109 protein-coding genes (2 of these 109 cut by a window edge) are annotated in these 115,343 nt (G+C 48.1%); 69 read left to right on the top strand and 40 right to left on the bottom strand.

Features of this window, described 5'->3' with window-relative positions; all coding sequences use genetic code 11:
• The 3 genes in view from ACXAH1_RS06765 to ACXAH1_RS06755 are tightly spaced (at most 5 nt apart) and all read left to right on the top strand, a layout consistent with a single transcriptional unit that may run on beyond the window.
• Window positions 1-177, top strand: the end of a protein-coding gene (locus tag ACXAH1_RS06765; RefSeq protein ID WP_475195086.1) for a motility associated factor glycosyltransferase family protein. It extends 1,905 nt beyond the left edge of the window; 177 of the gene's 2,082 nt are visible here — the last part of the coding sequence; the start codon falls outside the window, past its left edge; the stop codon is at window positions 175-177.
• Between the two features lie 5 nt (window positions 178-182).
• Complete coding sequence (locus ACXAH1_RS06760) at window positions 183-1,511, top strand: DUF4910 domain-containing protein (RefSeq protein ID WP_475195083.1); 1,329 nt, start codon at window positions 183-185, stop codon at window positions 1,509-1,511.
• A 2-nt stretch (window positions 1,512-1,513) separates the two neighbouring features.
• Window positions 1,514-2,890: an FAD-dependent oxidoreductase gene (locus ACXAH1_RS06755; protein WP_475195082.1), complete on the top strand. Its 1,377-nt coding sequence runs from the start codon at window positions 1,514-1,516 to the stop codon at window positions 2,888-2,890.
• On the opposite strand, the gene ACXAH1_RS06750 is transcribed toward ACXAH1_RS06755, so the two are convergent.
• The 23 genes from ACXAH1_RS06750 to ACXAH1_RS06640 form a co-directional block, all read right to left on the bottom strand.
• Entirely contained in the window at window positions 2,887-3,876 is a 990-nt protein-coding gene (locus tag ACXAH1_RS06750; RefSeq protein WP_475195080.1) for a GNAT family N-acetyltransferase, read from the bottom strand. The genes ACXAH1_RS06755 and ACXAH1_RS06750 overlap by 4 nt on opposite strands.
• Window positions 3,866-4,543 (bottom strand): class I SAM-dependent methyltransferase, encoded by a 678-nt coding sequence (locus tag ACXAH1_RS06745; RefSeq protein ID WP_475195078.1) that lies wholly within the window; start codon window positions 4,541-4,543, stop codon window positions 3,866-3,868. Before ACXAH1_RS06745 ends, ACXAH1_RS06750 begins: the two co-directional genes overlap by 11 nt.
• 30 nt (window positions 4,544-4,573) lie before the next feature.
• The gene (locus tag ACXAH1_RS06740; protein WP_475195076.1) at window positions 4,574-5,317 is read right to left on the bottom strand and encodes a nucleotidyltransferase family protein; all 744 of its coding nucleotides are present in this window, start codon (window positions 5,315-5,317) and stop codon (window positions 4,574-4,576) included.
• Window position 5,318: 1 nt separating this feature from the next.
• The gene (locus ACXAH1_RS06735) at window positions 5,319-6,782 is read right to left on the bottom strand and encodes a PfkB family carbohydrate kinase (RefSeq protein ID WP_475195073.1); all 1,464 of its coding nucleotides are present in this window, start codon (window positions 6,780-6,782) and stop codon (window positions 5,319-5,321) included.
• Window positions 6,779-7,654 (bottom strand): SDR family oxidoreductase, encoded by an 876-nt coding sequence (locus tag ACXAH1_RS06730; RefSeq protein WP_475195070.1) that lies wholly within the window; start codon window positions 7,652-7,654, stop codon window positions 6,779-6,781. Before ACXAH1_RS06730 ends, ACXAH1_RS06735 begins: the two co-directional genes overlap by 4 nt.
• Window positions 7,633-8,694, bottom strand: coding sequence for a Gfo/Idh/MocA family protein (locus ACXAH1_RS06725; protein ID WP_475195067.1), 1,062 nt, complete (start codon window positions 8,692-8,694; stop codon window positions 7,633-7,635). The genes ACXAH1_RS06730 and ACXAH1_RS06725 overlap by 22 nt, the downstream gene beginning before the upstream one ends.
• The gene (locus tag ACXAH1_RS06720; protein ID WP_475195065.1) at window positions 8,675-9,955 is read right to left on the bottom strand and encodes a methyltransferase domain-containing protein; all 1,281 of its coding nucleotides are present in this window, start codon (window positions 9,953-9,955) and stop codon (window positions 8,675-8,677) included. The genes ACXAH1_RS06725 and ACXAH1_RS06720 overlap by 20 nt, the downstream gene beginning before the upstream one ends.
• A gap of 9 nt (window positions 9,956-9,964) precedes the next feature.
• Window positions 9,965-11,185, bottom strand: coding sequence for a DegT/DnrJ/EryC1/StrS family aminotransferase (locus ACXAH1_RS06715; RefSeq protein WP_475195062.1), 1,221 nt, complete (start codon window positions 11,183-11,185; stop codon window positions 9,965-9,967).
• Window positions 11,182-12,126 (bottom strand): Gfo/Idh/MocA family protein, encoded by a 945-nt coding sequence (locus ACXAH1_RS06710; RefSeq protein WP_475195059.1) that lies wholly within the window; start codon window positions 12,124-12,126, stop codon window positions 11,182-11,184. Before ACXAH1_RS06710 ends, ACXAH1_RS06715 begins: the two co-directional genes overlap by 4 nt.
• A complete protein-coding gene (locus ACXAH1_RS06705) occupies window positions 12,110-12,622 on the bottom strand; it encodes a WbuC family cupin fold metalloprotein (protein WP_475195056.1) in 513 nt (170 codons plus the stop codon). Before ACXAH1_RS06705 ends, ACXAH1_RS06710 begins: the two co-directional genes overlap by 17 nt.
• A 4-nt stretch (window positions 12,623-12,626) precedes the next feature.
• Window positions 12,627-14,588, bottom strand: a complete 1,962-nt coding sequence (locus ACXAH1_RS06700) for a carbamoyltransferase C-terminal domain-containing protein (RefSeq protein WP_475195053.1) — start codon at window positions 14,586-14,588, stop codon at window positions 12,627-12,629.
• Entirely contained in the window at window positions 14,585-15,853 is a 1,269-nt protein-coding gene (locus ACXAH1_RS06695) for a hypothetical protein (protein WP_475195050.1), read from the bottom strand. The genes ACXAH1_RS06700 and ACXAH1_RS06695 overlap by 4 nt, the downstream gene beginning before the upstream one ends.
• A gap of 2 nt (window positions 15,854-15,855) precedes the next feature.
• Window positions 15,856-16,632, bottom strand: coding sequence for an AAC(3) family N-acetyltransferase (locus ACXAH1_RS06690; RefSeq protein ID WP_475195048.1), 777 nt, complete (start codon window positions 16,630-16,632; stop codon window positions 15,856-15,858).
• A gap of 150 nt (window positions 16,633-16,782) precedes the next feature.
• A complete protein-coding gene (locus ACXAH1_RS06685; RefSeq protein ID WP_475195047.1) occupies window positions 16,783-17,823 on the bottom strand; it encodes a zinc-binding dehydrogenase in 1,041 nt (346 codons plus the stop codon).
• Window positions 17,820-18,842, bottom strand: coding sequence for an aminoglycoside phosphotransferase family protein (locus ACXAH1_RS06680; protein ID WP_475195045.1), 1,023 nt, complete (start codon window positions 18,840-18,842; stop codon window positions 17,820-17,822). The genes ACXAH1_RS06685 and ACXAH1_RS06680 overlap by 4 nt, the downstream gene beginning before the upstream one ends.
• Window positions 18,836-19,429 (bottom strand): HAD family hydrolase, encoded by a 594-nt coding sequence (locus ACXAH1_RS06675; RefSeq protein WP_475195043.1) that lies wholly within the window; start codon window positions 19,427-19,429, stop codon window positions 18,836-18,838. The genes ACXAH1_RS06680 and ACXAH1_RS06675 overlap by 7 nt, the downstream gene beginning before the upstream one ends.
• Entirely contained in the window at window positions 19,426-20,346 is a 921-nt protein-coding gene (locus tag ACXAH1_RS06670) for a transketolase family protein (protein ID WP_475195042.1), read from the bottom strand. Before ACXAH1_RS06670 ends, ACXAH1_RS06675 begins: the two co-directional genes overlap by 4 nt.
• On the bottom strand, window positions 20,343-21,146 hold the full coding sequence (locus tag ACXAH1_RS06665) for a transketolase (RefSeq protein WP_475195040.1): 804 nt from the start codon (window positions 21,144-21,146) through the stop codon (window positions 20,343-20,345). Before ACXAH1_RS06665 ends, ACXAH1_RS06670 begins: the two co-directional genes overlap by 4 nt.
• 7 nt (window positions 21,147-21,153) lie before the next feature.
• Window positions 21,154-21,846, bottom strand: coding sequence for a class I SAM-dependent methyltransferase (locus ACXAH1_RS06660; RefSeq protein ID WP_475195039.1), 693 nt, complete (start codon window positions 21,844-21,846; stop codon window positions 21,154-21,156).
• Window positions 21,824-22,813, bottom strand: a complete 990-nt coding sequence (locus ACXAH1_RS06655; RefSeq protein ID WP_475195037.1) for a GDP-mannose 4,6-dehydratase — start codon at window positions 22,811-22,813, stop codon at window positions 21,824-21,826. The genes ACXAH1_RS06660 and ACXAH1_RS06655 overlap by 23 nt, the downstream gene beginning before the upstream one ends.
• The gene (locus ACXAH1_RS06650; protein ID WP_475195035.1) at window positions 22,806-23,417 is read right to left on the bottom strand and encodes an SIS domain-containing protein; all 612 of its coding nucleotides are present in this window, start codon (window positions 23,415-23,417) and stop codon (window positions 22,806-22,808) included. The genes ACXAH1_RS06655 and ACXAH1_RS06650 overlap by 8 nt, the downstream gene beginning before the upstream one ends.
• Window positions 23,414-24,361, bottom strand: coding sequence for an NAD-dependent epimerase/dehydratase family protein (locus tag ACXAH1_RS06645; RefSeq protein ID WP_475195033.1), 948 nt, complete (start codon window positions 24,359-24,361; stop codon window positions 23,414-23,416). Before ACXAH1_RS06645 ends, ACXAH1_RS06650 begins: the two co-directional genes overlap by 4 nt.
• A gap of 94 nt (window positions 24,362-24,455) precedes the next feature.
• Window positions 24,456-25,181: a cytidylyltransferase domain-containing protein gene (locus ACXAH1_RS06640; protein WP_475195030.1), complete on the bottom strand. Its 726-nt coding sequence runs from the start codon at window positions 25,179-25,181 to the stop codon at window positions 24,456-24,458.
• Window positions 25,182-25,366: 185 nt separating this feature from the next.
• Between ACXAH1_RS06640 and pseI the strand changes: the two genes are divergently transcribed.
• Genes pseI through ACXAH1_RS06620 form a run of 4 tightly spaced genes read left to right on the top strand, consistent with a single transcriptional unit; the run spans window position 25,367 to window position 29,760 of the window.
• Complete coding sequence (gene pseI, locus ACXAH1_RS06635; protein WP_475195028.1) at window positions 25,367-26,407, top strand: pseudaminic acid synthase; 1,041 nt, start codon at window positions 25,367-25,369, stop codon at window positions 26,405-26,407.
• Entirely contained in the window at window positions 26,404-26,655 is a 252-nt protein-coding gene (locus tag ACXAH1_RS06630) for a phosphopantetheine-binding protein (RefSeq protein ID WP_046003928.1), read from the top strand. The genes pseI and ACXAH1_RS06630 overlap by 4 nt, the downstream gene beginning before the upstream one ends.
• Window positions 26,652-28,250: a pseudaminic acid biosynthesis protein PseG gene (locus tag ACXAH1_RS06625; RefSeq protein ID WP_475195025.1), complete on the top strand. Its 1,599-nt coding sequence runs from the start codon at window positions 26,652-26,654 to the stop codon at window positions 28,248-28,250. The genes ACXAH1_RS06630 and ACXAH1_RS06625 overlap by 4 nt, the downstream gene beginning before the upstream one ends.
• The gene (locus ACXAH1_RS06620; protein WP_475195023.1) at window positions 28,243-29,760 is read left to right on the top strand and encodes a class I adenylate-forming enzyme family protein; all 1,518 of its coding nucleotides are present in this window, start codon (window positions 28,243-28,245) and stop codon (window positions 29,758-29,760) included. The genes ACXAH1_RS06625 and ACXAH1_RS06620 overlap by 8 nt, the downstream gene beginning before the upstream one ends.
• An 8-nt stretch (window positions 29,761-29,768) precedes the next feature.
• Here the strand turns inward: ACXAH1_RS06620 and ACXAH1_RS06615 are convergent, their stop codons facing one another.
• The 3 genes from ACXAH1_RS06615 to pseB are packed head-to-tail and all read right to left on the bottom strand — an operon-like array spanning window position 29,769 to window position 33,120.
• Entirely contained in the window at window positions 29,769-30,905 is a 1,137-nt protein-coding gene (locus ACXAH1_RS06615) for a Gfo/Idh/MocA family protein (RefSeq protein ID WP_475195020.1), read from the bottom strand.
• 5 nt (window positions 30,906-30,910) lie between these two features.
• A complete protein-coding gene (pseC, locus tag ACXAH1_RS06610) occupies window positions 30,911-32,101 on the bottom strand; it encodes a UDP-4-amino-4,6-dideoxy-N-acetyl-beta-L-altrosamine transaminase (protein ID WP_475195018.1) in 1,191 nt (396 codons plus the stop codon).
• 17 nt (window positions 32,102-32,118) lie between these two features.
• Window positions 32,119-33,120 (bottom strand): UDP-N-acetylglucosamine 4,6-dehydratase (inverting), encoded by a 1,002-nt coding sequence (pseB, locus tag ACXAH1_RS06605; RefSeq protein ID WP_046003923.1) that lies wholly within the window; start codon window positions 33,118-33,120, stop codon window positions 32,119-32,121.
• A gap of 226 nt (window positions 33,121-33,346) precedes the next feature.
• On the opposite strand from pseB, the gene ACXAH1_RS06600 reads away from it, so the two are divergent.
• Window positions 33,347-34,132: a flagellin N-terminal helical domain-containing protein gene (locus tag ACXAH1_RS06600; RefSeq protein WP_046003922.1), complete on the top strand. Its 786-nt coding sequence runs from the start codon at window positions 33,347-33,349 to the stop codon at window positions 34,130-34,132.
• A 362-nt stretch (window positions 34,133-34,494) separates the two neighbouring features.
• Entirely contained in the window at window positions 34,495-35,937 is a 1,443-nt protein-coding gene (locus ACXAH1_RS06595) for a sigma-54 dependent transcriptional regulator (protein ID WP_475195013.1), read from the top strand.
• Window positions 35,938-36,179: 242 nt separating this feature from the next.
• Here ACXAH1_RS06595 and ACXAH1_RS06590 read toward each other — a convergent pair whose 3' ends face one another.
• Complete coding sequence (locus ACXAH1_RS06590; protein WP_475195010.1) at window positions 36,180-36,794, bottom strand: DNA-3-methyladenine glycosylase I; 615 nt, start codon at window positions 36,792-36,794, stop codon at window positions 36,180-36,182.
• A 183-nt stretch (window positions 36,795-36,977) separates the two neighbouring features.
• Between ACXAH1_RS06590 and ACXAH1_RS06585 the strand changes: the two genes are divergently transcribed.
• The 29 genes from ACXAH1_RS06585 to ACXAH1_RS06445 all read left to right on the top strand — a co-directional run bounded on the left by ACXAH1_RS06585 (window position 36,978) and on the right by ACXAH1_RS06445 (window position 65,912).
• Window positions 36,978-38,090 carry a sensor histidine kinase gene (locus ACXAH1_RS06585; RefSeq protein WP_253048937.1) on the top strand — a complete coding sequence of 371 codons (1,113 nt, stop codon included), beginning with the start codon at window positions 36,978-36,980 and terminating at the stop codon, window positions 38,088-38,090.
• The gene (locus tag ACXAH1_RS06580; protein WP_253048935.1) at window positions 38,087-39,499 is read left to right on the top strand and encodes a sigma-54-dependent transcriptional regulator; all 1,413 of its coding nucleotides are present in this window, start codon (window positions 38,087-38,089) and stop codon (window positions 39,497-39,499) included. Before ACXAH1_RS06585 ends, ACXAH1_RS06580 begins: the two co-directional genes overlap by 4 nt.
• Window positions 39,500-39,693: 194 nt before the next feature.
• On the top strand, window positions 39,694-40,035 hold the full coding sequence (gene fliE, locus ACXAH1_RS06575; RefSeq protein WP_054015615.1) for a flagellar hook-basal body complex protein FliE: 342 nt from the start codon (window positions 39,694-39,696) through the stop codon (window positions 40,033-40,035).
• Window positions 40,036-40,055: 20 nt separating this feature from the next.
• A complete protein-coding gene (gene fliF / locus ACXAH1_RS06570; protein WP_475195128.1) occupies window positions 40,056-41,777 on the top strand; it encodes a flagellar basal-body MS-ring/collar protein FliF in 1,722 nt (573 codons plus the stop codon).
• On the top strand, window positions 41,770-42,810 hold the full coding sequence (gene fliG, locus ACXAH1_RS06565; RefSeq protein ID WP_054015617.1) for a flagellar motor switch protein FliG: 1,041 nt from the start codon (window positions 41,770-41,772) through the stop codon (window positions 42,808-42,810). The genes fliF and fliG overlap by 8 nt, the downstream gene beginning before the upstream one ends.
• Window positions 42,811-42,813: 3 nt before the next feature.
• A complete protein-coding gene (gene fliH / locus ACXAH1_RS06560) occupies window positions 42,814-43,629 on the top strand; it encodes a flagellar assembly protein FliH (RefSeq protein WP_138550011.1) in 816 nt (271 codons plus the stop codon).
• A 102-nt stretch (window positions 43,630-43,731) separates the two neighbouring features.
• Window positions 43,732-45,075, top strand: coding sequence for a flagellar protein export ATPase FliI (gene fliI, locus ACXAH1_RS06555; protein ID WP_138546248.1), 1,344 nt, complete (start codon window positions 43,732-43,734; stop codon window positions 45,073-45,075).
• Complete coding sequence (gene fliJ, locus ACXAH1_RS06550) at window positions 45,075-45,521, top strand: flagellar export protein FliJ (protein WP_138546249.1); 447 nt, start codon at window positions 45,075-45,077, stop codon at window positions 45,519-45,521. The genes fliI and fliJ overlap by 1 nt, the downstream gene beginning before the upstream one ends.
• A 107-nt stretch (window positions 45,522-45,628) precedes the next feature.
• Complete coding sequence (locus tag ACXAH1_RS06545) at window positions 45,629-47,866, top strand: flagellar hook-length control protein FliK (protein ID WP_475194998.1); 2,238 nt, start codon at window positions 45,629-45,631, stop codon at window positions 47,864-47,866.
• A 44-nt stretch (window positions 47,867-47,910) separates the two neighbouring features.
• The gene (gene fliL, locus ACXAH1_RS06540; protein WP_475194995.1) at window positions 47,911-48,435 is read left to right on the top strand and encodes a flagellar basal body-associated protein FliL; all 525 of its coding nucleotides are present in this window, start codon (window positions 47,911-47,913) and stop codon (window positions 48,433-48,435) included.
• A gap of 9 nt (window positions 48,436-48,444) precedes the next feature.
• On the top strand, window positions 48,445-49,539 hold the full coding sequence (fliM, locus tag ACXAH1_RS06535) for a flagellar motor switch protein FliM (RefSeq protein ID WP_046003911.1): 1,095 nt from the start codon (window positions 48,445-48,447) through the stop codon (window positions 49,537-49,539).
• A gap of 29 nt (window positions 49,540-49,568) precedes the next feature.
• Entirely contained in the window at window positions 49,569-49,970 is a 402-nt protein-coding gene (gene fliN, locus ACXAH1_RS06530) for a flagellar motor switch protein FliN (RefSeq protein WP_054015623.1), read from the top strand.
• A gap of 11 nt (window positions 49,971-49,981) precedes the next feature.
• A complete protein-coding gene (fliO, locus tag ACXAH1_RS06525) occupies window positions 49,982-50,353 on the top strand; it encodes a flagellar biosynthetic protein FliO (RefSeq protein ID WP_475194991.1) in 372 nt (123 codons plus the stop codon).
• Between the two features lie 4 nt (window positions 50,354-50,357).
• The gene (gene fliP, locus ACXAH1_RS06520) at window positions 50,358-51,098 is read left to right on the top strand and encodes a flagellar type III secretion system pore protein FliP (protein WP_253048921.1); all 741 of its coding nucleotides are present in this window, start codon (window positions 50,358-50,360) and stop codon (window positions 51,096-51,098) included.
• Between the two features lies 1 nt (window position 51,099).
• On the top strand, window positions 51,100-51,369 hold the full coding sequence (fliQ, locus tag ACXAH1_RS06515) for a flagellar biosynthesis protein FliQ (protein ID WP_054015626.1): 270 nt from the start codon (window positions 51,100-51,102) through the stop codon (window positions 51,367-51,369).
• A 4-nt stretch (window positions 51,370-51,373) separates the two neighbouring features.
• A complete protein-coding gene (gene fliR, locus ACXAH1_RS06510) occupies window positions 51,374-52,153 on the top strand; it encodes a flagellar biosynthetic protein FliR (protein ID WP_253048919.1) in 780 nt (259 codons plus the stop codon).
• 21 nt (window positions 52,154-52,174) lie between these two features.
• Window positions 52,175-53,305 (top strand): flagellar biosynthesis protein FlhB, encoded by a 1,131-nt coding sequence (gene flhB, locus ACXAH1_RS06505; protein ID WP_475194988.1) that lies wholly within the window; start codon window positions 52,175-52,177, stop codon window positions 53,303-53,305.
• A gap of 60 nt (window positions 53,306-53,365) precedes the next feature.
• Window positions 53,366-55,462 carry a flagellar biosynthesis protein FlhA gene (flhA, locus tag ACXAH1_RS06500; RefSeq protein ID WP_475194986.1) on the top strand — a complete coding sequence of 699 codons (2,097 nt, stop codon included), beginning with the start codon at window positions 53,366-53,368 and terminating at the stop codon, window positions 55,460-55,462.
• 20 nt (window positions 55,463-55,482) lie between these two features.
• Window positions 55,483-57,006, top strand: coding sequence for a flagellar biosynthesis protein FlhF (gene flhF / locus ACXAH1_RS06495; RefSeq protein ID WP_475194983.1), 1,524 nt, complete (start codon window positions 55,483-55,485; stop codon window positions 57,004-57,006).
• On the top strand, window positions 56,999-57,859 hold the full coding sequence (locus ACXAH1_RS06490; protein ID WP_046003902.1) for a MinD/ParA family protein: 861 nt from the start codon (window positions 56,999-57,001) through the stop codon (window positions 57,857-57,859). Before flhF ends, ACXAH1_RS06490 begins: the two co-directional genes overlap by 8 nt.
• A 2-nt stretch (window positions 57,860-57,861) precedes the next feature.
• Window positions 57,862-58,596, top strand: coding sequence for an RNA polymerase sigma factor FliA (locus tag ACXAH1_RS06485; protein WP_138550023.1), 735 nt, complete (start codon window positions 57,862-57,864; stop codon window positions 58,594-58,596).
• 43 nt (window positions 58,597-58,639) lie between these two features.
• Entirely contained in the window at window positions 58,640-59,023 is a 384-nt protein-coding gene (cheY, locus tag ACXAH1_RS06480; RefSeq protein WP_054015632.1) for a chemotaxis response regulator CheY, read from the top strand.
• 19 nt (window positions 59,024-59,042) lie between these two features.
• Window positions 59,043-59,813 carry a protein phosphatase CheZ gene (locus tag ACXAH1_RS06475; RefSeq protein ID WP_253048911.1) on the top strand — a complete coding sequence of 257 codons (771 nt, stop codon included), beginning with the start codon at window positions 59,043-59,045 and terminating at the stop codon, window positions 59,811-59,813.
• 15 nt (window positions 59,814-59,828) lie between these two features.
• The gene (locus tag ACXAH1_RS06470) at window positions 59,829-62,069 is read left to right on the top strand and encodes a chemotaxis protein CheA (RefSeq protein ID WP_475194980.1); all 2,241 of its coding nucleotides are present in this window, start codon (window positions 59,829-59,831) and stop codon (window positions 62,067-62,069) included.
• An 80-nt stretch (window positions 62,070-62,149) separates the two neighbouring features.
• Window positions 62,150-63,310 carry a protein-glutamate methylesterase/protein-glutamine glutaminase gene (locus tag ACXAH1_RS06465; protein ID WP_475194979.1) on the top strand — a complete coding sequence of 387 codons (1,161 nt, stop codon included), beginning with the start codon at window positions 62,150-62,152 and terminating at the stop codon, window positions 63,308-63,310.
• A gap of 54 nt (window positions 63,311-63,364) precedes the next feature.
• Window positions 63,365-64,150 carry a ParA family protein gene (locus tag ACXAH1_RS06460; RefSeq protein ID WP_054015636.1) on the top strand — a complete coding sequence of 262 codons (786 nt, stop codon included), beginning with the start codon at window positions 63,365-63,367 and terminating at the stop codon, window positions 64,148-64,150.
• Complete coding sequence (locus tag ACXAH1_RS06455; RefSeq protein ID WP_475194975.1) at window positions 64,143-64,958, top strand: chemotaxis protein CheW; 816 nt, start codon at window positions 64,143-64,145, stop codon at window positions 64,956-64,958. Before ACXAH1_RS06460 ends, ACXAH1_RS06455 begins: the two co-directional genes overlap by 8 nt.
• A gap of 24 nt (window positions 64,959-64,982) precedes the next feature.
• Complete coding sequence (locus ACXAH1_RS06450) at window positions 64,983-65,480, top strand: chemotaxis protein CheW (RefSeq protein WP_010385708.1); 498 nt, start codon at window positions 64,983-64,985, stop codon at window positions 65,478-65,480.
• 3 nt (window positions 65,481-65,483) lie between these two features.
• Window positions 65,484-65,912: a DUF2802 domain-containing protein gene (locus ACXAH1_RS06445; RefSeq protein WP_054015638.1), complete on the top strand. Its 429-nt coding sequence runs from the start codon at window positions 65,484-65,486 to the stop codon at window positions 65,910-65,912.
• 147 nt (window positions 65,913-66,059) lie between these two features.
• Here ACXAH1_RS06445 and ACXAH1_RS06440 read toward each other — a convergent pair whose 3' ends face one another.
• The 6 genes from ACXAH1_RS06440 to ACXAH1_RS06415 all read right to left on the bottom strand — a co-directional run bounded on the left by ACXAH1_RS06440 (window position 66,060) and on the right by ACXAH1_RS06415 (window position 74,800).
• Entirely contained in the window at window positions 66,060-68,207 is a 2,148-nt protein-coding gene (locus ACXAH1_RS06440) for a hybrid sensor histidine kinase/response regulator transcription factor (RefSeq protein WP_475194972.1), read from the bottom strand.
• Between the two features lie 98 nt (window positions 68,208-68,305).
• On the bottom strand, window positions 68,306-69,004 hold the full coding sequence (locus tag ACXAH1_RS06435) for a hypothetical protein (RefSeq protein WP_475194971.1): 699 nt from the start codon (window positions 69,002-69,004) through the stop codon (window positions 68,306-68,308).
• A 73-nt stretch (window positions 69,005-69,077) separates the two neighbouring features.
• Window positions 69,078-69,455 (bottom strand): hypothetical protein, encoded by a 378-nt coding sequence (locus ACXAH1_RS06430; RefSeq protein ID WP_253048894.1) that lies wholly within the window; start codon window positions 69,453-69,455, stop codon window positions 69,078-69,080.
• Window positions 69,456-69,710: 255 nt separating this feature from the next.
• A complete protein-coding gene (locus ACXAH1_RS06425; RefSeq protein ID WP_010385716.1) occupies window positions 69,711-70,007 on the bottom strand; it encodes an EscU/YscU/HrcU family type III secretion system export apparatus switch protein in 297 nt (98 codons plus the stop codon).
• 100 nt (window positions 70,008-70,107) lie between these two features.
• On the bottom strand, window positions 70,108-72,099 hold the full coding sequence (locus ACXAH1_RS06420) for an amidohydrolase (protein ID WP_475194967.1): 1,992 nt from the start codon (window positions 72,097-72,099) through the stop codon (window positions 70,108-70,110).
• Window positions 72,100-72,223: 124 nt separating this feature from the next.
• Window positions 72,224-74,800, bottom strand: coding sequence for a flagellar hook-length control protein FliK (locus ACXAH1_RS06415; RefSeq protein ID WP_475194965.1), 2,577 nt, complete (start codon window positions 74,798-74,800; stop codon window positions 72,224-72,226).
• A 104-nt stretch (window positions 74,801-74,904) separates the two neighbouring features.
• Here ACXAH1_RS06415 and ccmA point away from each other — a divergent pair, with 104 nt between their 5' ends.
• The 11 genes from ccmA to ACXAH1_RS06360 all read left to right on the top strand — a co-directional run bounded on the left by ccmA (window position 74,905) and on the right by ACXAH1_RS06360 (window position 84,473).
• The gene (gene ccmA, locus ACXAH1_RS06410; RefSeq protein WP_125720822.1) at window positions 74,905-75,528 is read left to right on the top strand and encodes a cytochrome c biogenesis heme-transporting ATPase CcmA; all 624 of its coding nucleotides are present in this window, start codon (window positions 74,905-74,907) and stop codon (window positions 75,526-75,528) included.
• Window positions 75,528-76,214 carry a heme exporter protein CcmB gene (ccmB, locus tag ACXAH1_RS06405; protein ID WP_046003892.1) on the top strand — a complete coding sequence of 229 codons (687 nt, stop codon included), beginning with the start codon at window positions 75,528-75,530 and terminating at the stop codon, window positions 76,212-76,214. Before ccmA ends, ccmB begins: the two co-directional genes overlap by 1 nt.
• Before the next feature lies 1 nt (window position 76,215).
• The gene (locus ACXAH1_RS06400; RefSeq protein ID WP_125720824.1) at window positions 76,216-76,953 is read left to right on the top strand and encodes a heme ABC transporter permease; all 738 of its coding nucleotides are present in this window, start codon (window positions 76,216-76,218) and stop codon (window positions 76,951-76,953) included.
• A gap of 2 nt (window positions 76,954-76,955) precedes the next feature.
• Complete coding sequence (gene ccmD / locus ACXAH1_RS06395) at window positions 76,956-77,159, top strand: heme exporter protein CcmD (RefSeq protein ID WP_054015643.1); 204 nt, start codon at window positions 76,956-76,958, stop codon at window positions 77,157-77,159.
• A complete protein-coding gene (gene ccmE, locus ACXAH1_RS06390) occupies window positions 77,156-77,635 on the top strand; it encodes a cytochrome c maturation protein CcmE (protein WP_125720826.1) in 480 nt (159 codons plus the stop codon). The genes ccmD and ccmE overlap by 4 nt, the downstream gene beginning before the upstream one ends.
• 1 nt (window position 77,636) lies before the next feature.
• A complete protein-coding gene (locus ACXAH1_RS06385; protein WP_475194959.1) occupies window positions 77,637-79,595 on the top strand; it encodes a heme lyase CcmF/NrfE family subunit in 1,959 nt (652 codons plus the stop codon).
• Window positions 79,592-80,164, top strand: coding sequence for a redoxin family protein (locus tag ACXAH1_RS06380; RefSeq protein ID WP_054015646.1), 573 nt, complete (start codon window positions 79,592-79,594; stop codon window positions 80,162-80,164). The genes ACXAH1_RS06385 and ACXAH1_RS06380 overlap by 4 nt, the downstream gene beginning before the upstream one ends.
• Window positions 80,161-80,634, top strand: a complete 474-nt coding sequence (locus ACXAH1_RS06375; RefSeq protein WP_046003886.1) for a cytochrome c-type biogenesis protein — start codon at window positions 80,161-80,163, stop codon at window positions 80,632-80,634. Before ACXAH1_RS06380 ends, ACXAH1_RS06375 begins: the two co-directional genes overlap by 4 nt.
• The gene (ccmI, locus tag ACXAH1_RS06370) at window positions 80,631-81,905 is read left to right on the top strand and encodes a c-type cytochrome biogenesis protein CcmI (protein ID WP_475194953.1); all 1,275 of its coding nucleotides are present in this window, start codon (window positions 80,631-80,633) and stop codon (window positions 81,903-81,905) included. The genes ACXAH1_RS06375 and ccmI overlap by 4 nt, the downstream gene beginning before the upstream one ends.
• On the top strand, window positions 81,906-82,637 hold the full coding sequence (locus ACXAH1_RS06365; RefSeq protein WP_253048884.1) for an MlaA family lipoprotein: 732 nt from the start codon (window positions 81,906-81,908) through the stop codon (window positions 82,635-82,637).
• Window positions 82,638-82,856: 219 nt separating this feature from the next.
• On the top strand, window positions 82,857-84,473 hold the full coding sequence (locus tag ACXAH1_RS06360) for a hypothetical protein (RefSeq protein ID WP_475194948.1): 1,617 nt from the start codon (window positions 82,857-82,859) through the stop codon (window positions 84,471-84,473).
• A gap of 46 nt (window positions 84,474-84,519) precedes the next feature.
• On the opposite strand, the gene ACXAH1_RS06355 is transcribed toward ACXAH1_RS06360, so the two are convergent.
• Both ACXAH1_RS06355 and ACXAH1_RS06350 read right to left on the bottom strand, forming a co-directional pair.
• The gene (locus ACXAH1_RS06355) at window positions 84,520-86,571 is read right to left on the bottom strand and encodes a TonB-dependent copper receptor (protein WP_475194946.1); all 2,052 of its coding nucleotides are present in this window, start codon (window positions 86,569-86,571) and stop codon (window positions 84,520-84,522) included.
• A 185-nt stretch (window positions 86,572-86,756) separates the two neighbouring features.
• Window positions 86,757-87,980, bottom strand: a complete 1,224-nt coding sequence (locus ACXAH1_RS06350; RefSeq protein WP_475194941.1) for an EAL and HDOD domain-containing protein — start codon at window positions 87,978-87,980, stop codon at window positions 86,757-86,759.
• 271 nt (window positions 87,981-88,251) lie between these two features.
• Between ACXAH1_RS06350 and putP the strand changes: the two genes are divergently transcribed.
• From putP to ACXAH1_RS06330, 4 genes are all read left to right on the top strand, one after another.
• Window positions 88,252-89,730, top strand: coding sequence for a sodium/proline symporter PutP (gene putP / locus ACXAH1_RS06345; protein WP_475194938.1), 1,479 nt, complete (start codon window positions 88,252-88,254; stop codon window positions 89,728-89,730).
• Between the two features lie 361 nt (window positions 89,731-90,091).
• Window positions 90,092-90,268 carry a hypothetical protein gene (locus ACXAH1_RS06340; protein WP_475194936.1) on the top strand — a complete coding sequence of 59 codons (177 nt, stop codon included), beginning with the start codon at window positions 90,092-90,094 and terminating at the stop codon, window positions 90,266-90,268.
• Window positions 90,269-90,289: 21 nt separating this feature from the next.
• A complete protein-coding gene (locus ACXAH1_RS06335) occupies window positions 90,290-90,844 on the top strand; it encodes a hypothetical protein (protein WP_475194933.1) in 555 nt (184 codons plus the stop codon).
• A 2-nt stretch (window positions 90,845-90,846) separates the two neighbouring features.
• Window positions 90,847-91,173: a hypothetical protein gene (locus ACXAH1_RS06330; protein WP_475194931.1), complete on the top strand. Its 327-nt coding sequence runs from the start codon at window positions 90,847-90,849 to the stop codon at window positions 91,171-91,173.
• 81 nt (window positions 91,174-91,254) lie between these two features.
• Here the strand turns inward: ACXAH1_RS06330 and ACXAH1_RS06325 are convergent, their stop codons facing one another.
• Complete coding sequence (locus tag ACXAH1_RS06325) at window positions 91,255-92,124, bottom strand: LysR family transcriptional regulator (protein ID WP_475194928.1); 870 nt, start codon at window positions 92,122-92,124, stop codon at window positions 91,255-91,257.
• A gap of 126 nt (window positions 92,125-92,250) precedes the next feature.
• Here ACXAH1_RS06325 and ACXAH1_RS06320 point away from each other — a divergent pair, with 126 nt between their 5' ends.
• Window positions 92,251-92,937 (top strand): FMN-dependent NADH-azoreductase, encoded by a 687-nt coding sequence (locus ACXAH1_RS06320; protein WP_475194925.1) that lies wholly within the window; start codon window positions 92,251-92,253, stop codon window positions 92,935-92,937.
• Between the two features lie 109 nt (window positions 92,938-93,046).
• Here ACXAH1_RS06320 and ACXAH1_RS06315 read toward each other — a convergent pair whose 3' ends face one another.
• Window positions 93,047-93,493 (bottom strand): helix-turn-helix transcriptional regulator, encoded by a 447-nt coding sequence (locus ACXAH1_RS06315; RefSeq protein WP_475194923.1) that lies wholly within the window; start codon window positions 93,491-93,493, stop codon window positions 93,047-93,049.
• A gap of 217 nt (window positions 93,494-93,710) precedes the next feature.
• Between ACXAH1_RS06315 and ACXAH1_RS06310 the strand changes: the two genes are divergently transcribed.
• The 4 genes from ACXAH1_RS06310 (at window position 93,711) to ACXAH1_RS06295 (ending at window position 99,008) form a co-directional block, all read left to right on the top strand.
• Window positions 93,711-94,010: a helix-turn-helix domain-containing protein gene (locus ACXAH1_RS06310; protein ID WP_082353206.1), complete on the top strand. Its 300-nt coding sequence runs from the start codon at window positions 93,711-93,713 to the stop codon at window positions 94,008-94,010.
• A 303-nt stretch (window positions 94,011-94,313) separates the two neighbouring features.
• Window positions 94,314-95,267: a heme-binding protein gene (locus tag ACXAH1_RS06305; RefSeq protein ID WP_475194919.1), complete on the top strand. Its 954-nt coding sequence runs from the start codon at window positions 94,314-94,316 to the stop codon at window positions 95,265-95,267.
• A gap of 199 nt (window positions 95,268-95,466) precedes the next feature.
• Entirely contained in the window at window positions 95,467-96,666 is a 1,200-nt protein-coding gene (locus ACXAH1_RS06300; RefSeq protein ID WP_475194916.1) for a helix-turn-helix transcriptional regulator, read from the top strand.
• 254 nt (window positions 96,667-96,920) lie between these two features.
• On the top strand, window positions 96,921-99,008 hold the full coding sequence (locus ACXAH1_RS06295) for a TonB-dependent receptor plug domain-containing protein (protein WP_475194914.1): 2,088 nt from the start codon (window positions 96,921-96,923) through the stop codon (window positions 99,006-99,008).
• 52 nt (window positions 99,009-99,060) lie between these two features.
• Here the strand turns inward: ACXAH1_RS06295 and dapD are convergent, their stop codons facing one another.
• From dapD to map, 3 genes are all read right to left on the bottom strand, one after another.
• The gene (dapD, locus tag ACXAH1_RS06290; protein ID WP_253048838.1) at window positions 99,061-99,888 is read right to left on the bottom strand and encodes a 2,3,4,5-tetrahydropyridine-2,6-dicarboxylate N-succinyltransferase; all 828 of its coding nucleotides are present in this window, start codon (window positions 99,886-99,888) and stop codon (window positions 99,061-99,063) included.
• A gap of 11 nt (window positions 99,889-99,899) precedes the next feature.
• Window positions 99,900-102,518, bottom strand: coding sequence for a [protein-PII] uridylyltransferase (glnD, locus tag ACXAH1_RS06285; RefSeq protein WP_475194910.1), 2,619 nt, complete (start codon window positions 102,516-102,518; stop codon window positions 99,900-99,902).
• Between the two features lie 162 nt (window positions 102,519-102,680).
• On the bottom strand, window positions 102,681-103,472 hold the full coding sequence (gene map, locus ACXAH1_RS06280) for a type I methionyl aminopeptidase (RefSeq protein ID WP_475194905.1): 792 nt from the start codon (window positions 103,470-103,472) through the stop codon (window positions 102,681-102,683).
• Between the two features lie 316 nt (window positions 103,473-103,788).
• Between map and rpsB the strand changes: the two genes are divergently transcribed.
• The 11 genes from rpsB to lpxD all read left to right on the top strand — a co-directional run.
• Window positions 103,789-104,517, top strand: a complete 729-nt coding sequence (rpsB, locus tag ACXAH1_RS06275; protein ID WP_049866374.1) for a 30S ribosomal protein S2 — start codon at window positions 103,789-103,791, stop codon at window positions 104,515-104,517.
• A gap of 162 nt (window positions 104,518-104,679) precedes the next feature.
• Window positions 104,680-105,531 carry a translation elongation factor Ts gene (tsf, locus tag ACXAH1_RS06270; protein ID WP_125783261.1) on the top strand — a complete coding sequence of 284 codons (852 nt, stop codon included), beginning with the start codon at window positions 104,680-104,682 and terminating at the stop codon, window positions 105,529-105,531.
• A gap of 150 nt (window positions 105,532-105,681) precedes the next feature.
• Window positions 105,682-106,422, top strand: coding sequence for a UMP kinase (gene pyrH / locus ACXAH1_RS06265; RefSeq protein WP_010385750.1), 741 nt, complete (start codon window positions 105,682-105,684; stop codon window positions 106,420-106,422).
• Window positions 106,423-106,506: 84 nt separating this feature from the next.
• Window positions 106,507-107,064 (top strand): ribosome recycling factor, encoded by a 558-nt coding sequence (gene frr / locus ACXAH1_RS06260; RefSeq protein WP_010385751.1) that lies wholly within the window; start codon window positions 106,507-106,509, stop codon window positions 107,062-107,064.
• Between the two features lie 77 nt (window positions 107,065-107,141).
• Window positions 107,142-107,915 (top strand): isoprenyl transferase, encoded by a 774-nt coding sequence (locus ACXAH1_RS06255; RefSeq protein WP_475194896.1) that lies wholly within the window; start codon window positions 107,142-107,144, stop codon window positions 107,913-107,915.
• A gap of 11 nt (window positions 107,916-107,926) precedes the next feature.
• On the top strand, window positions 107,927-108,793 hold the full coding sequence (locus ACXAH1_RS06250) for a phosphatidate cytidylyltransferase (protein ID WP_253048832.1): 867 nt from the start codon (window positions 107,927-107,929) through the stop codon (window positions 108,791-108,793).
• Entirely contained in the window at window positions 108,790-109,977 is a 1,188-nt protein-coding gene (gene ispC / locus ACXAH1_RS06245; RefSeq protein ID WP_475194894.1) for a 1-deoxy-D-xylulose-5-phosphate reductoisomerase, read from the top strand. The genes ACXAH1_RS06250 and ispC overlap by 4 nt, the downstream gene beginning before the upstream one ends.
• Window positions 109,978-109,985: 8 nt before the next feature.
• Complete coding sequence (rseP, locus tag ACXAH1_RS06240) at window positions 109,986-111,338, top strand: sigma E protease regulator RseP (protein ID WP_475194891.1); 1,353 nt, start codon at window positions 109,986-109,988, stop codon at window positions 111,336-111,338.
• Window positions 111,339-111,405: 67 nt separating this feature from the next.
• On the top strand, window positions 111,406-113,877 hold the full coding sequence (bamA, locus tag ACXAH1_RS06235; protein ID WP_475194889.1) for an outer membrane protein assembly factor BamA: 2,472 nt from the start codon (window positions 111,406-111,408) through the stop codon (window positions 113,875-113,877).
• A 10-nt stretch (window positions 113,878-113,887) separates the two neighbouring features.
• Window positions 113,888-114,406: an OmpH/Skp family outer membrane protein gene (locus tag ACXAH1_RS06230; protein WP_253048824.1), complete on the top strand. Its 519-nt coding sequence runs from the start codon at window positions 113,888-113,890 to the stop codon at window positions 114,404-114,406.
• Window positions 114,406-115,343, top strand: partial view of a UDP-3-O-(3-hydroxymyristoyl)glucosamine N-acyltransferase gene (gene lpxD / locus ACXAH1_RS06225; protein WP_475194885.1) — the 5' portion only. Its footprint extends 103 nt past the window's final position; 938 of the gene's 1,041 nt are visible here — the first part of the coding sequence; the start codon lies at window positions 114,406-114,408; the stop codon falls past the right edge of the window. The genes ACXAH1_RS06230 and lpxD overlap by 1 nt, the downstream gene beginning before the upstream one ends.

Raw genomic sequence — 115,343 nt, 5'->3', positions numbered from 1 at the left:
GGCTCACTGCTGTATTACCACTGTCCCTTGATTACACTTTTGTATACCTACGAGGATGAGGCATTTTGCCTTGAGCAATACCAGCGTTTAAATGAGCTGTGGATGAGCTATATCAAAGAAATATATGCACATTTTTGTGAGCATTACACTGAGAAGTGTGACCTGGGGCGGGAGTAGTGATAGTGCCATATCAAGAAACAGAATCCTTTTATAGCGACCTTTATGATGAACTGTTTCCAATCCTGAGATCGATCACCGGACCTGGGCTGAGAAAAAGCTACGACATTTTCGAACGCTATATGCCTCTGGAACGGCTTGCAATTCCATCGGGCACGGCTTTGTTTGACTGGCAGGTTCCACAGGAGTGGCACTGTGATGAGGCGTATCTGTTAGGACCTGATGGCGAGCTTGTAGCGGACATGCGCAGGCTTAATCTCGAGGTCGTTAATTACTCCGAACCGGTTGACATCACTCTGTCTTTGGAAGAGTTACAGGCGCATTTGTACAGTTTACCTGAGCTGCCTGAGGCGGTACCTTATGTGACCAGCTATTATAAAAAACGCTGGGGTTTTTGCCTGAGTGAGTCGCGTCGTGAACAGCTTAAGCCAGGCCAATATCGCGCGGTGATTAAGAGCCGCTTTGTCGATGGACACCTGGATATTGCGCAAGCGGTACTTGACGGTCAGTCAAAGCAGGAAGTTCTGCTCAGTTCTTATTTGTGTCACCCTTCAATGGCCAACAATGAACTCAGTGGGCCACTGGTGTTACTGGGTTTGTATCACAGGATCAAACAGTGGCCGAACCGTCGCTATACCTACCGTTTCATGCTTCACCCTGAAACGATAGGGAGTCTGGGTGTGCTACACCTGATGCAGGACCATTTTCGGCAAAATTTGGTGTCAGGTTTGGTATTGAACTGTTTAGGGGGAGACCCGCAGGAACTGGTATTTAAACATAGCCGCAATGACAACGGGCTATTAGACAAGTTGTTGTATCACTTGAGTGAGCAAGGTCATGGCCATAGTAATATCCCATTTAGTCCGCTCAGTGGTTCTGATGAACGCCAGTACAATGCGCCCGGGTTTCAGTTTCCCGTATGCTGTGTGAGCCGCAGTTTTCATACTGGCTACAAGGAATATCACACATCATTGGATAACAAAGACTATATGGGCATCAAACCATTGCTGGATAGTATTGATAAGCTCGAAAAAATCTTCTTGGCGTTTGAACAAAGCGCGCGGTTTGAAAACACCCACCCTTATGGTGAACCTAACCTGGGTAATAGAGGTTTGTATCCGACGCTGAGTTTTTTCAGTGAAGAGCGGACCCGTCAGCTCGACGAGCTCAACCACATTAAGATGTTGCTGTGTTACAGCGATGGCCAGCATGACACCATCGACATTGCAGAAAAGTACAATCAATCTGTCACAGAATTTGCAGGTGCAATCAATAAGCTGGAGGCACATGGGTTGTTGAAAATGTTGTCACCAGAGGCTCAGTTGGAGACGTAGTTATGGCAAATAATCAGGCGGTTGTTGTTGGCGGTGGTATTTGTGGCATGGTTGCGGCCTTGCTGTTAAAGCAACGCTTTACTGACGTGGTGCTGATCGAGCAAGCTGATACGGTTGGTGGCTTGTTTTGCTCTGTCAAAGACAGTTCAGGTGCTGCTTACGATATGGGCTCACATATACCCAACGCCACCGGTGTGGCAGAGTTGGACGAGATATTATTCGCAGATGCGGATACAAGCAGTTGGCATAAAATTGCCAGACTATGCTCGGGCAACTACTTTGGCGGCAGCTGGGACTTGGACAGTCCATTTCCGGACGCGTCTAAGTTACCACAAGATATCTATCAGCAGGGCTGTGGTGAGCTCATCAATCATACTGATCTACCTGAGTCTAATTTAATCTATGACTACTGTGCCAATTCTTTAGGTGTCGTCTTCACAGAAAGTATCGTCGTACCTATATTAAGTAAGTTATATGGGCAGGATGCGCCGCTGAAGTCATTGACTATGGCTGCGGGATTATTTGGTTTTACCCGTATTCTGGCATTGCCCGCTGATGTAACAGCAACTCTTAAGCGGCTACCTGCCTTCGACGCCAAGCTGGGTTATCAGCGGGAAGCCGATTTTCAGCAGCGCAAAGCACAGGATAACCTCAGCGAGGTGACTTACTACTACCCAACGACAGGAGAGGGCATTGGCTATTGGGTTACTCAACTGCAAAAGCGTGTTGAGCACGCCGGGGTTGAAATTATCACCTCAGAGCGTGTGGCAAACATTGCGCATCATGATAAAAAAGTGACTAGTCTGGTTTTGGCTAACAGTGAACGCGTACTCGACTGCGATTTTCTTTTCTGGAGTGCGCCACCTTTTATTGCCTTAGCCGCGATGGGTCTGACGCCGGCCAGAGGCCAGGTGACTTTGCGCACCGCGCTTATTTTTCATCTTAACTTTGACAGACCCTTGCTTGATAAGCAGTCCCATTATCTTTGGGTCTGGGATCCGAGTAGTGCGATATTTCGCCTGACCTTGTATCCAAATCTAACCGGGCAGAGTAACCATAATCACTTATCCGCGGAGATCTTGTGCAGTCCCGATGAAGTTGACTCCTTTACCCAGTCTGAGATCATCGAGCAGCTTATGTCGATGGGCATAGTTGACCCACAGGCAAAGTGCGTCAGTGGACAGACTCAGGTGATTAACAACACGTTTCCGGTACCCACTACAGAGTTTCAGGCTGTTAATCAGCAAAACTACGAGACATTGTCAAACTGTGTTGACAATGTCGTGGTATCAGGTCGGTTCAGCGGAAAATGCTGGCGCCAGGCTGAGGTGCTGATCGAGGCCTACGAGTCCATTATGCAGGCAACCGACGCGAGTTAAGCGTCGGTTTTTGCCAACCGAATGTGAAAGTATGGCTCTACATTGCCGCCAAAACTCAGTTTGAACCAACCCCTCTGAGGGCTGTTGATCCCCTCTAAATCTAACCGTGATATGCCTTTTTGTGCGAGCAAAGGGAAAGCCTGCCATAGCACAGCTGTACCCGTATGGCTGTCACGCATATCAGGGTGATTTGCGCCGTAAAAATAATAAGCTGTGTTCTGATGGAGTATGTAAGTCGCGAAACTGCCAATTTCCTGCTCGCGAGTCTGTGCCTGATACATGCAAAGCAGCCCATGTTGTGCCAGCCTTTTGACTCTGAATGCAAGCGCATCCAGTTGCTCTGTACTAATTTCAATTCCCTGGCGTGCCATGGTCATTCCATAGTACTTGGCAAACAAAGCAAAGTCTTGCGATTCACTGAGGGTCACCTCTTTTTTAATACCGTAGCGGATCTCCTGACGTCTCGACACCGAGCTGTTGTTATAGTTGTCAGAGCGTTCTAGTGTATCCAGTGGTGCGGCAAACTCATCCAGCTCAAGTATGGAGGTATAGCGCGGGGTTACAGCATATTTGGGTCCATCGTTATGATAGTTGACCCACAAAAAAGCACGAATATCCTTAATAGCCGGGTGCAATTTGAGCTGCACCTGAGTGTAGTGCTCAGCGAGGTACTCAGCAATGTATTCTTGCGCGGCGAACAACTCGGAATGGCCCTGGGCACGATTAAGGTGACTGATGTTGCGATGCATTATGCCATCATGGATCACATCGTGGTGGCCGATTACCTGAGTTTCGCTTTCATCCACGATCAGCAGTACCGCAGCAATTTTTTCTCTGCCTTTACAACAATAGTAGGTGTGATACTTCACGCCCAATAGAGCGATAAACTGGCTATGGACAAACGGGGTGCCATGGGGAGATGTGGCAATGAAGCTATCCCAGTTCGGGTCCAGTTCACAGCGTTCAAGGCTATACTTATTCTTCATGGGCTGGCTTTTTCAGTACCATACTCCACGCCGCATGGACTCCGTCACTACCATACTCGCTTGACTGAGAATGGCTCAGAGAAACTATCTCAAATTTTGACACCAATTGGTGGATAAGATCAGCATCAAAAAAATTTACGTTACCGACGCCTGCAAACGGGCCCCAGGTGTAGCCGGTTTTGGTGTATTTATCGACCGATTCTGGCGCTTTGTCATAGTCAGAATGCTCAGTGCTAAACCAGTCTGTGATCAGAATTACACCGCCGGGCTTAAGTTGAGCGTACGCCTGATCCAGATAGCGCTGAATGCTACTGGCTGGGTTATGCACAGATGCGCCCCGATCGACGATTAAATCGAACTGTGCCTCAAAGGGCCAGGGCTGAGTAAAGTCGCCCACATATAAGTTTCCGGCAATATCAGTGAATCGATTCTTCAGTTCACCGATAATGAAGTCACTGCCATCAATGCCATAGACGTTTGGACAATAACTCAAGAAAAAGGGGAAATTCGCACCCGCCCCACAGCCCACTTCCAGTATGGTGAACGATGGATCGCCGTCGCGCAGACGGGTATTACGTAGTGCACCGCTGACGACTTCGCTCCACGGCCATACGGACATGTGCTGATTGCTGCGGTACAGTTGATCCCAGTTTTGACAAAATGACATATATAAATCCTTCGAAGTAACTATGCTTTATTAAGCAAGGTTTGAGCCAGTATCACTGGAAAGACAGGCCGCTGTTTGGGCCATGTTTTGTGCCTGTGCGTAGCTGTCTGGCGTGCCAATATCTATGTAATGATCATCTACTAGCCAGCCTTGTAACTTACCAATCATATTTGGTACGACATCCAGGCTAAGCTCATAGGGCCGCTGTGCTTCCAGGTGCGAGAAGTAGCGTTCATAGACCTCAGGTGAAAATATAAAGAGGGCGCCACTGGCAAGGTTGCCAGGCGGGTGCTCGACCTTTTCATGAAACTCCTGAATAACCTGATTGTCATCCAATTTTACAATACCACAGCTACGGGGTGTCGGGGTTTCGAACAACAGTAACGTCGCATCGGTCTGTGTCTGACGTTGGTTATGTGCTTCAAGCATGCCCGCCAACGAGCTTTGACAGTAGTTGTCAGCATGGATCACCATGCAAGTCTGGTCTTGCCAGAAAGCTCGGTTGCGTACCAGTGTACCCGCAGTGCCCATCAATTCAGGTTCGTAACTCAGGGTAATGCGGTCGTGATATAGGCTGGTGGCTACAAAGGCTTCAACCTGTTCATTAAAATAATGGGTATTGATGAGAATTTCTGTTACCCCGAGACTTATGAGTTTCTCGATCCACAGACCAAGTAACGGCTGTCCTTGTATTGGAACCAGACATTTTGGTATTTTGTCGGTAATTGGTCTCAAGCGGGTGCCGAGACCCGCTGCCAGTAATATAGCTTTCATGTTACTTAAACGACTCTGAAATGGCTTGCTTTAGCACTTTTATAGACAGTGGGGTATTGCCCAGAGAATCAACTTGGCATGCCGCTGCTAGGCTTCCTAAGTAGAAAGCCTCCCAAGGCGAAGAGTCGACACACAGGGCCAGAGAGCTTGCAGCTAAAAAACAATCTCCGGCACCTGCGGGATCTGTAGCATTGCGATTGAGCGCTGGCAATCTGTCGTTTTCCCAGTCCTTTGAGTGGTAGTCCGGGATATGAATGAAAATACCTTCCTCACCGAGCGTAATTACTAGGTTATTGGGTTTTGAACGTTCAGCCAGTTTGTGGGCCAAAATTACCAAACCATCGTCTGGGTTATTGAGTGCAACACGGGTTTCCCGCTCAGTAGGCGTAATTAAATCCATCTCATGATAGCGGGAGATGTCTCCTACCTGAGAAGAGGTTTGGCTGTCTGCAACGACTTTGATGTTGTGTGCTTTGCATAGTGCAATGATTGCCTCCACCAGTGGTTGGGGCAGAACTCCATAATTGAAATCAGAAAACACCAGTAGGTTTATCTTAGGGATCACATGTTCCAAGCGCTTCAGGATGCTTTCTTGTAACTCCTTCGCTATTTTGTGTTGCCTCACCTGGTTTACCCGCAGCAGTGTCTTGTTAGATGCCCTGTATCTTGTTTTGAGCGGTGTTGGTCTTGTCGAGTCTGTAAAAAGCTCAGCTTCTACCTGGTATTGTGCTACTTTGTCTTTTGTATATTGTCCGGCCGCGTCATTACCTACAACCGAAAACAGCGACACAGACTGAGCTCCAAGTGCTTTAATATGGCCTGCAGTAATCGCTGCGCCGCCAAGAAATGTGTCTGTTTTATTGGGTGTCATAACAATCGTCGGATCTTCTTGGGACATGCCAACAGCGGTACCCTGGACGTATTCATCAACGATGACTTCGCCAATGACAAGTACGTTTAAATCACAGAGTTTTGCAATCACATTACTGAGCTTATGTTCCGAAATATTGTGTCTTGTAGCGTATGCTTTGGCTTCAGAAAAATCAAAGTTAGCACCTAGTTTATTCGCTCTACGTATGTACTGCTCTGCGATACTTTCGTATTCGCCAGAGCCAAATATCAATTTTCCGCCATACTGATTCAGTGTTTCCAGCTCAGGGTTATGCCGGTTTTCAAATTCTTTACCTTTTACAACTGCGTAGGGTTGGTAGGTTTGTACTACTTCCAGCGGTGACTTTGAGGTCAGGAATGCTTGATCCACACACTCCAGTGAACTGACCATTTCGAGGCGATGGGTTTCGTTGATTCGGCTTTTTACCGTCATGGATACGTCAGTGTTGACGGCAACAATCAGTTTGTCACCACATGCGCGGGCAAAATTCAGAAGCCTGATGTGCCCTGGGTGAAGTACATCGAAGTTACCCTGAACAATAATACATCTTGGCGTTATAGTGAGGTCTGTCATATAACGAGCTCCTCGATACAAGATTGCATTGATTTAAACGCGAATCCGGCGAATAGTTCTGAATTGACCATGCTGGTGTTGAGAGGGCGTTTGCCCGACGGATCTAGCTCGGCAAACAAAACCGGTTGAATACGGCTTTTGTCCATTCCCAGAGTTGAGGCCACCATGTAGGTTAAATCAAGGCGGCTGTATGATTTCGGATTACAGAAGTTGAACGTACCTTTACAGTTGTTGAAAACAACATAATCGATAGCGTTGACAATATCTGTGATAGCCGTAGGGTTAAAGATTAAATCTGACGCCGCTTTGACCGGCTTTCCAGAGCTAAGTTGTTGCACTATATCATTGAGAATTGTGCCGTCTTTATTCCTATCACCAACAATTTTAGCTAACCTGAGGATAGAGGCTTGTCCATCTGTTATGGTCATTAAGTGTGTTTCTGCAATGCGCTTTTGAATACCGTATTCAGATAGTGCTTGCTCTGTGTTGTCATCCTTGTACCCACCTGAGGTGCCAGGGAAGACGTTGTCTGTTGAAATAAATACAACAGGAATATTTCGAGCATGTAATTCAGACATCAGACTACAGGTAGCCACCACATTGACCTGGGCGGTTTCTTCTGGTGCTGCATTGATTTTGGCAATATTCGTCAGAGACGCGCAGATAATCGCAACATAGTTTTGTCTTGCGTCTAATCGCAGTTCATCTAAATGAGACTGCACAAGATCGAAGTGTTGTAAATCTGCACGCTCACGCTCACTATAGGTACCTATAGTGAGCGGGTTATGCTTGCGAAAGTGCGAAAACAGGTGGCCGCCGAGTAAGCCACTTGCGCCAAAGATGATAGGCGTTACATACTGAGATTCTGCCATATTGCCTCTGCTAATTTAATATCAATCAACGCTTCTTTTGCGCTAATGGCGCTATCCGTATTTTTCTGCCTGACGTGGTCAATAAAGGCACTCGCCTGATTTTTGAAGGACCAGGACCAGTCGACCTGAAAGTGCGTATTTTCGGAAACATCGCCATGCCTTCGAAGCTCAATATGCGCTGGTACATTACGCAATAACGCAGGTGGTAGTGTGATGATGAGTTGGCCATGTTCAAATACAAACGTGCATTTTTCCTGCCAGTCTTTTTGATTTACTTCACCTGTTTCCAGCACGATGAGCTGATGATCTGTTCGCATGATACAGGTATGAGCAACGGGAGATAAGTAATTAAAATACTCAACACGGGGAGTCGAGTTTAAAAAGAAACGAAGTAGATTGAGCATATGAGAATGCACATTCACATAACGCGCAAAGAGCGCTTTTCGCTTTTGTGTCAACCATTCTGGAGCGAACATTGCCTCGTCTTGCATCTGTGGTCTGGGCTCCTGACCATGAATGTAACCACCGGCTTTACAATAACTATCTCCCATATAACTCTGTGCGCTGATCTGTAGGAGTTTCCCCATAGACTGCTTGTGCACTAATTCATCAAAAATTTCTTTGGCTTTGATGACGCCGAGGTCGCAGCGCTTCATATATCCCACACAGTATACCAGGCCTTTCTGTTTTGCGAGTTCAACGAGTTCTGCTGCAATCTGGCTGTTTCCTGCCATGGGCTTTTCGCTAAAAACGTGTTTTCCTGCCAACAGGCAATCTCTGACAACGTCGGCTGTGTGGCTGCGAGCGGTTACTATTACCAGAGCATCTATATCTGCATTGGCAAGTAGCTCGGTATGTGTCTCATAGCGATGTGGAATAGCAAATTTATCGGCGACCTGTGTGCGCAGGTTAGGGCGTAAATCGGCAATTGCGCTCAGCTTACAGCCTTCAAGCTGAGCGTAATTGTCCAGATGGGCAACTTGTCCAATAAATCCAGCTCCGACAAATCCTAGCTTCACCCTAGGCGATAAATTCTGCATAGTTCTCTTTAGTAATCAATTGCACTGTTGGAGTCAAAGTCAGAAACTGACCGCCATTTTCAAGATAATCCTGGTGTTTCTTAACTATGGCTTTGGCGTGGATCCAGGCTAAAATAATAACCAACTCAGGCTGTGTTCTGTTTATCATAGAGGTGGGCTTAACCAGAATATGGTCTCCTGGTGAATATTTCCCTACTTTTTGAGGGTGGTCATCGTAAATTTCGCTGATCTGCTGACCTAGGCCGAATTGTGTGGTCAGCATGGGGCCACTTCGTGCCGCACCATATCCAGCTACAACGCCTGAGCCAGATAAGGCTTGTTTTACGAGCGTTTGTACCTCTTTTTTCATCAGGTTTAGTCGTTCTACAAAAGAATTCATGGCAGTTGTTGAATGCAGCTTTGCCTCCTCCTCTTGTTTCAGCATTGCTGAAACAGAAGGTTCGGTCCGCCTTGCGGCACCTTTATGCTGCGCAAACCCGATGATGGAGCCTCCTTGTATGGAGACGTGTTCCACATGTATTACTTCCAGGCCCTGAGCTTCTAAAAACTTGACGAGTGGGTGAAGTGAGTGGTTGCATAAGTGTTCGTGAAAGATCGTGCCAATTAACATCTTATCGATAATATCTTTTAAGTAAGACACTTCGAAAACGAATAACCCATTTTTGTCCAACACCTGAACAATGCCCTTGAGTAAGTCAATCATTTCATCGGCATGCGCAAAAACGTTGAAAGCAGTAACTAGGTCGGCCGTGCCATACTGTTCCCGAATATACTTTCCCTTATCTTCTGTCATCAGATCTGCCAGGGTTTCAATCCCTTCACTGGTTGCCTTTGCTGCAATCGCACTGGCAGGATCAATACCGAGCACTCTGAAGCCCCTTTCTTTGAAACACTTTAAAAATGTTCCGTCATTGCTGCCAACATCAATGGCAAACTGTTTGTCAAAGGGACCATACAGCTGCATGATCTGTGACGATACTTCCTGGAAGTGTTTGACTATGCCTTGTGTCTGACCTGAATGGTAGGTGTAGTCTGACCATAAGTAAGTGGGGTCGACAACATCAAGTATCTGAACGTGACCGCACTCATTGCAGATGTAGAGGTCAACGGGTAGCGCTGGTGCCTGAGGGCTATTGGGATCTGCAACGTATTTTTCTGCAAGTGGTGTTGCCTCAAATGGAATGGCTACAGAGACATCTTCACTCAGGCACAGCCTGCAGGTATTTCGTTTTTTTGTTAATTGATTTTCGTCTAATTTCATATCAATCACTTACGGTGTAATAGTTGTAAAATACTGATCTACTTTTAAAACGGCAGTCACTATCGCATTGACATGAGACTCGTCGTAATTCTCGTTGACATAGAGATTAAAAGAGCGATCTCGTGCGCTGGTTGCATTGGGCGTTTCGGTGGGGGTATTGAAATATTTATGTGACCACGCCCAGTCTGCTACCAAAAACTTATAGTCTGGGTTCATTGGAATACCTTCAGCAATCAGTGCCTGACAATACTCATGCTTTTTAAATGCAATTTTTTCTACATCAATCATGACCTGGATGTAGAACACTGATGGGGTGCCTTGCCACGGCTCTATGTAGCACACCTGAGATTGGGCATTCAGACGAGCTCGAATCGCCTCCATAAATGTGTTTCTGCGCTCAATAGTTTGTGGTAAGCGCTTCAAAGAGGAAAGCGCCACGGCGCAACTGAAATCGTTAGTGTTCCAATTGAGTGCTGGAAACAGATGTTGCGAAGGGTCTCGCTCTATGTATTCCTCTGACCAAAGTGGTTTACCTCTGTCAGAATGCGCTAGCACACTATGATATAAGGCCTCTTCGCGGCAGAAAATCAGTCCACCGCTGCCTGGAGCCGCAATGTTTTTTCGGTACATGGTAGAGGTAGCCATGATATCCCCGTAGCTGCCGACCAGTTGTCCGTTTAAAGATGCTCCAGGTGCCTGAGCACAATCTTCCAGTACCTTAATTCCGCGCTTTTTCGCTTCACGGGCAATTACGTCAACATCTGTTGGTAAACCTGCACAATGTACAAGCATGATACAGCTAGTTTTTGCAGTGATCTTTTTTTCAATTTGCTGCCAGCTTGTATTGAAGCTGTTAGGCTCTGAATCAGCGACAACGGGCACAAGTTGCTGCATTATGATTGCACTGAGTGGGCCTGCGTCGGTAACTGGCGAAATGATGACTTCGCTGCCTGCGGGTAATTCAAGTGCTGCTAGTGCAACATAAACAGAGGCAGTGCCGGTGGCGACTGCGACAGTGTAGCCTCCTCCCATAAAATCCGAAAAGGACTGACATAACTGCTGCTCAAAAGGGCCGCGGTAGCAGGGATCATCCCCTTTATCTCGGTAGAAATCCAAGACCTGAAGGATTGCTTGTTCTTCGGCGCTACCAAATGCTTTGCGCGGCGGAAAGCTTACTGTAATAGCTGGTGAGCCGCCATATAATGCCAAAGCGGTTTTTGCTGTACTCATAACGTAATTAACTTTCCTTCTTTTAGAGACTTATCTGCCAACTCTAGGATTCTAATAACTTCAACGCCACAGATAAAGTCTTCCAGCTCGGTGTCATGGCTAGATACCTTATCGGCAAAGTGTATTAATGATTTAGTAAGTGGTAAGCGGGTATCTATGGAAACGGCTTGCCCGTTGATCTTGAGCGGTACTTCAGCCCTGTCTTCAAACAGATAATGGGCCTGTTTCTGACGAATGTCGAGCATACGGGTTTTATCCTTCATACCGTTGCCGGCCCGGATTTCGGCCTTAGAACCGTCGGTAAACTTGAGTGTCAATAAGACCAGTTCCCTGCGTTCATCATCTTGTAATTGTTCAGGAATAGGTAGATAAGTAGCCTGAACTGAGGCCGGGCGGGCGGCAACAATTTTTAGTGCAGCAGCGATAAAGTGTGGAGAATACTCCCATAAAGGCGTCATCACTGAATGATGAGGGTAAGCTGCGCCAATTGCGCCTTGGATTTGCACCTTGTCATTGCTAAGACGAGACTGTATTTCAACAACTGCAGGGTTGTACAGGTCGATGTGATTTACTTGAATGATACTGTTATATTGTTGTGCTAGTTGTAGCAGCTCCTGAGCACTGGAAAAGGTCATTGCCAGTGGCTTTTCAATGAACAGAGGGATGCCCAGAGGAAGTACGTCTCGAGCCAGAGCTAAATTGATGTCGGGTGGCAGTGCCGCCACGATACAGTCGTACTCTCCTTTATGTGCTAGTAATGTCTTCCAGTCATGAAGCACTGTTAACTCGTGCTCATACTTTGCTTGTACATCAGGGTTACTGGTCACTACATGAGACAGGCGTGCATCAGGCATTTCTTCACGAATTGTTCTGACCACATTCTTACCCCAGCGGCCTACGCCAATGACGGCGATATTTAGGGGCTTATTTTTTGAATTCACTTAAACTCTCGATAAACTGTTTGATTGCTTTTGAGTCAGAATCGGCGGGTGCAAACGGTGCCGTCTGGCTGGTATAACCGGGCTGCCATGGACCTGTTAGGACCTCGTGATACAGCACATACTGACTACGCGGTACAACTGTATGGTAGACAGGGGTCGTTACTTTATGAAAAAAACAACCAGGTGTCGCACTAGTCAGTAGTGCAGACAAGTGTGTGCAACCGACAACTTTTCCAGCGTCATTAAAGGTATAGACATCCATGGCTCCTTCGATCATATGATAAGACTCCACCACACCCTGAGGGTGACGGTGCGGTGCAAAATAGTTGTCACCATGCAGGCAAATAATCATTTCCTGAACTGATTCTGTGTGATCTTTGTGCAGGCAATACCGATGACGGCCGACAGTAGATGCTTTTGCCAGCTGTTTCAACTCACTCAGGTGATGCTGAGTGAGTGCGATAACAGGGGCCTCTATTTGCGTTGCATTGGTCATTGGGTTAAACCAGTTTTTCAATCAGGTAACTGTCGACAACCAGATAGCGAATATCTCCATGAGTCAGGAAACTGAGCGCGTTTTCAACAGACTCAACTATGGGTTCCCCTGGGCCATTGAATGAGGTATTCATTAACACGGGTACCTGAGTTCTGGCAAAGAATGCTTCGAGTATATTACGAATTAAACCGCACTCCTTATCGACACTTTGAATGCGTGCTGTTTTATCGACATGAGTAACTGCTGGGATCTGATCGTTACTACACAGCGCTGTTGCCAGCATAAATGGAGAAGGGTCAACGCAGTATTTAAACCAGCTGGTTGCATGTTCCGCAAGGACAACGGGTGCAAAAGGCCGCCACTGCTCTCGACGTTTCACCAGATTTATACCTCGCCAGTTTCGCTCGATTGTTGGGTTGGCTAACAAAGTGCGGTTTCCCAGTGCTCTAGGACCTACTTCACTACGACCCTGATATAGCGCGACATATTGATCATTAACCATTAAATCTGCGATTATTTCAGCCAGGTTATTTGGCTGTGTGACCCGGAATTGTGAAGCGTCCAGAGTACTCAATGCGTTCACATGATCTGATTGAGGTAGCCCCAAATATGCATGACTGGATGAATTCACGTTATGAGTCACCCGTTCAAACCCCAAAATATGGTGATAAATCGCCAATGCACCACCAATCGACAAGCCTCCATCATGTACATAAGGTGGTATGTGCACGGATTGGAAAGACCCTTCTATGGCCATTTTGGTATTGGCGGGACAATTCAGCGCGACTCCCCCAGTGAGGCAAAGCTGTTGCGTTTGTTTGAATTGGTTGCAGATAGAGTGGAGCTGCTCAGATGCGCTGAACATTATCTCTTCTAATAGCTTTTGTGTACTTGCCGCAATATCAACTGCCAGTTTATCCAGGATTTGCTCAGGGTCACCTAATTTGCTCATATCATAATTGAGCGCATGTGCGCGTCGGTAAATATGTTGCATCCATGCATTTAGTAGTGGGTGGCGGTTATCGTCCTGCCAATTATCAAAGCCGACATCAGCGCTATCAACAGGATGAGAAAAATTAAAATTACTGACAAATTTGGGGTCATAGAAAACGGCTTCTCCATATGGGGCCAGGCCCATCATTTTTCCAGGGCCAGCCTCGGCTCCCAGGCCTAAAAATGTAGCGACGCGCTCGTACAGATGCCCTATGGACAAATAATGCGGTGTTAAAGAGTATAGTTTGGTGCCTTCACCGTAATAAAACATACCACCGATGTAGCTATTTTGTGGCAGGCTACCATCATGAGAAAAAATGGCTGCATTATCTGCATTGCTGGTATAGAAAGTTGAGGCCGCATGTGCAAAATGATGAGAAAAAATATATCCGGGTACTTGTCTCCCGAATAGGGTCATCTGTATTGGCCAGTACATATCGAGTGTATTATGTTCAAAGCTCTCACTTGTAACATTGCGAGTCAAATCAGCTAAGGAGAGGCTAGGCTGCCAGTGTGGTGCGTGGTCAAAGTCTTCGAGCGGTGGTAAGTGAGTCTGTGATTCGGTCATGAGCTGAGGCACTACGCGTTTAACATACGGATGTTGTGATGCACTCGTGACATGCTTTATCAATACGCCTTTATCACGCGCCGCTTCAATTTTTATTTGACTTTGTGCAGTGTCGAAGTTCGGGCATTGCTGTAAAGATTGCGCATGATGCTTGATTTCAAAAGACAGCTGCTCAGGGTGAGCAAACAGGTACTCGGTATTTTGTGTGTTCGATACCGCACAATAGTCTACTTGCTCTGGCGTGATATTGAATTTGCTCAACACCAATTGAATGTCTTGGGCTAAAATGCCTATGGCATGCTTAACGCGACGGATACGTTCTAATTCGACACAACACAATAGCTGACCGTCTTTTACCAGTGAAATACTGGCATCATGTCCAAAATGTAGTCCTAAAATAATCATGCTTGGGCCTCATTTTCTGTTTGGTATCGGGCAGCTTCAAACTCGTCGAATGCTGCGCAAATGTTTTCAAATGTATCATCACCCCATTTAATATATTGTTTACCCGGGGCTGCGATAAGAGGTTGCTGATACACTTCGTAGCCACAGCGTCGGTATGTTTGAGGTGAAATTGTTGGAACCGAGTCATCTATTGGCAATACCTGAATCGCATAGCATGACTGTAAGTAATAAAAGAGCGCGGCGGGTCCGCAAGAAACAGAAAAGTTCAAATAGGCCTGCTCATAGATTGCTGCTCGAATATGTAGGTTGCTCGCTGCGATGTCCAGGTGTAGGTAGTCAGGCAAGGGAGACGGCGTCAATAATTTGTATGTGTCACGTATTATCACGGGGCAGTACTGTTCAGAGTCTAGCTGTCTCAGAAATTTATTCCACTCAGGCATGTTATTGTTACGCTCGGCCTGACTGTCGTATTCTCTGAGCGTGATAACAACGAGTTTCCTGTTTTTTACATGTGATGCCATGAAATGTTGGATGAGCTGGCGCGCTTGCGCTGGAGGTGCCATCACGTGGCAACTGTATCCCTGTTTTATACGTTCATGGATGTCGCTAAACATGATCACATTATCACTTGGTTCGGGAAATGTTTGTGCCTTGGGAAGGCGTGCGTAAAAAGAGTCAGCTTCCTCGCGGTATGTCAGCTGGGAAACACTTGTGGTTGCTGGCAGGCATTTAAAAAGAGGTGTGACAATCTGGTCCAGTCGCCATTGAATTTCCTCTTGTGAATAAATCGACTCAACATGAACCTGGCTGTCCTGACAGGAAAATTTTGGGATGATAACGAAATGGATATATTCCATACCACGTCGTTGCCTCTCCATTTCAGCGTATACGACAAATTTATCGACATCAAAGGCTGCATTGTTTTTTGCCAAATCATAAAAGGCATACAGGACTTTGGTTTCATCGACACGTGGGATCATGTGATGTTTAACTGACTCTTCAGTCATGCTTGCAGGGCAGTAAAAGTGGATCTTTTCCAATGGGAAGCCAATCTCGACCAGACTATCGCTGATTTCGTCAACGAAAACCGAGCAAATGACTAGCTTTGTGACTGTATCAAATTCTATCCCGCTCAGAGCTGCCAGACTCATCACTGGACGCTCCGGGTGAGATTGCATACCATCTGTTGTGACTATTGTTGCTGTTGGGTACTTTTTTATCAGCAATTCGGTAATATGATTTAGACCGTAGAGGATGACGTTCATAACTACTGTTCAACTAAATAACTGGGGCTTGTCGCATACGATGTGATGGCAAACCTTTCTTTTAAAACTGAATATAAGTCCTGCAGGCTGAATAGCAAAATCCGACTATTCGCGAAGCTGAAAGTTTTGAGCTTTTGCTGTTGCAGAAGCATGTCTCCTATCTGGTGAAAATTGCGCGGAATATTGCTCTGCTTCGTTGCCTGATAGGTATGTATGTTCTTTTGTGTATCAATTAATTGGTATTCTACAGAGGCACCTTCCAGATCCAGATAGATCGATGGCGCGAACAACTCTTCGAAAAAGTGGATGAAGGTGCAAGATTCTAACCCTACATTCAGCAGGGCAATAAAGCACGGAGTACTATCAACCTCAGAGAATATCTTGCCGTAAGGACTATGCTGTGAGCAAGGAGATGAGCCTAATTGATGCGTGCTGAGAACTGAGTTGAGCTGCTCTCCTTTTCCTGCGACGGAATGTGTCGGGTGCAGACTACGAGCTGTGGCGTACTGGGTTCTGAATAGTTCCGTCAGATAGCCTGTATGCGAGGGAGTCATGCTAACATCAAATACTGGGTCGTCTGCCGTAACAGTTTTCCATGTCATCGTAGGGAGTAGAACACGGCCATTTTGGAAATAGTCGCACAGGGTGTCAAGTACGACCTCAGCATTAACGCCTTGTCGGGCTAACTCTTTAAAAGAGCTGTGCAGCATAAATGTGGCGCCCTTAGGCACCTGTGCTTTATTCAGGAAAGCTGTAAACGATTCACAAAAATTATCCACGTTTGCTCCTTACTGCTGCCGTTCTTAGCGAGTATATAGACTCAACGCCTGTATACATGGCACTTGCTATAGTGATGGTGTGTGGCGCCTTTGTGAGAGCGCCATGATTACCTAAAATACACATAGTGACATTGTTCGTTCTGGCCTTGCTTAGTCTGATTGGGTTTTAACGAGTGCTCTTAGTATTTTATGGTTTGCCAGATCCTCTATGGCCTGATTGATTTCTTCTAACTCGTACTCTTTGGAGAGAAAAGGGGTTAAATTGAGGTTGCCTTGCTCGAATAATTCAGCAAATTTGGGTATATCAGAATCAGGCTTGCTGCCTCCTCCCCAACTGCCACGGATGGACTTACCGCGATGGAAAGCATGTGGCTCTAACGAGATTTTTAGCTCGTTTCTGGGATGAGAAGCGAAAATACACTGGCCTCCGCCATCTCGCACTGATTCAAATGCCTGTTCTATGGTGCGGACAGTGCCACCGGCTTCCAAGCTGTAATCAACGCCTGTTCCATCGGTGATATCATAAATTGTATCTACCGGATCGGATATATTGGCATTAATCGTGTGTGTTGCACCTAGCTGGCGTGCCAATGCGAGCTTATCCTCGCTTACATCAACGGCTATCAGCTTTGTCGGTGCACTGAGTTTGGCTGCCAACAGCGCACTCATACCGATCCCACCTAACCCAAAAATCGCGATGGTTCTCGCTTTCTCTGGCTTGAGCTCATTGAGTACCAAGCCTAAGCCTGTGGGGAGTGCACAGCCCAGTAATACTGCTAGTTTATCGGGAAAAATACTGGGTAACTTAACTAGTCGATTTTCAGCGACAATGGATTTTTCACATAATGTGGTCGCGCTACCAGAGTTTATTACATAGTTCTCATGTGGGTACTTTCCGCCTGGAGCATTTAAGCCTTCACCTTGGATCCAGCCAATAACGACTTTGTCGCCCGGTTTTACTTTTGTGACGTCTTTCCCTATATGTTCAACAATACCCACGCCTTCATGACCGAGTAGGTGAGGTAAATATTTATCTTCACCCCTGCCACCTTGCACTTCCATCAGTTGCGAGTGACACAGTCCACTGTACAGGATGTTTACCTGAACCTGGCCCGTTGAAAGTGGAGGCATTTCAATACCGTCAATAATCTGCAGTGGTTCACCGGTTTTAAATAATACGGCTGCTTTCATGTGATTTCTCTTAAAACTCTATCCAAACTCATGACTTTTAAAGGTATTTCTTTAAAATAGGAGTTGCACTTTTGTAACTGAGCAAGCTGAACTTGCTGTAATTTAGTCTGCTTTTCATTTAAGCAAGATATGTTCCATGAGAACATTCTTCTCGATTGCACTGCGGGCAAAAACTCATTAAGCATGATCAAGCACCACTTTAGTAACGTCAGTTCGTAAACTTTCAGTGTGTCTTGTGGTGCAGTTCTAAGCGGTTTAAACAGAGGCAAAGACAAGAAGGTTTGTGCATAATTAATGTCTACGGGCACGGCTGGCTGGGAAAAAAAGTCGGAAAATAATTTCCATGGAGTGTCCATACCTGCATATTCAAAATCTATAAAAAAGAATGAGTTATTATGACGCAACGCATTGTGAAACCCAAAATCGGAGGGGGACAACACGTCTTGTGCAACAGGATTATGCCAATGAGCAGGTAGCTCAGCGGTGGTGACTTCAAGCCTGCTAGTAATGTTTTCAAGTTGCAGGAGAAGCGCATCGGCCAGTTGTGGCTTGTCTACTTGTACTTGCTTAAGTCGAGCTAAACGCTCGCTTACAATGGTTACGAATCCATATAATGAATTGGCACTTTCGCTGGCTATGCTCAATGAGTCTCTCTGAGGGGAGTCGTTGATAGCCTGAATAAAATTCACTGCTGCTCTGACGGCTTCCGGGGACGCATAATTGACCTTGGTCCCATCGATATATTCAAACAGGCTCACATTGAGTAAACTATTAAATGCGATTGGCCTCGGGGTTGCGTTTATGCCCGCATTGTAAATAGCCTGACTAAACTGGAATTCGTTGTGTTGCTTTTGTTGTGCTAGTGGATGTGCAGTGTCATAACGTTTTAAAAACCAGCATTTCTTAGCTGCCTGTATTTTCACACCTAGATTATTCGCGCCCCCTGAAATTGGCGCTGCTTTGAATCCCGATAGCTGCAGTGTTTGCTCCAGCCAGTGAGTGACGGCTTCGCTTAACATAGAAGGTCTGGCACCTCTAGCCAACTCGAGGCTGTACTTTCTCGCTGAACAGAGTTATGAGGATGAAAAAGTATTGCCTTACACTCACTTGGAAAATTTTTGTGAGCCAGCACTTTTTCGAGGTCATCGACAAAGGCCTGACAATCTAGTTGAGCAATAGTGAGCACTTTTTTTTCGAGTGTCTCATTAAAAAATAAGCTGCCCTCATTGAATGGGGCGCCAGGAGTGCCCACAAAACCATTTTGGTGTAACCAGCTTTTTGCAGCAAGGTGAAAGTCGACCTTCTCGCCGATAATTGGGTAGCGTGTTTTGTGCGAAATCAGCCTGAGAATATGTCCCTGTTTACGCCATTTCTTGAGTGTTTCCAGACAACCTGGGTATGGACGAGCCTGGGTGATTTCTTTCCCGTAGACGATACCCTGTAGCTCGGTCCATCTGGCTTCGTTGTCCTGGTCAATAAAATACTGTTTTACTTCATTTTTGCTTTGACCGACCGACTCTGGTAGCCAGCCAAGCGCACAACCGACGCGATAAAATACGCCGGTGTAGTCGGCAATGGTGTTATCAAAATCTATGCCTATGATCACACCACACCTCGCTCTGATAAGGTACTCATAATATCAGGCACAGTCAGACCCGCTTTGGCTCTCGCATCTGCGGTGGAATGCACCTGATCGATAAAGCGGTCCGGGATCCCGAAACGATGCACCCGTGGCCCGTTTGCCTGCTCACTAACATACTCCAGCACAGCGCTACCAAAGCCTCCGCTGACATTGTGCTCTTCGAGTGTGATCACATGGTCAAAACGGGTTATCGCATCGTTTAAATATGCTTCGTCGAGCGGTTTTACGGTATGGAAACTCACCAGTTCTGGCGATAATCCGTGCTCCGTCAGTTCGCTTACTAATGCTTGTGCAAGAGGCATAATGGTACCCGTACTCAGTACGGCAATGCGCTCACCCGGTCGCATCACATGTACTTTACCAAAGGTAAGGACAGGGTTTCCTTCATGGACTGCCGGCTCGTTTTTCTTACCAATTCTGAAGTAGCAAGGAGCGTTAAGCTCTATCAGCTGTGGCATCAGTTGCTCAAGTTCGTATGCGTCAGCCGGGCAGATCACGTGCATATTTGGCAGTGCGCGCATCAGCGCAATATCTTCGAATGAGTGATGAGTCGGGCCCAGGTTAGCGTAAGATAAGCCAGAGCCGGTGCCGACGATGATCACAGGCTGATTCTGATAGGCGATATCAATTTTGATCTGTTCAAAGTTACGTGACGTGGTAAACGGGGTGATGGTATAAATAAAGGGTTTATGGCCCATCATGGCACTACCAGCAGCCATAGAGGCCATGTTCGCCTCCGCAATTCCCGCGTTGACAGCGCGCGCTTCGGCAAACTCCTTTAACGGGTTAAACAACCGGTTACCTATATCTGCGTAAAAGAGCAACAGTGATTCGTCGTCTTTAGCAAGCTCAGTCAGGACTCGTGCAAATGCGTTTCTCATGATATTCCCAGCTCCTGTTTTGCCTGAGCAACTTCTTCTTCAGTCGGAATGCGGTAGTGCCAGTTGTTGTCGTTTTCCATAAATGACACGCCTTTGCCTTTAACCGTATCGGCCACAATGCACACAGGTTGTTGGATGGATTTAGCGGCTTCCAAAGCTTGCTCCAGCGCACCAAGATCATGACCATCGACGCGCATTGTATGCCAGCCGAAGGCACGCCATTTCTCTTCAAGCGGCTCAAGATGCATAATCTCGGTACTTTCACCGGTACCTTGTAATTTGTTAAAGTCGACAATCGCAACCAGGTTACTTAAGCGCTTACCGGCTGCAAACATCGCAGCCTCCCAGACTGTTCCTTCATTAATCTCTCCATCGCCCATGAGCACGTAAAAGCGGTTCTTAGCGCCTTGTAACTGTTTGCTCAGTGCCATGCCGGTTGCTAACGATAAAGCATGGCCCAGAGACCCTGAAACCGTTTCTACGCCTGCCGGGGCGTGTATTCCCGGGTGCTCTTCAAACTGGCTGCCAGTCTGACCATGTTCGTACAGTGCCGTTGGAGGGAAGTAATCACGGTAGGCAAGCGTTGTGTACAGCGCGCTGGCAGCATGTCCTTTACCCAACAAAAAGTAATCACGCTCAGGATCAGCCGGGTTGTTGGGCGTGATATGCATCGTGCGCCAATACAACACGGTCAGAATATCAACACAGGACAAACAACTGCCCAGATGTGGTGTTTTTGTCTGGCTGGATACGTCACACAAAGTGTAACGGATCTGCGCTGCGATGGAGTTCAAAGTCATAATACGCCTACGGAATAAACCAATAAAAATCGCCAGTGTAACCGTTATCACGGAAAAACTGTTTCCAGTCATCCACATGCATAATGGTCTTGGCTGTCAGTGCCCACTCCATCATACGTTCCTTTTCTTCATCGTTACGGTAGGCATCGACGGTAATAAAAGATTTGCCACGACTGACGCGCTCGATTTCACGCAGTGCCATGGCACATTCATTTTCTTCCAGGTTGTGAATGGTGTTGATTGACATCACCACATCAAAGCTGTTGTCTTCATAGGGCAGCGCCTTGGCATTGCCTAAAGTCAGTAGCTCCTTGACTTCTTCTTTGGCATTTTCCAGGGCATATTGAGAAATATCCAGTCCGCGCAATGTCATACCCGGGATCATCTGCTGCAGGTCGTACAGCATAAAGCCTTTTGCACATCCTACATCCAGCAGGCTAGAACTTTCGTTGAGGCCGAAATGTGCCTTGAGGTCCGGTACAACGGGCTGCCAGAAACGAGGGAAGTAACTAAAGCCACCGTAACCATAGGTACGGTCGCCATCAAAAAAGTCTTTGCCATATTGTCTGGCAATTTCGCGATCTGCTTCGGTGATCACGTTGGCACGGCCCTTAGTATCGCGCTTAGACTTAGGGTAATTTTTCAATAAATCGATTTCTTGTCCGAACATTGGGATCTCACGCTTTATGAATGTAGTCATGGGGTAATGTGCTTAGCTCGCTCTGGTACTGTTTGACCCAGGCGATGGTGCGCTCCAGGCCGTTTTCCAGAGAGACTTGATCTTGCCAGTTGAGTTCTGAGCGGACTTTGTTACTGTCAAGCAGGTAGGCTGCGTCTTTGCCGAGGCGATCTTCAGTGACAGCACAGACCTGTTCAAAAGGCACTTGCAGCATATCGCAGATCAGCTCAACCAAGGCACGAATGGTGATCATGCGTTCGGTTGAGATATGATACGTCTCACCCAATGTGCCTTGTGTGCCAATCTTCAGTGTCGCGTCTGACACGTCATCGATGTGGATAAACGAGCGGGTTGAATGACCACCGCCATGCAGAGGTAATACCTTACCGAGCAGCGCAAACAAAATAGTTCTGGGGATAATGCGATAGAGTTGCTGACCTTCACCATAAACATTCGCAGCGCGGGTAAACAACACCGGGAATTGGTAAACATCAAAAAAGGTATGCAAGCTCATGTCTGCCGCAGCACGCGACACCGCATACGGGGTGCTGGGCTGGTAGTTACGATGCTCTTTTACCAGACCTTCGCAGCTGCCGTACACTTCAGGTGTAGAGATGTGTACGTATTTGTCCAGGTGATCCAGGTCTTTTAGCTGATTGTGTAGCTTGATGGTTGAAACCGCATTGGTCATAAACCAGTGTTCCGGATATTGCCAGCTTTGTCCCACCATGCTCTGCGCCGCAAAGTTATAGACAGTACTGACTTTATGGCGCTTGATAAGAGCCATAATGTCGTCCAACTGGTGGTTCAGGTCGAGCTGATGAAAATCAGGCTGATTGGCCTGCCATTTGTAGGGCAGCAGAGCGGTGTGTGGTTCTGCTGAGCGACTGACAGCCAGCACTGAATGTTCTTGTTTTAGTAAATGGGCGCAAAAAGACGCGCCCGAAAAGGAGTTACTACCGAGTACAAGGGTTGGCGCATTAGCCATGGTTTAGCTCCTGATAAAGGGCTTTCATTAAAATGTGTCCGATCACCACCTGGGTATCTTCAGAGATCTGCATGTCCTGAATAGCAAAGTGAAATGCCTGGTCGAGCAATGGTTTGGCTTTACCGCCATCAAATCCAAGAATTCCTACAGTGTGCATACCTAAAGCCTGAGCTTGCTCAACGGCACGGAGGATGTTGCCTGAATTGCCACTGCCTGACAGCACCAGCAACACATCCTGCGCTGATGCTTTGACCTTGAGTTGGTGAGCAAAAATGTTGTCGTAGCCGATGTCATTGCCAAGGCAGGTTAACACTGAACTGTTTGCTGCCAGTGCTTCCACTTTCAGAGCATCGCCCTGAGGGTGAACACCAAATGTAAAGTCGTTTGCAAGGTGGATGGCATTGGCAGCCGAGCCACCATTACCACATAAATACAAGGTACCGCCGTTGGCTTTCATATCCAGCAAAGTGCTGACCAGCTGCTTGACTTCATTGCCATCGAGTTGCGTCAGAACCTGGCTGAGCGTGTGGATATAGTCTTCAGTCAGGGCGATAATGGGATCCCTACGTGGGATAGGGGCGACGATGCCTTGTTGTTTACTCATAATACTTCTCGCTGCATCCATTTAAGGTTGTAGAAGCGATCTTCATTTTTTAACTGACCTGCGCGATAGGCAGCGATCAGCTCTTCAATCGCAGTGGCGACATTTTTGGTGGGTTTAAATCCAGTCGCCAGCAGTTTGTCTGAGTTGATCCGGTAACATCTTGGGTCGTTTGATGGCGTCACTTCAATATCACAGTCAATCTGAGCTTTGACCATGTTGGCAATGTCCATAATGGAGATATTTTCAAACCCGGCATTGAAGACACCGCTGGTTTTTTCTGGGTGTTCCAGCATATAAATGTACAGGTCAGTGATATCGTCGATATGGATGTTTGGTCGAACCTGCGCACCACCAAATACAGTGATTTTGCCATTCTCAAGCGCCTGCATCGTCAACATATTGACGGATACATCCAGTCTTTGGCGGGGCGATAAACCACATACGGTGGCAGGGCGAACAATTTGTACAGCCATATCGTCGGCGTAGCTAAGTAGCACACGCTCGGCAACCATTTTAGTTTTGTTATATTCTGAGATTGGCTCTAGGGTCAAGTCTTCAGTAACCTGGGCTTCATCTTTGACGCCGTAAACACTGCCTGAGGAAGCGTAGATAAATTGTTTGATCCCGGCACGTTTGGCTTTATCTGCCAGTTGCATCGTGGCCAGTGCGCTTACTTCCCAGGTCAGTTTAGGGTCCAGGTCACCGCATGGATCATTGGCAATAGAGGCCAGGTGAATGATGCTATCTACACCACTCAGTTCGATGTCTGAGGTGTGGCGCACATCACCTTTTATCACGGTCAGGTTTTCATGTTCAGGCAGGAAATTACCAAACCACTGTGTGTCCAGCGCGATAACCTGATAGCCTTTAGCGAGCAGCTTAGGCACTAATACTGTGCCCTTATATCCGGTGGCACCGGTCACTAAAACAGTTTTATTGCTCATTTTTCTCTCTTTTTGAATACTTTAATCACCCGGCATGACAATGCTCTAGCAAAAATTGCGCCTACGTTTGCAGGCGCCATTGACTTTCGCTGTGCTAGACAGTTTTTTGTTCAACGTGCTTATTTATATCGGCAAGGTGGGGGTGATTCTTTAATGTTTCTAATAACTCGCTGTAATCAAAGTCAATGATATTATTAAATTGCTGATAAATTGCCTGGATTGCTGTGTAGTCATCGGGTTCATCCAGTGTCAGGCGGTAGTGGCTGTGATCGTCACCTGCGCTAATGGTGTGGCTGGTCATGGTATTGAATTTAGCCATCCCTAAAGTGACGTGTTCTCTGTCAGGGGCGCTGCGGGCAAATTGGTGCGTTTGCGTCAGCAAACGAAATGCAAACACACAGGTGTCCAGACCGCGAGGAAAACCGCTGTGTGGTCCCAGGCTAACCATATCAACATCATGAGTTTGGTAATAGGTGATGGCCTGGCGAACCAGTCCGGAATCAATGAGGGGGCAATCACTCGTCAGACGCACGATAGCGGTACTGTCTTGGGCACCAAACTGACGGGCGGCCAGGTAGTAGCGGCTAAGCACATCCTCTGTACTACCTTTAAAGTACTTTACACCAAGTCGCTGACAAAGCGCGACTATGGGCTGTTCACTGCCATCATCTGTCGTTGCAATGATTACGTTATTGACTAAATCACCAAGCCGCTCCAGCATCACTTGCAATACTGTGCTATCACACAAAGGCAGCATTACTTTGCCGGGCAAACGGGTTGAGGTCATTCTTGCCTGAATAATAATCTGAACTTTATTCATTGAAGTCATTGTTATCATTGTAATTGAGATCAATATAGCAAATGATTACACTCAAAGACAGAGACAAAGTAGCGATGAAGCGCGCGAACCTATTGACTTTGGACAATGTTTATTCATATTTTCAAAGCAGGCGCACATTTTGCTTAATTTGATTTAGATGCCAGCGTAAAACAAGAAGGCGCACAGTGAATTTTCAGAAACAGATTACCATAGCAGGTGACCAAGTTGGCCATGATCAGCCTTGCTACATCATTGCAGAGATGTCTGCAAATCATGGCCAGTCATTAAGTAAAGCCAAAGAGCTGGTTTATGCAGCGAAAGAAGCCGGTGCGAATGCCATAAAGTTGCAAACTTACACCGCAGATACGCTAACTATGGACTGTAGACTGCCGCACTTTGAGGCAACCGGCCCGTGGCAGGGGCAGTATTTATATGATCTCTACAAAGGGGCCTATATGCCCTGGGATTTTCATGCTGAGCTGTTTGAGTTGGCTGAAAAAATTGGCATCACCTGCTTTTCTTCACCGTTTGATAAAACCGCAGTCGATCTGCTGGCTCAATTAAATGCGCCGGCCTATAAAATTGCCTCTCCGGAACTGATTGACCATCAACTTATCCGTGATGTGGCGGCCACCAATAAGCCGGTGATCATGTCAACGGGCGGCGCCACCCTGGTAGAGATTGCCGAGGCGGTAAAGGTAGCCGAAGACGCGGGTATTAAAGAGTTATGCCTGATGAAGTGTACCAGCACCTATCCTGCTCCGGCCGACAGCATAAACCTGCGCACCATCCCGCATATGCGAGAGGCATTTGGTTGTCCAGTGGGCTTGTCTGACCATACCTTAGGAAATGATGTACCGCTGGCTTCAGTGGCGGTCGGTGCCTGTATGATTGAAAAGCACTTTGTGATGAGCAAAGAGGATAACACCGCAGACAGTTTCTTCTCTATGACACCGGATGACCTGGCTGCGTTAGTGCATGGCGTTCGGCAAATTGAACTGGCAATGGGGCGGGTTCATTACCCCAGCGAGGCGTCTAAAGCACGCCGCTGTGTGTATATCGTCAAAGACATCAAAGCGGGGGAGCGGATCACGCCAGAACATGTTGCACAGATGCGACCTGGTGGCGGAGAAATTATGCCCAAATCTTTACCGGATGTTATTGGCCGCACAGTCAACAAGGCGCTGACGCGTGGCATGCAACTCAGCTGGGGAGACTTGCTATGAGTGTACAACGCGACGCGGTCCTGGCTCTGCTGAAAGAGTTTTTTGAAGCACGTGCTGTGGTGGTGAGCGAGGCTGATTTTGAGTCTTTCGATTTTATCGCCGCCGGTGTGCTGGATTCCTTTGAGGTATTGTCGATGATCATGCACATCGAAGCGCATTTTGGCTTGTCAGTCCCACCCGAACTGCTGCTGGATACGCGCAATGCGCAAGTGGGGCGTTTCGCTGATGCCATAGTGGCTCTGGCATGATAGCCATTCGTGTAGACACGCGCTGTGGCCTGGGTCACTTTATGCGTATGAAGTGGCTGGCTAAAGCGTTGCTCGAGCAGCAACAACGGGTAATGATGCTGGTGGATGCGGATACAGTGCCAGCGCGTTTTTATCACGATCTGGACATCGAGTTAGTCGAAGTACCGCAGCAACCAGATACCGTCAGTGATGCCAGCTTTGCCCTGGATGCCCTTGCACAGCGAGGAGAAATCGCCAGCCGCTGGGTGGTCGATGGTTATGGCTTTGACGTGCATTGGGAGCAACTTATTCGGCAAACAGGGGCGCCCTTGTTGGCCATGGATGATTTAGCCCGGGCGCATGTGGCCGACCTGGTGGTGGATGCCAAATGGCAGGGGGCACAGACTGCTGTGCGTTACAATGGCAAACTTGCTCAGCACAGCCAAACCTTATTGGGTCCCGATTATTGTATTCTGGCACCCGAGTACTGCCAGGCGCAGGCTGACGTGCGCGATGGCGGGTTGTTATTTTCACTGGGCGGAGGCGGAGACTGGCAAGTGCCTGCGCAATGGATTTCCCGCCTACTCGATACGCCGCCCGCCGGACTGGAAAACACACCAATACAAGTGGTGATAGGGCCCAAGGCCACGAACACCGAGCAGCTATACACACTGGCCTCACAACACAGCCGCTTAGTTTTGATTGAACAGGCAACCAGTTTGATTAGCTACTATCAGCGTTGTGGCTTTTTTGTCGGCGCGCTGGGCACATCTTTGTATGAACTGGCTGCGACACACACGGCAGCGCTGAGCTTTAGTCTGGCAGCCAACCAGGATAATGCATTAGCCGATCTTGAAGCGCTGGGTCATTACCTGCATATTCCGGACTTGCTGGCGCAGGATACACACAAGGTGACCGAGCTAATTGCAACTTTGTACAATGAGCGCAAACGTGTGCAACGACTTTGTACACAAGCGGCTGTTAAGGTGGACGGGCTGGGTGCGCAGCGTATTGCCTCAGCTTTGTTAAATGGAACCGGCGCAGGGTTGAGCACACTCAGAGACGGCAATGAACAGCCACACATCGGCTGGACACTGGCGGGTAACTTGCGATTGCTGCCGGTGACAGATATGCATATCAACCGTTATCTCAGTGCCCGTAACCGCAGCGATAACGCCTGGCGTATGACCATTACCGAGCGAATTAATGAAGTGGATCATTATCGCTGGTGGTTCCGGCAAACACGCGACTCATTTGTGCTGTTGCAGGACGATGAACCGCTACTCTATGTCTGGCACCAATGTACCACAATAGATGGACAGGCCTATCTGTTTGGTGGTTGGTTTGCAGCCAGTGACGCGGTTAATTTTGTCCATGCTCAGCTCATTTTGCAGTGGCAGCTGACACTCACGGGTGAGGCTTTCCCTGATGCCATCTGGGTTGCGGTGATCAATAAACAAAATCGATTTGTTAACCTGCTCAATGAGCGGGCGGGCTTTGTGGCGCTGGCAGAAGATGAGCCCGGTTATAAAGCTGTGCAGCAGCTCTTTCCTGGTGCCAGTCACCAGGACTTTAATTTTGTCGCCAAATATCCCACGAGGACAGACTGTGAGTAATATCTATCAAATTTTTGCGCAGCATGTGCAGTCTCAGCCAGATAAGGTTGCTTTGGTGTTTGAGCAACAAACAGTGAGTTATCAGGCGCTGAATATCAATGTATTGAAACTGTGTGCCCATTTTAACCGCTTAGGACTGCAGCCGGGTCAGCGGGTAGCCTTATTTGCGCCGAACGGCCTGGAATACCCGGTTGTGATGCTGGCAGCGGCGCGCCTCGGCCTTGCCATTGTGCCGCTACCCATCAGCCTGAAGGGTGATGCGCTGTCGGTGGCGTTAAAGAAAACCCCTGTTGCAGCGGTAATAGCCTGGCCTTCTATCGGGCGAACGCTATTGGCGGATGCAGTTATAGAGCCTGCTAACCTGATCAGTCTTTCACAACCAGTGGCTGATGAGCCGTGCTGGCAGGATATTATGTCAGAGGAGCTGCCCGCACAGGCGACAAATTCCCCTAAGCCACAGGTGGATATTAACGCGCCTTTTATACTCACTATGACATCCGGTTCGACCGGTCAGCCTAAGCCCATCGTACTGAGCCAGCAATGTAAAATCAGTCGTGCCTTTGACGCCACAATCCGCTATTACGGGTTAACTTTGGATGAGGTCGTGCTGGTTGCTACACCGCTTTATCACTCGCTGGCCCAGCGCGGGGTGTTGATGCCGCTGATGCTGGGGGCAACCAGTGTGATCCTGGCCAAATTTACTTTGCCGAAATGGCTGGAAGCCATTAAAACGCATCAAGTCAGTTTTTTATTTGCCGTATCAGCTCAATTAGAAAGCTTGCTCAGCTGTGACGAAGAAATGGACCTGAGCTCGCTGCGCTGCGTCGTGTCATCGTCTGCTGTGCTCGCTGGAGAATCTAAACAAGCGTTACTAAAGAAATTACCTTGTCGCTTGCATGAATGTTATGGCGCTTCTGAAGTGGGCGTCGTCAGTGATTTTTGTGTCAGCGAACGACGTGATAAAAACGGTGCTGTCGGCGCGGCTTTACCTTTTGTTCAGGTTAAAATCTTGGATAAAGAAGGGCGTACTTTGGATATCGGTGAAGTGGGTGAGATTGCCTGTCAGACGACAACCGGGTTCAGTGGCTATTTGAAAATGCCACAGCAGACGCAAGATGCTTATGACTCTGACGGGTATTTTCTTACGGGTGATCTGGGATATCTGGATGAAGACGGCTTTTTGTATTATGTCGGACGTAAAAAAGAGGTGATCTCCAGTGGGGGCATCAATATCTTTCCGCAGGATATCGAGGCTGTCATAAAGAAACACCCCAAAGTCATTGATTGTGTTGCTTTTGGATGTGCAGACAGGCAGCTGGGCGAATATATCAAAGTGGTTTATGAGCAGCTGGGGGATGTGGATATCAGTCGCGAGCTGCGGCTGCTGTGTTTAGCTGAGCTGACGGATTACCAGCAACCACGTGCGCTTGAGTGCCTCAGTGCACTACCCAGAAACCCGATGGGTAAAGTGCTGCGAAACGATGTAAAACTGCGTTACTCTGAGGTGTAAAAGGAGTGTCAGGAGGAAACCTGACACCACCCGTGTTGCTTATTAGAAGTGACTGCCGCTTCAAACAGCGCAAGCCCTGCCTGAGCCTGAGCAAAGCCAAAGACATATTCATTTTTGGGCGCGATACCCGCCTGGTAGGCCGTCAGGCCCTGGTGAATATCAGTGTATAAGTTGGCAAACGCTTCGACAAACCCGGTTGGGTGACCCGGCTTCATGCGGTTGTAACGAAACTGATGCGCGTATTGGCACTGACCAGCGCGGTCCAGTATCTCTCTTCTGCCATCACTAAACTGTAATTGCAGCTCATCCGGGTTGAGCTGTACCCAGGTGGCACTGCCAGCCGTGCCATAAACTCTGATCTGTAAGCCGTTACGATGGCCGATGGCGGTTTTTGACATCCACATACTACCGTTTATCCCGTCGGGGTACTTAAGCAGCATTTGCACGTCGTCAATCAACCCCGGATAGTCAGAGTGATTGGCAAATTGGGCGCAGGTTTCTGTTGGCTCCAGCTCCAGTAAATAACTCGACAAGTGATGTAAATGCACACCCAAATCCAGACAGATAGTCGGCACCTGATAATCCTGCAGCCGCCACGCCTGCGGCTTAGCAGGTTTGCCGGCAATATCCGGCGGACGTTTAAAACCTTCCTGTGGCATTTCCAGGTGAATTTTCTGGATCTGGCCAAGCCTCCCCTGAGTGATCAGATATTTGAGCTCACGGACCATAGCATAACCACTGTAGTTGTAAGTCACCGCCAGGAAGTGTGTCGCCGGGTCATACACTTTGGCCAAGGCTTGTGTCTCAGCGGTTCCACAGACCAATGACTTTTCACAAATGATCGGAATATTTTTGCTCAGTAATGCCGTTAGTACATCCAGGTGATGCGGTGTCGGCGTGAGAACCACCACCGCGTCTACCTGGTCTTTTTCTTGTTCGATAAGGGTGCGCCAGTCACTGTAGGTGCGCTCAGGGGCGATATCCCACTGTTTTGCGGTCGCCGTATTGGTATCCTGATCACGACTGAAAGCACCGGCTACCACTTTGAAACGATTATCCAGTTGTGCAGCACTAAAGTGCACGTAGCCGACGGCCGAATTCATGCCTCCGCCGATAAAAGCAAGGTGTAAGGGCTTGGTTGTCATGGCTGCTACTCCTTTAGTGCAGAGTGATTTTTTTGCCAATCGCTGAGCAGCTGGCAAAGGGTATCGACGACATGCTGCTGTTGTGCAGTCGTCAAAGACGGAAACAGTGGCAAGGTAATCGCACTGTGATAATAGGCTTCGCTGGCTGGGCAATAACCGGACTTGAACCCTAATTGTTGATAATAGGGCTGCAGATAAATAGGGATATAGTGCACATGAGCAAAGACCCCTTGGGCTCTTAACTGCGTCACAAGATACTCATGTAACTGCTCGGTGCTATGAGCAATTCTGACCACATACAAATGGTAAGCACTGTACTGATTATCGGACTGGGATAACGGCGTTACCTCTTCAACTTTTGCAAACAAGACATCATAGTGTTGCGCAAGCTTGTTGCGAGTGGCCACAAATCGGTCAAGTTGTGCTAACTGACTCAGGCCCAGTGCGGCATGCAGGTCGGTCATGCGATAGTTGAACCCCAGCGCTTGTTGCTGATAGTACCAGGGACCATGACTTGGCTCAGTCAGCAAGGTGGGGTCCGCCGTGATACCATGGCTGCGTAATGAGCGCATGCGTTGTGCAAGCTGCTCATTTTGCGTCACGGCCATACCACCTTCAGCCGAAGTTATAATTTTAACCGGGTGAAAGCTGAACACACAAATATCTGAATAGTCACAGTGGCCAACAGGTTTATCCTGATAGCGTCCTCCGATAGCGTGGGATGCATCTTCGATGATTTTAAAGCCATATTGGCTGGCGAGCTTTGCGATAGCTTCCATATCGCAAGACTGCCCAGCAAAGTGTACGGGGATAACTACATCGGGCAGTTTACCGAGTGCTTGGGCGCGTTTCAGTTTGTCTTCCAGTGCACTGATACACAAATTACCTGTTGCGGCATCAATGTCGGTAAAGTCTACTGAGGCGCCGCAGTACAGGGCGCAATTTGATGAAGCCACAAAAGAATTTGGTACCGTCCAGACCAAACTATCCGCTGTGACATCCAGTGCCATACAGGCAATGTGCAAAGCAGATGTTGCACTATTCACTGCTACGGCATGTGCCGCCTGACAGTACTGTGCAACAGCTTCTTCAAATTGCGGTACAACCGGACCCTGAGTCAGAAAATCAGACTGCAATACCGCTACAACTGCATCTATATCTTGCTGCGCGATGTTCTGTTTGCCATAAGGGATCATGTTGTGCTCCTGTCAGGCTAGATCAATGCCTGAGCATTAAAAGCTTTAATGGCTTCGACAGACAGGTAGTCCGGGTTACTGAGTGAATTGTACTCAAATCCAGGTGCTACAGCATGACCTCGCTCCCCGAGTGCATTGGTATCAAAGTCATTGCTGCGGCTGCTAAACTTAATGCCGGGCGCGATGACAAAGTGATCGCTAAATTCAAAGGTATCAAAGCAGAGATCTTCGGGACACATTACTTCGTGCAGCTTTTCTCCCGGGCGTATACCAATTATTTTATGTGGTAGTTGCGGTGCCATGGCTGTGGCAAGATCCACAATGCGGATGGAAGGGATCTTAGGTACGAAAATCTCCCCGCCCAGCATACGCTCAAAATTTTTCAGCACGAAGTCTACCCCCTGCTGGAGACTGATCCAGAAGCGCGTCATATCGGCATGGGTAATAGGAATATGATCGCAACCTTCATCGATAAAGCGTTGAAATACAGGAACAACCGAGCCTCTCGAACACACCACATTGCCGTATCGAACGACAGAGAACAGGGTTTTATGTCCACCTGCGATGTTATTTGCTGCAACAAACAATTTATCGGAAGCCAGCTTAGTGGCACCGTACAGGTTGATCGGGTTAGCTGCCTTATCCGTTGACAGGGCAATCACCTTTTCAACGTTGTTATCGAGCGCAGCCTCAATCACGTTCTCGGCGCCATTAATATTGGTTTTGATGCACTCCATGGGATTATACTCAGCCGCTGGCACTTGCTTGAGTGCTGCGGCATGGATCACATAATCGACGCCCTGCATGGCACGATAAAGGCGGCTTTTGTCTCGAACGTCACCGATAAAGTAACGCATGCAAGGGTCATTAAATACTTGCTGCATCTCAAATTGTTTTAGCTCATCACGAGAAAAAACAATAATTTTCTTTGGCTTATATCGGGTAAGTAGTGTCTTAACATACTTTTTGCCGAATGAGCCGGTGCCGCCTGTGATGAGAATGGTTTTGTTATCAAACATAAAGTCCACCTAAAGGTGCATTGAATTCTTTACAGTATAGAAAAAGGTATGACTGTAAGAAACCCGCCTAACTAAAGATAAAAAAGTGATTACTCAACACTTTATATCAGTTATGGAGTTTTTGCAGTAAATATACCAAGCGTAATATTCAATTTCTTACAATAGATGACTTTTTGAACACAAAGGAGTAGACTTAGTGCTATATAACACCTGATGGGGAGGCGTTATGCAGATAAAATCTCAAAGTAATAGTTTTTTTAATCAGGTTGATCAAACCAATAACAAGCTTAATCAACAGCTTGCCAGCGGTAAAAAGGTCAACTCGGCAGCGGATGATGCGGCTGCACTGCAAATTATCAACCGGCTGACATCTCAGCAGGAAGGATATAATCAGTCTATCCGCAATGCTTATGACGGCATCTCTTACTCGCAAACAACAGACTCTGCTTTGTCTGGAGTGAACGATGCTGTGTCGCGGATCCGTGAATTGTCGATCCAAGCGGGCAGTGGTGCACTGACCGATTCAGACAGACAAGCCTTGCAGGACGAAGTGTCTCAGCTTCAGTCGCAGATCACCGACACCTTTGAAAATACCACCTTTGGTGGCCAGGCCTTGTTTGACGGCAACCAAACCAGTTTCCAGGTTGGGCCAGATGCCAATACAACGCAAGGCTTTACAGCGTCGGACGGCAGCTTTGCTAATCCTATTCTGAGTGTTGATATTTCAACGCAGGCGGGTGCGCAAACGGCCATAGATGCCGCCGATCAAGTTTCTGAAGCGCTGAATACGCAAAGAACGCAGCTAGGCGCGTTTGAAAACACCCTGAACAGTACAATACGCGGTCTGGGTACGCAAAGAGATAATATCGCCGAAAGTCAAAGTCGGATCCAGGACACTGACTATGCCAGTGCGGTTGCAGAGCAAACAGCCAATGATATTTTGTCTCAGGCGTCAATTGCATTGCGAGGCCAGGCAAACCAGTCAGCTTCATCTGTTTTAGGTCTGCTATAGGTCCACTGCGGTCTCAACAAGCATTTCACGAAAGCCAGCGAATCAACGCTGGCTTTTTTGTGCATTTTACCCATTGGCGAGCGCCTTCCCTGCACGTTGATGTAACTGCAATCATACAGTAGCCGACGCTACTTATACCTGCGATGAAAAAAGCTACTCAGCGTACTTACGCACATGTCCCCTTAAAATGTACGCCCCTCTGATTTTTCGACACTTTAATCCTTAAGTATTGATTTAGCGCATAGGCGGTGGCGTTTTTTTGGCGTTGATGTCAAAAACTTGCCACTTAGGTATTGCATCCCCATGTCACTGACTTACAATCAATACTATTGATATAAACAAAGAAGTTGGATCTTGCGGGCATGATTACGATCCTCGATAACAATAATAACAGAGCATCTGGACTGGCAGCGGCATTGGGCTTTGTTGGTCAGCCAGCTCAGGTAGTTGCGGAGTCTGATTTTACTCCTGCGCTGTTAAGCAATCTGCAGGAGCCTGTGGTCATCCTGGGGGCTTTGTCGCAATTAGAGCATGAGGCGTTGATTAAGTCTTTGCCCGCCGTCCCGTTCCTGTTAATTGGGGAAACATTAAGGCCGCTACTTGCTCTGGCCAACGTCATTGGCCTCATCACTGAGCCTTTTGGTCAGGAAGTGACAATGCAATTGTTACATGACTGCCAGCAATACTTGCGCATGCTACCTGGGAAATCGACTCAACTGAACGATGCTAAATCGTTTGATGGCCTGGTCGGAGATACTAAAGCCGTTAAAGAAGTGCGCTTTTTGATTTCTCAGGTTGCTAAAACAGATGCCAACGTTTTGATCCTCGGTGAGTCAGGAACCGGTAAAGAAGTTGTTGCGCGTAATGTGCATTTGCTCTCTAACCGTAATAGTGGTCCATTTGTTCCGGTCAATTGTGGTGCTATTCCTGGGGAGTTGCTTGAAAGTGAGCTTTTCGGACACGAGAAAGGTGCGTTTACCGGGGCGATTTCTGCGCGTAAAGGCCGCTTCGAACTGGCGCAAGGCGGCACACTCTTTCTTGATGAAATTGGTGATATGCCATTGCAAATGCAGGTTAAGTTGTTGCGTGTATTGCAGGAGCGTAGCTACGAGCGTGTTGGTGGAACCAAGCCAATTCAGGCTGATGTCCGTGTGATCGCTGCAACACACCGCAATCTGGAAATCATGATTGAAGAGGGCAAGTTCCGTGAGGATTTGTTCTATCGCCTAAATGTGTTTCCCATCGAGAACCCGTCACTGCGAGAGCGTGCTGACGATATTCCATTATTGTTAAAAGAGTTGCTGCGCCGCGTAAGTGAGCAAGGTGGTAGTTCGGTCAAATTTACCGATCGCGCAATTGAAAGTCTCAAGGCACATGGCTGGCCAGGCAACATTCGCGAGCTGGCTAATCTGGTAGAACGTATGGCCATTATGTTCCCTGAAAAAGTCGTGGATGTGACGGATCTGCCAGGTAAGTATCGCTACATCGACGTCGAAGCCTTTGAGCCTGAGTATCCAGAAGAGCTACTCGAAAAAGATGTCTTCAACGAGTTATTCAGTGAAGGATTCAGCGATTTTGAGGATGAAGAAGAAATACTCGAACAAGGCAGTGCAGAAACCGGCCTGGGATTATTGCCAGACGAAGGGATCGAGCTTAAAGAGTACCTGGCTGAGATGGAAATTAGCCTGATCACTCAGGCTCTTGAGCGCTATGATTATGTGGTCGCCAGAGCCGCTGAGATATTGGGTGTACGCCGTACAACGCTGGTCGAGAAAATGAAAAAATACAACCTGAATCGCGACTAGAAATAATCGTAACACACTGAGAAACGGCGCTTCTATAGCGCCGTTTTTGATGGTCTTGGAAATGCTGCCTGCCGATTTTTCTGGTCGGGTGGCCAGGGCGAAAAAGTAAATATCATCCGGTGTTTTTGTTTTAAATTAATACCAATTCTTCTAACGAAACTTTTAACCTCGTTTGCGGCATATTTGCTCCTTCAAATCGAACAGGTATTCAGTGAAATTGGCATAAGTTACACTGATGTATGCTACTTTTGAGTACTCAGCTTCGCTTTAATATCCAACTGCTGACATGCCTCTATAATAGGTGCTTTGCAACAGCAGTCTTCGTGATGGTCATTGACCATGCCGCAGGCCTGCATATGGGCATAAACTGTGGTGGGTCCAAGAAACTTGAAGCCACGCTTTTTTAAATCTTTCGCAAATTGTGTGCTTATCTCTGTGGTTGCCTGATAATCTTCAGGACTGTGGATCGTGCTTACGATCGGCGTAAAATCAACAAACCGCCACTGGTAGTATGCAAAGCTGCCAAATTCTTGTTGTATCTCAATAAACCGCTTGGCGTTATTGATTGTTGCCTGAATTTTGAGTTTATTGCGAATGATCCCCGTGTTTCCCATCAGTCTGATGACGTCCTCTTCAGTCATTGCCGCGACCTTATGTGGGTCAAATTGATGAAAAGCCGCCCGGTAGTTGTCGCGCTTTTTCAAAATGGTGTACCAGCTCAGGCCTGCCTGTGCCGATTCCAGCGTGATAAACTCGAACAGCTTAGTGTCTTCCAGTACGGGTTTTCCCCATTCCTCATCGTGATAGGTGACATAATCAGGCTTACTTAAATCGACCCAGTGACAGCGTGTGCGCATGATATCTTCCGTAAGTTAGGTGATGTACATGTACCAGTTTAGCGTATATTGAAGTGCTGTACAAATAAACAGTGTCAAACTTTTGAAGGTGTTTCTCTTTACATAATTTGCTGAATTTAATAGAAAATAAAGTTGGCACGTCAATTGCTTTTTACAAGTATCTAGGTTTAAGAGAGCAATATCATGGCATTAGCAAAAGTGATTAATCCACAATTTGTGCCAACGACTCAGTACAATCCCTGTCTGCTGCAAGAAGCCTACATGGGTGAGCTGAGCGATCTGCGTCAGCAGGCCAGCTGGCTGGGTCATCTGGTTGACACCATGCCTGCAGGTGTGGTGGTACTGGATGGTCAGGGCATGATAGCCAAGGCGAATCAGATAGCAATTGATATGCTGGGTGAACCACTGGAAGGTGAAAAGTGGTTCAGTATTATCCAGCGCTCTTTTAGTCCACAGCAGGATGATGGCCATGAAGTCTCGCTTAAAGACGGGCGCCTTATCAAGCTGGATATTACAGCACTGACGCCAGAACCAGGTCAGTTGATATTGATGACAGATCTGACGGAAACCCGACGCCTGCAGGCACGTGTTGCACATATGCAGCGCCTGAGTGCGCTGGGCAAGATGGTTGCCTCTTTGGCTCATCAGGTGCGCACGCCTTTGTCTGCGGCCATGCTGTATGGCGCCAATTTGGGCAGCAGTAAACTGCCAGCTCAATCACGAGATAAATTCCACACTAAGTTGATGTCTCGCCTGAAAGACCTTGAAAATCAGGTCAATGATATGTTGTTGTTCGCAAAAAGTGGTGAGCAACAGGTGATTGAGCGTGTTTCAATGCAGCAATTGCTAAGTGAGGTCAAAGCGGGGGCTGATGCAATGGTGCTACTGCACAAAGCACAGTTGTCCGTTGAACTACCTGAGCCAGATATCGAAATTCTGGGCAATAAAACAGCGCTGGCCAGTGCAATTCAGAATCTGATCCATAACAGTGTTCAGCATATTGGGGCGGGTGCCAAAATTGAGATTTGCGCCAAGCGTGAGTCTGGTACAGACACTGTCCGCATCAGTGTTTCCGATAATGGCCCTGGTGTTGATCTGAATCAGGCAAGCAAATTATTTGAACCTTTTTATACAACTAAATCTCAGGGCACTGGTCTGGGGTTAGCCGTTGTGAACTCGGTCGCCCATTCTCACAAAGGTCGGGTTGACGTCAAGAACAATGAAAGTGGAGGAGCATGTTTTAGCATGTTACTGCCTATTTCCAGCGAACATTCATCATTACAGGAGGCCGTATGAGCAACAAAATTTTGGTTGTCGAAGACGATGCCGGGTTGCGTGAAGCACTGATAGACACCCTTGAAATGTCAGGGTTTGAGTGCGTCGAAGCCGATAGCGCTGAACAGGCAGTCATACTGTTAAAAGAGCAGGTATTTTCCCTGTTGGTCAGCGATGTACAAATGGGGGCCATGAGTGGCCTGGATCTGCTCAGAACGGTGAAACTTAATTACCCTGAGCTACCTGTGTTGATGATGACTGCTTATGCCACAATAGATGACGCGGTTGAAGCCATGCGCCTGGGAGCGATTGACTACATGGCTAAGCCATTTGCACCTGAGGTATTACTTAACATGGTCAGCCGTTATATGCCGGAGAAAGAGAAAGAAACCGACGGCCCGGTGGTTGCTGACAGTAAAAGCCTGGAGTTGCTTGAGTTAGCTAAGAAAGTAGCGCGCTCTGATGCCAGTGTGATGGTGCTGGGCCCAAGCGGTTCAGGTAAAGAAGTGCTCGCGCGCTATATTCACGACCGCTCGGATCGTGCAGAACAGCCTTTTGTGGCAATTAACTGTGCCGCTATCCCGGAGAATATGCTTGAAGCAACATTGTTTGGCTACGAAAAAGGGGCATTTACTGGCGCTATTGCAGCTTGCCCAGGCAAGTTTGAGCAAGCACAAAAGGGCACTATACTCCTTGATGAAATCACCGAAATGGATCTGGGCTTACAAGCTAAATTGTTGCGGGTATTACAGGAAAGGGAAGTGGAACGTCTTGGGGGCAGAAAGACCATTGAGCTGGATGTCAGGGTATTGGCGACCAGTAACCGAGATCTTAAAGAAGCCGTTAATGATGGTGTCTTTCGCGAAGACCTATATTATCGTTTGAATGTCTTTCCTCTGACCTGGCTGCCTCTTGCGGAGCGCGGTGGGGATATTGTCCCGCTAGCTGAGCACCTGTTACAGCGTCACTGTGACAAATCCGGCAAATTGACACCTGTATTATCACAGAGCGCGCAGGATAAATTGCTCAGTCATCGTTGGCCGGGTAACGTCAGAGAACTGGATAACGTGGTGCAACGAGCCTTGATTTTGCAACAGGGAACAGAGATCACTGCTGACGACATCTTTATTGAGAACTTTTCACCGCGATCAGTGAGTACACCGCAGCAGCCAGTTGATCAGGTTCTCACACCTGTGCGCAACGATGCTGAAGAGGTCAGTTCGATTGCCATTAATGTGAATAATGACGATGCTGAGGGGCTCAATTATAAAGAAGAGCTTCAGGACAAAGAGCATCAAATTATTCTGGATACACTTTCCCGGTGTAATGGCAAGCGTAAGGACGTCGCTGAGCTGTTGGGGATCAGCCCCAGAACGCTTCGCTACAAACTCGCCAGAATGCGTGACCTGGGGTTACCTGTTCCAGCCTGAGTGAAACCCCTTTATCCGGGCATTTGATATGTCCGGATAAAGGGGGTTTTTGATGATCCGATCGCAGAACTATCCTACTGTCAAAAAATCGACCTTCCAAAAATTAACTTAACCAGTTGAAATATAATTAAATTATAGTTGGCACGCTTTATGCTTTGTTAGGGGTATGTATAACTCACAAAGTGAGCCAGACCATGAAAATTCAATCTACCGGGCTTTATCAGGAAATGCAGGCAATGGCCTCAGAAGCCGGCCGCGTAAGACCACAGGATCCGAATAAGCTGCCAGTTCAGGCAACAGCTGCTACCTCAAGCGCCCAGTTTGGTGACTTACTCAGCGATGCACTTAATACCGTAGCTGGATTACAGCGTGACGCTAAAGAAAAGGTGACTGCTGTTGAAATGGGCGACCGCAGTGTTTCACTGGCTGAAGCAATGATTGCCAAGAACAAATCTTCGGTGGCATTTGATGCTACAGTACAGGTCAGAAATAAGCTGATAGAAGCTTATAAAGACATCATGAGCATGCCAGTATAATCAGAGTTTAGCGGAGAGTAATCGTGGCTACTAATCAATCAACCGATCTGGCACTTGCTGATGGACAAACAGTTCCCGGCGCAAGTGGCGAAGCAGATACGCAACAAGAGCAAAAATCGGGCTACTTTAGTGCTTTGAGCGGTGTTGATATGCTCCGCCAGGTTACTTTGGTGATCGCACTGGCCATCTGTCTGGCAATCGCGATTTTTATCATTATCTGGGCACGTCAGCCAGATATGCGTCCGTTAGGTCAATATCCTACCGAAGAGCTGGTTCAGACCCTGGACTTTCTGGATGCACAGAAAATTGAGTATGAACTGGATGGCAACACCATCATGGTGGCTGAGTCAGATTATCAGGATATCAAGCTGAGAATGGCCCGTGATGGGTTTAGCCAGGCACCAAGCAGTGGCACCGATATTCTGATGCAGGATATGGGCTTTGGTGTGAGTCAACGTTTGGAGCGTGAACGTCTTAAGCACAGCCGTGAACAACAACTGGCCCGCACCATTGAAGAACTGCAGGATATTAACCGCGCTAAAGTTCTGCTGGCTATTCCGAAAGAGAATGTATTTGCACGACGTGAAAAACAGCCGTCAGCGACTGTAGTCGTGACGCTTAAACGTGGTCGGACACTGGATAGTGAAGAAGTAGATTCAATTGTTGATATCGTTGCGTCTGCGGTACAGGGGTTAACACCAGCACGTGTCACTGTGACAGATCAGAATGGTCGTTTGCTTAACTCTGGCTCTCAGGATTCTCTGGCAGCACGTTCTCGCAAAGAATATGAGATAGAGCGTAAGCGTGAACAGGAATACCTGGAAAAAATCGACAGTATCATGATCCCTGTTGTCGGTTTGGGTAAGTATACCGCACAGGTTGACCTGACCATGGACTTCAGCGCGATAGAAGAAACTCAGAAACGCTTTAACCCGGATTTGCCCGCGGTACGCAGTGAAACCACGTTTGAAGAGAACAATGTGGGCGGCCTGGCGGTGGGGATCCCTGGTGCGCTAACGAACCAGCCTCCGGTGAACTCAAATATTCCAGAAGTAGCCGGACAAGGCAATGGCTCGGGCACAACCCCGTCACGTATACACAAAGAAGCGACACGTAACTACGAGCTGGACACCACTATCTCACATAAACGTCAACAAACCGGCGTGATCCGTCGCATCAGTGTTTCGGTTGCTGTGGACTACATGAATAAGCCCGATGCCGAGGGCAATATGGTTATGACACCGCGTTCTCAGGAAGAGCTGAATAACATTCGTCGCTTGCTACAGGGCGGGGTGGGTTTTGATATGCAGCGTGGTGACGCGCTGGAAGTGGTGACTGTACCGTTTGTACGTGAAAATATTTTGGAAGAAAGCGACTTACCCCTTTGGGAGCAGGAATGGTTCATGAAAACCGTCCGTCTGGTTATGGGCGCGCTGGTCATCATAGTGCTGATTCTGGCGGTCGTGAGACCTATGCTGAAACGCCTGATTTACCCAGAAGATACGCTTGAAGAATATGATGAAGATGCACTAACCTCTGGAGTAGACCTTGGTGACAGCACTTTAGATATGTTAAACAATGACTTTGATGAATCAGCAGTTGGCTTCTCTTCCGATGGTACATTACAATTGCCAGACTTACATGGTGATGAAGATTTGCTTAAAGCTGTCCGTGCACTGGTTGCGAATGAGCCAGAGCTGTCTTCTCAAGTAGTCAAAGCATGGTTAACCGAAGATGAGTGATGAAGAACAAAAACAACTGCCGCCGGCGTTCGATGTAGACAAACTGGATGGGGTCGATAAGGCCGCCATCCTGCTACTAAGCCTGACGGAAGAAGATGCCGCCCAGATCCTGAAACACCTTGAACCTAAACAGGTGCAAAAAGTGGGTATGGCAATGGCGGCACTCGATGACTTATCGCAGGCCAAAATCAGTGCGGTCCACAATCTGTTTATCGAGCAAATTCAGAGTTTCAGTACCATTGGCTTCCAGTCAGAAGACTTCATTAAGAAGGCACTGACTGCGGCACTGGGCGAAGATAAAGCTGCCAGCCTGATCGACCAGATTGTGATGGGATCGGGCGCTAAAGGTCTGGACTCATTGAAATGGATGGATTCCAAGCAGGTTGCCAATATTATTCGTAATGAGCACCCGCAGATCCAAACGATTGTATTGTCTTATCTCGAACCAGAGCAATCCGCTGAAATCCTCTCTCAGTTCCCTGAGAAAGTTCGCCTCGATCTGACAATGCGGATCGCTAACCTCGAAGAAGTACAGCCAGCAGCACTGCAAGAGCTGAATGAAATCATGGAGAAACAGTTCGCAGGTCAGGCCGGTGCGCAAGCTGCGAAAATGGGTGGCCTGAAAGCCGCTGCGGATATCATGAACTACCTGGATACCAACATCGAAGGTCAGCTGATGGACTCTATCCGTGAACATGATGAAGAGATGTCGCAGCAAATTCAGGATCTGATGTTTGTCTTCGAAAACCTCATGGATGTGGAAGATCGCGGTATTCAGGCGATTCTGCGTGAGGTGCAGCAGGATGTACTGATGAAAGCCATCAAAGGCGCCGACGATTCATTGAAAGACAAGATTATGAAGAACATGTCTAAACGTGCGGCTGAGATGATGGCGGATGATTTAGAAGCCATGCCGCCAGTGCGGATCAGTGAAGTGGAAGCTGCGCAAAAAGAGATCCTGGCAACGGCTCGACGCCTTGCTGACTCAGGTGAAATTATGCTTGGCGGCGGTGGCGGTGAGGAGTTCCTGTAAACCATGGCGGAAAAAAAGCTATATCGTGGCAAGCCGGTCAGCTCCGAAGCATTAGATGAGTTACTGGAAAACTGGCCAATCCCTAATGTAGAAGAAGACTTAAGTAAATATTCCGGGCGCTCCACGGCAATGGGCACGCCACTTGAGGAGCTTTATCAGCAAAAAGTACAGCAAACTGCGCCTGAGCCTGAGGAAGAAGAAGTACCAATGCTCACGCTGGAAGAGCTGGAGCAGATCAGACAAGATGCCTTTGAAGAAGGCCTGAAGCAGGGGCACGAACAGGGGTATATTGAAGGCTTTGACAAAGGTGTCAGCGAAGGAAAAGAAGCGGGCTATAAAGAAGGCGTGACACTCGGTAAGGAACAGGGGATTGAAGAGTCTAAACCGTTGATTGAAGAGCGTCTTCAATCGCTGTCTGCGTTACTGGAAGCGACACAAAAGCCGCTGCGACAAATTGACGAGGCCGCCGAAAAGCAACTGTTGCAGCTCGTCAATTTATTGGCAGAGCAAGTCATCTTCGAACAAGTTAAAACCCGCCCCGAGCTTATTCTGCAAGCCTTGAAAAAGGGGCTTGATGCGCTGCCACTGCACGATACACAGATGCGGATTAATCTGCACCCTGAAGATCTGGCGTTAGTGAAAGAAGCCTATGGGGAAGAAACCATTGCCGAGCAGCATTGGCAGCTGGTGCCCGAACCAACGCTTGAGCGTGGTGGGTGTCACATCAGAACGCCGGACTCATCCATTGATTTGAGCCTGAAAAATCGTATTAGCGAAGTATTGGGCAGCTTTTTACAAGACAGTGGTGTAGACCCTTAACACTTTTCATTACTCGGTACCTGCTGGTGGCGGTACCGTCCTTTCTAAAAGTTGGTTAGGTTTTTGCATGAGTGGACTATCTCAATTTTTCACTGATAGCAAATGACAATATCTAGTTCATCAGAGCAGCCACTGGCGGAGCGCCTGCAAAAATTTCAAAAACACATTCAACCCTATGGGGTTGCGGTGGCGGGCAGCCTGACTCGTGTGGTTGGTTTAACCTTGGAGGCAAAGGGCCTCAACGCACCGGTTGGCAGTCAGTGTAAAATAGAAACAATACGTGGCTTTGTGGATGCTGAAGTCATTGGCTTCAATCAGGATACGCTTTACCTGATGCCGAACGATCATATCTCAGGCGTGCTACCCGGTGCCCGGGTTATCCCGCAGATCAAAGAAGCGGGGTTACCTGTGGGTATGAGCCTATTGGGTCGAGTCGTAGATGGTCTTGGCCGTCCCTTGGATGGCTTAGGCACGATTGAGGCCGAAACTCACCTCAAATTTGCACAGTCAGCCATTAACCCATTGGCCAGACGCCCGATCAAAGAGCCGATGGATGTGGGTGTTCGTGCAATTAATTCTATTGTGACCGTCGGCCAGGGGCAGCGGATGGGCTTGTTTGCGGGAAGTGGTGTTGGTAAATCAGTCCTGCTTGGCATGATGACACGCGGTAGTGAAGCGGATGTCATCGTCGTTGGGCTGGTCGGTGAGCGGGGACGAGAAGTTAAAGAGTTCATCGACGAGATCCTGGGAGTTGAAGGGCGGCGTCGCTCCGTGGTGGTCGCGGCACCTGCCGATGCGTCTCCGTTGATGAGGCTGAAAGGGTGTGAAAGTGCCGTCACAATTGCTGAATACTTTCGAGATCAGGGGCTGAATGTACTGTTGTTGCTTGACTCTGTAACTCGCTACGCCATGGCGCAACGTGAAATCGCACTGGCGGTGGGAGAGCCGCCGGCAACGAAAGGTTATCCGCCTTCGGTATTTGCCAAACTGCCTGCGTTGGTTGAACGTGCGGGAAATGGAGGTGAGGGACAGGGCTCCATTACCGCCTTTTTCACCGTACTGAGTGAAGGGGATGACATGCAGGACCCGATCGCGGACTCTGCGCGTGCAATTCTTGATGGTCATATTGTTTTATCTCGTGACCTCGCTGACAGCGGCCACTATCCTGCCATAGATATCGAGAAATCGATTTCCCGGGTGATGCCTCAGGTGGTGTCAGACAGTCATATGCAACAGGCCAGGGTACTCAAGCAGGTGTATTCCATGTATCAGCAGAATAAAGACATGATCACGTTAGGGGCCTATCAGCAGGGGAGTGATCCTATGCTGGATCAGGCCATTAATATGATGCCAAACATTAACGCCTTCTTGCAGCAGGGCATGAAAGATGTTCTGCATTACGATGAGTGTCTGCAAGGCCTGGCACAACTTCTGGGACAAGGCTAATGGCAAACAATAAACTTGATTTACTCTATAAATTGGAAAGTGAAAAAGAAGAAAAGCTACGCCTCAACTTTATCCAGGCGGAGCAAAACTTTCACGCCAACCAGCAAAAGCTCACTGGTCTGAACGAGTTTCGTCTTGAATATAGCCAGCAGCTGCATCAAAAGGCTTTACAGGGCCTGTCCAGTGCCGGGTTTGGCCAATATCACGCTTTTATCAACAAAATAGAAGAAGCTATTCGCCAGCAGGCCAACACAGTTGCAACCGCTAAGCGGGTGGTCGACCAACGCCGCAAGTTATGGCTAGAGCAGCAGGTCAAGGCCAAAGCAATCGCGAAGCTGATTGAGAAAAAAGCGCTGGAACAGCAGCAGAGGCTTGCAAAAGCTGAGCAGAAAATGCTCGATGAGTTTGCGACTAATATTTTTATGCGTCGTAAGCAGGCTTACTAAGGTATATCAAAAATTGCACAATAATGGCGTGTTTTTTGCAGTGTCATTACAGCACATCAATTTAATCCGGTTAGCGGCGTGAAGTTGCCGCATATAAAGGTGAAAGTATGGTCAATGTTTCGCTAGAAGTAGCAATCAATAACGGAGTTTCGGCGAAGGGAAAGGATCAAACGGAACAGTCCGAGGACTCGGGGTTTCTCGCAATGTTAGCTCAGGCAGAGCAAGACAGTAGCGATGAAGCTTCGCAGTCAAATACGGACGAGGCGGGAGAATATATGCCTTTGCCAGGTGGCCTTGACCGCCGGTTGGGGTTGGATGACAGTCAGCTTCCCGCTGGCAAAAAAACGCTGCCGGATGAGCCTTTAAAGCTGGATGATTCAGCCCTCCCGGGCAAGACAGACCCAAAAATGGGGGCCGGTACGGTCGTCACTCCAGGCACTGATGCAGCCACAGATACCAGCAGCAGCCATGCTGATGATTTGCTTTTGCAGATCAAATCATCGAATGCGCAAAGTACTGATTTAGCGCAAAACCTGGCACCGGTTCCTAAAGCACTGAAAGATTATTTGTCTAAAGCTGAACAAGTGACAGGTCCGGATAATACAAAGCCGGTTAATGGTATCGGGCCTGTTTTACCGTCGCCCGCGGAGCAAAATAGCGATGACACAGAGCTGCCTGATGTTTCTGCAAACGCTGAAGCGCAAAGTGGCGTAGTGAAAAAGCCAACTTTGGATGCCAGCCTGTATGGCAGTGGTAAACTTGGTCAAGGTGAAGTGCGGGTAGAAAAGCCGGGAGATCCGATTGTTGCCAAACGAGTTGATAAGGTAGGCCCTGTTATCACGCAGCCGACAGATGAACCTGGATTACAGACTCAAAACAAGCCTGCAGAGGGTGATGTTAAACTGGATCCCATTGCTCAGCTTGCTAAAGGTGAGAGCGCCGATAGCGCAAAACAGGCTGCAGACACAGCAACTGGTAAACAAGGTAACACAGAGGCCGCTGTAAAACTTGCAAATGAAGCTCAGTCAGTAAAGGCCGACACTGAACTGCAGCCTTTACGCGATAACACAACCGCACATAGTCGCGCTGCACACAGCGATGTGAGTGGGTTACAGCCCTCTATTGCCGGGAAGTCTCGACGTCCTGTTGATCAGATTGGTCCCGTCGTTACTGCCCCTCAAGGAGATAAAGAGCGTGTACAGGGTGACGAACAGGTCATAAAATCTCAGCAGCCAGAAAAAAGCAGTGCAACTGTGGCAACGACGACTGAATTGAAGGCGATGGTTGACTCTCTTACTCCTGAGCAAAAGCAAGTACTGGAGACGAACCTTCGCGCGCAATTAAAAAGTGGCGAGCTAAACGATCCTGAGCAGCGCGCTAAGGCACAGCAGGTGTTGCATGAGCTAGGGGCAAAGCCTACAGAGAGTACTGCGAACAAACCACAAGCAGCTATTGAGCCAGGCTCCAAACAGGCAGAGGTAACGGATAAGCCGTCGAAGTCTGCGATTGTCGAAAAGGACGTTAAAGTGTTTAGTGCAACGGACCATGCTGCACCTGATAAAGTCAATAAACAAGCCGCAGCACTAAGCCAGACGGGGGCGAGCAGCGTCGATGCAAAATCTCCGGGTAAAGAAAACGTACAGCAGACAGTGGTAGCAGACACGTTAGAAGGTGAACACCCTGAGTTAGCCCAGCTCAAAAAAGAAGGTGGCCAAGCGGAGCAACAGAATTCACAGCAACGCAGTGCAATGCCTGCGCCTGTTGAAAATATTTTTAAGGCAATTCGTGGCGAGCGTCCCGACGAAGGCATGAAGCACGAGTTTAATGAAGTGCTGGCGCAAGTTGAGCAGGTTAGACAGAGTCAGCAGGTCAATCAGCAAAGTGCTGTTAATCAAAAAGCCATGCAGACAGATCCCGCTATCAGTCAGGCTATTAATATTGCCAGAAATGACGCAGTTAAAGCCTTACAAGAGCGTGTCAATATGATGCTCAATATCAATAACAAGGAAGCCGAGATCCGCTTAGACCCGCCTGAACTGGGCAGTATGCAGATACGTATACGTTCCGAGGGAGAGCAGGCTCAGGTGAACTTTGTTGTGCAAAACCAGCAAGCCAAAGAACAGCTTGAACAGTCCATGCCGAAACTCAGAGAGATGCTGGCCGAGCAGGGGATCCAGCTTGGAGAAAGTAACATTCAGCAAGGTCAGGGCGGTGAGCAACAGCAGCAGGAAGCATCCCAAGGTCATGGAACACTTGCTAATAATGTCAGTGAAGCGCAAAATAACGGCCAACAATCAACAACTAGCAGACGGCAAAGTGATTCAGCAATAGATTACTATGCGTAACAGCTGCTATGATTAAGGTTAGTGTGACTTAAAGAAGCGCGAATATGGCAGAAGAAAGCGATTTAGAAATAGAAGAGACGGGTGGCTCGAAAAAGAAATTAATCATCATCATTGCCGCTGTGGTAGTTGTTTTGGCCGCAGTTGCAGGCTACTTTTTATTTGCAGGGTCCGATGACGCCCCCGAATCGCTGGCCGAAGAAACGACTGAGCAACAGATGCAGGCTAGCCAGCAAAATGCGGCGCAGACGGGCAGTGCATTGTATGTCGCTATGCCTCGACCTTTTGTATTTAACGTACCCGGAGCAAGCCGGGATCGTATCGTACAAATAAAGGTACAACTTCTTGTACGTGGTGACGTCAATGAAGAGGTAGCTAAAAAGCATATTCCTCTGATTGAGGGGACCTTGCTGAGTGTGTTTTCTACCACCACAGCCGACGAACTGAGTACCAGCGCGGGCAAAGAAACACTGCGACTGAGTGCATTAGATAAGGTTCAGGCCGCAATGGAGAGTGTGGAAGGCAGCAAAGTAGTTGAACGCGTATTATTTACCGGTTTTGTAATGCAGTAGGAAGAGTCAGTGAGCGACTTATTATCACAAGACGAAATCGATGCCTTATTGCATGGTGTTGATGAAGTCGAAGAAGAAGAAGTCCCCGATAGTGACGATGGTGGGACGAGTAACGCCCTACAATACGACTTTTCGTCGCAGGACCGAATCGTTCGTGGTCGTATGCCGACCCTCGAAATTGTTAATGAACGATTTGCCCGTCATATGCGGATCAGCTTGTTTAATATGATGCGTCGCACCGCAGAAGTATCCATCAATGGTGTGCAAATGCTCAAGTTTGGTGAGTATATCCACACGCTGTTTGTCCCCACCAGCCTGAACATGGTGCGCTTTCGCCCGCTGAAGGGTACTGGGTTGATCACTATGGAAGCCCGACTGGTATTTATACTGGTAGACAACTTCTTCGGTGGTGATGGGCGCTATCATGCAAAAATTGAAGGACGAGAGTTTACGCCAACAGAGCGGCGGATAGTTCAGATGCTGCTCAAGATAATCTTTGAAGATTACAAAGAAGCCTGGGCACCGGTTATGGATGTGTCGTTTGAGTATCTGGATTCGGAAGTGAACCCCGCGATGGCCAACATAGTGTCACCTACCGAAGTGGTGGTGATCAGCTCATTCCATATCGAGCTTGACGGCGGGGGAGGCGACTTCCATATTTCCTTGCCTTATTCAATGCTTGAACCTATCCGGGAATTACTCGATGCGGGTGTCCAGTCAGACACTGAAGATACGGATCTGCGTTGGAGTAAAGCGCTACGCGACGAAATTATGGACGTCGAAGTTGAACTGTCTACGCAGTTACTTGAGGTAGATCTGTCTCTGGAGCAGATCATGCAGTTAAAAGCGGGAGATATTATCCCCGTTGAAATGCCCGAGCACATCACAGTGTTTGTAGAAGAACTGCCGACTTTCCGGGCTAAAATGGGGCGTTCCCGTGATAATGTGGCGCTGCAGATCAGTGAGAAGATTAAACGCCCAGAGTCTGTTAAATCTGAGCTTCACGTCTTTACCAAGGGTGGTAAGAAGCTGGACTCGGATGCCGAATTGGCGGAATTAGAAGAAGATCTGCACCTGTCTGAAGGTGTGGATTTAGATTGGTGATGAAGAAGTTAATTTAAGGTAGTCAGTGCATGAGCGATGATCAAGATACAATGGACGAATGGGCGGCTGCACTTGCAGAGGCCGAGGAAGCTGACCAGGACGGTGCTGAAGCCGAAGTTGCGGAACTGGAAGAGTTACAGGACAGCGGTGCTAATCTGAGTGCGGATGAAAAGCGCAAACTCGATACGATTTTAGATATCCCGGTCACCATTTCAATGGAGGTGGGGCGCTCTAAAATCAATATTCGTAATTTACTCCAGTTAAATCAGGGATCCGTTGTTGAACTAGACCGGGTTGCCGGTGAACCGCTGGATGTATTGGTTAATGGTACGTTGATTGCGCACGGCGAAGTGGTTGTAGTAAACGATAAGTTCGGTATTCGCCTGACTGACGTGATCAGCCAGGTCGAACGCATTAAAAAGCTTCGCTAGCAGCCTGGGTAATGAGTGTTTTAATGTTCTCCAGTGTGGCTGCGGTGCAGCCACCAAGCGGGCTCAGCGGTGAGTTGTTATCGGTTGGCCTGTCTTTGGCTTTTGTGGTGTTGGCCATTATTGGCTTGGCATTGCTTGTAAAACGCTTCAATCCAAATTTGGGTAATAGCCAGGATTTTAAAGTGATACGAAGCTTACCGTTAGGGAGCAAGGAGCGCCTGTTGGTTATTGAAATTGACGACAAGCAACATTTGCTCGGTGTCACGCCACACAGTATCAATTATTTATATCAGTTAGAGTCGCCACTGGAGGTGACTCCCACAGCGCCTTTTGCCAAAGAACTCAGTCGCTTAATGTCTGGCGCAAATAACAATAAGAAATAAACCTATGATCCGAATTCTCTTCCTCATCAGTGTGTTTTTTTTCGCATCAAATGCCTTTGCTGATGGTATTGAGGCTTTGAGTGTTACAACTAATCCGGATGGCTCTCAGGAATATTCTGTAACCCTGCAAGTCTTGGCCATCATGACAGCATTGAGCTTTATCCCTGCTGCTGTAATTATGATGACCTCGTTTACACGTATCATTGTGGTCTTGGCTATCTTACGTCAGGCAATTGGCTTGCAGCAATCGCCGTCAAATCAGGTATTGGTGGGCATGTCGCTGTTTCTGACCTTTTTTATTATGGCGCCAATATTCAATCAAATTAATGACCGTGCGGTACAGCCCTATTTGAACGAAGAATTGACGTCGATACAGGCATTGCAGCAAGCCAAAGAGCCGATCAAAGCATTTATGCTTTCCCAAACCCGTATCAAGGATTTGGAAACATTCGCTAAGATAGCGGGTTACGATAAGCTGGATAGCCCGGAAGACACGCCGTTTGTGGTCATTATTCCGGCGTTTGTGACCAGTGAACTACAGACCGCTTTTATCATTGGCTTTATGTTTTTTATTCCTTTCCTGATAGTTGATTTGGTGGTTGCCAGTGTCCTGATGGCGATGGGTATGATGATGCTCTCACCCATGATTGTGGCTTTACCCTTTAAGATCATGCTGTTTGTGTTGGTCGATGGTTGGTCTTTGATAATGGGCACGCTGGCGCGAAGTTTTGGCTTAGGGGTGTGACATGGAACCAGAAGTTTTTGTCGACATTCTCAGTGACTCGCTCTTTATTGTTATTAAGCTGGTGACGGCTATTGTACTCCCCGGTCTGATGATAGGGTTGGTGGTTGCGGTTTTCCAGGCCGCAACGTCGATTAACGAACAAACTCTGAGCTTTTTGCCCAGGCTCATCATCACCATTGTGGCACTGATTTTCGGTGGCCACTGGATGGTGCAGGTGCTGATGGACTTCTTCAACCAGTTGGTACTCCAAATCCCTGAAATTGCAGGGTAGTGCAATGGAATACCCCTTAGCAATCATCATACAGTGGCTGAGCGACTACATGTTACCGTTTGTCCGGATCAGCTCCATGATCATGATTATGGCCGGTTTGGGCGCCCAAAGTGTGCCAACTCGTGTGAAGCTTGCTCTGTCGATTGTGGTCACGGTGGCGGTTGTGCCTGCCATCCCCCAGACTCAGTTTACTGACTTATTTTCCTTCGCCATGATATTGGTCGTGACGCATGAAATGATTGTCGGGGTCGCGATTGGTTTCGCCTCGGTACTACTACTGAATACGTTTATTGTGGCGGGTCAAATTTTGGCAATGCAAACCGGGTTGGGTTTTGCGTCTGTGGTTGACCCCGCCAATGGCCTGAGCGTACCCGCCGTAGGTCAATTCTATCTGATCCTGGCGACGTTATTGTTTTTTGTCTTCAATGGTCATCTGATGATGATCAACATGGTGGTCTATAGTTTTCAGACTTGGCCTATCGATGGCAGTTGGTGGGTGGTTGATAACTACTGGCTGATAGTTACCTGGGGTAGCTGGCTGTTTGCTACAGCGCTTGCGCTGTCTTTGGCTCCTTTAACGGCCATGCTACTGATTAACCTGTCATTTGGCATAATGACCCGCGCTGCGCCGCAGATGAATATTTTCTCTGTGGGATTTGCGTTTACTATGGTGTCGGGCTTGTTGATTATCTGGGCAACGATGGGCAACTTTATTATTCAGTACGAGTTTCAGTGGCTGAAAATGACAGAACTAATGTGTAACCTGATCGGTTGCACGGTGTAATCAAGTACCGGGAGCGAAAAGATGGCAGAAGATTCTGGTCAGGAACGCACGGAAGAACCCACAGACAAAAAAATTGCAGATGCCCGTAAGAAAGGGCAAGTGGCCCGCTCAAAAGAGCTGGGGACGACATTCGTGCTTATTTTTTCTGCCGTTTCGTTATTACTGTACGGACCAGACATTGCCAAAGGCCTGTATAACATGATGGGCCGCATGTTTACACTGAATCGCAATGAAACTTACGACACTACTAAAATGTTTTCTGTCTGGGGGGATGCATTTTCCGAGATCGTTTTTCCGCTCAGTATGTTCGTTTTAATCATCATGGTTGCCGGGATCATTGGCAATACATTGCTAGGTGGTTTTAATTTCAGCTGGCAGGCTGCAGCACCTAAGCCGAGCAAAATGTCACCTATGAAAGGCATTAAACGTATGTTTGGGCCTCAGGCAGCTGTAGAGCTGGTTAAGTCAATCCTCAAATTTGTGTTGGTAGCCGGGTTTGCAATCTTACTGATCAAGGTATTCTTCTACGAGATCTTGCATCTGAGTATCGAGCAAATCCCTGGCAGCATTCTGCACTCACTGGAAATTTTGGCCTGGATGTTTCTCGCGCTGAGCTGCACTATGGTCATTATTTCTGCAATCGACGCGCCTTATCAGAGCTACAACCATCACAAACAGCTGAAGATGACGCTTCAGGAAGTAAAAGACGAATATAAGAACTCGGAAGGTGACCCTCAGATCAAAGCCCGTATTCGGCGTACACAGCGCGAGATGTCACAGCGACGGATGATGCAGGAAGTACCTGATGCTGATGTGGTTGTAACCAACCCGACCCACTATTCTGTGGCGCTCAAGTACGACACCGAAAAAGCGGGTGCACCTATGGTTATCGCTAAAGGGGTGGATGAGCTGGCCATGCAGATCCGTAAAATAGCCAAAGGTAATGAAGTCCCGATTGTCGAGTCACCTGTTTTGACGCGATCTCTGTACCATACGACTGAAGTGGGTGATCAAATTCCACAGCAACTCTTCACCGCTGTTGCACAGGTACTGGCTTACGTATTCCAGTTGAAAAAGTTCAACAAAGGGCGGGGTAAGCGGCCTGTCGCCCTTAAAAAAGACCTCCCCATTCCAGACGAACTAAAACACTAAGCTAATTGGTATCAAACTTGCTTTAATGTAACTGCGTCAATAATTTGTGGTTTGTAAGTTATGGATTTTAAAGCGGTTTTACAGCAGATTAATCGAGATAAAAAAGAGTACGCCAAAGGTGTTGGTACCCCAGTGTTGGTATTGGCTGCTTTGGGCATGGTGGTGTTACCTATGCCACCTTTCCTGCTTGATATCTTGTTTTCATTCAATATTGCCCTGGCATTGGTGGTACTGCTCGTTACGGTCTACACCATGAAGCCGCTTGAATTTGGCATGTTTCCTTCAGTATTGCTTATCGCAACAATTTTGCGATTGGCACTTAACGTAGCCAGTACCCGGGTAGTCCTGCTGGAAGGTCATAACGGCGGAGACGCAGCTGGTAAAGTGATCGAAGCGTTTGGCTCCGTTGTAATCGGCGGTAACTACGCGGTTGGTCTGGTGGTCTTCCTGATCCTTATCATCATCAACTTTGTGGTAATCACCAAAGGTGCTGGCCGTATCTCCGAAGTATCAGCCCGTTTTACCCTGGACGCGATGCCCGGTAAACAAATGGCAATTGACGCAGACCTGAATGCCGGCTTTATTTCGGCAGATGAAGCCAGAGCAAGACGTGAAGAAGTAACGCGTGAAGCAGACTTTTACGGTTCAATGGATGGTGCCAGTAAGTTCGTAAAAGGCGATGCGATAGCGGGGATTGTAATCCTGGCGATTAACATCATTGGCGGTCTGTTTGTGGGCATGGTGCAGCATGACCTGAGCTTTGGCAGAGCCATGGAAGTCTATACCTTACTGACGATAGGTGATGGTCTTGTCGCTCAGCTTCCTTCGTTATTGTTGTCAATTGGTACAGCGATTGTTGTAACCCGTCAGAACGAATCACACAACATGGGCGAGCAAATGACCCAGCAGCTGGGCAACGAGAAATCCTTGTCTATCGCAGCAGGGATCCTGATTGTCATGGGATTAGTACCTGGTATGCCTCATGTTGCATTCCTGGGCTTGGGCGCACTCATTGGCTATCTGGCTTATTATTCACACCAGCAAAAACTTAAAGCACAAGAACAGCAAGCCGAGGACTCAAAAGGTGGCGCGGTTGCTGCTCAGCAGCAGGAACAAAAAGAGCTTGGCTGGGATGATGTACAGCCGGTTGATGTGATTGGTCTGGAAGTCGGCTACCGCCTGATCCCCTTGGTTGATCAATCACAGGGGGGCGAGCTGTTGAATCGCATTAAAGGGGTGCGTAAGAAGCTGTCACAGGAGCTTGGCTTCCTTGTGCCTCCAGTACATATCCGTGACAACCTGGAGCTGGACCCGAACGCTTACCGTATTACCTTGATGGGCGTAGGTTCAGGAGACGGCGAACTGAAACATGGTGATGAGCTCGCGATTAACCCGGGTCAGGTGTTTGGTCCAATTAATGGCGTTGCCACTAAAGATCCGGCTTTCGGCCTGGAAGCTGTGTGGATCAAACCTGAACAAAAAGATGAGGCTCATTCTCTGGGCTATACAGTTGTGGATGCAGCCACAGTAGTCGCCACACATATCAGCCAGCTGCTGACTAATAATGCGTCTTTACTGCTGGGCCATGAGGAAGTTCAGAATCTGTTGGATATGCTGGCTAAGAGTCACCCTCGCCTGGTCGAAGGTCTGGTGCCGGATATATTACCACTGACAACCGTAGTAAAAGTGCTACAAAACTTGTTAAACGAAGGGGTCGCAATTCGTGATATGCGCTCTATTGTTCAGACTCTGGTTGAATATGGGCCTCGCAGTCAGGACCCTGATGTATTAACGGCTGCTGTACGTATCTCACTACGCCGACTCATAGTGCAGGATGCGGTTGGCGGGGCTGATGAAATCCCTGTCATAACATTGGCGCCCGAGTTGGAACAGATGTTGCATAAGTCACTTCAGAACGCAGGTGATGAGGGGGCAGGCATAGAGCCAGGCCTTGCAGAGCGGCTTCAAGGTTCATTAAGAGAAGCCCATCAAACGCAAGAAATGCTCGGCGAGCCGTCCATCTTATTAACCTCAGGTATGTTAAGAAGTGTGCTGTCACGATTTGTAAAACACACCATCCCGGGACTCAGAGTCATGTCATATCAGGAAGTACCGGATGAAAGACAAATTAAGATAGTGAGCTCAGTTGGACAGTAGAGGACTAGAAGGGGCTGACCATGAAAATTAAACGTTTTTTTGCAAAAGATATGCGTACCGCTTTGAAAGAAGTGAAAGAAGAGCTTGGTGCGGATGCGGTAATTATGTCAAACAAGAAGCTGGCTGACGGTGTAGAGATCGTTGCCGCAGTTGATAATGACCGCACGCCTGCGCCTCAGCCTCAGGCGGCACCTCAACAGCCAGTAGCGCAAGCTGCCCCTCGTCAGGCTGCGCCTCAGCAAAGCGCGCAGCAAGGCTACAACCAGGCTGCCAGAATGGTCCGTCCACAGCCTCGTCGTGCCGAGCCACAAAAGCAGGCACAAGTTGCAGATAGTCTCGAAGCTTTACTTGAGCGCCAAGCCCCTCGTCCTAAGTCGCCTGAGCTTGCTTCGATGTTTTCTCAATCTGGTATCAACACAGATGATATGTTTCAGCCTCAACAACGCAGCGAAGCCCCGGCTAAGGCTATGCCTCAGGCAGCTCGACAGCCGCGTTATGAGGCTCCAAGTCATAGTTTTGACGCGCGTGAAGAGAGTACCTCCTGGGAGTTTGGTGATGATCTGGAACAAGGGTTTGGTGACGAACCTGCGGTGCAGAAAACAGCCAACGATGACGAAATGTCCTCTATGCGCGATGAAATGAACGCAATCCGCCAGCTACTCGAGTTTCAGCTGTCAGGGCTGATGACTCAGGAAATGGCACGTCGAGATCCAACTCGTGCTTGCCTGGTTGAACGCCTGAAAGGCATGGGGATCGGTGCTGAAGTGGCTGAGCAGATGGCCTGTTTTATTCCGGATGATGTTTCTCGTAAAGAAGCATGGAATGCGCTGCTTAATATGGTCGTCAATCAGATGCATACAACCAACAACGATATCCTGCGTCAGGGTGGTGTGTACGCGATGGTTGGACCAACAGGAGTAGGTAAAACGACTACCGTTGCAAAATTGGCAGCACTGGGCGCCCAAAAATATGGTGCTGACAATGTGGCATTGATCACCACAGATACTTATCGTATTGGTGCTTATGAGCAATTGGCAACCTATGGTCGGATCATCGGCTGTCCTGTCAAGCAAGTAAAAGATGCCAATGAACTTGCTGAGGTTCTTTATCATTTACGCAATAAGCGTCTAATATTAATAGACACGGCAGGAATGAGTCAGCGCGACCTGCGTTTAACCGAGCAGTTAAACACTTTGATGCGCAGCAGCCGTGTTGACATTCGCAGCTACCTGGTATTAAGTGCAACAGCACAAATGCATGTACTGCAAGAGACAGTAAACCACTTCAAAAAAGTCAATTTAAGTGGTTGTATTTTTACAAAACTTGATGAAAGTCTAAGTTTAGGTGAGATTATTAGCATAGCGATTCAAAATCGTCTGCCAATAGGGTATCTTACCAATGGTCAGCGAGTGCCTGAAGACATTCGCGTGGCAAACGCTCAGAAGTTAGTCAAAAAGGCTGAGCAATTGTATTTAAAGAGAACAAAAGCACAACATTCGCGACGTGTACCAGTGGCGTCCCAGACAGTAGGAATGTATGATTAATACAGTTTTAGATCAAGCAAGTGGCCTGCGGAGAATGAACCAAAAAAATAACCACAGTGTAAAAGTAATCGCAGTGACTGGTGGTAAAGGTGGTGTAGGTAAAACCAATGTATCCCTTAACACTGCCATTGCGTTAGGACAGCAGGGTAATCGGGTCTTGGTGCTTGATGCTGACTTAGGTCTGGCCAATTGTGATGTCATGTTGGGTTTAAGGGTAGAGAAAAATTTATCTCATGTATTGTCTGGCGAATGTGAACTAGACGAAATCCTGGTTGAGGGACCTGCTGGCATCCGCATCGTCCCGGCGACATCTGGCTCGCAGAGTATGGTAGAGTTAACACCTGCCGAGCACGCAGGCCTAATTCGTGCATTCAGCGAGCTCAGTAGCGAATTCGACATTTTAATTGTCGATACCGCAGCAGGTATTTCAGATATGGTTTTGAGCTTTTCCCGAGCTGCTCAGGACGTTTTAGTGGTGGTGTGTGATGAACCCACCTCAATCACCGATGCTTATGCGCTGATTAAAGTTTTAAGCCGCGAACATGGTGTATATAAGTTTAAAATTGTGGCCAATATGGTACGCAGTTTAAGAGAAGGGCAAGAACTCTTCGCTAAATTATCCAAAGTCACCGACCGGTTTTTAGATGTTGCTTTAGAACTGGTTGCAACGATACCCTTTGATGAAAATATGCGTAAGTCTTCGCGACGTCAAAAAACCATCGTTGAGCTTTTCCCCAATTCACCTGCTGCCGTGGCATTCAGAGGTCTGGCAAGCAAAGCTGTCAAGTGGCCCATCCCCCATCAACCATCAGGTCATTTGGAATTCTTTATTGAGCAACTGGTAAACGGTTAACGATGGCTTCACCGGTCAACCGCATGGCGGGATATAAAACGACGGACCACCTTCATAAGGTGGTTGAACGTCATACGCCATTGGTAAAAAAAGTGGCCTGTCATTTATTAGCTAGGTTACCAGCCAGTGTTCAGTTAGACGATCTCGTGCAGTCTGGCATGATAGGGCTAATCGAAGCCTGTAAAAACTTTGATGCAAGCAAAGGGGCAAGCTTTGAAACGTTTGCAGGTATCCGAATTCGTGGCGCAATGATCGACGAGATCCGCCGTGGTGATTGGGCTCCGCGCTCTGTTCACAAAAACGGCCGGATGGTAGCAGAAGCCATTGCTGAGTTAGAATCTCAGCTTGGGCGGGAACCAAAAGATACTGAAATCGCTGAAAAACTTGATATTACGCTGGATGAGTACCATCATATTTTACATGATGTGAATGCGAGTAAAGTTATCGGTATCGAAGACTTGGGGGTCGACGAAGACGTAATTTCTCCCGCAGGCAACGATTTTGCGCTAGACAAACCATTCAATAATGTTAAAAATGAGCGCTTTAACGAGTCGTTAGTCAATGCTATCAAGACTTTACCTGAGCGTGATGCCTTGGTGTTGTCTTTGTATTACAACGACGAGATGAATTTAAAAGAGATTGGCGCGATCTTAGAGGTCAGCGAATCTCGAGTGAGTCAGATTCACGGTCAAGCAATGATCAAGCTTCGTGCAAAGATCAATGACTGGATCAATTAGAGTAAGTTTTACAATATAGGTTCAAACCTCACCGGAGGAAGTTTTGGATAAGAACATGAAAATTCTCGTGGTTGATGATTTCTCTACGATGAGAAGAATAATCAAAAACCTGCTAAGAGACTTAGGCTTTACCAATGTTCAAGAGGCTGATGATGGCAGTACGGCACTTCCAATGTTGCAAAATCAGGACTTCGACTTTGTCGTAACTGACTGGAATATGCCGGGCATGCAAGGTATCGATTTGCTACGTGCAATTCGTGCTGATGACAAGCTTAAACACATCCCAGTACTCATGGTTACAGCAGAAGCGAAAAAAGAACAAATCGTTGCCGCTGCCCAGGCTGGAGTTAATGGTTACATTGTTAAACCGTTTACGGCAGGAACCCTGAAAACCAAACTAGAAAAAGTGTTCGAACGTTTAGGCTAGTATTGATAAGGGTAGGCTTATGTCAACATCTTCTGTGCCACAGATAACTCTGGAACAGGCTAAACTGCTCGTTGAATACCTTGAACAAGGTGAGCAGGAAAAGGCTGATGAGATATTAATTGAGGCCACCAACAAAGAACAATCAGAGCTATTCGCTGAAGTGGGTAAACTGACTCGACAACTTCATGAGTCGTTGAAAAACTTTGAGTTAGATACCCGATTAGCAGACCTCACGACAGAAGCCATTCCAGATGCCAAGCAGCGCCTCAATTATGTCATGGAGATGACAGAAAGCGCTGCTAATAAAACCATGGATGCCGTAGAAGCGAGTCTTCCCTTAGCCCAAGAACTTGCCGATGAACTCTCTGAAATTAAGCCCACCTGGGACAGACTAATGAGCCGGGATATCCAGCTCGGAGAGTTCAAGTCTTTATGTCATGATCTTGACAGTTTTATGCAATCCTCAAGAGGCCGTACAGATGAGTTACAAAATCTGATGACCAATGTACTGATGGCGCAAGATTATCAAGATTTAACCGGACAGGTGATCCGGCGTGTCATAGAGCTGGTTCGTGAAGTTGAAGACAGCCTTATTCACTTGTTGACTGTATTCGGTACTGCAGATGAAAGTCAACAAACTGCAGCCCAGCCGCAGTCACAAACTAAAGCCACCCCCGTTGCTGATGAGTTGTCAGGTCCAGAGGGTCCAATAATGGACGCTGAGTCTCGAGATGATGTCGTATCCGGGCAGGACGAAGTTGATGACCTGTTGTCGAGTTTGGGCTTCTAATAGGAGAGTATGCGAATGAGCTTTGAAGTCGATGAAGATATCTTACAAGACTTTCTTGTTGAAGCTGGGGAAATACTCGAACAGTTATCAGAGCAGCTTGTCGAACTAGAAAATAACCCGGAAGATAAAGAGCTGTTAAATGCCATTTTCCGAGGCTTCCATACAGTCAAAGGGGGGGCAGGCTTTTTAAGCATGACCGAACTGGTGGACGCCTGTCATGGTGCGGAAAATGTGTTTGATGTCCTACGCCAAGGGCAGCGTCACGTTACGGCTGAGTTGATGGATGTGATTTTACAATCACTGGACACTATCAATGAAATGTTCTCGTGTATCCAAAACCGCGAGCAACCCGAGCCGGCGGACCCCCATTTATTGGAAGTATTACACCAACTTAGCCAGCCTGAATCTGAAGATGAGGTGATTGCAGCCCCTGCCGCAGCAGAGCCAGAGCCAGAGCCAGTTGTCGCGACACCCAGTGCAGACGATGTGCTTTTTGATGCACCATCCGATCCAGTAAGCGAGTCTTCTGGTGAAAGCTCTGACAGCATTGATGAAATCTCCGAGGAAGAATTTGAGAGTTTGCTGGACGAACTACACGGTTCAGGAAATGGCCCGTCAGCAGCTTCACAAGAACCGGCTAAACCGAGCGCGGCACCAAGCTCATCGAGCAGCGATGATGGTGATATAACCGACGACGAATTCGACAGTTTGTTAGACGAGCTACACGGAGTTGGACAATTTGGCGCAACACCTGCTTCAGCAGCACCTGCACCGGCACCAGAACAACCTGCAGCCGCTGAAAAGGCACCTGCGTCGGGTGGTGGTGACGATGACGAAATCAATGACGACGAATTTGAAGCCCTACTGGATGAGCTACATGGCAAGGGGCAAGCGCCAAAGTCGACAGAGACAGATGTAGCAGCGCCTAAAGAAGCCGCAAAAGCGCCGCCTAAGCCAGAACCCAAGCCAGCAGCACCTGTAGCTAAACCGGCGCCAGCGCCAGCAGCCAAGGCGCCAGCTGCAAAACCCGCAACAGAGGCTAAGCCGGCAGCAGATAATAAAGCCGTAGCGAAAAAACCTGCCGCGCAAGCTGAAACCACAGTTCGGGTAGATACCAAACGCCTGGATGAGATCATGAATATGGTCGGTGAGTTAGTGTTAGTGCGTAACCGCTTGGTTAGTTTGGCCAATAACTCCAACAGCGAAGCAATGGGCAAGGCCATTTCAAACCTGGATGTGGTTACAGCAGACCTTCAGGGTGCTGTCATGAAGACCCGGATGCAGCCAATTAAGAAAGTATTTGGTCGCTTCCCCAGGGTTGTTCGTGATTTGGCTCGTAGTCTTAAGAAAGACATTAGCCTGGTATTGGAGGGGGAAGATACCGATCTGGATAAAAACCTGGTTGAAGCCCTTGCGGATCCCTTGGTTCACTTGGTTCGAAACTCAGTGGATCATGGTATTGAAATGCCAGACGTGCGTGAAGCCGCTGGTAAATCAAGAACCGGTACAGTGACGCTATCTGCATCTCAGGAGGGCGATCACATTCTGTTGACCATCCGTGACGATGGTGCAGGTATGGACCCTGAGAAGCTGAAGAAAATCGCTATCAGCAAAGGTGTAATTGATTCTGATCAGGCAAGCCGCTTATCAGATAACGAGGCATATAACCTCATTTTCGCACCAGGTTTCTCAACCAAAGAACAAATTTCCGACATCTCTGGTCGAGGTGTAGGTATGGATGTGGTCAAAACCAAGATCACTCAGCTCAATGGTTCTGTTAATATCCAGTCAGAGTTGGGCGTGGGCACTATCCTTGAAATCAAAGTGCCTCTGACATTGGCAATCTTGCCAACCTTAATGGTTATGATCGGTCAGCAAACATTTGCTCTGCCACTTGCCGGAGTGAGCGAAATCTTCCACCTGGATTTGACTAAGACTAATGTCGTTGACGGGCAACTCACGATTATAGTACGTGAAAAAGCTATACCCTTGTTCTACCTGGAACACTGGCTTGTGAAAGGTGCTGACAGAGGCGCCCGCAAGGCTGAAGGGCATGTCGTCATCGTTCAGATGGGCACCAAACAGGTTGGGTTTGTTGTTGATTCTCTTATCGGTCAGGAAGAGGTGGTGATTAAACCGCTTGACGCCTTGTTGCAGGGTACACCTGGTATGGCAGGGGCAACAATCACCTCTGATGGTGGTATCGCGCTTATCCTGGACGTCCCCAGCATGTTGAAATATTACGCCGGTAAGTAAATACCTGGCGCATTTATACCGACAAAGTGGTGTCTTTGACACCACTTTTCGGATCTGTAACGAATAAAAGAGCAATGCCAATGGCAGTTAAAGTATTAGTTGTAGATGACTCGAGCTTCTTTCGTCGCCGAGTGAGTGAAATACTAGAAAAAGATCCAGAAATTCAAGTGATTGATTTTGCAGTAAATGGTCAGGAAGCAGTCGACAAAGCTGCCCGCCTCAGACCGGATGTAATCACTATGGATGTGGAAATGCCGGTGATGGATGGTATCAGCGCAGTGAAGCAGATCATGCAGAGCTCACCCACTCCGATTCTGATGTTTTCGTCGTTAACACGTGAAGGTGCGAGCGCGACTCTGGATGCATTAGATGCAGGTGCAGTCGACTTCTTGCCCAAAAAGTTCGAGGATATTGCGCGTAATAGTGAAGATGCGATCCGCTCTTTGCAAAACAAAGTCAAAGAAATCGGCAGACGTCGGGTAAGCAGATTTACCCGCCCGATCAGTTCTTCGTCAACACCTTCACCTATGCGGAGTACACCAACCGCTGCGCCCCCGGGGTTGCGTTCAGCGGCCAAACCGATAGCACAACCAGACCGTTCTTTTTCAAGACCAGCGGCCGACACGCCAAGCACTGGCGCATCGTTTAAAGCCTCAGGCAAGAAATACCAAATTGTTGCAATTGGCACCTCCACTGGTGGACCGGTCGCATTACAAACAATTTTGACTCAGCTGCCAGCGAACTTTCCGCATCCAATTTTGCTTATTCAGCACATGCCAGCAGCATTCACTCCTGCATTTGCACAGCGCTTAAATAGCCTGTGTAAAATCAAAGTGAAAGAAGCTGAGCAGGGTGACAGGTTGCAACCTGGTGTTGCCTATCTGGCGCCGGGTGGTCAGCAGATGTTGGTTGAAGCCAGAGGTGGAAGTAAAACGCTGAAAGTGTTTGAAGATGATAGTCCCCGTATCACCTATAAACCCAGTGTCGATGTCACGTTTGCCAGTACCGCTAAGGCATACGGAGGAGATGTATTGGCAGTGATCCTGACTGGGATGGGAGCAGACGGACGTGATGGTGCCAGAATGTTGAAACAAAGTGGTGCGACTATCTGGGCACAGGACGAAAAAACCTGTGTGGTATATGGTATGCCACAAGCTGTTGCCAGCGCGGGTATTTCGTCTGAAGATATTGCTTTGCAGGATGTTGCACTCAGAATAAACAAAGAGATAGGTTGTGCATAGTTGATATATGCCTGAATACTTGTCTGTGTTTGGCCGAAGGAATAAAAGAAAAACGTGAAAATCTGGACGGTAGCAAACCAAAAAGGCGGGGTGGGTAAAACCACCACCACAGTGAGTCTCGGTGGGATCCTGGCGCTTCAGGGAAAGCGTGTATTATTAATCGATACAGATCCTCATGCGTCATTGACTTACTATTTTGGCATTGACTCAGAAGAGTTAGAAGTCAGTGTATACGACATCTTTATTCGCGGCTCAAACATGGCCAGTGAGGAAATCCTGCAGGCACTGTGTCCTTCAACCATAGAAAACCTGGATATTTTGCCGGCGACCATGGCCATTGCCACGCTGGACCGCAGTATGGGTAACCGTTCCGGTATGGGACTTATCCTTAAAAAGGCGCTTGCTAAGATAAGTGAGCACTATGATTATGCTATCCTTGATTGTCCTCCTGTGCTTGGCGTGCTCATGGTCAATGCGCTGGCCGCGAGTGAACGTATCTTGATCCCGGTGCAAACTGAGTTTTTGGCGTTAAAGGGACTTGATCGTATGATGCGAACAATGTCATTAATGCAAAGTTCGCATTCCAAGCAATATCAATATACTATAGTGCCAACTATGTATGATAAGCGCACAAAAGCATCTCTTGAAGCATACAAGTCTCTGGTGGAAACCTACCAGGACAAAGTCTGGCCCGGGGTTATCCCGGTTGACACCAAATTCAGAGATGCCAGTCTGGCGCAACAGGTGCCAGTTCAGTACTGCCCAAAATCGCGCGGCGTTTATGCTTATCGCGCCTTGTTGGAACATCTGGCAGAAGTTGATAGAGGTAACGATGAGTAAGCATCTGTTTGCCAACGAACAGGTCATGAAACAATATCTGGGTGCTTTGTTACGCGAAGAAGAGGAAGACGACGTCACGCTTGCGCCAGTCGCGAAGCTTTTGGAGTCTGTTCCTGAAGCGCAGGAGAGCCTTGCCACGCCAAGTTCTGCTGAGCAAAGCGTCGTGGATGATGTCGTTACTGAAGCATTACCAGAACAACCCACTGCCGAGCCTTCGGCAGAATTGACGACACCTCAGGAAGTTGAGCCGCAAGAGCAGGTAATAACCCCGGCTGATGATCTTGAGATAACTGAAAATACTACTATTATCAAAGAAGAAGCTGAACAGGCTGTGCCGGCTCGTGCGCGGGATGCCTATCTTGAAAATGAATTTCAGGCGTTATTCTTTGAAGTTGCCGGGCTGACTTTGGCGGTGCCGTTAAAGTCGCTTGGTGGTATACATCAGCTTACAGAAGTTAATCAATTGTTTGGTAAGCCAAAATGGTTTAAAGGCGTGATGCTCAACCGGGAAGAAAAGCTCAATGTTGTAGATACTGCACGTTGGGTTATGCCGGAGAAGTTTACACCTGAGCTGGAAGAAAAGCTCAATTACCAGTATTTGATCATGCTGGGCGATAGCCAGTGGGGACTGTTGGCAGAAAATCTGGTCAATAATATTACGTTGAAACCAGAAGACGTTAAATGGCGAACAGCCGACGGTAAAAGGTCATGGCTGGCGGGCGTCATTAAAGAAAAAATGTGCGCACTGATAGATGTTGAGAATTTAAATCGATTGCTAGAGCATGGCCTCGATAGCCGAGAGCAGTAACTAGCATCTAACTGGAGTAAAATCATGAGTCAAGAGAGAATACTTTCGGCTGATAAAAATGCAGATAGTAATGATGAAGTCCTTCAGTGGGTTACCTATAAGCTAGAGGATGAAACCTACGGCATTAATGTAATGCAGGTGCAGGAAGTATTACGCTATACCGAGATAGCCCCTGTGCCAGGTGCGCCAACTTACGTGCTTGGTATCATCAATCTACGTGGTAACGTGGTCACCGTTATTGATACTCGCTCTCGCTTTGGATTGCCTAGTTCAGAAGTAACAGACAATTCTCGTATCGTGATCATTGAAGCTGAAAAGCAGGTAGTCGGTATTCTGGTCGACAGCGTAGCCGAAGTGGTGTACTTGCGCAGCTCTGAGATCGATAGCGCGCCAAATATTGGCACCGAAGAGAGCGCTAAGTTTATTCAGGGCGTCTCTAACCGTGAGGGTGAGTTACTGATCCTGGTTGATTTGAACAAACTACTCAGCGACGATGAGTGGGATGAGTTGAGTCATATTTAACCCGTGCAAGCAGTAACCCAAAACGAGATTTTATTGCTCCTGGTCATTGCCTCAAGCCTGCTGTGTTTAGTGTGCTTGGGGTTTATTTTTGCGCTGAGTAAAAAAGTACAACAACAAAACCACGAACACGGTAAATTGCTTCAGCATATGAAGCGAGAAAACGAGCAAGTTGCTATTTTACGTAGTGAAATCGCCGAGGTCCGTGCTAGTGTGCTAAGTATTGGTAAACGCCTGGTTGCCTGCGAGAATTACGCAAAGGATCTGGCCCAGCAACAGGCTGCGCAAAAATATGACGATCCTGATGCTAAGATTTACTCACGCGCAGTCAAAATGGTAGAACTGGGCGCAGACATAGAAGAAATCATGCGCGAGTGTGAACTGCCCCGAGCCGAAGCAGAACTGTTAATGTCCCTGCACAATAAACAATCATAGAGGGGTTTATCCTCAACCAAATCAGCCAACGACATCCAGACCTGAGTTTTAGCGTTGGCTGAATAGTATAGATGTGCCTGTACCAGTATTACCTATTGAACGCGTTGAAACAGCCTTTACTTCGCGTAAATCAGATTAACAGCGTCCTCACTGCTGGTTAAACTGACTGGGCGCTATGCCATACTGTGCTTTAAAGCACAGGCTAAAATAGCTTTGAGACGAAAAGCCACACTCAAAGGCAACCTGGGTGACGCTCATGCCGTTTGCCAGCATTTCGGCTCCTTTGTTCAGCCTGAATTTTTTAACGTACTCAGAGAACGTCTGGCCTAACAGGGCTTTGAACTTCCTTTGTAGCTGTCGTTCGCTCATAGCAACCACTGGCAGAAGACATTTGATGCTCAGGGTTTGTTCCGTAAAGTGGGCTGCTAACCATTGTTCTAACTGTTCGATAAACTGGATATCCTTATTGCTAAGCCCAGCGTATTTAGTGCCCTGATGTGCTGTCGGCACCACTGCACCGGGCAGAGCGCCAATTCTTTGACTGATCAGCGTGCGAATATTAAGTAAGTTCTGAATACGGGTTTTAAGCTGCTCTGTGTTAAAGGGCTTACTCATAAAGGCGTCAATGTCCATTTTCCAGGCGAGCATCTGACTTTCTTCATCGCCCTTCGCGGTCAGCATCAGTATTGGGATATGGCAGGTCGTGATTTCTTCCCGTAATTGTTGTGCAAGCTGAAATCCATCAACTTTTGGCATCATTAGATCAGAGAGTATGAGATCCGGTACCTGTGTTTTGGCAAGCGTAAAACCACTTTCACCATCACTGGCGAACAACAGCTGATGGGAATGGCGAAGGCAATCAGCCAGATAAGCCTGCATGTCAGGATTGTCTTCGACAATCAATATGCGTGGTAAATGTTGTGTACTGTCATCGCTATTTTGCACAACCTCTGATGTGATTTGATGCTCAAGGTTTGCCTGCTCCAGTGTGACGACCTCACTTGTATGCAAGCTGATATGCGTTTGTGGCTCGCCGTGGCTCAATGGGAAGGTGACAGTAAACTGTGTGCCAGAAACTCCATCACTTACAACTTGTATTTGACCTTTTGCACGCTCAACTAAGTCTTTTACCAGCGCGAGCCCAATACCCGTACCTGCAACCGTCTTGCTCACAGGTGTATCCAGGCGGACAAAGCGTTCAAAAATGCGGTGCTGATCCTCAGGCGCAATGCCGATACCCGAGTCGCTAACGCAAAGTTGGACCTGCTCCTCTGCCAGCGTGCATCTGATGGTTACTTTACCGTCAGGCTTTGAATACTTGATTGCGTTGGACAGTAAGTTACAGACAATGGCTTCGGCATCCTGACTGGCAATGTCCACCAGACAATCGACATCTGTATCACAATGAACCTCAATGTTTTTCACCCTGGCTATCGATATAAAGGCATAACTTAACTGCTCAGCCAGCGCGTTTAATGCCAGAGTATGGTGTTCTTTCGGCTGTGCAAAATCAGCTTTGGTCAGTTCCAGAGTTTGTTCAACTAGTCTTTGCAGCCGCTTGGCATTAGCGAGGATTTTTTTCAGCGGTTTCTGAGCCTTTAGATCGGTACTGGCTATGATTGACTCAAGCGGACCGGTGATGAGTGTTAAGGGAGTCCTGAATTCATGAGATACGTTAGCGAAAAAGGTATTTTTCTTTGCCAGAGTTTCTTCTGTCAGCTGTACTTTCTCAGCCGCCATTTTAGCAAGTTCCTGCTCCGCTTCTATTGTCGCATTGTAAAAATGAAAACAAGTGAGTCCCAACGCCATAAACGCAATGATCACATTGGACACATGAATATAGGGGAGTAGCTCTGCATAGGCATAGGTGTACTCAATATCTTGAGCAAACAGATAGCAAGCGACAAACAGGCCCATACACAACAAAGTACAGGTCACAATGCCCCACAAAGGGATTTTCCGGTAAAACAGAATAAAGGGAACGGCGGCCCATAAATAGTGCTGAAAACCGGGCGCTAGTCCTAAGTACAGGATAACTACCGTCGAGTGGACGAGTACCTCTGCGACCATTAACAGTACGGCGCCTGAAGTATTATTGCTACGATTCATCCGCAGTGCAATGTACCATGCCAGGGTGCTGAATACTTCCAACACAACTAACTCTGGGATTGCCAGAATGATAAAGTCGACAATCAGTAAGGCATGTACAATCAGCCCCAATATACCTACCGCATTAATAATGGTTTGCATCCGGGTATTGCTGACGGTCACAAAGGGGTTTTGTGCAGCGTCCATAGTGTCTCAGCGATGAAATTCAGTAATTTAAAAAATAACCCAGAATAACCTAGCTGAAAAGTGTGCAGCAAAAATGGACTAAGGATTAAAAAGGCTGATCATTCTGATAGATAGGCTTTTAAAGGTATACGCGCGTTCAGCATATCCAGCTGTTTCTCGGCTTCTTCTCTCACCCAGAGGGTCAAACCATAATTGGCCAGATAGCGCAGGTGCTGTTCAATTTGAGGCGCTGCGTTGATTTCAAGCAATCTCAGTAATGCTTCTTCCTGAACGTCTTCGTATTGTGACGTTAAATAAGGTGTGAGTGCTTCGAGGTGCTCAGGTTGCAGTCTATTTTCCAGTAAGATCAGTAAGTCTTCTTGCTGTAGTGCATCAAGGGATTGTGACTGGTGCAGAATTTTATTCGTATGCGCAAAGAGTAACTCTGGTTGTTTCAGGAGCACTGCTTGCTCAGTTAAGGTTAACAGAGCATGCGGCTCCTTTGTCGAGTGCAAGCGCTTGTTCAGCTCAGCTTTCAAACTTGCGAGTGTCTGGCTCACCAGTTGAGTGGAAGAAACCGCGGCGAATGGTGTTGTTTGTGAAGCAAGTGCTGTCTGGGGTTGCGTAACGGGTCTGTTTGGTACCTTTAACTGTGGTTGATGCACAATGTGATCTTCATTGAGAGGGTGCTCAGTACTGTGACACATCCGGTTATCATGATTTAGTGCAACGGGTTGTGGGCCGGGCGTCACCCAGACAAGTGTCATCAGCCCATGAATAACCAGGCTGGTTGCTGCGACAAATGCGATTTTGCTCATAATGAATACTTGCGTTGATGTCGATGGGTTACACAGGGCAGCTCATAAAAGGGCTTGCCCCGTGTGATGGTTGCTAGCACTCAGGCTCGTCTTTACTGACCGACGCGTAAAAATAGTTTTGCATATTACCATGTCGGGTAATGTCCAGTTTCAGCCATTTGCGTTTGCCAATCTTCCCCTTGCGGTAACTAAACCGTGTGTCCTGTACTTCAAAGCGGCAGCGGTTTGAATCACATTTTAGCTGGGCAGTTTCTCCGGACTTAACCTGTTTTTTACTGTGAGGTGAAAACATCGAGCTGTCTGAACTGTTATAAGAGGCCACTTGCACCCACTCAATGGATGTACAGTTTTTGACTCGAAAACGCTTTGCTTCCGCTGGAGCGGACGTTGCCAAAGTGCCCAAAGCGCCAATCAGCAGCGCCGAATTCATGAATAGTTTGATGTGTGACATGGTATTTTCCTCTACCGTTTTTGCTTTATATGGTGTGTCCGATAGGACGGTGAAATACTAGGTAAGCAGAGGGGCAGGGGCATTAACTGATGCGACAAAGTCCGTCAATTAACCGACATACGAGGAAAAAATTATCATAGTTGTCAGTATATTAAATAAAATGTCGGGAATTTATATGTGGCACAGGACGGCAAAGTATCGCTCCTCAACCCAAAGAAGAATGAGTTCACACAATGAGGTTTTGGGTTTGTGCCATCAGGCCTTTATATTCAGCTTTCCCTGGAAGTGTTTCCAACCAGGAGGAAATTTACCACGCAGAACATACGAAAAAGCAATCAGCTCTGCAATGACATAATAGAGTTCTTTGGGGATTTCTTCGTGCAGGTCGAGCTGGCTGAGCGTCTGGACCAAAGTGGCATCTTCATGGATCATGATGTCTTTTTCTTTGGCAAGTGCAATGATCTCTTCGGCAAGTTCGCCAAAACCCTTACAAACAACTTCGGGCGACTTACCCGCTTCATATAACAGGCCAATGGCGGTTTTTTGTTCCATAACATTTAACGACTACAGACATCTTAGTATCAAAGTAGCATGTAACACCGTCAGATAAAAACCCCTTACCCGGATTTATATCCGGATAAGGGCTGCCAGTTTAGCTATGATGACACAATCTGCCATTTACCCAGGTCTGGCGGACAGGCACATCTCTCAACCCGACTGCAGGGCGTGTTAAGGGATCTTCATCCAGAATAACCAGATCGGCCTGTTTACCAACCACCAGTTCACCGATGAGGTGGTCCATATGACACTGCCAGGCGGCATCATAGGTCGCAGCGCGCAGGGCCTGAGCCATGGTGGCACATTCTTGCTCATTGAGAATTGGAGGGTGACCATTTTGATAGGCTTCCTCAGGGGCGTCTTCCATCATACGGGTGACGGCTTGTTCCATCATACGCAGTGGCCCAATCGGTGAAACAAAGTGATCACTGTGCAGGGTATAGCGCAGCGCATGTTGAGCCGCAGAGGCGGTGCGATCCAGGTGTTCAACAACGGGTTGCTGAGGAAACACCTTATGCTTAAAGGTATAACCCCAGTAGCCCACGTGTCCTATCAAAAAGCTTGGCGACAGGCCCAGATAGTCCATATCAGCCAGGTTCTGATCGCTCAGTAAAGATGCGTGCTCAATACGATGGCGTTTTTCCAGTCCCGCTTTTTCCTGGTTATGGAGTGCATCACGATACGCCATGATGGTATTATTTATAGCATGTGTGCCGTTAGCGTGGATCATCAATGACCAGCCGCGCGTGTCTAACTCACTCACCAGTGCCAGAAACGGAGATTCGACTTGATGATCTGCGTCGCCATCCGGCGGATTGAAATTCCAAACCCCATAAGGGAATTCATCGTTAATATTGCTGTCCGGGAATTGATATTTGGTGAGCTGATATCCGGTCAGACCCTGGTTAGAGCCATCGCTGACGATTTTGGCATGGGCAATATTGAACCAGTCCGTATGATAATGGCTGGGCTCGGTTGGCGTGATTTTGCTCCACTGATCAGCCGTGGTATAGAATAATGCGCCGCCAAGGCGCAATCCGGCAAGACCGCTGCTGGCCATCTTACTCAATATCTCCAGCTCAGCGTTTTTCAAAGATGCGCCGAGCGCCGCATCCCACATCAGGGTGACACCGCGTGATAAAGCGAGTTTAAAGATCTTTTGTAAATTGCCAAATAGTTCAGTGATGCCTTGAGGGTGTTCTACAAAGTACTGCTCCAGCGCAACTTTGATCACCGGACCAATCTGATCCGATTCGAGTAAGATACCATTTTCGTTGACGGGCGGCTTGCTTGCATGCTGCGCGTGTTGCACTGCTTCAAGCGCATTGGTGTTGACGTAAGCAACATGGCCAGATGCATTCATAATAAAAATACAAATATCATCGTCCTTGCCCGAGCGTGCCTGCTTGCTGATGTCGTCCAGCTCAGCACAGTTGAAGTCCTCCCAGGGCGTTGGACTGACAGAGCCGTCCGCAGACGTTGTGGTGATAGGGTTAAACTGGCTGGGGTCGACCCCAAAGGCCAGCAGCCATTTGCGGTGAGAGGGGAGTGCTTTTGCCGCTTTGAGCAACAGCGCTGACACTGACTTCTTGTTGTAGTCTTTGCCAATTAAATACTGATCATTGTTATCACCGCCACTTTCTACTCCTTCTCTGAACGGTGCGAGCTGCAGCCAGGCGTTAAAAGATGCTGTGGGAGTCAAATGAACATGGGGTTCAATCAGCCCGGGTAACATGCAGGCCCCTTGTAAATCTTCAGAGTCGGCGTGTGGATACTGGTTTTGACAGTCAGTCAGGCTACCCGTATGGACTATCTGCCCATGCTCGATGACAACGGCTTCAACGGTTTTGTTTACATCACCGTTCTCGAGCGTACGAATAGTGCCGCCGTAAAAAATATTGTGCTGCTGAGGGGGCCTGACAAACCGATTGGCAATGTAATCATCTATGTAATGCTCTGCGGCAATCAGGAGTTTATCGAGATTGAAAATCCCCTTATCTGACTGGTTATTATCGCCTTGTACGGCATGGCCAAACAATTGGTAGTTACAGCAGGCACAGCCAAGGTGCGGGTGGTGCGAAGACATAGCGTTCTCCTTTGCATATGTGATGTAGTGTTAGGCAAGTCAGACTTGCGCTACAACTGTAGAACATATGGTCAAAAGTGAAAGCAGCCCGAACAGGCTGTGATCCTGACGAGTAAAATTTGGGTTACACCTGAATACTCACGATGGCGTGGCTGTCGTAAAAGCGCTTCACCTGCGACGCATCCTCGCGTAATTCGATTTCACCAACCTGAAGACCATGTGCGGCCAGTTTAACGCGCAGTGCATCCAGGTGGGGCTGGGCCAGCTGGCAAACCGACGCGCTGTCGCCAACAATCTCGCAGTCAACGGCTTTGTCCATTAGCTCCGCTTGTACACTGAGCTGGCCAAGTTTTGCATAGTCGAAGTTAAGCCGCACAAACCACACTTGTTTTTCCGGCATATTGGCTTTGGCCGGTTTCTTATACTTGCCTATCTGTAGTTCACTCTGGCGACATTCCTGCGGCAATTTGAGGGGCATAAATAAATTGATCAGCAACTGGCTTTCGCTATCGAATTTTTGCGCCAGCGGTTGCGGACTGGCGTTGTTAGCCAGATTGTTTTGCAACAGCGCCAGGTCGTCCATGAGACGAGACTGAGCTTGCTGAGTCACCGCCTGAATAAACTGACCGGGAGATGAGAGTTTTGTGCCGGGTTGCAGGGTTTCGACCAGGGCCGCAACACGCTGCTCCAAACTGGTTTGTGGCGGTAAGTCCTGGGTTTTGGCAGTAAGCTGAGTGCCCAGTAAAGTCACTATGAGCTTGTCCAGTGCTTGCGCAAAGCTGCTGTTGGGCAAAGCGGGTTGGATCTGGCTGGCAAGCGCCGGCAACCGTGCAAACAGCTCATGACTGACCTGCTCAGGGGAGTGTCGCGTTTCGTCCATCATCTTACTAAATGCCTGATGGACCAGGCGCATCAGGTCGGCCGATTGGGGGCTGCGAAATTGCTGCGTTGCAGAGAGAGTTTCACTGAGCTGTTGTTGCAGTGGTGGTCCCGATTGTGTCGGTGTTGCCTCTATCTGGCGCAGTGTTTTACTCAAAATCTGGGCGATTGGTAAAGATAAACTGGGTTTGGCCGATGCTGCCTGCTCAGCTTTTGCCGAGCTTATTTGGCTTGGCTGGTTGTCAGCGGGTTTAGCTGCCGACTCGTCACTCATCGCCTGTGCCTGTTGCAACTGAGGGTTTATAAGCTGTGCGCTGTAAGGCTTTTGTTGAGGAACCACAGCAGCAAAGACCTGTTGAAGTATCGCCAGGCGTTGAGTAAACGCGCTGGACGGCTGCGATGCAACAGCGGGTTTGTCTGGAGTTGCAGACGCGAGCGCCTGTGCCTCTTTGGCTGTGGCAGCAGAGCCGGAGGGCGGTATTGGCGCAGGTGCTTGTGACAAAGCCTTACTTATTTTACCTGGTTCTTGTGGTGTTTCCCCGGCTGGTGCCGAGCCGCTATTGCGTTTAGCGACTGGGCTACCTGAAGATGATAAAGGGGCCTGAACGTTACCTTTAGGTGTAGCCTGCTTAGTAATGTTAGTAAATACTTGCTCTACGTTATCCAGCAGCTGTAAAAGAGGTTGGCTGTGTACCGGCGCCATGCTTTTTAGTACCAGCGCGGCATTGTTGGCAGCAATCTGAGGTAAAGTCGCATTGGGTGATTTTGCAGCCGTGGTTGGCGGCTGAGTGGCAGTCGGTGCTTGAGAACCCTGGGCTTGTTTGGTGTTGAAAAAGGGCCTGGACAGTAGCTGCCCCAGAGCTTGTTTAACCGTCTGTTTAATGTCTGCCATTGACACGTTGAGCAAAGGTTTGTCATAGCTGAGTGTTGATTTACTGTCAGGGCTGGGGCTAGTGGCTTTTTCCAGCTCAGTGGCAAAGCGATGTGTAGCCAGTTTGGGCAGTGCCTGTTGTAGAGGCGTGGCCAGTTTTACCTCAGTTGACTGTCTGGCTACCCCGATTTGTAATCCGTCGGGCAGGGCCTTGAGCTGTGCATTGAACCAGCTGTTGAGCTTCAGCGCGCTCTGCGCTTCAGGCGTTTTCACTTCAACCTGTTGGTTGGCAAGCTGCAATGTTGCGCTGCTGCGGCCAAGCTTAATCTTGGGTTGCTCCTGACTGCCAAGTTGCGCAAGCAAAGTGGTCAGTTTGTGTTTACTAACCGGGGCTTTCATTAGTTCATCGCCAAAGGCATTAAAAATCTGTAGCAGCAAGTTATTCTGCCTGGCACTGAGGTTGGCAACGAGTTTATTCTCTTGTTTGAGTAAGTCAGCCAGGGCAGGGGGAACTGGCAGCGCCAGGCCAATTTTTTCCAGCATTAAGGTGGACTGATTGCTGCCCTTAAGCTGTGCATCCAGCTGCAACGCACTTTGTCCGCCAAGTCCTTTGATCAGACTCAGCAGGCTCAGCAAAGTTTGCGCGGGTTTGATCTGTAGCTTCAGTTCTGGTGTGCTGACCGTCAGTAGTGTGCCGTCGGCACTGATTTTTACTTCGGCTTCGGGTAATTTCAGCGGCTGCTGCAACTGACTCTGGCTGGCCAGCCGTACGCCTTGCCAGCGGCCATCTATAGTCACTTCCATTTGAATGCTGTCGGGTTTGATCACCAAATTGCGGGCATTGAAGGTCTGTTCAGTAGCTGCGGTCGTGTTTGCTGATGGCCCGCGTTCATTCAGCTGTGATGTGGCCAAATGTGCATTGTTTTGAATAGAAATCGTCGGCTTATTCATTATTTTAAATCAAATTTTCGTTGATCGGTCGCATCCAATTATTCGTATTACCCTACCATTATGATAGACTAACGCCCAATTTTTTAGCGTCAGAGAGTCGCGCCTTGCTAGAGATTAAGTCCGTCACGTGTGTAAAACAGGACCGCTGTTTATTTGAGTCATTGAGTTTTTCGCTTCAGGCGGGTCAGATCATGCAAGTTGAAGGCCCAAATGGTGCAGGTAAAACGTCTTTATTACGTATTATCGCGGGTTTTGCCCGTGCCGACGAAGGCCAGATCTGTTTTGAAGGCCAGGACATCAGTCGGGACTACGACACTTTCGCCGAGTCTTTGCTATTTATCGGGCACAAAACCGGTGTAAACCAGCAACTGACAGCTTATGAAAACGTCCAGTACTGGCTACAAGTGCACGGTTACGGGGCAGACGAAGAAGAAATCTATACGCTGCTTGGCCAGCTTGGCCTGGTTGGGCTGGAAGATGTTCCCGTGCGGACCCTCTCCGCAGGTCAGCAACGTCGGGTCGCGTTGGTACGGCTGTGGTTAAATAAAGCCCGCCTGTGGATCCTCGATGAGCCCTTTACTGCACTAGACAAAAAAGGCGTTGCGCTGCTGCAACAGCAGTTTGAATCGCACCTGGCAAATGGCGGCGCTATTTTACTGACTACCCACCAGGATCTGACGACTCAGTTCAGCTCCCTGAAAACCCTGGCTCTGGAGTACCGCCATTAATGAAGGTTGAGCATTCTTACTGGCATTTATTTGTCGCTGTTTATCGTAAAGATGTGACTTTGGCTTTTCGCCAACGCGCCGAAATCGTAAACCCACTTCTGTTTTTTCTGATAGTCATTTCGTTATTTCCGTTGGCAATTGGACCCGAACCGGCCTTGCTGGGGCGCATGGCTGCAGGTATCATTTGGGTAGCCGCGTTGCTGTCGACCATGCTGGGTCTGGACAAGCTATTTCGCGATGATTATGCCGACGGATCGTTGGAGCAAATGATAGCTTCACCCTATCCTATGTCTTTGTCTGTGCTGGCAAAAGTGGCCGCGCACTGGACCATCACCGGATTGCCTATGGTGCTGATGGCACCGTTATTTGCGCTGCTGATGAACCTCGACAGCCAGGCACTGGGCGCAACCATTCTGACTTTGTTGATTGGAACGCCGTTGTTAAGTTTTATTGGCGCCATAGGCGCCGCATTAACCGTGGGTCTGCAAAAAGGCGGTATTTTGATGAGTCTGCTTGTTTTGCCTTTGTATATCCCGGTTCTGATTTTCGCAACCTCTGCCATTGATACCGCCAGTATGTCGGTCGCTTATGGCGGACAACTTGCGATCCTTGGTGCCATGCTGGCCGTTGCCATCGTCACGGCGCCAATTGCCATATCGTCAGCTTTAAGAGTGAGTGTAAGTTAAAATGTGGAAGTGGTTACATCCCTATGCAAAAGCGGAGCGTGCTTACCAATTGTGTAACACCTTGCTTCCGTACTTTGTTACCGTGACGGCGGTCTGTATCGCCGTAGGATGGATCTGGGGCCTGGCATTTGCCCCGGCGGATTATCAGCAAAAGGACAGCTATCGCATTATCTTTATTCATGTGCCGTCGGCTATTTTGTCGATGGGGGCGTATTCTTCTATGGCGATTGCCGCAATCGTTGCGCTTGTGTGGCAAATTCGTAATGCTGAACTGGCCGTGATTGCCATTGCTCCGGTAGGTGCGGCGATGACCGCCATTGCGCTTATCACGGGCGCTGCCTGGGGTAAACCTATGTGGGGTGCCTGGTGGGTCTGGGATGCGCGCCTGACCTCTGAACTGATCCTGTTGTTTTTGTACTTTGGTGTGTTGTCTTTGTATCACGCCTTTGAGGACAAAAAATCTGGTGGCAGAGCGGCCTGTATTCTGGCCATTGTTGGAGTGATCAACCTGCCGATTATTCATTTCTCTGTTGAGTGGTGGAATACCCTGCACCAGGGCTCAACCATCACCAAGTTTGATACCTCTGCCATCGATCCGTCTATGTTATGGCCGTTGCTTATCAATATTTTAGGGTTTGCCGCCTTTGTCGGCGCACTGTCACTGGTCCGTCTTAAAAACGAGATCCTTCAGGTCGAGAAGCACCGCCCCTGGGTGCGCCAGCTGGTTAGTCGAGGTTAAATATGCAGTTTGAATCTTTGAGTGACTTTTTTCACATGGGCGGTTACGCCTTTTATGTCTGGTTATCGTTTGGTAGCTGTGCCTTTATCTTGCTGGGCTTGGTATGGGCGTCGCTGAACGACGCCAAGCGCATTAAGCGTGAAGTCGATGCGCAAATGAAGCGTGAAGCACGTATCAAGCAGGCCCAAGAGGAGGCTAAAGCATGAACCCAAGACGTAAAAAACGCTTATTTGCCGTATTGGCCGTGATATTCGGCATCGGCTCAGCGGTTGGTTTGACTCTGTATGCGTTACAAGAAAACATTAACCTCTTTTATACGCCCAGCGAGCTGATTGAAGGCAAAGGCCCTGACAAAGAGCTGCCTTATATCGGGCAAAAGCTGCGCATCGGTGGCATGGTTGTGCCTGGCAGTGTGGATCGGGAAGAAACCTCTCTGGATGTGACCTTTAAGCTTATTGACACCGGCCCTATGGTTACCATTAAGTACCACGGTATTTTGCCTGATTTGTTCCGTGAGGGTCAGGGTATTGTTGCTCAGGGCACACTGGTTGAACCTAATGTCATTGAAGCATTTGAAGTGTTGGCAAAACACGATGAAGAATATATGCCCGCTGAGATCGCTGAGGCCGTGAAAGGGATCAAGCACGAAAAACCTAAATATAATTTAAACAGCGAGAACTAGTATGATCCCTGAGATAGGTTATTTTTCATTGGTTCTGGCCATGGGCCTGAGCCTGCTGTTGTGTATTTTCCCTCTCTGGGGCGCTTATACTGGTAATCTGCGTCTGATGCGCACGGCCCCGTCACTGGCGGTGGGTCAGTGTTTACTGGTGTTATTTTCTTTTGGCGTGCTGATTTATATCACATTGACTGATGACTTTACCGTCGCTTACGTTGCACACCACTCTTCCAGTACGCTGCCCTGGTATTACAAGGTCACATCAACCTGGGGTGGCCATGAAGGCGCCATCCTGTTGTGGTTGGTGATGCAGGCAAGCTGGACGGCTTTGGTCGCCATGATGTCTAAATCTCTGCCCTGGGTACTGCGCGCGCGCGTACTCGGCGTGCTGGGTTTCCTCGGGGTTGGTTTTATGCTTTACACCTTGTGGATGTCGAGCCCGTTTGAGCGTTTGCTGCCTTACTACCCGGTAGAAGGCCGCGATTTGAACCCGCTGCTGCAAGACCCTGGTATGATCATTCACCCACCTTTGCTCTATATGGGGTATGTGGGATTATCTGTGTCCTTCTCTTTTGCAATCGCCGCTCTGTTAACTGGCAAGCTGGATAACACCTGGGCTAAATGGTCGCGTCCCTGGACTATGGCGGCATGGGGCTTTTTGACTTTAGGTATTACCATTGGTAGCTGGTGGGCTTATGCAGAACTAGGCTGGGGTGGCTGGTGGTTCTGGGATCCGGTTGAAAATGCCTCTTTGATGCCCTGGCTGGTGGCCACTGCACTCCTGCACTCGCTGGCTATTACAGAGAAACGCGGCGTGTTCAAATCCTGGACTGTTTTATTAGCTATCGCCGCATTTAGCTTGTGTTTGTTAGGCACTTTTATCGTTCGTTCCGGCATCATTGTATCGGTACACGCGTTTGCCACTGACCCCGATCGTGGTTTGTTTATTCTGTCTTTCCTGGCCTTAGTGGTGGGCGGAAGTTTGGCACTCTACGGGCTGCGTGTGAGCCAGGTGTACAGCGAAGGTCGCTATAAGCTTGTGTCACGCGAAGTCGGTTTGTGGGTGAATAACATCTTCCTGGTTGTGGCAACCCTGATAGTATTGCTGGGCACGCTCTTGCCAATGATCCATAAAGAGTTGGGGCTGGGTTCCATCTCGATTGGTGTACCTTTCTTTAACCAAATGTTTGCCATCCTGATTGTGCCGTTTGCCATCTTAATGGGCATGGCGCCTATGTTGCGCTGGAAGCAAAACAAGTTGCCACCACTGGCTAAGAAGTGGGTTGCTATTTTTGTCGCCACTATTGTGATCACCAGTGCCTGGCTATTCTCCAGTTTTGATGACATCAGTATGCTGACCTATCTGGCTACCGGATTAGCGGTATGGATCTGTATCGCCACAGTGGTCGACCTGGTTGAAAAAGTGAGTGTGCACCCAAGCACGGCTCAGGGTCTGAAACGTCTGGGCATGAGCTATTGGGCGATGGTGCTGGGCCATGTGGGTATCGCATTTGTGATTGCCAGTGTGACCCTGACTTCAGCGTATTCTGTTGAACGCTCAGTGGTGATGACAAAAGGCGAAACTGCAATGCTGAATGAATATGAGTATCGCTTTGAAGGCGTAAACGAGATCCGTGGCCCTAACTATGGCGGCCATGCCGGTGAAGTCACCGTATTTAAGGACGGCGAGTATGTCACCTTGTTGCATGCAGAAAAACGTTTGTACGATGTGGGCATGCAGTTTATGACCGAAGCGGCAATTGACGATGGCTTCTATCGTGATTTGTACTTGGCGCTGGGCGAGTCCATGGGTAATGGTGCCTGGTCACTGCGTATTTATCACAAACCGTATGTTCGCTGGATGTGGTTGGGCGGTATTCTGATCTCCCTGGCGGGCTTTATTGTCCTGGCCGATAAGCGTTATCGTCGTCGTAAGCAACCCTCTGTGGAGCACGCACAATGAACAAGAAGTTTTTAGGCCTGGTGCCACTGCTGATCTTTGTATTGTTGTGTGTGTTCTTGTATCAGGGCTTATTCGGTAATCCCAGAGAACTGCAAACCGGCCGCCTGGGTCACACTATGCCGGCGTTTGAATTGCCCGATCTGATGGATGAGCAAAAGCGCTGGACCGATCAGGACTTGCTGGGAGAGGTGTACCTGCTGAACGTGTGGGGCACCTGGTGCCCGACCTGCATTGCGGAGCTGGGTTATCTGACCGAGCTGCGTGAGCAGGGCGTGCGTATCATCGGTTTGTACTACGAGCAAGCCTATGATCCCGACTTTGGCGATCAATTTGATATTAACTACCTACGTGCCGACGTACAGCAAATGTTGTCGCGGGCAGGTGACCCTTATCAGTTTAATATCCTCGACCTTGAGCGCACTCTGGCACTGGACTTAGGGGTTTCCGGCGCGCCGGAAACTTTCCTGGTAGATAAAAACGGTAAGATCATTTTGCACCACACCGGCGACATTAATCCGCGCGTGTGGCGCAGCAAATTTGCTCCGGCAATTCAGGAGTTGCAACCATGAAAAAACTAATGCTGGCATTGGCACTACTGGCAGGCCTGTGGTCGCTCAGTGCCCATGCTGTTGAAGACAAATACCAGTTCAAAAACGCCGAACGAGAGCAGACCTTTAAAGAGCTGGTGCAGGAACTGAGATGTCCTAAGTGTCAGAACCAGAACATTGCGGATTCCGATGCCGTGGTCGCCAAAGATTTACGCGATCGCGTGCTGGACATGGTTCAGGAAGGCAAGTCTAAGCAAGAAGTTATCGACTTTATGATTGACCGCTACGGTTACTTTGTTCATTACCAGCCGCCCGTTACCCCGGCCACTATTGTATTGTGGGTGATGCCTGTGGTGATCCTGGTGCTGGGTTTTGGCTTTATTGTATTCAGACAGAAAAAAGCTGCCCGCAAGCAAAGCTGGAGCCCGGAAGATGAACAAAAACTGGCAGAGCTTATCAAACAAAGCCAGCGTAAGGAGCGTACTTCATGAATGACATGATGCAAATGTGGGGCATGTTTGCGCTTCTGACTGTGTTGGCAGCCTTGTTCGTAGTCATGCCGTTTTTCCGTCGTGACAAGCTGGTCGCTGTAGACCACGATGCCAATGCTGAGCGCATAGACATTTATCAGCAGCGTTTACAGGAGCTTGCAGAAGAGCTGGGTAATCAACGTATTGACCAGAGCAGCCATGATGAATCTGTACTGGAGCTTAAGCGCCGGTTGCTGAACGAGTTATCACCGGAGCGTACACTGGATACACGGGGTAACAACCTGGTGCTTGCTGCCACAGGTGTGACATTCCTGCTGGTCGTCAGTGCGGTATTCTACTCTTTTACCGGCAGTCAAAAACAAATTGCCGACTGGTATAAAGCCGTTAATAAGCTGCCCGAGTACGGCCAGCGTGCGGTGATGCAAACGGGTGAGCCACTGAGCCCAAATGAGCTTCAGGCGTTTGCGCTGGGTCTGCGTACTAAACTGGCAAACAGCGGTGATGATGCGGTTGCCTGGATGCTGCTGGGCCGTGTTGCAATGTCGCTGAATGACTTTGAAATGGCCATGCAGGCGTTTGACAAAGCGTTGGCAATGCAACCCAATAACAGCAATGTGAAGGTCAGCTATGCTCAGGCGCTGCTGGTTGAAGGTTCTGAAAATGCCATGAACCGTGCTGCACGTATGTTGTCTCAGGTGCTACAACGTGAGCCACGTAATATCGATGCGATTTCTTTGCTAGCGCTGATCGCCTATGAGCGCCAGGACTGGAAAGAGTCCAAAGCGGCCTTTGAAGTTTTATTGGCGAGCATGACTCAGGACGACCCGCGTTACGCGATGATCCGTCAGCGCATTACCGAACTGAACGAAAAGCTGAACTCAGCACAAGCCTCGCAGCCAGCGATGCCGGCTGATGGGCTTCAAGTGACGGTGACACTGGCAGACGAGTTAGCTGATAAAATACCAGCAAACGCGACTTTGTTTGTCTTTGCCAAAGCGGCGGAAGGTCCGCCAATGCCACTGGCGGTCGCTAAACTTACAGATTTTAACTTGCCATTGAGTGTCAACCTGGACGATAGTATGGCGATGATGCCTAACCTGAAGCTGTCAGGGTTTAAAGAAGTGGTTGTAACTGCACGTATTTCCGTGGATGGTAATGTGGCGTTGCAACCTGGTGAGTTAGAAGGCGTGACTCAGCCCGTCCCTTTAACCCAAGAGGTGCAGCAGGTCGCGGTTACTATCAGTCGTGTTATAACCAGCACAGGAAGCTAAATGTATAAAAAACTCGTTGGCGCCGCTTTGGCGCTAATTTTATCAGGGTGTGCGCAAGTCCCCGAAGAAAAACAAGACCCTCGGGATCCACTGCAGTCGCTCAACCGTCCGTTGTATGACTTTAATATGGATGTCCTGGATGCCTATATCTTACGTCCTGCGGCGAAAGGGTATATTGCTATTACACCAGCACCGGTGCGCAGCAGCCTGGTGAACTTCACAACCAACCTGGCTGCACCGACAGATGCCGTGAACGCTGCTCTTCAGGCAAAACCGGGTGATGCAGGTGTGAACGTTGCACGTTTTTTGGTGAACACAACGGTGGGCATTTTTGGTCTGTTTGATGTAGCAAAATCACTGGGCCTGGAACACAAAGATGAAGACTTTGGTCAGACACTGGGTATCTGGGGGGTCGGTGATGGTGCTTATCTGATGATCCCGGGTTATGGCCCGTCAACAGCTCGTAACCTTACGGGTGATATCGTCGACAATGTTGTGCTGCCAGAAATTGCCTTGTCCACACCGCAAACTATTCTGGTATTTGCCCTGCGTGCGGTTGAGGCAAGAGCCAGTCTGATGTCACAGGAAAAACTCCTTAACGAGTCACTCGACCCGTATATTTTTCTTAAGGATGTCTATTTCCAGCGTCAGCTTTATGAACTCCACGATGGCAATCCACCCGTTGAGGAGGAGCCAGAAGAGTTCGATGAGGATTTCCTCGAAAACCTATAAACATCAATTAGATAAGCCGACTTAATGTCGGCTTATTTTATTCCATCTGATTCCTTCACTCTGATAGCCAGAGCCACTCAACACGAGTTTGGATGGTTAGGGCATACTTTTCCCGGCTAAAAACCAGATTAGCTGGTCTGGCTCAGCGCCTCTATAGACACTTTGTTGACATTCACATCGTTACAGTAACTGCGATTTCACTCAACAAGGACCTATGACATGAAATACCTACAATCACTTATGGCAGTGTGTATTGCCCTGAACCTGAGCGCCTGTGGCGATGATGACAGAATTCACCCGCCAGGCGGCGGAGGGGAGGTGCCAGACTCTGGCAGAGTTGTGCATGATATCGCACTGATCTCACCTTCTGCAGAGCATCAATTAGTTGAAGACTTTCCGGTCACACAGTACCTGACGTATGACAGTGGTGCGCAGTCGCTAACAAGCCTCACCAGCATTGATGTGAACTGGCCTAAGATCCATACCTTTCAGCAGGGGATTGAGGTCGGGCTGATTGATGCCTCGACGGAGTCGCTGATTTATCGTCCTCTGGATATTCAATTGAGTGCGCTGGATAGCATAGTGGCCACTGAGCTGTTTGAGCATGAATTATGGTATGTGAAAAGTAGCAACGAGCTATACAGACGCAATCTACACAATGGCGAAACGCGCTCCTGGCGATTCGGGGACAAAGTTACTCTGACTGAACTGGCGATCGACAACGAAAATAATCGCGAAATTTGGAGTTATAATGGGCACGAGCACGAAATATATCGTTTCTCACCCGAGACAGAGCTGCTATTGCGCTATCCCCTGTCGGACAATATGACGATTCAGGGGCTTTCTTTTACTGAAGAGCAGCTCTGGCTGCTGGCGGCAGAGCAGGGGCAGGCCGTGGTATTCCAGTTTGAGGTCGCGCAAGAGCAGCTTAACCCCGTAAATGCCTGGAGGGTGAGCGGCTTTGGTCAAACCGAGTTTACCGATCTGACACTGATGCCGGATGGTCGGGTCGCAGTGGCAAGCAATGCACAGGAAAACAATCTGTTTTTGCTGGCCGACAGAGACAAGCTGTTAGGGGATGGCCCCATCGCAGACAGCGGTAACCTGGCGGTGCAGCGCCGTTTTACGCTTCCCGAGGGGATTAAACAGCCTTCGGGTTTATGGCAGTGGCAAAGCGGCGGCTGGGAAATTGTCACCGATCAGGCCGAAGTCTACTCATTAAATGAAAAGCTGGAGATCCAGAGCCGCAGTAAATTGGTATTTTCCTCGATAAATTGTAGTCAGGGCTGTACAGAAGCCGTTACCGGCACGGCTGATGGGTTATTTGTCCTGGCAGACAACGGGCTGGTTGGACACTTTATACAAACAGAGCAAGGTTATGAGCTGGCTGGGGAGTTTGGTCTCACATTACAGGGAGACGACGCGCAGCCCCTGGAGTTTGCGGGTATTGCGTATGATGAGCAAAGCCACCTTTTTTTCCTGGTGTCTGATAGTGATGATGAATCACAACAGGACTGGCTGTTTACGCTGGACCACCAGTTCAACCTGATGTCACGCCAGCCGCTCAGTTATGCGGGTGAAATTGATGGCAGTATCAATGAATATACCGCGCAGGGACTATATTTTGCTGATGGCGCACTATGGCTGCTCTCGGAGCAATTCACTAAAGTGGTCAAACTGAACTTGAGCGCAGAGGTGGTGGCAGTCTACGACTTATTACCGGAGGACATGGCCATCCCCAGCGACCTGGTTGTCAAAGAAGACAAGATTTACCTGATTGGAGATCACGAAAATGATGAGCCAGTGCCACCACTGACTGAGTTTACCATTGAATAGTGGATTGGGGGCAGGCACAAGCTGGCCCCCAAACCGGTTGCCGGGATCAGAAGCGCCAGTTCACATTGGCCCATAGCGTGCGGCCAGCTTCATTGACTTTATCAATTTGCGTATAGCCACTGACCATAGCGCCGGCGCGGCTTAAGTGTTCGGCATAGGCTTTATCCAGCACATTATCGACCCCAAGGCTAAATAGCAGTTCATCTGAATGGCTGTAGGACACGTTCAATGCCAGTGTACCAAAGCCGTGGCTGGGCCCAACGTCCTGACCGGCAATGTTACCCTGGCCAATGGCAACGCGATTCTGACTTTTTACGAGACGCCATAAACCGCCCACCTGCCACTTGTCCAGCATGTAATCTATGGCAAACCGGGCCTGCAACGGAGGTTGCTGAGCCAGCACTGTATGATCCGTTTTATTACTGCCGCGCACATAGTTGATACTGGTCGTGAAATTCAGCCGTTTACTGAGCGCCAATCGGGTTTCCATTTCGAGGCCCATGGTTTGAGCATCTATGTTGCGGGTAACCGCCAGTGTTTTGTCCATCACTTCATAGCGGTTGTCGGTCAGCAGATAGTCGTCAATACGGTTGTAGAACAAAGAGACGGACGTTGTCATGCCGGACTTTTGTAACATCCAGCCGATATCCAGTTGATTGGTTTTCTCCGTTTCTAACAAAAAGGCACTCATGCTATCCACGGCGCGACGTCCACCACCCATTAACTCCCAGTAATCCGCAAAGCGTTCGCTGTGGCCCAGACCAATGTAATAACTCATATCCTGGTGTTGGACCTGGTAGCGGGTAAAACCGCTCCATAAGGTGTCATCCCTTGTGTGGCCTGCCGTCGGGTTGGTCATTGGCATCATCATGGAGCCAAGTTGCAGGCGCTTATCAGTGGCAGACCAGTCATCAATGCGCAGTCCGCTGACCCATTGGTTGCGCTTTGGGCCTTGTGTACTGAGGACATATTCCAGCTCGCCAAATAACCCGGTTTGTTTAAATTCAGCGTTGTCGCGCCGCGGCAGGGTGTCGACGGGCATCACAGGCTGGTTCATGCTGACGCGAATTCGATGTCGGTTTTGTTGGTGATCGACACCATAGCTCAATGTATGCTGTCTGTTGATGGCAGAAGTGAGCATGATCTTGCCTCCCCAGGTACGGCGGTCCGGGTTGGATGAAGTGGGGGTTTTCATCATCATATTGGGGGTAAATGGTCGCAGGCTGTGGTTGTCCATGATGTGATCTATGTTGTTGTAATACACATTGGCTTCCAACGCAGTAACAAACCCTGTTAGTTCGCTCAACTCAACGTTCAGCGCAACATGATTTCTATCGAACTTGCTGCCATCCATCATGCGGTCGGCGTAGGCGACCTTACCATCACTACGGCCAAGGCTCAGGCTATACAGGCTGTCGTCGTCCGGGGTGTAGGCAAACTCGGAGTCGAGGTTCCATTTGTCGTAGGCAGAGTGGATTGACTTACCTTCGCCATCTTCATAATCATCGGCATCGCTTTTACTGGCGGCCATTCGGGCATAGTAGTCTTGTGTACCGCCTTTGATATCGGCATTCACCATACGTTTACCAAAACTGCCTAAGGTTGCGTTGGCAAAGCCTTGCCAGCCTGTCTCACTCAGTCGCTCCGATTCACGCTCAAAAATCACTGTGGCAGCACTGTTTCCGGGCCCATAAAGCACCGTCTGTGGTCCTTTGATCACAGTCAGAGTATCGTAAGTTTGTGGCGTGATATAGGCCGTAGGTGGGTCCATGCGGCCGCCACAGCCGCCAAGTGTCAGGCCACCATCGGTAATAATATTGAGGCGCGACCCGGCCATTCCGCGAAACACCGGGTCGCTGCTGGCGCCCCCTTTTTTAACCAAAGAGAAACCGGCGATGCTGGACAGCAGATCGGCACCGTCTTGTGCGGGTAAAGGCTGTCTGGGCGCCTTAGGGTCGGTTTTGATATCCAGCGGGCTATGCATGGGCGCGATAACCACGATGCGTTCAAGGCTATCTGTGTGTGTGTCGTGTTGTGCATCCTGGCTATGTGCAGAAAAGGCGGACGTTACCGCAAGCCAAATAAGGTTTCTGGTCATGATTCATCCCAAAGTGTTTTCACGTTTTTGTTGAGAAGAATTTTACTTGTCAGACAAAAGCTTGGGATGTGACAAATTGTCGCACCTGAACCGAATTAAGCGGAGAAAACAAAAAACATTGACCTGAAACAAAAACAGCCACCGAAAAGGGGGCTGTTTGGTAAACCAGTAAACAACTGACAGTGCTATATTGACATCACTTCCATTTGTTGGTCGCACCACTGCAGCGCTTCATGGTAATAATCTGGCAGCAGGTCCGGGTCCAGGCTCAACTGCTGCGCCAGTTCATTCGCACCTTGCCAGTCTGCCTGTTCATACAGCTTAATAAGCGTCAGGTAGCTGGCCAGTAAGCCTTCTTGTTTTAACAAGGCATCTTTGATCTCAATGGCCAGTGGCAGCTTATTCATAACGCTGTCCATGCTTTCATCTAAGATGGCGTCCATCAGCGACATCATGCCCGCCAGGAAGGCCATACCAGTGTCCTTGAGCTTTTTGTGCTTAACCGCCAATAGTTCAGCAAAGCGTGCGCGAGTGAGCGACAGACGCACCAGTTCCAGCGGCTTTTCTGAGGAAACCTGCGACGCAAATAGCAAAGACAAAAACTTTTTAAGCTCCTGATTACCCAACACGACCAGAGCCTGCTTAATGGTAGAAATCTCGGCGCGACGCTTAAACGCGGCTGAGTTAGAGTAACGCAGTAATTTATAGCTGAGGTTAACATCGCGCTCGAATACCTGAGTAATTCGCTTTAGGTCAACGTCGACACTTGATGTTTCGTATAACAGTTCCGCCAGTGCCATTTCAGACGGGGGTAAAGTCTTACTCTGAACCACTTCGGGTTTGGCAAAAAAGAATCCCTGGAAGTAACTGAAACCAAGCTCAAGTGCCTGCTGGTATTGCTCATGTGTTTCGACTTTTTCAGCAACTAGTTCAATATTCTTGAACGGCGCGATGGCGTCTTTAATCTCTTTAATGGTTTCAATATCTGTGGTCAGCACGTCGATTTTGATTTGATCGATAAACGGATAGAAGTGTCGCCACACTTTTTGGTGCTGATAATCGTCCAGCACTATGGTGTAGCCTTTACTCTTGAGATCCTGCACGGCGGCAAGCAAGCGCTTGCCCGGTTGCACTGTTTCAAGAATTTCGACAACCAGCTGCTCACGTCCCATCATAGTGGGATAGCCTTTGAGTAAGGTTTCCAGCGTGAAGTTAATATAGGCGGGTTTATTGTCGGTTAAATCTTCCAGGCCAAAGTTAAACTGACTGCCTTCAATCAACCTGGAGGTCGCCTCGGAACCATCAATTTCCGGGAAGACATTATCTAACCCGTCGCGAAATAACAGCTCGTAACCCACGAGTTCTTTGTTTTTATTTAGGATTGGCTGCCTGGCGGCATAAAAATACATGAAAGATACACCTGACTGAATACTTCTACTGCACACCAATATAAGGCAATCTCAGCCTTATTTCATTAATTAATTCAGCTTGTTTCAGCTTTTGGTATTAAGGTATGAGGGCGTTTGCACGCAATTCATGTTCAGTTCACCCCGAGTAACTTGGGTGGTGATCTTTGCCATGTTATAGTGGACCTTTCGCAATGGCTTTTGTCCCAATCTCAGCTAAGAAAATAACAGCATCTGATATTGTGGAGAGGAGCCCGGACTAAAGGAGGTAATTTTGGAAACTGGCACTATGATCTCACTTGCCATGTATTTCATCGCCATGCTGGGTATCGGACTATATGCGTATCGTAAGTCAACCAGCGACGTATCGGGTTATATGTTAGGTGGCAGAAGTCTTCCACCTAGTGTCGCGGCCTTATCTGCGGGTGCCTCGGATATGAGTGGCTGGATCCTTATGGGTCTGCCAGGCGCCATGTTTGTCAGTGGTTTCAGTAGCACCTGGATAGCTATAGGCCTGGTGATAGGTGCGTTTTTAAACTATTTACTGGTGGCACCGCGACTGCGGGTATACACCGAACTGGCCAATGATGCGATTACCATTCCAGACTATTTTGCTAATCGCTTTGAAGACAAAGGCAATGCGCTGCGTATTGTTTCGGCGCTGGTGATCATTATTTTCTTTACCCTGTATACATCGGCAGGAGTGGTATCGGGCGGTAAACTGTTCGAAAACTCCTTTGGTATGAGCTACGAATCAGGCCTGTATATTACGACCGGTGTGGTGGTCTTGTACACTTTGTTCGGCGGGTTCCTGGCGGTCAGTCTGACCGACTTTGTGCAAGGGTGTATTATGTTCCTGGCGTTAATTCTGGTACCCGCTGTGACTTATTCACTGCTGGATAACCCGCTCAGCGTCACACTCAACGACATTAATCCTCAGCTGCTTACCTGGATTGGTGCCGGTGGCGCAATTGGCATCATTTCTGCGATGTCCTGGGGATTGGGATATTTTGGCCAGCCTCATATCATTGTACGCTTTATGTCGGTGCGCAGCGTGAAAGACATGCCTACGGCACGACGCATTGGCATGAGTTGGATGCTGGTGGCGACAATTGGTGCTATCACAACAGGTTTGTTTGGCGCGGCTTATGCGCACGAAAATGGGATTGTGGTTGAAGATCCGGAGACGATTTTCCTGATCTTATCAGAACTGCTGTTCCATCCCCTGATAGCAGGCTTTTTACTTGCGGCGATTTTGGCTGCCATTATGAGTACCATTTCTTCGCAGTTGCTGGTGAGCTCCAGCTCGTTGACGGAAGATTTCTATAAGATCTTCCTGCGCAAAGATGCCTCAGACAAAGAGCTGGTGCTGGTTGGTCGGATTAGCGTTGCGCTGGTGTCACTGTGTGCCATTTACCTGGCCTACGACAGAGACAGCACGATTCTGAGTCTGGTTAGTAATGCCTGGGCTGGATTTGGTGCCGCATTTGGCCCGCTGGTACTACTGAGTTTGTTCTGGAAACGGATGAACTTTGCAGGCGCTCTGTCGGGCATGATAGTGGGGGCTGCAACGGTATTGTTCTGGATTTATGGCCCTGTGACTGTTAACGGTCAGCCACTTAGCGCGCTTATCTATGAAATTGTACCTGGATTTATCGCCTCATCAATTGCGATTGTAGCGGTAAGTCTGGCAACCTCTGAGCCGAGTACTGAAATCACAGACAAGTTCGAGGAAATGCGAACAGCACTATAAGTGTTGCACCCACATCAATAGCCGCGGTTTGTTGACCGCGGCTTTTTTGTCCTTCAAAACCACGCACTGATGGTGTTTAGGGCCGAATTAAACCTGAAAACGGGTTAGTTGTGAGTGCTGAAAATCGACGGGGAAATGGCTGGTTTGTCGTTTTGTTGTTCCAATTTTTCTAATTTTCCTTATCATGAACAGTATCGTGATCCGGTCAGTATTAAGCTTTTTGGCCAATGTCATGATGTACGAGATCATCCGCAATTCAGTGAATTTAAGGCAATTAGTGCTTGTTACTATATGGCAATAAGGTTAACATGTGCGTAACCTTAGTGGGTGGTCCTTTCAATTCATTAGAAGGACGGAAAATATGAAGTTTTTTATAAAGAGCTTAAAGAAAAAATCAAAAATGACCCAGCCAGAGAAAACTCCGGGCCTGAGCACTGAAAGTGCGCGGCTAGTGGCTGGAGGTAACGGCGGGGGAGATGGCGCGCAGCCACGATTGCAGAGGCTTTCTCCCGAAGCTGAGTTAGTTATTGGTGGGTAAACAGTAGGGTTTTAGCCGAGCATGAATGAGTTTTATCTAGTCACCAGATGGGTAATTACAGCATTAGAGTTGTTTGTTGCTCTATTTCTGCTATACAGCTTCAAGCAGTATCGTTTTGAGTTGTTTTTTGGTGGTAAAAACACATTGAAAAAGCAAAGCGACCATGAGCTGCATTCATGCTTTCTTTCCTCCCTAGCTATTATTGTTTTTTATTTTTCTAGTGCTAGTTTGGGGCACTACATTCTAAGTCTACCTTTTGAATTGATGCAGATGCGTCAAGTTTATTACTTTGCGCTGGTCTGCACAGGCGCTGCGTTTATGACCGTATTATATTTATTACATGCCATCCGGGGTTGTAGCTTTTCTACCACAGCTCGTGTTGTGGCTTATATCGCGGTAGCATTAATGTGTATGAACTTTGCTCAGTTAGTCCTTCGTGGTTATATGAACAGTGATATATTGTTTGATGTGTATGGCCCGTTCGTGGTGACTATGAATGTAATCACGTTTGTTACCTTAGCCAAATACCCATTTTACAGGCTAATGGAATCAAGACTTGCCAAGGGAGAGATATAATAATGGAATTAATCTATATCGGCGGTTTATTAATTGTAGTGGCACTCATTTTTATGCTGGCCATGATTGTTAAGGGAGCAAGGCTTAGGCCATTTGAGCAGCGTTTTAAAACACTGATTATCGTTACTAAAGACGATGATCACGAAGTGGAAGATAAATATGCTGAAGCCTATGAAATCGTTATGGAATTTGGTGACTTACTTGCCGCGGAAAAGAACCTGGAACAATATTACGGCGTTAAAGATATATACGACCGTGTTGAAGAGTTCCGGGCAGAAAACCACCAGATGGCCAAACAAGAAAAAGTCACACTTAAACTTGTTAAGTAACCACGTCCTTTGCCTCTGAGCGGTTGTTTGATGATAACCGCTTTGGGTAATCATCTACCAAACCCCTCCCCAATGGCGATGTCATGACGCAGCGTCAGGTAACATCAAGTTTTGGATCCACGCAATAAACTTTTTGGTCTTGTTGTCCTGAAATCGGTTTTTCCCGGGAATGTAATAGCATAATTCCGAGGCTATGCTTGTATTGCTTATGGGCCTTAGCTGACCCATTGCGCACAGCCGACGAGTGAGCGTTTCTGAGCAAAATACCCATGCTTTCTCTGCAATCGCCTGTTGTACGCAGAATAGTTCCTGATCAAACTCCCTGATATCAAAGTCCGCTTTATTTAAGCCGTTTTCTGCCAGCCAGGCCTCAAGAGGAGGTTTACACAGTGCCAGATTTTTCCAGCGGGTGGTGTAGATAACCGGACGGGTACCAGAGGCTCTGAGCGCCGCCAGGTGCTGATAACCAAACAGATTGTAATGCTCTACATTCAGCCTGTCCTGCGCCTGGACCGCTTTGATATTACCGAGCCTTATCGGGATTGTATGTGGCTGGCAGTCCATCAGCTCACCGCTGGCTATTTGTACCACGATGTCTGGATGGTGTTGATTAAACGCATATTGCTCCGGGAGCAGCACCAGTGCCGCAAAAGAGGAAGTGGTGGTAACCCGGACAACCTCATTAAGTTGCCTGATGCTCGCCAGTGCCGTTTCTATCTGCGAAAACCCCTCGGTTGTGGCTGTTGCCAGCAGCCGGCCCGCATCGGTCAGGACTATCTTCCTGGTCTGGCGAATAAATAAACTGACGTTGAGGCGGTCTTCAAGCTTGCTAATATGATGAGAAATCGCAGTGGGTGTTAACGCCAGTTCTTCTGCAGCGTGTTTAAAGCTGCCATGACGTGCAGCAGCCTCGAATGCTCTGAGTGCCTGTAAGGAGACATGTAAAGCCAAAATCAGCATCCCGAATTGAAAGTTATAGATGATTTTAACTCATTCATAGGTGCAATAGTATCATTTGTTCAATAGTGCGCTGTGGCGCACACTATATTGCGTTCAATAGTCAAAAAGGTCATTCTTATGAGCACAATTTTACATATAGATTCAAGTGTCAGAGCCATTAGTAATACAAATCCATCGCACAATTCATTGTCCAAGAGCATTGCACACAGGTTCATCGAAACCTGGCAAAGTAAAGGTGTGATAGATGAGTATATTTATCGCGATGTTGGTATTCATCCTCCGCATTTTATTACTCAGGACTGGATTGGTGCGGTGTTCACCCCTGAGCGTGAAAGAACAGAAAATCACAAGCAGCAGCTGGCGCTCTCCGATACGCTCATCGACGAATTGGCACGTGCAGACATCATTGTGATTTCTACACCCATGTACAACTACGGTATGCCAGCACAGCTAAAAGCCTGGTTTGACCAAATTATCCGGGTAAACAAAACATTTGACTTTGATCTGAAGCGGGGAGATTTTCCGTTACACCCTCTGATGTCTGGAAAAACGCTGGTTGTCATTGCCTCGTGTGGAGAATTTGGCTTTGGCAAGTCAGAAATTCGGGAAAGCAGCAATCACCTGATGCCACATTTACGCACCCTGAGCCGCTATCTGGGGGCAGGCGCTGTTTATGAGATAGTCAGTGAATACCAGGAATTTAACGATGAAAGGCATCAAAGGTCGCTTGCGAGCGCTTATGAACGTGCAGAAAGTTTGGCGTTGTCATTAGCGTGTGCCAAAAATTTGCTGTTGGTAGAATAAACACAGACTGTCAGTCTGCGCGGTCACGTGAATAAAAGTGGTCGCTTTGGGTTACTTTTGGTTTTTTCAATAACGACGTTTTAAAACGGCCTGTTTAAAACGAATAACACTAGGCTCGTCTTTTTTCACTCTGCGCGGCATTGTCTTGTAAAAGTAAAGGTTTCAGGTCGCGCAGGATAATATGTCCATAGTCCTGATAACCCGCTTGTGTACCAGGTGTAAACCACTTCATATGCGCAATAAACTCAAGTGAACTGGCAATACTGTTGATCAAGCTCTGCTCCATGTCAGTCTGGAATACCAAAGGTGGCTGAGCCGTGGTTTGCGGTGCTGAGTGCTGGGTCTGTTGCTCACCGGTTAATAACCACAGGGCACTGTCTTTAGTCGCAGGGTGTAAAAAGAACTTACTGACGACAGACAGGGTGGGTTCTCTAACATCTTTTTCATACTTTCGGTACGAAGCAGTAGGAATATCCAGTATTTCTGAAAAGCCAACCTGAGAATACCCCAAGTTGATACGTAACTGTTTTAATCTTGTAGCAAAAGTATTTGACATATGACCCAATCCGGTTAATTATTTATCCACCTGACCCGTTCAGACTACATGACTCTTAGTCAAATGTCTAACGGGGACGAAAAAATAAGCACTTGAACGACAACAAAAACAGCTAAGTGTGAAACTCAAGACCTGTGTTTAGGGGCTTACTCGCCAAAGGCTGGAACTCTATGTCTGGGTGTGTAATACACTGTGATTGATAATAAGCGGATATGTTATGACTACTGTTAGAAGAAATGAATCTGTGCGTAAAGCACACACAATAGCAGCCAGGAAGCAAATTCAAACTGCGATCCGTCGCCTGCGCAGAGAAATGAACTTAACTCAGGCAGAGTTAGGTAAGAAGCTTGTCACACCTGTTGATCAAGCAACCATCTCTAACTGGGAGTGCGGTAAGTCAGACTTATCAGCCTGTCAATTACTGGACATTATGATGATTTTTGGCCAGCCAAACTTTATGAGTTTGCTGGAGCAGGGGGCACAAAGCGATTTAGTCGATGAAAAGCAGTCGGCCTGACGTTTAAAACCTCTGATAGCGTACCTATCAGCCTGGTCCCCCAGCTAACATATCGTGTTGTCGGGGCACGCTCGTGCCCTGTTTTTATTTTTTATTCGTCTAATCTCCATTCCTGTACTAGCTTTGCTGTGGGAGCAAGAATCCTTTAGCCGTCGTTGGTTGTTTTCGATTGCCTGTTATTCCCTGTTGTTTTGGACAAACTGAAAGGCTTTCCTGCTTGCAGTCCCATCCTGTTATGTGCCTGTCACTATTGGGTTGTTAGCGACTTGGGCGCAGCAATCAAGCAAGTACAAGGAGCTTTTTATGTCGTCACCTAAATCACAGTTGGGATTTGATCAGAACCAACGTAAAATTATTATCGGAGAGCAACAAGACTCAGAGCTGGGTCCGCTATGCCACCTGCCCGGCAGTTGGCAAAATATCGGTAACCTGCAGGGGCATGGTTGGAATATGATCGCCTTGCCTTTTGCTGCAGGTGATCTGGATTATCGTTTGCTGATGAACCAATATGATGAAACACTGACTTTCAATCTGGTTGATAAAGGCGTGCCAAACAGGGGAATACCCGACGATCAATCCGTTGCCACACTCGATTACACTCAAATTATTAACCAGATTGCGGCGGATGATTTTCCTCACTCGGGCCTTGCTGGCAAGCCTGGGCTGGCTATTCATCATGAGCCCGGATTATGGCTGCATATGCGCGATCAATTGACCGATGAGCTGGATATTGCTCGCTTATCGAGTATTCCTCATGGCGATGCGGTGATCGCATTGGGTAAAAGTGCGCAGTCTCATTCTGGGTTCGAAATTCCGGCACTGAATGGGTTACCTATCGGAGTCGCCGGGGATATTGATACAAGCCCTTATCTGGCCCCTTATAAACATTTCAGGGACAATCCGTTTGAAGGGTTATTTGACCCGACTCAGGCAAATGCGCTGTTACAAAAGGCAATTGCACCTTTACTCAGAGATGGCAAGGTACGCAATACGACCAAGCTGGAAGTGCGTTCAACCGCGGCGTCAGGGTCTGTAAACAATATTCCGTTCGTTACTCGTCAGGCGAACGCAGCAGAGATGCACTCTACATTCTGGATATACGAGCTGACAGAAACCGACTCAAATGGTAATCCCAGACTCTGGCTGCAGTATTCCCAAACGGTTATCCTGGATTTCTTTAATCGCAAAGACAGGCCCGGTGAATTGATCCGCTGGCCTCATATCAGCATCAATACACTGGAAAAGGTACCCACTTAATCTAGTTTTTTAGTTTTATACTGGTAAAACACCTTTTTGCCCCAGTGCCATTTTCTCATCCAGTTTATGACGAAATGGCACTCTACATAGTGCCTTGCATTTTCGCCAATAAGGGAACACACTATGTGATAATAATTAACAATAAAGCCACACGCTAATGACCCGCCACGGGGAATCGCTTTGATGTGGATAAATCAAGATGTTTACACTGGTTATATTATCTTTGGGTTGCCTGCACGGCTTGTATCTCAGTTATGAGCTCATCCGCAAAAATACAGCGAATGATGCTAACCGAATGCTTGCCTTGTGTATCCAGTGCTTTGTTGCGCTACTGTTCTTTATTTTGCTCGATGAAAGTGGCGCGTTTTATTACGTCCCTCATTTGATAGGCTTTCAGGAGCCCGTTACCTTTTTATTGGCGCCTTGCTTTTACTACTATGTACGCAGATTAACTTCGCCAGCTTACCTTCCTTTTGTTCGCACGCATCTGTTGCCATTCTTCATCGCTGCGCTGTGTGCCACGCCTTTTTATTTACTTGACGCTCAGAGTAAATGGCAGTTTTTGTATGGTGACATGTATGCGCCGGATTTACCCGTTTGGTATCTGTCCTGGTACGAAAATGTGTTTATTTTTGGGGCTATGATCCAGGTCGCAATTTATCTGGTTTTATCGTGGCGTCGACTTAGCACCTATCAGATAGTCTCAGAAAATAACTTTTCGTCACTTGAGCTGATAAATCTGAACTGGCTGAAGCGATTATTGCTCATGCTTGGCTCGCTGTATGGCTTGTGGTTTCTCGACGAGGCCATCGAGGTGAATGCTATGGCCTGTATTGATCATGGTACCGGTATAGGGTGTCACTACGACTGGCTAATCGGAGAGCGGGTATTCTTCTTCTCCGAGTTGGGCGTTGTGATTGTGTTCTACTTGATGAGTTATTATGGCTTGCGTCAACCAGAAATATTTATCCAAAGTAATCAATACCTTGTTCTAGATAAATCCGAAACAGACAAGTACGTTAATTCGGCCCTTTCTGAAACGCTGGCTGCTGAGCTTTGCAGGTTGATTGAACACCAGGTTCAGGATGAAAAGCTTTTTTTAAACCCGGATCTGACACTGCATGATTTGGCCTGTGCGAGTGGACATTCACGGCACCATGTTTCTCAGGCAATCAACCAAAGTAAAAAGGTCAGTTTTTTCGATTTTATTAATCAGCTGAGAGTGACACATGCTCAGGCGCAGTTGCTTGCGCACCCGAACAGGAGTGTTCTTGATGTGTCGCTGGACAGCGGCTTTAATTCACGATCTGCGTTTTACGGGGCGTTTAAACGATATACCGGAGTAACGCCAGGGGAATACCGAAAACAGCACAAACAGCTCGCAGAAAAGTTGTCCTGATCTGTCGAGCAGGACGACTGTAGTGAGCTGACGCATCAGGATGTCATTGTTATTTCGATGGAGAAAACAACAATGACAAGACAAGTTCCCAGTCAGCAATGGCAGTTGTCCCATTTGCGATATCGGCACCTGATATTCGCTCAGTACACACCCTCCTATGTTCACTACCGCCAGCACAGCTCTTTCATCAGATATGTTTATCATGCATCTCAGGTAGAGGTGCATGTCCAGTCAATGCGTCACGGGGGGTTAGTATGACTTTACCCAACCTCCCTTTGGCAACTGCTGTCTATGTTTCGCTGAACACCGCAGTGGTCTGCGCCAGCTCACCGGAAACGGACCTGGAGCGTATTACGGTTAGCGGCAGTCAGTATACGCTTGCCGCTGAGCAAAAAGCGCACTTCCTGTCCAAAGAACACATAGAAGTCATGCCCCACATAGCCGACGATATTTTTCGTCTTATGCCGAGTTTACCCGGTGTGGCAGCCGGAGATTATTCTGCTAATTTCTTTGTTCGTGGTGGCCACTCGGATGAAGTACTTGTCTTACTGGATGGACAGCAGCTGTACCGGCCATTTCATATGAAGAGCTTCAACAGTGCCTTCAGCATAGTAGACACTGAGAACGTAGGGGCGTTAGAGTTTTCCAGTGGTGGGTTTACAGCGCGCTATGGCAACAAAATGAGCGGCGTTATGGCCATCGACAGCATTTATGATATAGCCGAACAAAAAAATAGTTTGGGGGTTAGCTTCATCAATGCAAGAGCAGGTTCACAAGGCACATTTGCAAATGAGCAGGGCTCCTGGATGGTGTCTGCTCGACGCGGCTATCTGGACTTGGTGCTTGAGGCGATTGAAGATGAGTCTAATAAGTTCGAGCCCATCTATGCCGACCTGTTTATAAAAGTGCGCTACAACCTGTCGGATACGCATGCTCTGTCGGGACATTTCCTGTATGCCTGGGACGACGAAATACTTGATGATACCTTTCAAGAATGGGATGGCACCAGAGAATATCAGGTCAAGGAAAAGGTGAGTGGTAAGTACAGTAGCGCTTATTTCTGGACTGTACTGAATTCAGACTGGCGTACAGATCTGAGTAGTCAGACCTTATTGTCGGTTGCCAAAGTAGAGGAAGACCGGCGTGGTGGTCAGTATGACCCCACGGAAATCTGGCTTACTCTGGATGATAATAAATTTTTTTACGCCTATTCCCTGAAGCAGGATTGGCAGTGGCATCTTAGCGAAGATCATTACATCGAGTCGGGCTTTGACGCTAAATACCTGGACGCGGAATATGACTACTGGATGGAAGCCTGGTATCGGCTCAATTATGGTGGTGAAGACTATCGCTATCGTAAGACCCGGTTAACCGCATCCGGCAATGTGTTTGGTGCCTATCTGAGTGACCGCTGGCGGATCTCTGAGGCCTGGGTAGCTGAGCTGGGCTTGCGCTGGGATCAACAAGATTACTATGGATTCACCCGATCGCAATGGAGCCCCAGAGTTGCGCTCTTGTATCAGTTTACAGAAGGTCATCGAGTTTCCCTGAGTGCCGGTGATTATTATCAGCCTGAGGAGATACTTGGCCTGCAGGTTGCTGACGGTATCACACAATTTCACGGTGCAGAAAAAGCCCGGCATATGATTTTGTCCTATCAGGGGGGACTCAGTTCGAGTTTCCAGTGGCGCGCCGAGGCGTATCTGAAAAAACTCTCTGACCTTCGCCCATGGTATGAAAATGCCTTTGATCTTTATGAGTTCTTACCTGAAGGGCAGGCAGACAGGTATCAGGTTGCGCCTCAGTCCGCCAGAGTCAAAGGCGTTGAGCTGAGTTTTCAGCACAGTATTTCGCCGCAATGGCAGTGGCAGGCAAGTTATAGCTGGTCTAACGCACAGGACAGTATAAACGGGCACTGGTACCCGCGCAGCTGGGACCAGAGGCACTCTGTGAAGCTGGCAAGTAGCTATGAGTTCGATAATGGCTGGCAGCTTAGTGGATTGATGTATTTTCACTCGGGGTGGCCGCTCACCGGAGAGTCAGGCTCTTTGCAGAAAACTGCAGGGGGGCAGGTTGAGATAAAGCGCAGTCTGAATGCGCGAAACCAGCGTAAACTGGGAAACTATAAACGAGTCGATTTCCGGATCCACAAAATCTATCCTTTATCAAACAGCGAGTTAACAGTATTTTTTGAAGTGTCCAATGCCCTGAACTTTGACAATGAATGCTGCATTGAGCGTACAAGCTATACGGTCAATGAGCAGGGAAAGCTGCTTAAAAAAGAAGAGCGGGGTCACTGGTTACCTATTATCCCGTCGTTTGGCGTTAAATGGGAGTTCTGAGGTCACAATCACAAAGCCCGGTTATTATGCCGGGCTTTGAGTTCACAGCTTATTAATCCTGTACAGAGCGAAGCAGGGCGTTAATCCCCACTTTTTCACGGGTTTGCTGATCCACTTTTTTCACGATAATGGCGGCATACAGGCTATGCGTACCATCTTTGCTCGGCAGTGAGCCAGGCACCACTACCGCACCGGCTGGTACCCGGCCATAATGGATCTCACCTGTTTCGCGGTCATAGATGCGGGTACTCTGTGAAATATACACACCCATAGAAATCACAGCCCCTTCTTCCACGATCACACCCTCAACAATCTCGGAGCGGGCGCCGATGAAACAGTTGTCTTCAATGATGGTTGGGTTGGCCTGTAATGGCTCCAGTACACCGCCAATGCCCACACCACCTGACAGGTGCACGTTTTTACCAATCTGTGCACATGACCCTACGGTCGCCCAGGTATCAACCATGGTCCCTTCGTCTACATACGCGCCAATATTGACATAAGACGGCATCAGCACCACGTTTTTACCGACAAAGCTGCCCTGACGTGCGACGGCGTTAGGCACGACGCGCATACCACCTTGCTGAAATTGCTCTGGTGTATAGTCGCTGAACTTGAGCGGGACTTTATCATAAAACTGATTGACGCCATCGTGCAGAGGTTGGTTGTCGCGGATACGAAATGACAGCAACACCGCTTTTTTTAGCCACTGATGTACAACCCACTCACCGCTGATCTTTTCCGCAACCCGGGCTGCGCCTGAGTCCAGCATGGCCAGCGCATCAATAATGGCATTTTTAACCTCAGGAGACACATCACTTGGCGTGATGGTATCGCGTTTTTCCCAGGCTTGTTCAATAATGGTTTTTAAATCCGACATAGTGTCCTCATTTATTCAGATTCTGCATTGAGTTTTTTCATCAGTGAGCGATGTAGTGATGCTTTGGCATCTTCACTGAGACGTTGATAATCTTTGTCCGAGACCACAAAAAAGTCCTCTGCACGTTCGCCCACAGTGGTAATGCGTGCGGCGTGAATGTGCAGTGAATGAAGCTGAAATACCTCGGCTATTTTAGTCAACAGGCCGGGAATATCTACCGCCTGGATCTCTATCAGGTTGCGGTCGCTGCGTGCATGGGGGCGTACCACAACCTTAGGTTTAATATTGAAGTCTTTAAAGCGTTGTGAGCGATTTTTCTTGAGCCGTATTTTCTTTTTCGGATCGGTCAGGATCACTTCCAGGCTGCGGCGCAGGGTTTTGGCCCGGCCACCGCTGATAGGTCGACCGTCCACTTCCAGAATGACAAAGCTAAAGACCACGTAGCCATCTTTGGTAGTCAGGACCTGCGCATGCTGGATCTGGGCTTTTTTGGAGCCAATCACGGCCACCAGTTTGGCAAACAGGCTGGCTTCGTAAGGTGCGTAGACAAATACCTGAGTCCCGCCATGCATAGGCTGTTCAGAAACCACCACACAAGGCTGACTCAAATCATCACGACCGAGCAGGTATTCGGTATGCCAGGAAATTTGCTGCTCGCTAAATGCGGTAAAGTAGTTGGCTTTAAAGCGCGCCCAGATCATATCAATCAGGTCTTCGCGATAATCCTTGTTAATAAGCCGCTGTTTGGCTTGCTGTTTCTTGTCGCGGATCTGGTCTCGCATGTCCATGGGGTTTTCAAGCCCAAGCCGCAATGCTCGCTGGGTGAGTAAGTAGAGCTCACGCAATAGCGTATTCTTCCAGTCATTCCACAGGTTGTCATTGGTTGCGCGAATATCGGCAACGGTCAGGCAGTAGAGATAATCAAGCTGGCGCTCATTTTTGATGCGCGAGGCAAACTCGTTGATCACATCCGGATCATTGATGTCCTTACGCTGCGCGGTGACCGACATCAGCAGGTGATTTTCGACCAGCCAGGCTACCAGTTTGCTGTCGGACGAAGAAAAACCATGCATGCGTGCAAAGGCTGAAGCATCTACAGCCCCCAATTCTGAATGATCTCCGCCACGGCCTTTGGCAATGTCATGGAAAATCCCTGCCAAATACAGTAACTCGGGCTTATCCATGCGGGTGACAATTTCAGAGCACAGCGGAAACTCATGCTGATGCTCATGACTGAAGTAGCGATAAATATTGTTGATCAGCTTGTGGGTATGTTCATCCACGGTGTAGGCGTGGAACAAGTCGAACTGCATCTGGCCAAAGATATTGCGCCACTGTGGTAAATAGGCGGCAATGATCCCGTGCTTATGCATCAGGGTAAATGCGCGACCCATACCGTTGGGGTGTTTAAGCAAGCGCATCAGCGCGTCACGGCAGGCTGCATAATCCTGTAAATCGCCGAGCAGGCGTCGTCTTACCTGACGCACGGTACGAATGGTGCTGGGATCAATGTCGGTAATTTCAGGATGATCAGCAATATGCTCAAACAATAAAATGAGGTTTTCCCGGCGAAAGAACACGGAAGGGTTTTTCACCCGAATTTTATTGCCAACACGCTCAAAGTGGTTATCGAGCGGAATTACGGTTTGTTCACTTTGATCCGGTAAAATACTCTGCTCAAAATACGCCAGCAGCATCTGGTTCATTTCCCGTACCCGGCTCATGATCCGGAACAGGCGTTTCATCATGCGTTCAACGGAGGCTTTGCCTTCTGAGCCAAACCCTAATAGTTCTGCAGCATGCGGCTGATAGTCAAAGAGCAGGCGGTTCTCGCTGCGCCCCGCCGCCAGGTGCAGTGCAAAACGGATGTTCCAGAGATTTTCCAGGCACTCCAGTAGCTCCTGATATTCTTCATGCGTGAGGTAGCCGTGGCTTATCAGTTCTTCCAGCGTTTCGGCGTGAAAGTGTTTTTTGGCCACCCAGAAAATGGTTTGCAGGTCGCGCAGACCGCCGGGATTCTCTTTGATATTCGGTTCAAGGTTATAAGCCGTACCGTGGCACTTTTTACGTCGCAGGCGCTGCTCTTTGACTTTGGCGATAAAAAACTCGTCGGACTGCCAGATGGGGGTTTCGACAATATGGCTCTTAAGACGCTCAAACTCCACGTGATTACCGCAAATTAAGCGGCTTTCCAGCAAGCTGGTGGTAAAGTGCACGTCTTCGCGTTTTTGTTCCAGCACCTGCTCGTGGGTCCTCACGCTGTGGCCAATGTCCAGGTTCAGATCCCACAGCAAAGTCATAAAAGACTCTAATGATCCTGTTAATTCAGGGCCTGGCTCCACTTTACAGAGCAAGAGGAAATCGATGTCTGAATACGGATGCAGCTCACCGCGGCCATATCCACCTACGCCAATGAGGGCGAGGTCGGGAAATTGGGCCAATCCGGTGTCGGAGTAGAGCTTGATCAGCAGCCTGTCTATAAACTCAGCTCGGGCATTGATAAGCTGTCGGACTGGTTGCTTAGAAAACTGATTGTTTAGCCATTTATAAAAATAGGCCTGGCAGTTTTTGTAGTCATTCAAGGTTTGCGCTTCGTCGAGAAGCGTTTTTACTTTGTTTGGTAGTGCCACCTGGGCTCCCTATGTTGCGCGCAAAACTCACAGCTCAGTTTTACACTAAGTGGCAAAAAAATGCGAGAAAGTGATAGGGTAAGGGCGCTTAAATGGATGAAAAGGCAGCATACAAGCCTGCTAAGCAAGACGCCACCGGCTGGTGGCGTTTTTGAGTTCAGCTTAAGCTGTGTGCTCAATCACTCGCTCAATGGTGTCGTCGCTGCGCAGTGTCAGGATTTCTACCCCATTTTCAGTTACCAGCAGTGTGTGTTCCCACTGGGCAGACAGGCTACGGTCCTTGGTGACCACAGTCCAGTCATCCTTAAGCAGTTTACAGTGGCGTTTACCTGCATTGACCATAGGCTCAATGGTCAGACACATACCGGCCTGTAGTGCTTCTCCGGTGCCTGGTTTGCCGTAGTGAACGATTTGTGGCTCTTCGTGGAACTCAGCACCAATACCGTGGCCGCAATATTCACGTACGATAGAGTAGTTAAAGCCCTCGGCATATTTTTGAATCGCAGCGCCGATGTCACCAATGCGTACGCCAGGCTTCACCATGCGAATACCGATATACAGTGCTTCCTGAGTGACTTCGCTCAGGCGTTTGCCCTGAATACTCGGCGTACCAACAAAGAACATCTTTGAGGTATCGCCGTGATAACCATCTTTGATGACAGTCACATCTATATTGATGATGTCGCCCTCTTTAAGCGGTTTGTCGTTTGGAATACCGTGACAAATGACGTGATTTACAGAGGTACAAATTGACTTCGGGAAACCGTGGTAGTTAAGTGGTGCCGGGACTGCCTGCTGCACATCCACGATATAATTATGACAAATGGTATTCAGCTCATCGGTCGTCACCCCTGGTTTGACATAAGGTTCAATCATTTCTAATACTTCAGCGGCTAACTTACCGGCAACACGCATTTTTTCGATTTCTTCAGGGGTTTTGATCACTGCACTCATTGAGACTCCAAGTCATAGTTTCGACGCAACAACACCAGGCTAGTTTATGAACGATTTTTAGCCCAAACGTTGAGTTAATTTCTTTTATATGGTATAAAGCGCGCCGTCTTTTTACAAATAAATCTTTCAGCCGGGTTCGGCTCACAGGTTGTTTGTAACGAAGACAACACGAAATTTAATTTTAACACACACACATATCGACACATACACTTGGGTGCAAGCGCGGAACAAATTGTCGGGTAACCGAATTTTCGAACTTGTTGGTGTTATGGGATATGTGGAGGCCTAACCCTAACTAAATTAGAGGAAAATACAAATGGCAAACGTTTCAATGCGCGATATGCTTCAAGCTGGTGTTCACTTCGGTCACCAGGCTCGTTACTGGAACCCTAAGATGAAGCCTTTCATCTTCGGCGCTCGTAACCGTGTACATATCATCAACCTGGAAAAGACTGTTCCTATGTTCAACGATGCACTTAAGTTCCTTTCGAACGTTGCATCTAACAAAGGTAAAATCCTTTTCGTAGGTACTAAGCGCGCTGCAAGCGAAGCAGTTAAAGAAGCAGCTATTCAAAGCGAGCAGTTCTACGTAAATCACCGTTGGTTGGGTGGTATGCTGACTAACTGGAAAACAGTTCGTCAGTCAATCAAGCGTCTTAAAGACCTTGAGACTCAAAGCCAAGACGGTACTTTCGAGAAGCTGACTAAAAAAGAAGCTTTGATGAAAACTCGCGAAATGGAAAAGCTTGAGAAGAGCCTTGGTGGTATCAAAGATATGGGCGGTCTTCCAGACGCTATCTTCATCATCGATGCTGACCACGAGCACATCGCTATCCGTGAAGCAAACAACCTGGGCATTCCAGTAGTATCTGTTGTTGATACTAACTCTAACCCAGATGGCGTTGACTTCATCATCCCAGGTAACGATGACGCGATCCGCGCTATCCAGCTTTACACTGGTGCTGTTGCGACTGCTATCACTGAAGGTCGTGAAAGCAACATCGTTGCTCAAGCTGAAAGCGACGACTTCGTAGAAGCTGAGTAATAGATTACAAACCGTGCCACTGGCAACACAGGTGTGCGGGTGGCCGGTTGTAACGCACTAAGCTGTCATCAAGTCTTCATCTTATTTTTCCGAAGACTTGATATTCTTTACAAGCGGTAATTCGCTTATCAAAAAACCGAATTCAGAATTGAGGATATTCTAATGGCTGTAACTGCTGCCCTAGTTAAAGAACTTCGCGAGCGTACTGGCGCTGGCATGATGGATTGTAAAAAAGCACTGACTGAAACTAACGGTGACATCGATCTGGCGATCGAGAACATGCGTAAGAGCGGTGCTGCTAAAGCTGCTAAAAAAGCTGGTAACATTGCTGCTGAAGGTACAATCCTGATCAAGCAAGGTGAAGGTTTCGCTGCTCTTCTTGAAGTTAACTGTCAAACTGACTTCGTTGCTAAAGACGAAAACTTCCTGGGTTTCGCTAACACTGTTCTTGACGCTGCTGCTGAAGCTAAGACAGACATCGAAACTTTGAAAGCTCAGTTCGAAGAAACACGTGTTGCACTAGTTGCTAAAATCGGTGAAAACATCAACGTTCGTCGCGTTGAGTACATCGACGGCGAAAACATCTCTGCATACCGTCACGGCGACCGTATCGGTGTTGTTGTAACTGGTGACGCTGACGAAGAGACTCTGAAGCACGTTGCAATGCACGTTGCTGCGTCTAAGCCTGACTACCTAAACCCAGAAGACGTACCTGCTGAGGTTGTAGAGAAAGAAAAAGCGGTTCAGGTTGAAATCGCTATGAACGAAGGCAAGCCTGCTGAAATCGCTGAGAAAATGGTTGTTGGCCGCATGAAGAAGTTCACTGGTGAGATCTCTCTTACTGGTCAGGCGTTCATCATGGAGCCTAAGAAGTCTGTTGGCGAGTACCTGAAAGAGAAAGGTGCTTCTGTTTCTTCATTCATTCGCCTTGAAGTTGGTGAAGGTATCGAGAAGAAAGAAGAAGACTTCGCTGCTGAAGTTGCTGCTCAAATCGCAGCTGCGAAAGGCGAATAATCACGCATAGGTGATTAAGTGATGCAAAAGCTCCCTCGAGACGAGATTTGCTTTTGCGTCACTGCACAAAATTCTCTAAAATAACCGCGCATTTATGTGTAGCATAAGCGCGGTTATTTTGTATCTCACTTTTAATTTGGCCCGGAAATTATGACTATCAATCGAAAACCTGTTTTTAGACGCGTTCTTCTTAAACTTAGCGGCGAAGCTTTGATGGGAGATGAAGGCTTTGGAATCGATCCAAAAGTATTGGATCGTATGGCCCAAGAAATAAAAGAACTTGTAGAACTCGACGTAGAAGTGGGTTTGGTTATCGGCGGCGGTAACTTCTTACGTGGCGGCTCTTTGGCCGAAGCGGGTATGAACCGCGTAGTGGGTGACCACATGGGTATGCTGGCAACTGTCATGAATGGTTTGGCGATGCGTGATGCGCTGCACCGTGCGTTTGTGAATGCCCGACTGATGTCTGCCATTCCTCTTAATGGTGTATGTGATGCGTACAACTGGGCTGAAGCAATCAGCTTGCTGAAATCAGGTCGCGTCGTGATCTTCTCAGCGGGTACCGGTAATCCGTTCTTCACTACAGATTCAGCAGCCTGTCTGCGTGGTATCGAAATCGAAGCGGATACGGTGATCAAGGCGACTAAAGTAGATGGTGTATTTAGTGATGATCCGGTGAAAAACCCGGACGCAGAACTCCATCGTCACCTGACGTACAATGAAGTGATTGAAAGAGAATTAAAGGTTATGGACCTGGCGGCATTTACCCTGGCTCGTGACCACAACATGCCTTTGAGCGTATTCAACATGAACAAACCAGGCGCGCTAAAGCGTGTTATCATGGGTGAAGAAGAAGGCACTTTAATCAGTACACAACCAGCTGCAGAGTAAGGACTTAGGTGAAAAGCCTAGCCAAAACAGTAATTAAACTCGCCAGCTGAGTCCGATTAATACAGTAAAGAATAGGATAGCACTGTGATTGATGATATTAAAAAAGATGCGCAAGAGCGCATGACAAAAAGTGTAGCTGCGCTGGCAAGCCAGCTGTCTAAAATCCGTACTGGCCGTGCACACCCGGCATTACTTGATGGTATTTCAGTATCTTACTATGGTGCTGACACGCCGCTGAATCAGGTTGCTAACGTGACGGTTGAAGACTCTCGTACACTGGCTATCAGCGTATTCGACAAGTCTCTGGCACAAGCGGTAGAAAAAGCGATTATGGCGTCTGATTTAGGTTTGAATCCTATGTCTGCCGGTACTGTTATCCGTGTTCCACTTCCTCCATTGACTGAAGAGCGTCGTAAGGACCTTATCAAGATCGTACGTGGCGAAGTTGAAGGTGGCCGTGTTGCGGTACGTAATATCCGCCGTGATGCAAATGGTGACGTTAAGTCTTTACTTAAAGACAAAGAGATTTCTGAGGACGAAGCACGTCAGGCAGAAGACGAGATCCAGAAGCTAACTGATAAGTTTATCAAAGAGATGGACACTCAGCTGAGCGCGAAAGAAGCCGAGCTGATGGAAATCTAAGCAACCACAAATTTATTAGGTTTGCAGCGCCGTCTAAGGTATACTAGACGGCGTTTTTTTTTACTTAAATAGGCACTATGATTTTAACCGCTGACGCAATTTCACAGCAATCTCTGCCCAAGCATGTTGCCATCATTATGGATGGAAATGGTCGCTGGGCTCAGGCGCGTAAACGCCCCCGAGCATTTGGACACAAGAAAGGGGTCGATTCAGTTCGCAGTGCTGTGCAGTTTTGCTCTAAGCTAGGGATAGAGTCATTGACGTTGTTCGCCTTTAGTAGCGAAAACTGGCGTCGTCCTGAAGACGAAGTCAGCACTTTGATGGAATTATTCCTGTTTGTTTTGAGTAAAGAAGTTAAAAAGCTCCATAAGAATAATGTGAAACTATCTATCATTGGTGACATCTCGCGCTTTCCAGCCGGGTTACAACAAAAAGTCGCTGATGCAGAACAGTTAACCGAAGGCAACACGGGTTTGAAGCTGAATATTGCAGCAAACTATGGTGGTCGCTGGGATATCATGCAAGCGACCCAGTCCCTTGCGCAGCAGGTAGCGAATGGTGAGATTCAGCCAGCCGACATAACGGAAGAGGCGCTGTCATCACAGCTAACCATGGCGGATCAAAGCCCACTCGATCTTCTGATCAGAACGGGAGGAGATTATCGCATTAGTAATTTTTTACTGTGGCAGGCTGCGTATGCTGAACTCTATTTTACCGAAACGCTATGGCCAGATTTTAATGAGGAAGCATTTTCAGAGGCACTTGCCTGCTACGTGTCCAGAGAGCGACGTTTCGGTTGTACCGGCGAACAAATAAAACAATTACTCGCCGAGCACAAAACAACAAGTTGAAGGTATAAAGTTTGTTAAAACAACGTGTTATGACGTCGGTGGTGCTGGCGCCACTGGCCTTACTATTGGTGTTTTTCACACCACTTAATCTATTTAGCGTGATTGCCGGCGCCATTATTTTGATGGGCGCCTGGGAATGGGCGGCCTTTATAGGCCTGACTAATCGCCTCCACAAAGGCGTCTATGTCCTTATTATGGCAGCCGTGCTGGCGGCTCTTCATGTACATTGGCCGATCACTGAATTATGGCAACAAGGGCGTTTGGTTGCAGATGCGAACTATGTCTTTACGCTTGCCGCAGCCTGGTGGCTGGTTGCAACCGTTCTGGTTATGAATTATCCGCGTATGGCCAGAGCCTGGAATGAAGGTATGATCATGCGTACCATCGCCGGCTTTTTGACCTTAATTCCACTATGGCTGGCACTGAATGTACTGCGCAGTGCAGAGTATCATCAGGCAGAGCAATATGGCTCGGTATTAATCATGGTGGTACTGGGCATTGTCTGGAGTGCAGACATAGGCGCTTACTTTGCCGGTAAGAATTTTGGCAAACACAAGTTAATGCCCAATGTTAGCCCCAATAAAACGATTGAAGGGTTGATAGGCGGTTTACTGACGTCTGTCGTGTTTGTGGTTATTTTCTGCTATTGCAGCGACGTAGAGCAACACCAGTGGCTATTGTATGCCGGCTTAACCGTTGTAATAGCGCTGTTTTCTGCTGTCGGTGATTTGCTGGAAAGCATGTTTAAACGAGAAGCCGGGTTAAAAGACTCGGGCAAATGTTTGCCGGGACATGGCGGTATTCTTGACCGTATCGATAGTTTAACTGCGGCTGCGCCGATTTTTGCCTTGTTGTATGCCTGGACGGTGACACTATGAGTGACAAGCAAAACCTGGTTATTTTAGGGTCTACTGGCTCTATTGGCACATCAACGCTGGATGTTGTCGAGCGAAATAGCACACAGTATCAGGTTTTTGCGCTGGTTGCCGGACGTAATGTGCAGCTGGTTATTGAGCAGGCGCTGAAGCATCAGCCTCGCTATGTCGTTATGGGAGCTGAAGAAGCAGCCAGAGAAGTAGGCGCAGCACTGAGTGGCCAGCAGACGGAGGTGCTCTGTGGCACTCAGGCCATGTGTGATATTGCCGCTCACACTGACGTTGACATAGTGATGTCAGCCATTGTCGGTGCGGCGGGATTATTGCCAACACTGGCGGCGGTAGAGCAGGGCAAGAAAGTCCTGCTGGCCAACAAAGAATCTCTGGTCATGTCTGGCCAATTGTTTATGGATAAAGTAAAGCGCCATGGTGCAACTTTGCTGCCCATAGACAGCGAACACAATGCTATTTTCCAGTGTTTACCTGATGCGCTGCAAAAGGGTGACAGCACCGCCCTTGACGCTCAAGGGATCCGAAAAATCCTGCTAACCGGTTCCGGCGGCCCGTTTTTGACCCGGGCCATTGATACGTTGGCCGATGTAACCGTTGCAGAGGCTGTCGCACACCCAAATTGGTCAATGGGACAGAAGATCTCCGTAGACTCCGCGACCATGATGAACAAAGGGTTGGAGTTTGTCGAAGCAAAATGGCTGTTTCATTGCCAGGCTGATGACATTGAAGTGGTTATCCACCCACAGAGTATGATCCACTCCATGGTGCAATACATAGATGGCTCTGTGATTGCGCAAATGGGGCAACCTGATATGCGCACGCCAATTGCTTATGGCCTGGCTTATCCCGAGCGAATCGAAGCCGGCGTAAAACCACTCGATTTTGCGGATATTGTTGATTTCACTTTTACTAAACCCGATTTCAATCGCTATCCCAATTTGAAGCTTGCTATTGATGCCTGTCGCAGTGGTCAGTCTGCAACGACCACGTTGAATGCGGCAAATGAAATAGCCGTCGCTGCCTTTTTGAACGAGCAAATTGGATTTTGCGATATTTATCGCATCAACGCCGAAGTGCTTGAACGCTGCCATCAGGAACCATTACACTCTGTGGACGCGATTATGGCACAGGATGCGCAAGCACGCAGACTGGCCAGGGAACTGATCACTAAGTAGGAGCTGTTATGCTTGAATTTTTTTGGAACCTGGGTTCTTTCATCGTCGCACTGGGGATCTTGGTGGCTGTACATGAATATGGCCACTTTTGGGTTGCCAGAAAAGCAGGCGTTAAGGTACTTCGCTTTTCTATCGGATTCGGAAAGCCCCTGGTACGCTGGTACGACAAACTCGGTACTGAATATGTGATAGCTGCCATCCCCCTGGGTGGTTACGTTCGCATGTTAGATGAACGAGTTGATGAGGTTGAAGCGTCAGAGCAGCACTTGTCCTTTAACAACAAACCTGTCCTTTCCAGAATCGCAATTTCAGCTGCCGGACCACTTGCAAACTTCATCTTTGCTATTTTCGCACTGGCTCTGATGTACATGGTCGGGGTGCAAAATGCCAAGCCCATTGTTGGAGGTGTGGCTGAAAATAGCATTGCCGAACAGGCGCAGGTACAATCCGGAGACCGCATCATCAGTGTTGATGAACAGGTTGTTCAGTCCTGGCAGGAAGTAACGTTTGCGCTGATGAGTGGTTTAGGCGAATCAGAGGTGATACTCAAAGTCCAGGACAGCAAAGGTCAACTTGCCTTACGTCAACTCGATACGCGGGAGTGGCGACTGGACGAGCAGGACGTACCGCCTCTGACATCTGTGGGGATCCAACCCTATCGCCCCAACCTGAAACTGGAAATAGCTCAGGTTGCTAAGGGCTCTGCGGCAGAGGAAGGTGGATTGGAAGTTGGCGACAAATTGCTGCGTTACAACAATGAACCTCTTAACTCCTGGACTCAGTTTGTTCAGCTCGTACAAACCTCAGCCCAAAAGCGCAGTCATTTGGTTGTGCAACGAGGGGCAGAGGAGGTAGACCTCTATCCAACTCCTGAGGGTCGAAAAGACAGCTCTGGAGTACTGACTGGCTATTTAGGGATTGTTCCTGTACTTGAACCCTGGCCGGAAGGCTATATTGAAACTAGACAATACGGGGTATTCGATAGTATCGTGCTGGGCGTTAAAAAAACCTACGACTTGACGGCGCTCAGTTTTGAGATGATTGGTAATTTATTGACCGGGCAGGTATCGGTCAAGAATCTCAGTGGGCCAGTTGGCATTGCTGTTGGAGCCGGAAATAGTGTGAGTTATGGGTTTGTCGCATTTTTGGGCTTTTTGGCATTAATTAGCGTCAACCTTGGGGTTTTCAACCTTTTACCCCTGCCGGTCTTAGATGGCGGGCACTTAATGTATTACTTTATTGAACTTATTCGCAAAAAACCGGTCTCTGAAAAGACACAAGAGTTAGGCTACAAGGTGGGTGCGGTTGTGCTCCTGGCGCTAACTTGTTTTGCACTACTTAACGATGTATCGAGGCTTTAGGCCGCTAGGTGCGATAGCAATTGAGGCGCACTGTTCGCCGTAAGCTGTAAAGGATAAAGATAATAAAATGCCTATAAAAAAACATTTAGCTGTAACGAGTTTACTGGGCGCGAGCTTTGCTGCTCTGGGGCAAAACTCCTTTATCGTAGAAGATTTGAAAGTTGAAGGCCTGCAGCGCGTTGCGCTGGGCGCTGCGTTAACGCACATTCCAATCAACGTTGGTGATCAAATTGACGATTACACAGTGTCTAAGACGATTAAGGCGTTGTTTGCGTCAGGCCACTTTGATGATATTGCCGCATTTAGAGATGGCAACCAGGTTATCTTCAAGGTCAAAGAGCGTCCCACGATTGCCTCTATTGAGTTTGATGGCAACAAAGACATTAAAGATGAGCAGCTACAAGAAAGTTTAGACCAGCAAAATATTCGTGCCGGTGAAACCCTCGACAGAACGGTTATCGATAGCGTAGAGAAAGGTCTGATTGAGTTTTTCCACAGTATTGGTAAATACAATGCCAAAATTGAAATGAGCATAGTTGAGTTACCAAGAAACCGGGTCAGGCTGAAGCTGGATTTCAATGAAGGCGACGCCGCATCCGTCAGGCAAATTAACCTGGTAGGTAACGAGCTCTTCTCTGATGAAGAACTGTTAAAGCTGGCCGAGTCGCAACAAGACTTACCCTGGTGGAAATTCATGTCAAGTGATCGCTACCAGAAGCAAACCATAGAAGGTGACCTGGAGAAGATCCGCAGTTACTATCTGGACCGTGGCTACCTGCGTTTCAATATCGATTCAACTCAGGTTTCTGTCAGCCCTGAACGTGAGTCGGTTTATGTCACAGCAAACCTCACAGAAGGTGAGCAGTACATGGTAAAAGACTTTGAGTTCATTGGTGACTTACTAGGTCGCGAAGAGCTGATCCGCAGCGTCATACCTCTAAAAAGTGGCGAGCTATACAACGGTTCGATCGTGACCGCCTCGGAAGAGTTTATTAAAAGCTATCTGGCACGTTTCGGGTATGCCAATGCAGAAGTACGTACTGTTCCAGATATTGACGATGAAAACAAAGAAGTTAAGCTTACGCTGGCCGTAGACCCGGGCAAACGTGTTTATGTGCGTCGTATAGCGGTCAACGGTAACCAAGTGACTGCGGACCATGTTGTTCGTCGTGAAATGACTCAGCTTGAAGGTGCCTGGTTATCTAACCAAAGCCTCGAGCGTTCAAAGCTACAGATCCAACGTCTGCCTTATATGGAAAGTGTTGACTTTGAAGTTAAGCCAATTCCGGGTATTGACGATCAGGTTGACGTTGATTTTAAAGTAAAAGAGCAGCCAGCAGGTAGCTTCCAGGCCGGTGTTGCCTATGGCTCATATGGTGGTTTGCAGTTTAACGTTGGGGTGAGTGAGTCTAACTTCCTCGGCACCGGTAATCAGCTGGCGTTTAACATTAATACGGGGCGCGGCTCTAAGCGTTACACTGTGTCCTATACAAACCCTTATTTTACACCGGATGGCGTATCTCAGGGGACGAGTGTTTTCTACAGTGACTTTGACGGTAGTAAGCTGGGCCTGATTGATTATGACCAGACAAACTATGGTCTGGGTACAAACTTCGGTTTCCCAATTGATGCCGTTAACCGCATTAACTTTGGTGTGCGTTGGATAGAAGAGAAGTTGGATCGCATTCCAAACTATGAACAGTCTCGAGTCATGGTTCTAGCGTTTACCGATCAAGACAATCCGGATGCCGGATTTGATTTTACCAAGTATGAGCTAAGTGTAGGCTGGTCTCGCATTACGGTTAACCGTGGTATGTTCCCGACAGATGGTTCACGCCAAAATGCCACCTTCAGGGTTACCACACCTAACTCGGATCTGAACTTCTTTAAAATCAACTACGATTCACGTTTCTACTGGCCAGTCAGTAACGACCACCGCTGGGTGTTTTCTGCTCGCGCGGGACTTGCCTATGGTAATGGTTACGGAGAAGTCAACGGCTTTGAGCAAACACTGCCATTCCAGGAATTCTACCGTATTACCGAAATGGAATTACGCGGCTTTGACCGTAACACCATTTTGCCGCGCGCGTTGCAGCGTGTACCTACCGCTATCGGCGGTTCACCATTGCCAGATGGTACAGTACCCGGCTCAATTGGTGGCGACCCTGAATTTGATAACCTGATCCAGGGTGGTCGTATCGGTGGTAATGCAAAAGCGTTAGCGGGCATCGAAATGATTGTTCCGACTCCGTTTATGGACGAGGAAAACACCAGTTCAGTGCGCACCAGCTTCTTTATTGATGCTGCCAACGTCTGGGATACGGAGTTTGACGTTGATCGTTACACCAACTTGTCACCAAGTGTTTATAACACACTGTCGGACTACTCTGATCCAAGTCGATTCAGAGTGTCTACGGGCTTATCTGTACAGTGGATCTCACCAATGGGACCTATGCTGATCAGTTTCGCCTACCCACTGAAAAAAGAAGAAGATGATGAAACAGACTTCATCAGCTTCAATATAAGTAATACTTTCTAAGGAGCTAATTGTGAAAAACCTATTTAAAACTTCAGCCATGGCGCTGATGGCTACACTCATGATGGGTGCGTCTGCGTCTGCTTTTGCACACAAAGTTGGCCTGGTCGATATGCAAAACATTTATGGTAAGTTGCCGCAAATGGCCGAGATTGAAAAAACACTACAAGCCGAATTCGCTGAACGTCGCCAAGAATTAGAAAAACTACAGGGTGACATCCGTTTCGAAGCTGAAAAGTTCAAGCGTGAAAGCGCGACAATGAGCGAAGACCAGCAAGCTGAATTGCGTAAAAAGATTCAGGGCATGCAGCAAGAGCTGGCTACAAAAGGTCGTCCTCTTGAGCAAGAAATTAAAGTGCGTCAAAACCAGGAACTGGCAAAAGTTCAGAAACTGATCGTTGATGCCATTGAAGAAGTTGCCAAAAAAGGAAAATATGACGAAGTTCGAGTAAAAGATACGACAATTTACTTCAACCCTGATAAAGTTTCTGACCTGTCTGATAAAATTGTTGAAGTAGTCAGTAAAAAGTAATGACCAAACACTACACTTTGTCGCAGTTGGCTGAGGCACTGGGCGCCGATTTACAAGGCGATCCAGCTCAGCCAATTGAGAAAATCGCCACCTTGCTCAATGCAGGTGATAAGGACATTGGGTTCCTTGCGAATAAAAAGTACCGCAGCCAACTTGCATCCACGCAAGCAGGTGCAGTGATCCTCTCGCCTGGTGAGGCAGAGCACTTCTCCGGGAATAAGCTCATCTGTGATAACCCATACGTTGCCTATGCCAAGTTGGCGCAATATATGGACACCACACCCAGTGCCGCACAGGGTATTCATGAGCGGGCATCAGTGGATACATCCGTTAAACTTGGGCAGAACGTTAGCATTGGCGCCAACGCCGTTATAGAAGCGGGCGTTGAGCTGGGTGATGACGTGCAAATTGGCCCTGGCTGCTTTGTTGGTAAGCATACCCGCATAGGTGCAAAGACTAAACTGTGGGCCAATGTCACCATTTATCACGAAGTCGTTATTGGTGAATCATGCTTATTTCAGTCAGGTGCTGTGATTGGCAGCGATGGCTTTGGTTACGCAAACGAAGGCGGAGAGTGGGTTAAAATTCCTCAGCTCGGTAGCGTCATTATCGGGAATCGCGTAGAAGTTGGCGCGAGTACGACCATTGACCGTGGTGCGCTGGATGACACTGTGATCCACGACAATGTGATCCTGGATAATCAAATTCAAATCGCACACAATGTTGAGATTGGCTACGGTACGGCCATTGCTGGCTGTAGTGTTATGGCCGGTAGTGTAAAAATCGGTAAATACTGCCAGATAGGTGGTATGGTGGCTGTCAACGGACACAATGAAGTGTGTGACGGAGTCGTCATTACAGGTATGAGCATGGTAACCAAAGGGATCTCCGAGCCGGGGATTTACTCATCAGGTATGCCACACACCACCAATAAAGA

This window comes from Pseudoalteromonas sp. AWH4_217 (assembly GCF_056161105.1).
The sequence above is the reverse complement of the archived record's forward strand: the minus strand, read 5'-3'. Positions and strand labels throughout refer to the sequence as shown.

What these genes read in the sequence shown, in the direction of transcription:
- ACXAH1_RS06755 (WP_475195082.1), top strand. Translation starts at nt 1,514, where the DNA reads ATGGCAAATAATCAGGCGGTTGTTGTTGGCGGTGGTATTTGTGGCATG.
- ACXAH1_RS06750 (WP_475195080.1), bottom strand. Translation starts at nt 3,876, where the DNA reads ATGAAGAATAAGTATAGCCTTGAACGCTGTGAACTGGACCCGAACTGG.
- ACXAH1_RS06745 (WP_475195078.1), bottom strand. Translation starts at nt 4,543, where the DNA reads ATGTCATTTTGTCAAAACTGGGATCAACTGTACCGCAGCAATCAGCAC.
- ACXAH1_RS06740 (WP_475195076.1), bottom strand. Translation starts at nt 5,317, where the DNA reads ATGAAAGCTATATTACTGGCAGCGGGTCTCGGCACCCGCTTGAGACCA.
- ACXAH1_RS06735 (WP_475195073.1), bottom strand. Translation starts at nt 6,782, where the DNA reads ATGACAGACCTCACTATAACGCCAAGATGTATTATTGTTCAGGGTAAC.
- ACXAH1_RS06730 (WP_475195070.1), bottom strand. Translation starts at nt 7,654, where the DNA reads ATGGCAGAATCTCAGTATGTAACGCCTATCATCTTTGGCGCAAGTGGC.
- ACXAH1_RS06725 (WP_475195067.1), bottom strand. Translation starts at nt 8,694, where the DNA reads ATGCAGAATTTATCGCCTAGGGTGAAGCTAGGATTTGTCGGAGCTGGA.
- ACXAH1_RS06720 (WP_475195065.1), bottom strand. Translation starts at nt 9,955, where the DNA reads ATGAAATTAGACGAAAATCAATTAACAAAAAAACGAAATACCTGCAGG.
- ACXAH1_RS06715 (WP_475195062.1), bottom strand. Translation starts at nt 11,185, where the DNA reads ATGAGTACAGCAAAAACCGCTTTGGCATTATATGGCGGCTCACCAGCT.
- ACXAH1_RS06705 (WP_475195056.1), bottom strand. Translation starts at nt 12,622, where the DNA reads ATGACCAATGCAACGCAAATAGAGGCCCCTGTTATCGCACTCACTCAG.
- ACXAH1_RS06700 (WP_475195053.1), bottom strand. Translation starts at nt 14,588, where the DNA reads ATGATTATTTTAGGACTACATTTTGGACATGATGCCAGTATTTCACTG.
- ACXAH1_RS06695 (WP_475195050.1), bottom strand. Translation starts at nt 15,853, where the DNA reads ATGAACGTCATCCTCTACGGTCTAAATCATATTACCGAATTGCTGATA.
- ACXAH1_RS06685 (WP_475195047.1), bottom strand. Translation starts at nt 17,823, where the DNA reads ATGAAAGCAGCCGTATTATTTAAAACCGGTGAACCACTGCAGATTATT.
- ACXAH1_RS06680 (WP_475195045.1), bottom strand. Translation starts at nt 18,842, where the DNA reads ATGTTAAGCGAAGCCGTCACTCACTGGCTGGAGCAAACACTGCAGCTA.
- ACXAH1_RS06670 (WP_475195042.1), bottom strand. Translation starts at nt 20,346, where the DNA reads ATGAGAAACGCATTTGCACGAGTCCTGACTGAGCTTGCTAAAGACGAC.
- ACXAH1_RS06665 (WP_475195040.1), bottom strand. Translation starts at nt 21,146, where the DNA reads ATGACTTTGAACTCCATCGCAGCGCAGATCCGTTACACTTTGTGTGAC.
- ACXAH1_RS06660 (WP_475195039.1), bottom strand. Translation starts at nt 21,846, where the DNA reads ATGACTACATTCATAAAGCGTGAGATCCCAATGTTCGGACAAGAAATC.
- ACXAH1_RS06655 (WP_475195037.1), bottom strand. Translation starts at nt 22,813, where the DNA reads ATGGCTAATGCGCCAACCCTTGTACTCGGTAGTAACTCCTTTTCGGGC.
- ACXAH1_RS06650 (WP_475195035.1), bottom strand. Translation starts at nt 23,417, where the DNA reads ATGAGTAAACAACAAGGCATCGTCGCCCCTATCCCACGTAGGGATCCC.
- ACXAH1_RS06645 (WP_475195033.1), bottom strand. Translation starts at nt 24,361, where the DNA reads ATGAGCAATAAAACTGTTTTAGTGACCGGTGCCACCGGATATAAGGGC.
- ACXAH1_RS06640 (WP_475195030.1), bottom strand. Translation starts at nt 25,181, where the DNA reads ATGAATAAAGTTCAGATTATTATTCAGGCAAGAATGACCTCAACCCGT.
- ACXAH1_RS06630 (WP_046003928.1), top strand. Translation starts at nt 26,404, where the DNA reads ATGAGTGTACAACGCGACGCGGTCCTGGCTCTGCTGAAAGAGTTTTTT.
- ACXAH1_RS06625 (WP_475195025.1), top strand. Translation starts at nt 26,652, where the DNA reads ATGATAGCCATTCGTGTAGACACGCGCTGTGGCCTGGGTCACTTTATG.
- ACXAH1_RS06615 (WP_475195020.1), bottom strand. Translation starts at nt 30,905, where the DNA reads ATGACAACCAAGCCCTTACACCTTGCTTTTATCGGCGGAGGCATGAAT.
- pseC (WP_475195018.1), bottom strand. Translation starts at nt 32,101, where the DNA reads ATGATCCCTTATGGCAAACAGAACATCGCGCAGCAAGATATAGATGCA.
- pseB (WP_046003923.1), bottom strand. Translation starts at nt 33,120, where the DNA reads ATGTTTGATAACAAAACCATTCTCATCACAGGCGGCACCGGCTCATTC.
- ACXAH1_RS06600 (WP_046003922.1), top strand. Translation starts at nt 33,347, where the DNA reads ATGCAGATAAAATCTCAAAGTAATAGTTTTTTTAATCAGGTTGATCAA.
- ACXAH1_RS06595 (WP_475195013.1), top strand. Translation starts at nt 34,495, where the DNA reads ATGATTACGATCCTCGATAACAATAATAACAGAGCATCTGGACTGGCA.
- ACXAH1_RS06590 (WP_475195010.1), bottom strand. Translation starts at nt 36,794, where the DNA reads ATGCGCACACGCTGTCACTGGGTCGATTTAAGTAAGCCTGATTATGTC.
- ACXAH1_RS06585 (WP_253048937.1), top strand. Translation starts at nt 36,978, where the DNA reads ATGGCATTAGCAAAAGTGATTAATCCACAATTTGTGCCAACGACTCAG.
- ACXAH1_RS06580 (WP_253048935.1), top strand. Translation starts at nt 38,087, where the DNA reads ATGAGCAACAAAATTTTGGTTGTCGAAGACGATGCCGGGTTGCGTGAA.
- fliE (WP_054015615.1), top strand. Translation starts at nt 39,694, where the DNA reads ATGAAAATTCAATCTACCGGGCTTTATCAGGAAATGCAGGCAATGGCC.
- fliG (WP_054015617.1), top strand. Translation starts at nt 41,770, where the DNA reads ATGAGTGATGAAGAACAAAAACAACTGCCGCCGGCGTTCGATGTAGAC.
- fliH (WP_138550011.1), top strand. Translation starts at nt 42,814, where the DNA reads ATGGCGGAAAAAAAGCTATATCGTGGCAAGCCGGTCAGCTCCGAAGCA.
- fliI (WP_138546248.1), top strand. Translation starts at nt 43,732, where the DNA reads ATGACAATATCTAGTTCATCAGAGCAGCCACTGGCGGAGCGCCTGCAA.
- fliJ (WP_138546249.1), top strand. Translation starts at nt 45,075, where the DNA reads ATGGCAAACAATAAACTTGATTTACTCTATAAATTGGAAAGTGAAAAA.
- ACXAH1_RS06545 (WP_475194998.1), top strand. Translation starts at nt 45,629, where the DNA reads ATGGTCAATGTTTCGCTAGAAGTAGCAATCAATAACGGAGTTTCGGCG.
- fliL (WP_475194995.1), top strand. Translation starts at nt 47,911, where the DNA reads ATGGCAGAAGAAAGCGATTTAGAAATAGAAGAGACGGGTGGCTCGAAA.
- fliN (WP_054015623.1), top strand. Translation starts at nt 49,569, where the DNA reads ATGAGCGATGATCAAGATACAATGGACGAATGGGCGGCTGCACTTGCA.
- fliO (WP_475194991.1), top strand. Translation starts at nt 49,982, where the DNA reads ATGAGTGTTTTAATGTTCTCCAGTGTGGCTGCGGTGCAGCCACCAAGC.
- fliP (WP_253048921.1), top strand. Translation starts at nt 50,358, where the DNA reads ATGATCCGAATTCTCTTCCTCATCAGTGTGTTTTTTTTCGCATCAAAT.
- fliQ (WP_054015626.1), top strand. Translation starts at nt 51,100, where the DNA reads ATGGAACCAGAAGTTTTTGTCGACATTCTCAGTGACTCGCTCTTTATT.
- fliR (WP_253048919.1), top strand. Translation starts at nt 51,374, where the DNA reads ATGGAATACCCCTTAGCAATCATCATACAGTGGCTGAGCGACTACATG.
- flhB (WP_475194988.1), top strand. Translation starts at nt 52,175, where the DNA reads ATGGCAGAAGATTCTGGTCAGGAACGCACGGAAGAACCCACAGACAAA.
- flhA (WP_475194986.1), top strand. Translation starts at nt 53,366, where the DNA reads ATGGATTTTAAAGCGGTTTTACAGCAGATTAATCGAGATAAAAAAGAG.
- flhF (WP_475194983.1), top strand. Translation starts at nt 55,483, where the DNA reads ATGAAAATTAAACGTTTTTTTGCAAAAGATATGCGTACCGCTTTGAAA.
- ACXAH1_RS06490 (WP_046003902.1), top strand. Translation starts at nt 56,999, where the DNA reads ATGATTAATACAGTTTTAGATCAAGCAAGTGGCCTGCGGAGAATGAAC.
- ACXAH1_RS06485 (WP_138550023.1), top strand. Translation starts at nt 57,862, where the DNA reads ATGGCTTCACCGGTCAACCGCATGGCGGGATATAAAACGACGGACCAC.
- ACXAH1_RS06475 (WP_253048911.1), top strand. Translation starts at nt 59,043, where the DNA reads ATGTCAACATCTTCTGTGCCACAGATAACTCTGGAACAGGCTAAACTG.
- ACXAH1_RS06470 (WP_475194980.1), top strand. Translation starts at nt 59,829, where the DNA reads ATGAGCTTTGAAGTCGATGAAGATATCTTACAAGACTTTCTTGTTGAA.
- ACXAH1_RS06465 (WP_475194979.1), top strand. Translation starts at nt 62,150, where the DNA reads ATGGCAGTTAAAGTATTAGTTGTAGATGACTCGAGCTTCTTTCGTCGC.
- ACXAH1_RS06455 (WP_475194975.1), top strand. Translation starts at nt 64,143, where the DNA reads ATGAGTAAGCATCTGTTTGCCAACGAACAGGTCATGAAACAATATCTG.
- ACXAH1_RS06450 (WP_010385708.1), top strand. Translation starts at nt 64,983, where the DNA reads ATGAGTCAAGAGAGAATACTTTCGGCTGATAAAAATGCAGATAGTAAT.
- ACXAH1_RS06440 (WP_475194972.1), bottom strand. Translation starts at nt 68,207, where the DNA reads ATGGACGCTGCACAAAACCCCTTTGTGACCGTCAGCAATACCCGGATG.
- ACXAH1_RS06435 (WP_475194971.1), bottom strand. Translation starts at nt 69,004, where the DNA reads ATGAGCAAAATCGCATTTGTCGCAGCAACCAGCCTGGTTATTCATGGG.
- ACXAH1_RS06430 (WP_253048894.1), bottom strand. Translation starts at nt 69,455, where the DNA reads ATGTCACACATCAAACTATTCATGAATTCGGCGCTGCTGATTGGCGCT.
- ACXAH1_RS06425 (WP_010385716.1), bottom strand. Translation starts at nt 70,007, where the DNA reads ATGGAACAAAAAACCGCCATTGGCCTGTTATATGAAGCGGGTAAGTCG.
- ACXAH1_RS06420 (WP_475194967.1), bottom strand. Translation starts at nt 72,099, where the DNA reads ATGTCTTCGCACCACCCGCACCTTGGCTGTGCCTGCTGTAACTACCAA.
- ACXAH1_RS06415 (WP_475194965.1), bottom strand. Translation starts at nt 74,800, where the DNA reads ATGAATAAGCCGACGATTTCTATTCAAAACAATGCACATTTGGCCACA.
- ccmB (WP_046003892.1), top strand. Translation starts at nt 75,528, where the DNA reads ATGAAGGTTGAGCATTCTTACTGGCATTTATTTGTCGCTGTTTATCGT.
- ACXAH1_RS06400 (WP_125720824.1), top strand. Translation starts at nt 76,216, where the DNA reads ATGTGGAAGTGGTTACATCCCTATGCAAAAGCGGAGCGTGCTTACCAA.
- ccmD (WP_054015643.1), top strand. Translation starts at nt 76,956, where the DNA reads ATGCAGTTTGAATCTTTGAGTGACTTTTTTCACATGGGCGGTTACGCC.
- ccmE (WP_125720826.1), top strand. Translation starts at nt 77,156, where the DNA reads ATGAACCCAAGACGTAAAAAACGCTTATTTGCCGTATTGGCCGTGATA.
- ACXAH1_RS06385 (WP_475194959.1), top strand. Translation starts at nt 77,637, where the DNA reads ATGATCCCTGAGATAGGTTATTTTTCATTGGTTCTGGCCATGGGCCTG.
- ACXAH1_RS06380 (WP_054015646.1), top strand. Translation starts at nt 79,592, where the DNA reads ATGAACAAGAAGTTTTTAGGCCTGGTGCCACTGCTGATCTTTGTATTG.
- ACXAH1_RS06375 (WP_046003886.1), top strand. Translation starts at nt 80,161, where the DNA reads ATGAAAAAACTAATGCTGGCATTGGCACTACTGGCAGGCCTGTGGTCG.
- ccmI (WP_475194953.1), top strand. Translation starts at nt 80,631, where the DNA reads ATGAATGACATGATGCAAATGTGGGGCATGTTTGCGCTTCTGACTGTG.
- ACXAH1_RS06365 (WP_253048884.1), top strand. Translation starts at nt 81,906, where the DNA reads ATGTATAAAAAACTCGTTGGCGCCGCTTTGGCGCTAATTTTATCAGGG.
- ACXAH1_RS06360 (WP_475194948.1), top strand. Translation starts at nt 82,857, where the DNA reads ATGAAATACCTACAATCACTTATGGCAGTGTGTATTGCCCTGAACCTG.
- ACXAH1_RS06355 (WP_475194946.1), bottom strand. Translation starts at nt 86,571, where the DNA reads ATGACCAGAAACCTTATTTGGCTTGCGGTAACGTCCGCCTTTTCTGCA.
- ACXAH1_RS06350 (WP_475194941.1), bottom strand. Translation starts at nt 87,980, where the DNA reads ATGTATTTTTATGCCGCCAGGCAGCCAATCCTAAATAAAAACAAAGAA.
- ACXAH1_RS06340 (WP_475194936.1), top strand. Translation starts at nt 90,092, where the DNA reads ATGAAGTTTTTTATAAAGAGCTTAAAGAAAAAATCAAAAATGACCCAG.
- ACXAH1_RS06335 (WP_475194933.1), top strand. Translation starts at nt 90,290, where the DNA reads ATGAATGAGTTTTATCTAGTCACCAGATGGGTAATTACAGCATTAGAG.
- ACXAH1_RS06330 (WP_475194931.1), top strand. Translation starts at nt 90,847, where the DNA reads ATGGAATTAATCTATATCGGCGGTTTATTAATTGTAGTGGCACTCATT.
- ACXAH1_RS06320 (WP_475194925.1), top strand. Translation starts at nt 92,251, where the DNA reads ATGAGCACAATTTTACATATAGATTCAAGTGTCAGAGCCATTAGTAAT.
- ACXAH1_RS06315 (WP_475194923.1), bottom strand. Translation starts at nt 93,493, where the DNA reads ATGTCAAATACTTTTGCTACAAGATTAAAACAGTTACGTATCAACTTG.
- ACXAH1_RS06310 (WP_082353206.1), top strand. Translation starts at nt 93,711, where the DNA reads ATGACTACTGTTAGAAGAAATGAATCTGTGCGTAAAGCACACACAATA.
- ACXAH1_RS06305 (WP_475194919.1), top strand. Translation starts at nt 94,314, where the DNA reads ATGTCGTCACCTAAATCACAGTTGGGATTTGATCAGAACCAACGTAAA.
- ACXAH1_RS06300 (WP_475194916.1), top strand. Translation starts at nt 95,467, where the DNA reads ATGTTTACACTGGTTATATTATCTTTGGGTTGCCTGCACGGCTTGTAT.
- ACXAH1_RS06295 (WP_475194914.1), top strand. Translation starts at nt 96,921, where the DNA reads ATGACTTTACCCAACCTCCCTTTGGCAACTGCTGTCTATGTTTCGCTG.
- dapD (WP_253048838.1), bottom strand. Translation starts at nt 99,888, where the DNA reads ATGTCGGATTTAAAAACCATTATTGAACAAGCCTGGGAAAAACGCGAT.
- map (WP_475194905.1), bottom strand. Translation starts at nt 103,472, where the DNA reads ATGAGTGCAGTGATCAAAACCCCTGAAGAAATCGAAAAAATGCGTGTT.
- rpsB (WP_049866374.1), top strand. Translation starts at nt 103,789, where the DNA reads ATGGCAAACGTTTCAATGCGCGATATGCTTCAAGCTGGTGTTCACTTC.
- tsf (WP_125783261.1), top strand. Translation starts at nt 104,680, where the DNA reads ATGGCTGTAACTGCTGCCCTAGTTAAAGAACTTCGCGAGCGTACTGGC.
- pyrH (WP_010385750.1), top strand. Translation starts at nt 105,682, where the DNA reads ATGACTATCAATCGAAAACCTGTTTTTAGACGCGTTCTTCTTAAACTT.
- ACXAH1_RS06255 (WP_475194896.1), top strand. Translation starts at nt 107,142, where the DNA reads ATGATTTTAACCGCTGACGCAATTTCACAGCAATCTCTGCCCAAGCAT.
- ispC (WP_475194894.1), top strand. Translation starts at nt 108,790, where the DNA reads ATGAGTGACAAGCAAAACCTGGTTATTTTAGGGTCTACTGGCTCTATT.
- rseP (WP_475194891.1), top strand. Translation starts at nt 109,986, where the DNA reads ATGCTTGAATTTTTTTGGAACCTGGGTTCTTTCATCGTCGCACTGGGG.
- bamA (WP_475194889.1), top strand. Translation starts at nt 111,406, where the DNA reads ATGCCTATAAAAAAACATTTAGCTGTAACGAGTTTACTGGGCGCGAGC.